Below are 111,445 nucleotides of genomic sequence, written 5' to 3'. Positions count from 1 at the left end.
TCCGATGGAATGCTGAAGCCCGGCGCCTATGCACAGGTGACGTTCTCGCTGCCGAATACCGGCTCGTCCGTTCTCGTTCCAGCAAGCGCTCTGATGTTCCGCCCGCAAGGCATGACCGTTGCCGTCGTAGACAGCAACGGGCGGGTGAAGCTCAGGGTGATCAAGATCGCGCGGGATTTCGGTGCGAAGGTCGAGATCGCCTCCGGCTTGTCCCCGAACGACAACATCGTCGATAGCCCGCCCGACGCCTTGGCCGATGGCGACCAGGTTCACATTCTCGACTCCGGCCAGACTTCCCATGCAAACAGCTAGAATTCTGTCCGTCGCTCTCGCTCTGGCGGTGGCAGGCTGTGACATGGCGCCAGACTACACGCCGCCCAAAATTGCGGTGCCCGTTTCCTATAAGGAAGTGGGGCCGTGGTCTCCGGCGACGCCGGCGGACGATGTGCAGCGTGGCGCATGGTGGAGCATATTCCCGGATCCCATACTCGACGGGCTCGAGCAGCGCATCGAAAAGAACAGTCCACGTCTCGCCGCTGCCGTCGCGCGCTACGATCAGGCGCGCGGTCTTGCGGGGCAGGCCCGCTCGTCGCTCTTTCCCTCGCTCGATCTCGAAACGAGCGCGGAGCGCGATCGCCTTTCGGCAAATCGACCGCTTCAAACCAAGCCGGCGGTCTATAACGACTATGTCGGCGGTCTTGCCGCGAGCTACGAACTCGATCTCTGGGGTCGGGTGCGCAATCTCGTGGCGCAAGGCGATGCCGACGAGCAGGCGAGTGCCGCCGATCTTGCATCGGTGCATCTGAGCCTTCAGGCGGAACTCGCGGACGACTACCTGCGTCTGCGCGGCCTCGACGCTGAAATGGCGCTCCTGTCCGACACGGTGGATGCCTTCGACAAGGCATTGAAGCTGACGGTCACACTTCATTCCGGCGGCGCATCCTCGGCCATCGACGTTGGTCGTGCAGAGACGCAACTGGCGTCGGCGAAGGCGCAACTCTCCGATGTCGGCGCGGATCGCGCGCTTCTCGAACATGCGATCGCATCGCTGGTCGGCGAACCCGCCTCCACCTTCTCGATCGCGCCGGCGGTGCAGACAATCGTGATCCCGTTGGTCCCGGTGACGGCGCCGTCGCTCCTTCTGCAACGGCGTCCCGACATCGCAGCCGCGGAGCGGCGCGTGGCGGCGGCGAATGCCGGCATCGGCGTTCAGAGAGCGGCATTCTACCCCGACATCACGCTCGGCCTGTCCGGCGGATTTGAGAGCGTCCGTGGTAACCTCCTGAGCGCGCCGAGCGCCTTCTGGGCATTGGGTCCGGCTGTGGCCGTGCTGTCGATTTTCGACGGCGGCGAGCGCACGGCCGCACTCAAGGTCGCGCATGGGCAGTTTGATGAAGCGGCCGCCAATTATCGCCAGACGGTGCTGGACAGCTTCCGCGAGGTCGAGGACGAGATGGCGCTGGCGAACCGGCTGGCGGAGGAAGCCAAGCATCAGGACGATTCGGTTGCAGCCGCCTCGCGCACCAACAAGCTTGCCTTTGTTCAATACAAGGAAGGCGCGGCCGACTATCTGGGCGTCGTGACCGCGCAGACGGCCGAGCTTCAGGCCGAAATGGCGGCGCTCAATGTGCAGACGCGCAGGCAACAGGCGGCCATTGCCCTGGTCAGGGCCCTCGGCGGCGGCTGGGAGCAGAACGGACCGAAGCTGGCCGATCGCTAGATCGCTTTGGGCACATAGGTATAGGCAGCCTTGATGTTCGCCACGGTCCAGTCGCCGGCTTTCACCGGCGGGTGGCGCGGCGGGTTCGCTTTGTCCTGGCAGGTCGGCAGGCACTCAATCGTCGCGTGATAATTGGCGCCGTAGAAGAAGGCGAGGCTGTAGCGCTTTTTCCCCGACAGGTTGATGACGCGGTGGACCGTCGAGCGGAAACGGTCGTTGGTCCAGCGCTGCATGCAGTCGCCGATATTGACGACGAAGGCACCGGGAATGGGCGGGGCGGCAATCCATTCGCCCTTGCGGTTCTGCACCTGAAGGCCGTGCTCGCTCTGTGCGAGAATGGTGAAGCACTCGTAATCGGTATGCGCGCCGATGCCGATCTGGTTCGGATCCACGGTGCCGGCCTGTGGCGGGTAATAAAGCACGCGGAGCTGACCCATCGGCTTTTCGATCTTCGGCTCGAACCAGCTCTCTTCAAGGCCGAGCGCCAGCGCGAAGCCGCCGAAGAGGCGACGGCCGAGCGAGATCATCTCACTGTAATAGCCGTTTGCGATTTCCTTGAAGTCGGCCGGATGCTCCGGCCAGACGTTCGGCCCGTACATCGGATTGCCGGCGAGATAGTCGGGATCCGTTTCCGGCAATTCGAGCGACAGCTCGAAGCCTTCCTGCAGATCGTGCGAACCCGTGTTATGCGCGTCGGCATGGAGACCGCCGACGGGAACATAGCCGCGATGACGGTCCGCCTTGTGGATGTCGACCTTAAGTTTTTCTTCCGTCGGCATTGCGAAGAAGCGGTCGGCGACACCGTAGATCGCGTCGAGCAACGCCTGCGGCACACCGTGATTGGTGACATAGAAGAAGCCGACATGTTCGCAAGCCTCGCCGATCTTGCGCGCCACGGTTTCGCGCCTGGCGCGGTCCGGATGGGTCAGGTCCGCGATGTCGATCAGCGGGATGGAATCGAAGTCGAGTTTCTTTGCCGAGAGATCGAGGCGGTCGAGCGAAGCCGTTCGTTCCTGAAGCACGGTCATATTGCGCGTTCCGGATAGCGCCCGTCCAGGCGCGCGGCGAGGTATCGCTGGATCAGCCAGACAGGCTCTTCGAGATGGCTCAACCGGCCACGCACCACATGGGCGGATTTCAATCCTTTCTGCACGGCCTGGTTTACCTGCATGTCCTGCGCGTGGAAATCTGAAAGCATCTTCGTTTCCGCCTCTATCACCTCGTCGAATGAAGGATCGGCGCGTGCCTCTTTCGAGATCAGCGTCATGGTGGAAAGCCTGCAGCGGCTGGCGGAAACGGGTTCGAGCCGATACCAGAGCACACGATCGCGCATGGTGAGGAACATGAAGCCGGGATAGCCGAGATAAAGGCCCCATTCCGTCTGGCGGTCGATGGGCAAGCCGTCGACAGGCTTGAAACCGCTCCATGGTTTTGTACCCGCAGCGATCTCGCGCAGCTCTTCGGCAAGCTCCGGCCGGAAGGGCAGGTGACAGCGGATGAAATGCGGATGCTCGGGATCGGTCCAGGTGGTGCGCGCGGGCATGGTCACCTGCAGCGTGTCGTGATGGATGCCCATGTGGTGGTAGGACTCCATCCAGTTCTCGATCATCACCTTCCAGTTGAAGTCGCATTCCCATTGAAGCTCGATGACGACCTCCATCTCTTCCGTGTTCCATGGAGCGATGGCTTCGCCGAAATCGGCATATTGCCCGGCGAGAGGTGAAGCCTTTCCGTCCAGATTGACGAAGAGGAAGCCATGCCAGATTTCCGAGCGGATGGTGGGGAGCGACCAGTCGCCCTTGACGAAGCCCTCGGCGCGTTCCCTCTCCGGCGCACTTACGAGTTTACCCGAAAGGTCGAAGGCCCATACGTGGTAAGGGCAGGTGAGGCGCCGCGTCGTGCCCTCGCGAGGCTTGCCGAAGCATTCATGCAGAATGTCGGTGCCGCGATGCGGACAGATGCGCGACAGCACGCGGACGGCACCCGTCTCGTCGCGGACCGCGACCAGCGGCTCGTCGAGAAGGTCGACGGCGATGTAGCTGCCGGGTGCCTTCAGTTGCGAGACATGGGCGATGCAGAGCCAGCCGGAGGAAAGCACGGCGTCGGCTTCATGACGGAAATAATCCTCGCTCGTATAGGCAGCCTTCGGCAGTGTGACTGCTCGCGCGAGCGGTTGGGGCGCCGCTTCCGCGATTTCGCGCCGGATCCCGTCGATGTCCTGTGGCTGGCGCATCGCGCCGGCTTTCATGGGGCTGGAGAGGGCGGCACTCATCTACTGATCTCCGAAGCGGGAGGGCTCTTCTCAGCGAAGCATGCCGCAGGCATATATCGAGATAAATAATGAATTTCTGTGAATTACATCCGAAATCATAGATGTAAATAGGTCCGTTTCAGACCGCGGTGCTGCCCGTCTTGCGCATGGCCGCCGCCTGTTGCCTCAACAGCCGAACGAAACTCGTGATCAGAGGACGCTTCTCGTCGCTCCGGCGATAGGCGGCGAAATGGGTGGAAAGGAACTGGTAGGTCGAGGGCTTCAGTTCCCGCATCTGCTTCTGCTTCACCCAGTCGTCGGCGATATGGCGCGGCAGGAAGCCGATGAAACGGCCCGACAGGATCATCATCACCTGAGCCTCCATCTGCACCACCTGACCGCTCGCGCGGGGGTGATTGGCACGGTAGAGGTCGTCGAACTGGCGATAGCCGCGCACAGAAAAGAGCGCATCCTCGATATGGGCCGGAGTGATCTTGCCCGCCGGCATGTCGAAAAGGGCGTGGCCGCGACCGCAAAAGAGCCCATGCGGCTCCTGATGGAGCGAGACATAGGTGACGCCCGGTGCCTTTTGGGAAAAAGGGCCGATGGCGATGTCGCGCCGCCCGTCGGCGACGGCCTGCTCGAGGAGGTGCGGCGTGCCGAGTTCGAGATCGATGAAGACACTGTCCGAATTTTCGAGATAGCGGCCGATAATGGCGGGCAGGCTGAAGACGGGGTTGGTCACCACGCCGTCGACGATGCCGATCCGGAGCCGGCCGGCGAGCTGGCCCGTGTGCTGGCCGACCCGTTCCTCGAAGGTGTGAATGTCCGAGAAGAGCTTCTGGGCGGCGGTATAGGTCGCTTCGCCGAAGGGCGTCATTTGAAAGCCGCGGCGACCACGCACACAAAGAGAGCCGCCAAGCTTGCGTTCAAGGGCCGCCAGATGTGTGCTGAGCGTAGGCTGGGAAAGGTTGAGGGCGATCTGGGCGTCCGCAAAGCTGCCCGCGTCGACCAGTGTCACGAAGACCCGGAGCAGGCGGAGATCGATATTGTCGAGCCTGCGCATGGGCGGTTCTCCCGTGTGTGTTCGGTCCGGTCTTTTACATCGGCGTTTTCAAATCTATTATTTGAATAATCGATATTTCTATCAATGTAAATTTCAGGGACCCTCATGGGGCAGACTGGCGTCAACTGGCCAAAGAAGGGGCAAATCCATGTCTTTCAAGCGTATCCTCGCAGCGGGTTTCGGGCTGGCGGTGGCCATGTCCGCGAGCGCTGCCCATGCCGACGATAAAATCAGGATTCTCTGTCCGACCTGGAGCGGCTATGCGCCGGTCTTCGTCGCCAACGACCTCGGCTATTTCAAGGCGCTGGGTATCGATGTCGACATCAAGTTCGAGGACGAACGGCCGAACGTGATGGCGGCCATGGCGCGTGGCGATATCGAGATGGATATGCGCACGGTGGGCGAATATCAGGGCAAGCCGCGCGACGCGGATACGCCTGGCATCATCATCGGCACGATCGACGAGTCACTGGGCGGTGACGGCGTTGTCGCCGACGGATCGATCAAGTCAGTGGAGGACCTCAAAGGCAAGACGGTCGCTTCCGAACCCAATATTCCAGCGCGCCTTCTCCTGCAGCTTGCGCTGAAGAAGAAGGGAATGACGCTCAACGACCTCAACGTGAAGCAGATTGCGACGGCCGATACGGTCGCCGTCTTCGCAGACAGTTCGATCGCCGCGGTCGCGACCTATCAGCCCTTCCTGTCGCAGGCGCTGGACAAGATCAAGATGCGCAGCCCGAAGGTGCTGGTCTCGTCGAGCGATTATCGGGGCATCATCATCGACGTCATCATCGTGCGGCAGGACGATCTGAAGGCCAATCCCGAGAAATACCGGAAATTTCTGATCGGCATCTTCAAGGCGATCGAATACTTCAAGACCAACAAGGCGGACTTTATCAAACTCGCGGCGCCGCATTTCAACCTGAAGCCGCAGGAATTTTCGGACTCGATCGAAGGCAGCCTCGTCTATACGTCCTACAAGGACACGGCGGAATATTTCGGCACGCCTGCAAAGCCCGGTTCGCTCTACGGCATTTTCGGTACCGTGATGCAGCTCAATCTCGAGAACGGCGCCGCCGATCACAAGCTCGTGGCGGCGAAGCAGATCGACAGCTCCATCATGGCGAAGATCAGTGCGAGCGATCTGAAATGAGCGAACGCCCCTCCCAGGGACTTTCCTTTCGCGGCACGTTGCCGCGCGGACGGCGGTTGATGATCGCCGTCCTCGCAAGCGTTGCCGTGCTGGCGCTCTGGGAGGTGGCGACGCGGTTCGGCTGGATGAATGCACTTTTCTTTCCGCCGCCGAGCACGGCCTTCGCGACGCTCATCGACATGATCGAGGAGAAGAACCTCCTCTATCATGCGATGGTTTCAACGGGACGCGTCTGGCTGGCCTTCGGACTTTCCGTCGTCATGGCCATCCCCCTCGGCATGGTCATGAGCAGTTTTCCGGCGGTGGGGGCGGCGCTCGAGCCGATCGTCGACTTCATCCGCTACCTGCCGGTGCCGGCCCTCGTACCGCTCAGCATCATCTGGTTCGGCGTTGGCGAGGAGACCAAGATCTTCCTGCTCTGGCTCGGTACCTTCTTCCAGCTTCTGTTGCTCGTCGCAGATGACATGCGCCGCGTGCCGCAGGAATACATCGAGATCGCCTACACGGTCGGCGCGCGGCCGACGCAGATGCTCTCCGACGTCGCCTTCCGCGCCATGCTGCCGAACCTCTTCGACAATCTGCGCGTCACGCTCGGCTGGTGCTGGACCTATCTCATCATCGCGGAGATCGTCGCCGCGGATAGCGGCCTCGGCTTCGTCATATGGGCCGCGCGGCGCTACATGAACACGTCGGAGGTGATGGCGGGTGTCGTCGCCATCGGTCTCATCGGTCTTTTCACCGATCAGGCGCTTCGCGTTCTCCACAAATTCATGTTCCGATATCTCTAAGTCATCAGTCATAAGCAGCGCCCCGTGCCCGCACCTTATCTCGTCTTCAACTCTGTCTCGAAAAACTTCGGCGCGCTCGAAGTCGTGGCGCCGAGCTTCGACCTCGAGGTGAAACGCCGCGAATTCGTGGTCTTCCTCGGACCGTCCGGCTCGGGCAAGACGACGCTGATGCGCATGGTCGGCGGCCTGGAAACGCCGTCGAAAGGACAAATCACGATCGACGGGCAGCCGGTGGAGGGACCGGATCGCAGTCGCGGCATGGTCTTCCAGTCCTATTCGTCATTTCCCTGGCTTACCGTCGCGCAGAACGTCGCTTTCGGCATGAAGTACCGGCTGGACATTTCGCCGAAGAAAAAGAAGGAACGGCTGGCGCATTATCTCGCTCTTGTCGGTCTTGCCGATTTCGCGAACGTCTATCCGAACAAGGTGTCGGGCGGCATGCGCCAGCGCATCGCCATTGCCCGCACGCTGGCCGCGGGCTCGGAGATTCTGCTGATGGACGAGCCCTTTGGTGCGCTCGATGCGCAGCGCCGCGAGGATCTGCAGCTTCAGCTTCGGCTCATTCAGCAGCAAGATGCGAAAACGGTGATCTTCGTCACGCATGACGTCGACGAAGCGGTATTTCTCGCCGACCGCATCATCGTCTTCTCGAAGCGGCCAGCGCGGATGCTCGAGGAGATCGACGTCACCGCGCTTCTGGGGACCGAGCGGACGCTCGCCTTGCGCGACAGCGAAGCCTTCTTTCATCTGCGAACCAAGATACTGCGTCTCGTTCGGGCGAGCGCGGGAGCGGAAGAATGAACGATCTGCTTGGCCTCATGGGCAAAAAGGTACTCGTCACCGGCGCGAGCCGCGGCATCGGCTACGGCATTGCGGCGGGCTTCGTCGAGGCCGGCGCGGAGCTTTCGATCCTTGCCGACGATGCGGGCGTGCATGACGCCGCGAAGCGGCTCGGCGGTGCAGCAGTCAGATCCTTTCAGTGCGACGTGCGCGACCGCGCGGCCGTTGCGGCGATCTTCTCCGATTTCGGTCCGCTGGACGTCTTGATCAACAATGCCGGTCTCGAACTCATCACGCCGCTCGACGACTTCTCGCTGGCTGTCGACGAAATCTTCGAGCGCATTCTCGCGATCAACGTGACGGGAACATGGAACGTGACGCGCGCGGCCCTCCCGCTGATGGGGCAGGGCGGGCGCATCGTCAACACGGCGTCCGTCTGGGGCAAGTCGGCGGTCGGCGGGTTCGCTGCCTATATCGCATCGAAACATGCCGTCATCGGTCTCACCCGCACCTTCGCCCGCGAGCTGGGACCGCGCGGCATCAACGTCAATGCGGTCTGCCCCGGCTGGGTCAGAACCGAAGCGTCGCTGCGGTCGCTGAAAGCGATGTCGCTGCGCGCCAAGCGGACCGAGGATGCGTTGCTGGGCGATATTCACGCCGGCCAGGCGCTGCCGGGATTGATGAACCCCGATGACGTAGCGGGCCTTTATGTGTTTCTGGCGAGCAAGCTTGCCGCCAACATTACCGGACAGGCGATTGGGGTCGATCGCGGAGAGTTTCTCGGGTGAGTGAATTGGCTGGAAAGACGGCACTGGTGACGGGTGCCGCGAGCGGTATCGGCAGGGCAGCAGCGTTCGCGCTGGCGGAGGCCGGCGCGCGCCTCATGCTTTTTGATCGTGCGCCTGAGGCGCAGGCGCTGAAGGGCTTTGCTTCGTCCCATCTCGCTTTCAGCGTCGATGTCGGCAACGAGGCCGCGGTCATCGCGGCCGTCTCTGCGGCCGACGCGCAAAGCGGCGGCATCGACATTCTCGTGAGTGCGGCCGGCATTTTCCGGGAGGCATCGCTCGTCGAGACGACGCTTGCCATGTTCAACGAAGTGATCGGCGTCAATCTCGCCGGAAGTTTCCTCGTCGGCCGTGAAGTCGCACGCGTCATGCGGGCGCGCGGGCGTGGAGGGCGCATCATCACGGTAAGCTCCGAGCTCGCCTCGCTTGGCCGCGCGGGCCATACAGCCTATTGCGCGAGCAAGGGTGCGATCGAGGCGATGACGCGTACATGGGCGCGCGAACTCGGGCCCGACATTCTCGTCAATGCAGTGGCCCCCGGGCCGACCGATACGCCGCTGCTCGATTTCGAAAACCTGCCCGTTCACTGGCGGCAGGCCGAATTGTCCAATCCGCTCGGCCGCATTGGCCGGCCGGAAGAAATCGCGGCCGCGATCCGCTTTCTCGCAGGCCCCGGCGCTTCCTTCATGACCGGCCAGGTGGTCGGCGTGAATGGCGGCGCATCTATGTAACGAAAAGGAGTGATGCGAATGAGCGACCGCCTGCTGATGAACGAGATGAGCTGGACGACCTACAAGGAGCGGATCGACAAGGGAGCGTTGATCATCCTGCCGGTCGGTGCCACGGAGCAGCACGGGCCGCATCTGCCGATGGGCACCGATGCGATGCTGTCGACCGCCGTCGCGCTCGACGTTGCGAAGAAGATCGATGCTATCGTCGCGCCTGTCGTTGCCTTTGGTTACAAGTCGCAGCCGAAAATGGGCGGCGGCAATCATTTCTGCGGCACGACCAGTCTCGATGCCGACACGCTCGCGCATGTTCTGCGCGACGTCATCAAGGAATTCGCGCGCCACGGCGTGCGAAAGATGGCGCTCATCAACGGCCATTACGAGAACATGATGTTCACCATCGAGGGCATCGATCTCGCGCTGCGCGAACTGCGTTATGACGGCATCAAGGATTTCGAGGTGTTGCGCCTCGAATATTGGGATTTCACGACGCAGGAAACGCTCGACAAGGTCTTCCCCGACGGGTTTCCCGGCTATGCGCTCGAACATGCCGCTGTGATGGAGACATCGCTGATGCTTCATCATTTCCCGCATCTCGTCGACGAGAGCGCCATTCCGACCGATGATATGGCGCATTTCCCCGCCTACGACATGTATCCGACACGCACGGGATGGGTGCCCTGCTCCGGTGTGCTTTCGCCGGCAAAGGGTGCCGATGCGGCGAAGGGCGTGTTGCTGGCCGAGGATTATGCCAAAGGCGTTACCGAGGCGATCCTGAAGGAATTCCCGAACGTAAAGGTGAAGGGATGAACGCCGTCGCAGAGGAGACGCGGCATCGTGTGCCGCCGCGTACTGGCAAGGCGGTCCGCCTGAAGGCGGGGCAGTCGATCCGCATCATCAATACGCATGGCCATCAAGTCGTTGATACCTGGGCTTTCAACGCGCATGATCTCACCGAATTCCTGTCGATGGAGCACATGCGTGCAGCCATCGACCGGGTCATCCCGAGGCCCGGCGACAAGCTTGTCACCAATCACCGGCGTCCGATCCTGACGCTTGTCGAGGATACCTCGCCCGGCATCCACGATACGTTGATCGCTGCCTGCGACATCTATCGGTATCAGGGTCTCGGCGTCGAAACCTATCACGACAATTGTCAGGACAATCTGAAAGCCGGTCTTGCCGAGCTTGGATTGACACCGCCCGAAACGCCGTCGCCATTCAATCTCTGGATGAACATCCCCTTTGTCAACGGCGAGATCGGCTGGGAGAAGCCTGTTTCAAAGCCCGGCGATTATGTCGTCCTCCGGGCCGAGATGGATTGTATCGTCGCGATGTCGGCCTGCCCGCAGGACATCATCTGCATCAACGACGGAGCGCCGACGGAGGCGCATTACGAGGTTTTCTGATGAGTTCTCCTTCGATCCCCTGGGGCATCGATTCCGAAACGGGCGTGCTGCGTCATGTCCTTCTCGGCGCCCCGGATTTCTTCGAATGGCGGCCTGTGAGTGCTGTGGCGCGGCAGACGCTGGCGCTCGATCTTAAATTTGATGCGCAGACCGCGATCTCCCAGCATCGCGAAATGGTCGATGCCTATGAGAGCGCCGGCGTCACCTGTCATTGGCTCGAGGCGAAGCCGGAACTCAAATATAGCGTCTTCGCGCGCGACTCGAGTTTCATGACGCCGTTCGGCGCCGTCGTGACGATGATGCAGACGAAGTATCGTCGGGGCGATTATTCGCTGGTGCTGAAATTCTATCAGGACCACGGCATTCCGATCTGGAACATGGTGACCGCCGGCCATTTCGAAGGCGGCGATTTCATGGTCGTCGAACCCGGTTTCGTGCTGTGCGGCTATGGCGGCGAGCGCTCGGAAAAAGAAGGCGCCGAACAAGTTGTCTCGTGGTTCCGTGCCGAGGGCTGGGAAGCGCATGCCGTGCCGTTTCCCCCCTATTTCGTTCATCTCGACGTTTCGGTCGGCTTTATCGCGCCGAAGCTCGTCGCGGTCTGCGAGGATGCCCACCAGCCCTGGTTCATCGAGTTGCTGCGCGGGCGGGGGTACGAGATTCTTCCTGTCTCCTACAAGGACGCCATGAAGCTTGGCTGTAACCTTGTCAGCCTCGGCAACGATCGCGCTCTCTCGACGGCGGAGAATGTCGATCTCAACGCTCGCATGAGGGCGCACGGCATCGAGGTCTTCGCGCCCGACCTTTCGATGTACACTCTGGGCGGCGGCGGCCCACACTGCCTCTGTCAGTCCTTGAAGCGGGATCCGTTATGAGCGAGACCAATCCTTCCGTCACCAATCTGTCGGTCAATGGCGACCGATTGTGGCAGAGCCTGATGGAAATCGGAGAGATCGGCGCGACGCCGAAGGGCGGCGTCTGCCGCCTCGCTCTGTCGGATGAGGACCGGCAGGGTCGCGATCTTTTCATTCGCTGGTGCGAGGAAGTGGGTTGCACGATCCGCATCGACCGGATGGGCAATATCTTCGCGCGCCGTGCCGGCCTCGACAATTCTTTGCCGCCGATCATGAACGGCAGCCATCTCGACACCGTGCCGACGGGCGGAAAGTTCGATGGTATTCTGGGCGTCATGGCCGGGCTCGAAGTCCTGCGGACGCTGCACGATCTCGACTACGTGACGCCCGGTAGAGGTGGCCGTGTGGACCAACGAGGAGGGCTCGCGTTTCTCGCCTGCCATGGTTTCATCCGGCGTCTTCGCGGGCGCGATCCCGATGGAGACGGCCAAGGCGCGGATCGACAAGGATGGAAAGACGCTGGGCGAGGAGCTGAAGCGCATCGGTTACGAAGGCGAGGATGAAGTGGGTGGGCGCCCGGTCTCCGCCTTCTTCGAACTGCACATCGAGCAGGGCCCCGTTCTCGAAGCGGAAAAGAAGGCGATCGGCGTGGTAACCGGCGTGCAGGCGTTCCGCTGGTACGAGCTGAAGCTTGTCGGCCAGGATGCGCATGCCGGCACGACGCCGATGGAAGCGCGGCGCGATGCGTTGCTTGGCGCCGCAGACATTATCCGCGAGGTTGATCGTGTCGCGCGCGACGTCGGGCCGCTCGGTCGGGGTACCGTCGGGTTCCTGACCGCAGCGCCCAATGGCCGCAACGTCATCACCGGCGAGGTCTTCATGTGCGTCGACCTTCGCCATCCGGACGATACCGTTCTCGCCGAGATGGGAAAGACCTTCGCGGGCGCAGCGGCGAAGATCGCCGCCGGCCATCGTCTGGCGCTCGACTTCAAGGAGATCGCTCACACCCCGGCGGTCTTGAGTTCGATGCGGCGAGCGTCGGCATGGTGCGCGACGCGGCGGAGAAGCGCGGGCTCCCGCATCGCGACATCATTTCTGGGGCAGGGCATGACGCCGTCTACATGGCGCGGGTCGCACCCACTTCGATGATCTTCGTTCCTTGCAAGGACGGGCTCAGCCACAACGAGGCGGAGTGGGCGACGTCGGAAGATTGCGCTGCCGGTTGTGCGCGGTTCTCCTCGACGCGCTGCTCTCCTTCGACGCGACACTTGCGGCCGCGCCGAAGGCATAGCTCACATCACAGCAGCATGTCCGCAAGGATGCGGCGATGATGCGCCGCATCGCCGAACTGGGCTTCGCACCAGATGCCGCGACGGCGATAGAGTTGCGCGTCGCAATCATAGGTGAAGCCGAAACCGCCGTGAAACTGGATCGCGCGGTCGGAGGCGAAGGCGAGCGCGTCGCTCGACTGGGCCTTGGCCATGCGGACCGCGATCTCGCCATCCTCGCCTTCGCCGATCACCGTCGCGGCGAAATAGAGGTGGGAGCGGACCGCTTCCATGGCGAGCAGGGCGTCGACCGTCGGATGTTTCAGCGCCTGATAGGAACCGATGTATTTCTCGAACTGCTTGCGCGACTTCAGATATTCGACCGTGACGTCGATGACGCCGCTTGCGCCGCCGCAGGCTTCGGCGGAGAGGAGGAGGCAAGCCGCCTGCTCCAGATGTGCGAGCGTGGCACCGGCTTTCGACGGATCGAGAAGAGCGCTGGCGGGGACGGTGATGCCGTCGAGCTTCAGCCGATAAGAGCGCCGGGTCTCGTCGATGACGATCTCACGTTCGATCTTCGCGGCGCCGAGTGCCGCCTTGTCGAGAAGAACGAGAGCGGGTTTGCCGTCCAGCGAGACCGAGACGATGGTGAGATCGGCGGAAGCCGCATCCGTCACAAAGGTCTTGATACCGGAAAGGGCAAGCTTGTCGGCCTGCCGTGCCGCCTTGCAGGTCAGGTTGGCGAGGTCCCAGTCGCCATGCGGCTCCGTCAGCGCGAGAGCGCCAATGGCGCCTTCGCAGATCTTTGGTAGCCACTCGTTCTTTTGCGCCTGGGTGCCGCCCTTGAGAAGGGCCTGTGCAACCAGCGTCGTCGAGACGAGCGGCGTGCCGGCGAGGGCGCGGCCCATAGGCTCGACGAGCGTCACGACCTCGGCAAGGCCGAGGCCACTGCCGCCGAATTCCTCCGGCACGGCAACGCCGAGCCAGCCTAGCGCGGCCATTTCGCCCCATACGCCTTTATCGAAATCCTCCGCCGCTGCGATACGCGCACGGACGCGGTCGGCGGGGAATTTGTCGAGGCAGAAGCTGGTCGCGACTTCGAGCAGTTGCTCCTGTTCGTCGCTGAACTGGATGGTCGGTCGTTTGTTTGTGTCCAACATTGTTTCACGCCTCACTTAGCTTTTCGGCAGGCCGAGAACGCGCTCGCCAATGATGTTGTGCTGAATTTCCGATGTGCCGCCGCCGATGGTCGCGGAGAAGGCGTTGAAGTAGGAGCGCTGCCAGAGGCCGCGGTCATAGGCGAGATCGTCGCCGACGTAATAGGCGGCGTTCGCTCCCTGCAGCGAGAGCGCGAACTGGTTCAGGCGGCGCTGGTATTCGCTGCCGACGAGCTTCGCCGACATCGGGATCGAGAAGGGCCGCTCCGAGGTCAGCGCCTTTACCTTCGCGCGGGCCGAGTTCAGCGACTGTGCACGTTCTTCCATGATGAACTGGACGAGCCTGTCGCGGATCTGCGGATCTTCGATGGCCGGTCGCCCGTTGCGCTGCGCGGTGCGGGCAAGCGCTACGACCTCCGAGACTTCCTTGCTCATCATCGAATGACCGCCGGCCTGTCCGCCGACCGCGCCGCGCTCGAAGGCGAGCGTCGCCATTGCGACCTGCCAGCCGCCGCCTTCCTTGCCGATGAGGCAGGTGTCGGAAATGCGGGCGTCGGTGAAGAAGGTCTGGTTGAAGCCGTATTCACCGGTGAGCTTCCTGATCGGTACGACCTCGATGCCCGGAATGCGCATCGGGATCAGGAAGAAGCTCAGGCCTTCATATTTGTTGTTGGTATTGGCGTTCGAGCGCGCGAGCAGGATCATGTATTTCGCGTGCTTGCCGAGGCTTGTCCAGATCTTGCTGCCGTTGAGCACGAACTCATTGCCGTCGCGCGTCGCCTTCAGCTGCGCATTGCCAAGGTCGGAGCCGTGGTCGGGCTCGGAGAAACCCTGGCACCAGATGTCGTCGGCGCTGAGGATGCCCGGAATATAGGCCTTCTTCTGCTCTTCGGTGCCCATGTTGAGGATCAGCGGGCCGGCCCAGTTGAGGCCGATCGTGTTCGTCATGAAGAGCACTTTCTGGCGCACCATCTCGCGTGTCACGATGTCCTGCAGCGCCTGCGGCTTGCCGCCGCCGCCATATTCCTTCGGCCAGGCCATGCCGAGATAGCCTGCCTCATAGACTTTTCGCTGCCAGTCGCGCAGGAAATAGAACTGATCGTCGGTGCCGACCTCCATGAAGGATTGCGGCAGAAGAAATCCCGGATCGGCGGGTTTGTTCTCGTCGAACCAGGCCCGAACTTCCGTGCGGAATTCGTCGAGTTCCTGTTTGCTCAGGCTCATTCGTCGTCCCTCTCTTTCAAATTCCGAGCTGGCGGGCGGCGAGATCGCGCATGATCTCTTCCGAACCGCCGCCGATTGCATTGACACGCACCTCGCGATAGATGCGCTCCACCCGGCAGCCCCGCATATAGCTCGCGCCGCCCATGATCTGCATCGCCTCGCGGGCGCATAGTTCCATCGTCAGCGTCGACTGCACCTTCAGCAGCGAAAGATCTGCGACCGGCGTCTCGCCTGCCTTCACGCGTACCACGCATTGCTCGAGATAGGCCTGCGTGGCGGCAATGTGGCGCGCCATTTCTGCGAATTTGTGCCGGATCACCTGATGGTCGCCGAGCCGCTTTCCGAATGTTTCGCGGCTGCGGGCCCAGGCGAGAGCATCCTCGAAGCAGACGCGGGCATGTGCGACGGCGCTTGCCGCAAGGCCGATACGCTCATTGTTGAAATTGAGCATGATGCCGATGAAGCCGTTGTTTTCCTCGCCGATGCGATTTTCGACCGGCACACGCACATCGTCGAAATGGAGTGCTGCCGTATCGGAAGACCACCAGCCCTGCTTCTTCAGGGGCGTGCGCGTGAAGCCCGGCATGTCGCGCTCGAGGAGAAGCAGCGAGATGCCTTTGGCGCCCGGCCCGCCGGTTCGCACCGCGACCGTATAGTAGTCGGCGCGCATGCCGCCTGTGATGAAAATCTTCGATCCGTTGACGATGTAGTGGTCGCCGTCGCGCACCGCGCGCGTCTTGAGATTGGCCACGTCCGATCCACCGGACGGTTCCGTGATCCCGAGCGCGTGGATCTTCTCGCCGGCAAGAACCTGCGGCGCGACCCGGCGCTTCATCGCGTCCGATCCGATGGCGAGGACCGGCGGCAAGCCGATGCCATGGACCATCAGGCTCGCATTGATGCCGCCCGCGCCAAGACGGGCAAGCTCTTCGGCGGTGACGATCGAATACAGCGGATCGTTGACCGGCGTACCGCCATATTCCTCCGGAAAACCGAGACCGATCAGGCCGACTTCAGCCGCCTTTTTGTAGAGTTCGCGCGGAAATTCGCCGGCCTCCTCCCATTCGTCGACATGCGGCATCATCTCCGTCTCGACAAACTTCCGGAGCGTTGCGCGCCAGGCGCGATGATCGTCGGTATAAAGCGGACCCATATAGCGATGGTCGAAGTCCACGGGGCTCTGGCCGTCGGAGAATTTCACTGACATCCCGTTTCCCTTCGTCAGAGTGCGATGGCGCGCTGGAAGGCGGGCCGCGTGCTCAGTCGCTGGTAATAGGCTTCCGTATTCGGTTTGAAGCCGGGGCGAAGGCCAAGCGTCTCGGCGAGATAGAGCGCATAACCGATACAGATATCGGCAATCGTGAAACGTCCGGCGCAGAGGAATTCGCGCTCGCCCGTCGCTCGTTCGACGCTCTTCAACCGCGAGAAGAACCACTGCGTGTAGTCGTCGACGGCCTGCTTCAGTCTGCGCTCTTCGGGTTCGAGCTGCGTGTAGCGCAGCACGATCGTCTGCGGGAAGGTCAGCGTCGCGTCGCTGCGGTGCAGCCAGTTGAGATAGACACCGTAGTCCTTGTCCTGCGGCGTCAGGCCGAGATCGGAAGGGCCATGGCAATCGACGAGATACTGGCAGATCGCCGCCGATTCCGTCATCGTCAGATCGCCCTCGGTCATCGTGGGCACAGTGCCGAGCGGGTTGATGTCGAGATAGCCCTCGTGGAGAACGCGCGGCGGGAACTTCATCGACACGAGCTCATAGGGAATGCCCATTTCCTCGAGCGTCCAGAGCGGCCTGACCGAGCGCGCCGTCTTGCAATGATAAAGTTTGATCGTCATCTCAGGCCCCACTCGCCGCTTTTTCGATTTCAATGATGAGCGTGTTCGCCGGCACCTGATCGCCTTCGGCGACATTCACCGCAGTCACCTTGCCGTTCACCGTCGCGTTGATCTCGTGTTCCATCTTCATGGCTTCGAGAACGACGAGCGGTTGCCCCTCGCTCACAGCGTGGCCGACCGCGACGTGAAGACGAAGGATCTTGCCATGCATGGGCGCGAGAACGCTGCCGCTCGAGGCGGCCTCGTCGGCACCAGTACCCTTCAGCAGAAGATTGTCGAAGAGGAAACTCCGGCCATCGACTGCCAGATGAAGCCTGCCATTGTCGGCGGCGACGAGGCGAACCGTCTTCTGCACATTGTCGATCAGCACCCGCGCCACGCCTTGTTGGTCGTTCAAAACCTCGATCGTGTGGGCGCCGGCTCCCTCTTCGACGCGATAGGTCTCGCGACCCAATGCGCTGACGCGGAATTCGGCTGGCGCCTCTTCATCCAGCATGTAGGAGAAGCGGCTGACGAGCTGGCCGGCGCTCGCCCAGTCGCGAAGGTGTGGTGTCAAGGCGACGGCCTTGGCGGCGAGGCGATCCCGGGTGGAGCGAAACTGGAGCACGGCGGCGATCGCGGCTTGCGCGCGGGAGGGATGAACCTTCTGCAGCGCAGCCTCGCCAAAATTCTCGGGCAGGAAAGCCGTCGTCGCTTCGCCGGCGGCAAAGCGAGGATGCGCGAGGATGGCGACGAGGAAATCCTTGTTGGTGACGGGGCCGAAAACGGCGGTCTCTTCCAGCGCGCGGATGAGGCGACGGCGCGCCTCGTCGCGGTCATGACCCCAGGCAATCACCTTGCCGATCATCGGATCGTAGAAAGGTGAAATCTCCTGCCCTTCGCGAAGCCCGTGGTCGATGCGGATACCGTCGCCGGTCGCGGGCTGCCAGACATCGACGCGTCCGCTCGCCGGCAGAAAATTGTTCGAAGGGTCTTCCGCGTAGAGGCGCACTTCGATGGCGTGGCCGGTCAGCGTCAGGTCTTTCTGGGCGAGGGGCAGGGGCTCGCCACGGGCAACGCGGAGCTGAAGCGCGACGAGATCGAGCCCGGTGATGAGTTCGGTCACCGGATGCTCGACCTGAAGCCGGGTGTTCATTTCGAGAAAGTAGAAAGCGCCCCTGCCGTCGAGCAGGAATTCGACCGTGCCGGCGCCTTCGTAGCCGATGCTGCGGGCCGCCTCGACGGCGGCGGCGCCCATGCGTTCGCGCAGTTCCGGCGTCATCACCGGGCAGGGCGCCTCCTCGACCACTTTCTGATGCCGGCGCTGCACGGAGCAGTCGCGCTCGCCCAGATGGATGACGTTGCCATGTGCGTCGCCGAAGACCTGTATCTCGACATGACGCGGTTGCCGCACCGCCTTTTCGAGAATGAGCTCGTCGGAGCCGAAAGCGTTGAGCGCTTCGGAGCGCGCGGAGGCGAGAGCCGCGGCGAGTTGATCCTTCTTCTCGACGAGGCGCATTCCGCGGCCACCGCCGCCGGCAGCAGCCTTCACCATGACGGGAAAGCCGATCTTGTCCGCCGCCGCGATGAAAGCGGCATCTGCCTGATCCTTGCCCTCGTAGCCGGGCACGCAGGGAACGCCCGCTTCGATCATGCGGCGCTTGGCCTCGGCCTTGTTGCCCATCAGGTGGATGGCGTCCGCCGACGGGCCGATAAAGACAAGGCCGGCCTCGGCACAAGCGCGCGCGAAATTTGCGTTCTCGGAAAGAAAGCCGTAGCCCGGATGCACCGCGTCCGCGCCGGTCGCGGCGGCCGCCTTCAGCAGCCGTTCCGGATCGAGATAGGAGGAGGCGACAGGAGCAGGGCCGATCAGCACAGCCTCGTCGGCAAGCGAAACATGCGGCGCGCCGGCGTCCGCCTCGGAATAGACGGCGACGGTGCGGTAGCCCAGCGCGCGAGCGGAGCGAATGACGCGCACCGCGATCTCGCCGCGATTGGCAACCAGGAGCTTGCTGAAGTTTTTCATCGAGGTTCCCATCACTCGGCCGTCACGGCCCAGCGGGCCTTGCGCTTTTCGACGAAGGCCGAGACGCCCTCGCGGCCTTCGTCGCTCAGCATGCAACTTGCGAAACCTTCGGCCGCGAAGTCCAGCGCGTCGGCGCGCGGGCGGCGCGTCGCCTCAAAAACGATGGCCTTGGTGATGGCATTGGCGCCCGGCGCGCAATTCGCGATCTGACCGAGCACATCCTTGCAGATGCGCTCCATGTCCTCCGCGCCGTCGGCGAGGAAATGCCCGATGCCGAGACGCACCGCCTCTTCGCCCTTGAAACGCACACCGGTCAGCATCAGGCGCCGTGCCTGCGTTAACCCTACGCGCTCGACGACGAAGGGCGCGATCTGTGCCGGCGGAATGCCGAGGCTCGTTTCGCTCAGCTGGAAGCGCGTTTCCTTTTCCACGATGGTCACGTCGCCGACACAAGACAGGCCGAGACCGCCGCCGACGGCGCCACCTTCGACCAGCATCACCACGACCTGAGGCTGCTCGTTGATCTTGATCATCAGATCGCCGAAAGACCGATTGCCCCGCGCGATTTCTCTCGCGTCGCCGGAGCCCTGCATGCCAGATTTGAAGCCCTTGATGTCGCCACCGGCGCAGAAGACGCCGCCCTTGCCGCGCAACACCAGCGTGCGGATCGTGCGATCGTCGCGCACGGCGTCGAGCACCGCGGCGAGCTCGCCCGTCACTTCGGCGGTCAACGCGTTGCGTGCTTCGGGCCGGTTCAGCCAGATGCGGAGTACGCTCTCTTCGCGTTCGAGGGTCAGGGCCGTCGTCGTCGGAAGCGTCGTCATTTTTCTTCTCCCGAAATCACATGCGCGCGATGCCGAAGCTGTTCGGCCGCACCTCGCGGTGGCGCGCCTCCCAGCAGGTTTCGAGCAGGAAGCCCAGCACGCGGCGCGTGTCACGCGGATCGATGAGCCCGTCGTCGAGCAGATGGCCCGAAGTGTAGAAGGCGTCCGACTGGCCGTCGAAATGCTGCGTCAGCATGTCTTCCTGCGCCTTGATCTGTGCCTCGTCGAGCGCTGCGCCGCGCCGTGCGGCGCCCGCCAGCATTACCTGCGACATGGTGCGCGCCGCCTGTGCGCCGCCCATCACGCCGGTCTTGGTGTTCGGCCAGGAGAAGACGAAATCCGGATCGTAGCCGCGTCCGCACATGCCGTAGTTGCCGGCGCCGAAGCTCGCGCCGATCATGAAGGTGAGGCGCGGCACGCTGACATTCGTCACCGCCTGGATCATCTTCGAGCCGTGCTTGATCATGCCGGCGCGCTCATATTGCGTGCCGACGAGATAGCCCGTCGTGTTCTGGAAGAAGACGAGGGGGATCTGCGCCTGATCGCAGAGCTGTATGAACTGCGCGGACTTGGTCGCACCGTCGGGATCGATCGGCCCGTTGTTGCCGATGAGACCGAACGCATGGCCATAGACTTCCGCCTGCAGGCAGACGGTCGAAACGCCATAGGCCGGTTTGAAGTCGAGAAGCTCGGAGCCATCGACGACGCGGGCGACCACCTCGCGCACGTCATAGGGCTTCCTGTAGTCGAGGGGCACGACACCGGCGAGCTCATCCGGATCGTAATAGGGCTCCGCAAAGCTGGCGGCCAGATGCATGGGGCAGCGCGCATTCCATTGCAGCCGCTCGACCACTTCGCGTGCGATCAGCAGCCCATGGCCGTCATTCTCGGCGAGATATTCGGCGAGGCCCGAAACGCTCGCATGCATTTCCGCGCCGCCGAGATCTTCCTCGGTCGCAACTTCGCCGGTTGCTGCCTTGAGAAGGGCAGGGCCCGCGAGGAAGGCCTTGCCGCGTCCCTTGATCGCGACGACGTAGTCGCTGAGACCCGGCATATAGGCGCCGCCCGCCGTCGAGGCGCCGTGCAGAACCGTGATGACGGGAACGCCGGCCGCGCTCAGCCGCGCGAGATTGGCGAAGAGGCCGCCGCCGCTGATGAAACCCTCGACCGTGTATTTCATCAGGTCGGCGCCGGCGCTTTCGACCAGATGGATGAAGGGGAGTTTCTTTGCGAGCGCAATTTCCTGACAGCGCCGCAGGCGATAGGTGCCGGCCTGTGTCATTGCGCCTGCGTTGATGCCGCTATCGTCGACGAGGATCGCCGCGCGCACACCGGCAACAAAGCCGATGCCCGCGATAACGCTTCCGCCGGGAACCGACTTCGCCGGGTCCTTGGTGTCGAGCATGTAGCCGGCCATGTTGCCGATTTCGAGGAAGGGCATGCCCGGATCGAGCAGGCGCGACAGTCTTTCGCGCGGCGTCAACTGGCCGCGTTCGTCGAAGCGGGGCTTGCGCTTTTCCGATTCGAAGACGGCCCGGCCGTTGAGCTCTTCGAGCTTGGAGGTCAGCTCGATCATTTCCGTACGGTTGGCCTTAAAGGCATCCGACATCGTGCTTATTTTCGAGACGAAGCGTGGCATGCGAACTTCTCCGGATCAGACGGCAGCTTCGAGATTGTCGCGTCTTGCGAGCGACGCCGGCACTTCGATTGGAACTTCCAGAAGCAATTGCGCATAGCCCTTGCCTTGCGGATCGTTGCGCAGACTTGCGACGCCGCCGCCGCCCAGCACATTGTGCAGCAGGAAGTTGAGCGCATGTGGCCCCGGCATTACAAAACGCTCCACATCGCCTTTGAGGAAATGCGCGAAGCGTTCCGCCACGACCTTCGCCGTCAGCGACCGGCAGATATAGGGAAAGTAGTCCGCCCGGCGAGCGATCACGCCGATATTCGACTTGTCGCCCTTATCGCCACTGCGCGCCCAGGCAAGCGCGACGAGCGGAACGCAAATGAGCCCCGATGTCTCTTCGGCCATTGGCGTTTCCGGACGCAGGAGAGGGGCGGGATCGAAGCGCTGGCCTTTCGTGTCGGCGAAGCCGCTCTTCTTTCCATCGATCTCGACCGAGATCGAAACCTTGTTCTTCGGAATGGCGAAGGAAAAAAGCCGGGCAACCGGGGTCGGCTTCGGACGTCCGCCGGCAAAGCCGGAAAGACCGGGCGGTGTCGCAAGGCCAAGACCCGTCGCTTCCTTCAGCAGAATGCCGATGCCTGTCGCGTCGGGATGCTTTGCTGCGATCTTCACGACGACTTCGCGCGCGACGTTGACGCGGGAGAAGTCGCCATATTGCGATTCCGCGCCGATGACCTCGGTGCTGATTTCCGTAAAGTCGGGGAGGTTGAGGCTGCGCAGCGCGCGGCGCGCGCGCTTATAGACGACTTCGGCGAAGCGTGCGGCCTTGCGGCTCGCATCGATGCCGTAAAAGCTCATGGTCAGACCGCCGCGAAAGCCGTCGACATAGGTCGCGCAGACCTTGTAGGTGTCAGGGGCCGGATGTCCCTTCGCGCCGCTGACCAGAACGCGGTCCGGGTCCTGCTGCTCGATCTTCACATTCGAGAAGTCGCAGACGACGTCGGGCAGCATATAGGCCTGCGGATCGCCGATCTCGTAAAGCATCTGCTCCGAGACGGTGCCGACATTGACGATGCCGCCGGTGCCTTCGGGTTTCGTGCAGATGAAGCTGCCGTCGGCCGAGATTTCGGCGATCGGATAGCCGATGTCCTCAAGCCGGTCGATGACGCTTTCCCAATCGGTGAAATTGCCGCCGGTCGCTTGCGGCCCGCATTCGAGAATGTGACCGGCGAGGCTGCCGCCCGCGAGTCTGTCGAGGTCGGCAGGCGTCCAGCCGAATTCGTGGATACAGGCGCCGAGCGTCACGGCGCTGTCGACGCAGCGTCCGGTGATGACGATGTCGGCGCCTTCATCCAGCGCCTTTGCAATCGGGAAGGCGCCGAGATAGGCGTTGATCGAGAGAATTCTTGACGGATCTGGAAAGGCGTCGGCTGAGAACATTTCAGCGAAGCCTTGTTGCGCAAGTTGATCCTTTTGCGCGACCAGATCGTCGCCGGTGACGGCAGCGACCTTCAGATCGAGGCCGCGGTCAGTGACCAGCTTGCGGACCGCAGCGGCGCAAGCTTCCGGGTTCACGCCGCCGGCATTGGAAATGATCTTGACCCTCTGGCGCGCAATCTCCGGGAGGTTGAGCTTCAGTGACAGCGAGACGAAATCGGTGGCATAGCCCGCCTCTGGCTTCTCGGCGCGGGCGCGGGCCATGATCGACATGGTGATTTCGGCGAGATAGTCATAGACGATATAGTCGAGGCCGCCGCCCGCAAGAAGCTGCGGCGTCGACATGGCGGCATCGCCCCAGAAGCCGCTCGCCCCGCCGATGCGGATCGCTTTTTTCGCCATATCCTTCGCCTCCTCCTAGCCCGGACAGGAACGATCATGTTCCATCCGGTTCGGTTGCCTCGTCTTGTTTTTCGACGTTTGCAAACCGTGCGCACTGTTTTTATTATGGCGCCGGACCGCAAACAAGCGAATTTAGGTTCTGTTGACAAAGGGATTCACGGCCGCGCGGTGATGTGATTCAAGACTGCCTTTCGAGAGGAGGCGGTTTTGATTCGTGACTTGATGATCGATGCGGAATGGGAGTTTTTCGAGCCGTTCGTTGTTGCTGGCGGTCCATTGAGTGGTCGCCCGCCGTCCGATCACCGGCGCACACTGGACGGCATCTTCTGGATCACGAGGACAGGCGCACCATGGCGCGATCTGCCCGGGGAACTTGGCAAATGGAACTCTGTCTATCGGCAGTTTCTGCGATGGAGCCGGTCGGGGCTCTGGGACCTGCTGCTCGAAGCGCTTGCCGACAGTGGCGTCGCGCCGAAGACCATTCAGATGATCGACTCGACCGTTATCCGCGCCCACCATCAGGCTGCGGGCGCAAAAGGGGGACCCAAAATCAGGGTCTTGGCCGCTCGCGCGGCGGCTTTACGAGTAAAATCCATGCCCGCACGAATGGCGAAGGTCTCCCGCTCGGCTTTGTCATCACGCCCGGCGAAGCGCACGACGCCACGGCCTATGATGCGTTGATGAAGCAAGAGGCTGATCGGCCAAAGACTTTGCTCGCCGACAAGGCCTACGACACCGACGCGATCCGGGCCGATCTGAAACGGCGCGGTATCAAGGCCGTCATTCCGCCAAAGGCAAACCGTAAAGTCGCAATCCGTTACAACAAGCGTCTCTACCGCGAGCGCAACTGCATCGAGCGCGTCTTCGGACATCTCAAGATCAACCGCGCCATCGCCACAAGATACGACCAGCTCGCCGAGACCTTCCTCGACCTGTTGTTCTTGGCATCTGCTCGCTACTGGCTCAAAGTTGTCCACGCCGCCTAGTGCCAAATGTTCTGACGACGGACAGAGAGGGTTTTGTTGAAAAGGGTAGGGACACCCTCAATTGGCGTCGCGACCGCATCAGGCGGGCTGCTATGGGGCTTCAATGAACATGTTGGGATGCTGATGTCTCCGGCGTCGCAAGGTCCGGTGCTATAGCTGACGACGTTCCGGAGTTCCTCAGGGACATGCAGCACAACCTGAGGAGCCTGCGGCCCCCTTCGCGCCACTCACCGCTGCGCATCAGGAATGCGACGGTGATGTCGGATTTCAGCATCTCGTTGAGTTCCGCCATTTCGGGATAGGCGAGCATGTGCCGGAAGATCGGCCAGGGCCCGTTGTCGTCGTCGTCGGCTGGTACCGTGTACATCAGGCGGTTTCCTTCGCGATGATTTCCGCCGGCACCTCGGGGCAGATCGAGGGATTGGGCTGGCACCGGATGCCGGCATCGCGGAAATCCTTGCGGCCCATTCCGGGAACCTTCATGCCGCAGCAGCAGATCGATCGCACGACTTGCCGGCCCGTGGTGCCGCAGTTCGAGCACCGGAATTCGCGGACTTCGGGAATGATCCGTTTCTTGACGCGAGGATCCCTGTCGACGCGCATCATGACGCGGCCGAGGCAGATCCGGCAGAGATGGTCGGTAAACTCGAACCTGCCGGGTACGCTCAAAACAGGCTCCCCTGACGGAAGCTGGGGCGCCCGGCAAATGTTCTGACGACGGACAACCGCAGCCTGAGCCCTGTCCGCCCCGTCGAGCGCACTCCTGGCCGCTGGTATAAGTTGATAGACGTGCGCAAGATCTTAAGACTGTCCTGTGCGCGCGGAATGCTCCAAAGGTGGCTCCGGCTGCGGCGCAATCGCGCCGCGACTATCCCAGCGCCGTGCGACCGCTTCGAGGGCGTCAAGCGCATCGCCCAGTTCCCTCCCGTTCTCGGTCAACCCATAAGTGACTTCGGGCGGGATCGTCGGGTTGTGTTCGCGATAAATAAGCCCTTCGCTTTCGAGCAAACGCAAACGCTCAGTCAGCACCTTGGACGAAACACCAGCCAGCTGCCTCTTCAAAACACCGAATCTGAGTGGCCCATCCCGCCTCAAGGTCCACAGGATATACATTGTCCAAGGCCCCATAAGGACGCGGAACATCGCTTCGACGGGACAAGACGACTCATGGGCGAAACGGGTCATGGGTAGTTACTGCCGGGTACCTACTTTTCAACGGAGAGTCGCTTCCATTAGGATGTTAAGCGAGAGACGGGGTCTTGGCAATCGACTGGCGGCTCCGCAATCCCAAGGCAAGTGTTCAGGAGGCGTAGAGATGATTTTGGTGATCGGCGCGACCGGCAATATCGGGTCCGAAGTGACGCGGCAACTCGTGGCGAAAGGCGTGGGGGTCCGGGCGCTGGTCCGTGACAGGGCCAAGGCCGAGGCCGTGCTGGGAACGAAGGTGCAGTTGGTGGCGGGCGATCTTTCCCGCCCTGAAACGGTGGCCGCCGCCATGGACGGCGCGGACAAGCTGTTCCTGGTCACACCGCTTCATCTCGATCAGATCGCCATGAAATCGGCGGCGATTCAGGCGGCGAAGCCGGCCGGCGTGAAGCATATCGTCATGTCGACGGGCATTGGCGCGGGGCCCGACGCCGGTGTCGAAATCGGACGCTGGCATGGAAAGAACCAGGAAGAGGTGAAGGCGACGGGCATCGCTTACACTTTTCTCCAGCCGACCTTCTTCATGCAGAACATGCTCATGTTCGCGGGCACGATTCGTGAGCAGGGCGCTTTCTATATGCCGCTAGGCGATAGCAAGGTTAGCTGGGTCGATGCCCGCGACATTGCCCAGGTCGGCGTCGTGGCCCTGACCGAGGCCGGACACGAGAACAAGGAGTATCCGATTACCGGTGGCGAGGCGGTCAGCTGCGCGGAGATGGCCGCGATTCTGTCCGACGTCCTCGACAGAAGCGTCAACTATGTCGACGTCCCGCTCGCCGCGGCAAAGGAAGGGATGATGTCGGCCGGGATGCCGGAGAAGCTGGCGGACCTGATGAACGAGCTTTACGCTCTGGGTCCGGCCGGTCATCTGGCTTATGTCGCCGATACGGTCGAAGCGGTGACAGGGCGCCGCCCGCGCACCTTCCGTCAGTTCGCCGAAGATCACGCGGCGGCCTTCAAGGGATGAAGTCTGCGGTTCGAATGTTCAGGAGAACCCGGCTGCAGCAGGTCGGGGCTTGGATCGTAGGTGCGCCTTGAGCAGGCTACCCACGATCTTCGCGCCCCATGGCGGCGGCCCCTGTTTTTTCATGGAGTGGAATCCGCCCGGCACGTGGGATCGGATGGCGGCCTACTTGCGCCAAATTCCCGAGGACATCGGCGCGCGCCCGAAGGCCATCGTCTTGATATCAGGTCATTGGGAGGAAGAGGTCGTTACAATCCAGAACAATACGTCGCCGCCGCTCCTTTATGACTACTACGGCTTCCCGCCGCACACATATGAGATCAAGTTTCCGGCCGCTGGCGCCCCGGAGCTTTCCGCTCGGATCGCTGCGTTGCTGGGCGAGGCGGGCATTGACTGGAAATACGATCACGGCCGGGGCTTTGATCACGGCGTGTTCATCCCCTTGAAGGTTGCGTTCCCCAATGCTGATGTCCCGATCGTGCAGGTCTCTCTGCTGGCGAGCCTTGATGCCGAGGATCATATCCGGCTGGGGCAGGCGCTGGCCCCCTTGCGCGACGAAGGCGTGCTGATCATCGGCAGTGGCATGACCTACCACAACATGCAGACCATGATGGCCAGCATGCGCGGTGGCGGCGTTGACGTCGGTTCTCCAGACCCTGGGTCGCAGCGCTTCGATGCGTGGCTGGAGGAGGTTCTCACCAAGGCCACGCCCGAGAACCGCATCGATGCGCTTGCTGCCTGGCACAAGGCGCCCGCCGCCCGTGACGCCCATCCACGTGAGGAACACCTTCTGCCGCTTCACGTCGCGGTCGGCGCGGCCGGTACTGATCCGGGACGCAAGACGCTGACGGATGTCGTCATGGGGGCAGTGGAATCGGCGTTCCGGTTCGGGTGATGTTTCGGGCCATCGCGGCCCATTCGGCCCCAACCAAGTCAAACGGCTATCACACTGACGCCGTCATGAGATGCTGACGATCTCAAATCTCGACGGTCAGCAAGTGTCGGTCTCGGTCGAAACCTGCCGACGGGCAGTGTTGCAGCGCAGCGCTGGCCTACGCCACCGGCTTCCGGCCTGATCGGCGCAGGCATCGTGGGCCTCGTCGCCGGGGCCGCAACCTATGGCCTACGGGTGTTCCTCATCGGGTCGCTACGCTCGCCGGTCCTGCGCCTGATCGTGGCGCTGGTGTTCGCCGCACCTGCCGTCGTGGTGGGCCACACCGGATAGCGATGATCACTACGTTTACGCTATTGCCCTATAATCCAACTGGTAGCGAGGTCGCCGAATCCCCAGACTGTTGAGGTCCTTGACGCTGACCAATCGACCATGGCGGTTGGCGGCGAAGGCGGTGGCTGGACCGAGACGGGCAAGCTCGACGCGCTGGGTCACTCCCTTGATGCGCTTCTCGTTCGCCAGATCGATCCTGAGATCGATGCGCTCGTCGATCGGGTCACGTCGCTCCTGAGCTCTGGCTGGACCCGCGTGCGGGTCGTAACAGACCATGGCTGGCTTCTGCTTCCCGGCGGTCTGCCGAAGGTCGAGCTTTCGCCGCATCTCGTGGCGACCAAGTGGGCGCGCTGTGCCGCCGTGAAGGGACACTCGACGCCGGCGATACCGACCTATCCCTGGTACTGGAATCCGGTTCTTCGGATCGCTTCGCCTCCGGGCGTGGGCGCGTTCATGGCGAACACCGAGTACGCCCACGGCGGCGTCAGCCTTCAGGAATGCGTCATCCCCGACATGATCGTCGAGCGCGGCGAGGAAGCATCTTTGGCGGCCATCACCGAGGTCACCTGGCGCGGGATGCGGTGTCGCGTGGCCGTTCGAACCAACACGCCAAGAGTCATGGTCGATCTACGGCTCAACTGGAAACAGGCCGCATCCAGCATTGCGGCATTCGCAAAAGAACTCGCAACAAACGGCGAAACGAGCTTGGCTGTTTCAGATGACAAACACGAAGGAGCGGCTGCGTCGGTTGTCGTCTTCGACGCATCTGGACGGGTACTCGATTACAAGCCGACAACTGTCGGAGAAGATCAATGAGCATGGCACTCGACGACCTGGATAGATTGGCGGCACCGGTTTTTGACGGATACATTGTCCGAAAGGATTTGGTCCGGAAGTATTCGCGCCAATATCCCGTCCCGACTTACGTCGTGGAGTTCCTGCTCGGACGCTATTGCGCCAGCGTCAACGAAAGTGAAATCGCCGAAGGGCTGCAAATCGTTGAGAAGCAACTCAAGGATCGCACCGTTCGCACAGGCGAGGAAGAGCTGTTTAAGGCGCGTGCCAGAGAGACCGGTTCGATCAAGATCATCGACATCGTCCGCGCCCGGCTGGACGCCAAGAACGATTGTTACGTTGCCGAATTGCCAAGTCTGACGCTGCGGGATGTTCGAATCGAAGATCAGCTGGTTCGCGACAACGAGCGCTTGCTGACTGACGGTTTCTACGCCGAAGTGACTCTCACCTACGACGGAATCATCGCTCAGGAGAAGGGCGGCCGTCCCTTCAAGATCGACGCGCTTCGCCCGATCCAGATGTCGAAGTCAGACGTGCTCGATGTTTATGCCAAGGCCCGGGGAAGTTTCAGTACGGCACAGTGGATCGACTTCCTGCTGCGTTCAATCGGGCTCGAACCCGGCGCATTCTCTGAGCGAGCAAAGCTCGTCGCGCTGCTGAGGATGATCCCGTTTGTCGAGCGCAACTACAATCTGGTCGAGCTTGGGCCACGGGGCACCGGCAAGTCGATGCACGCCCAGGTGAGGCGCGTGTTGCGGCAGGCTTGGGAAATGGACGACGCCGCCAAGGCCGAGACGCTGCTTCGAAACCTCGCCCGGCGTCTCGAAAAGGATTGGGAGGGCGTTTCCGCCTCGATCCTCGAAGGGCTCGACGAGATGCTCACCGTCACGCGGCTCGGGTTGCCGGCCGACCTGCGGCGGTCGCTGGCCTGCACCAACATCGTCGAGAACGTCATGGGGACGGTGCGGCGCGTCTGCCGCAACGTGAAATACTGGCGCTCGCCTTCGATGGCTCTGCGCTGGGTGGGCGCCGCCATGCAGGAGGCCGCCAAAGGCTTCAGGCGGCTGAAGGCCCATAAGCAGCTTCCGCTTCTGAAGGCGGCGCTCGCCGCACGCAAAGCGAATGCCGCCCCCTCGAACGAGCATCTTGCTCAAACCGCCAAGGCCGCATAGCATTCATGCCAGCGACGCCGATCGCCGCTTTTCAACATCAAGCGGGACATCCCCACGTTTGGACTCGGGACTGGACAGCCGGAGAAATCCGCGGCCGGAGATGGACTAAAAAGTCCAAATGAGCCTTGATTTTATTGAACCGCTGCTAACTCTTAATCAGCGGGTCCGTGGTTCGAGTCCACGTGCGCCCACCAATCTTCCGGCAGTTCTGAAGCCGGCCTCCCAATGCTAGCCCTCTGCGACATATCGACCGGCGACCGCGGATCCGCGCAGGTTTTTGCGCGGCCAGGCGTATGACTGACCATCAGAAACAATCGGGATACCGGCGGGCGAGGTTTCGTCCTGTAAGAGGAGTGCAGCAGAGATGAGCAACACGGCGACAAGGCGCGATCGTATTTTCGGTATCGTCCCACGCAATCTGGCGACGCCGTTGACCGCATCGGTCTTCGTCGTGATTGGTGCATCGGGCCTCATGCTCTTTTTCGGGCTGTTCGAGGGTTCCGTAAAGGAGATGCACGAGTGGATTGGCGTCGCCTTCGTTGCTGTGGCGCTTCTTCATGTCGTGAAGAACTGGAACCCGCTTCAGATCATGTTGAAGCAGCGGGTCACCAGGCTCTCCGCCCTTGCCGTCGCGCTGGTTGCAGCTGTGTTCATCGGCGGTGCGCTCATCGGGGGCGAGGAGGAAAATCCCATTCGTGTGATAGCGCGCGCGGTCGAAAACGCGCCCCTTGAAGCGTCTGCCGCGGTGCTCGGCATTTCGCAGGATGAAATCTTTGCGCGACTGCGCGTGGCGGGCATCGAACCCGCCGCCGATGCGCGTTCGCTCGCCGACATCATCCAGAAAAGCGGCGCCGACCCGCGCCGGGTCATGGGGGCGGTGGTTGCCGCGCAAGACTGAACGGCTGCCTGCCTTCCTCAAAAAATGCACCAAAGCCGGTTTTCAATTTGGGACGGTTCCGCTTTGACTTTGCCGCTCCGGCCATTCTCAAATGGAGTGGTTGAATTGACCTCCGAATTCTTGTCGGGCGGTCGTCAAAGTGGACAAGGCAATGCAGACGCCGGACATCATCTTCGTCAGTTTCGACGAGCCGAATGCCGACGAGCATTTCGAGAGGCTGAAGAGCTTTGCTCCGTCGGCCAAGCGGCTGCATGGCGTACGCGGAATTTATGCGGCTTATCAGGCGGTGGCGGACCTCGCCGCCACGCCTTACTTCTACATGGTCGATGCCGACAGCTGGATTCTGGACGGCTTCTCTTTCGCAATTCCGGAAGGGGCGAGCATCGCGGATATCCAGATGTGGAGTGCGCGAAATGCGGTCAACGGTCTGCGCTGGTTCAATGGTGGACTGAAGCTTCTGAGCAGGAGTGCGGTCAGGTCGATGAAGCCGGATGTCGTCGATTTCTTCTCCTCGATGGAGGGATCGCGAGTGCTGACCACCGACATCGCCACCGAGACGCGGTTCAATGCGACGCCGTTCCTCGCCTGGCGCGCCGCCTTTCGCGAATGCACGAAGCTGACGGGACGGGTGGTCCGGTTTTCCGATGCGGCCGAGCATCTGAAGGTCTGGCAGACGCAAGGCGCGGACAAGCTCAATGGCGCCTGGTGCATGCTTGGCGCGCGCATGGGGGCAAATTACGGATTGAAGAACCCGACGAGACAGGGCCTTGTCAGGGTCAATGACATGGAATGGCTGAAGTCGGTTTTCGATGAGGCGTTGAGGATCAACGCGATAGCGGTGATCGAAGCGGAGATCGCCCGTAACTGAACGGGCCGGTACGGCACCGGATCAGGCGAAGGGGACGCTGAGGGACAAAGAGCCTGGCCGCTTCGTCAGGTCCCTGAGATCGTGAAGCCTGCGTCCGATGCTGTAGCGCCATGTGCGTTTCGGCTTGCGCGCGCGATGGGCTTCAATGCTGCTGTCGGTCTGGCGCTCGCCGGCATAGGGCGGCTGAACGCACAATGCGGGGGTCATTTGATATATGCGGAGCTGCGAGAACTCCGGCACACGATGATCGAACATCAACACGTCGATCGGATAGCGGTAGCTCTCCGAAAGCCTCAGCAGCTTTTCAGCACCGGTGCGGCTGACGATATAGCCGCCGGCGCCGAGATGCCGGGACCGGAGGCGATGAAGTCTCCGGTCGTCGATTTCGCCTATCGGGCGTTTGTCGAGCAGGATGTCTTTCTGTGTAGTCTCGATCTTGATGAGGTCGTAGCGGGCAGGCAACCAGTCATGCCGCCCGACAATGCGATCGAAATCGGCGCTGAGCATGGCATCGTCTTCAAGTACGCATGCGCAGGAAGCTCCGCTTTCGATCAGTTCCGACCAGGCGGCGCGATGGCTCTTCGTGCAGCCCATTTCTGGTGGTGTAAGGTCGTAGCCGTTTGGAAAATGGAGTCCGCGGGCGAGTTCTTCCGGAGGGAGTTTCCAGCCATCTACAGCCGCTATGCGCCGAAGGTCGGGAACACGGGTCCGCATTCTGGCCAAACGATCTGTCTGGCTTTCGAGATTGATGACATAGACGTCCAAGGATCGACTCCGACGGGCGTTGTTAGCGGGTAAATTGAAAAGATTCGTACAAACTATATCTGCGCGCCCGATACGCTGCCACTTTGCAGGCAATTTGTCGAAAATATATTCAAGCCAACGTGACCGAGTATGAGCAAAGCATTCACAAAAGAAAGCGAAAACGAAGCCGAGGACGATCTCGAAGCGACCGATGCGTTGCCGCCTGGCACAAAGAATTACATCACGCGTAAGGGCTTTGAGCGGTTGCAGGCGGAACTGCGCCATCTCAAGCGCGTCGAGCGGCCAAAAGTTGTTGAGACGGTTGCATGGGCTGCGGGCAATGGCGATCGCTCGGAGAATGGCGATTACATTTATGGAAAGAAGCGCCTGCGTGAAATCGACCGCCGTATGCGGTTTTTAGGCAAGCGGCTTGAGATCGCGGAGGTTGTCGATCCGGCGCGCCAGACGAAACGCGATCAGGTCTTTTTCGGCGCGATCGTGACTTATGAAAATAAGGCGGGGGAGGAGCGGACCGTGCGAATCGTCGGCGTGGACGAGGCGCGGAGCGAACTCGGCGAGATCAGTTGGGTATCTCCGGTCGCGCGGGCCTTGTTGAAGGCGGAGGTGGGCGATCAGGTCGAAGTGCGCACACCGAACGGTCCCGAAATGCTCGAAATCGTTGATATCCAATATGACGAAAAATGAAAAAGGCCGGGAAGTTGAATTTCCCGGCCTTTCAATTCATTGAAGTCGGTCGCTGAAATCAGCCGCCATTGGCCGAGCGCTTGCGGGCGCGGCTGCCGGGGCGGTTGCGGCTCTGGTTCCTGCCGCCGTCACTCTTGCGCTGCTCGCCCTGGGCCGCTGCGGCGTGGCCGCCGGCGCCGGGGCGCTTGCCATGGGCCTGCGGCTTGCCTTGCGGCTTGCCGCCGCGCGGCTGGCCCTGCTTCGGGCGCTGCTGCTGGCGGCGTTCGCCCTGGGGCTCTGCCGCGAAGGCTGCCGAAGGCGTATCGCCGATCAGCGGGCGCGTATCGACGACCTGGAGCGTACGGCGCGTCAGGCGTTCGATCTGCTTGAGGTATGAACGCTCCGAAGCATCGCAGAAGGAGAGCGCGATGCCGCTGGTGCCGGCGCGGGCCGTGCGGCCGATGCGATGGACATAGCTTTCCGGTTCGTTCGGCAGTTCGAAATTGATGACATGCGTGATGCCATCGACGTCGATGCCGCGCGCGGCAATATCGGTTGCGACAAGCACGCGGGCGTCGCCGCTGCGGAACAGTTCCAGCGCGCGCTGGCGGGCACCCTGCGACTTGTTGCCATGGATCGCCGCAGAAGGAACGCCGCCCTTGTCGAGCTGCTCGCTGACGCGGTTGGCGCAGTGCTTGGTGCGCGTGAAGATGATGACGCGGGAGAGGTCGGGATTTTCGAGAAGCTTGGCGAGAAGCTCGCGCTTGCGCTTCTGATCGACGAAAAGGACATGCTGCTCGATGCGATCGACCGTCACGACTTCAGGCGTGACCTCGACGCGAACCGGCGAACGCAGAATTTCGGCTGCCAGAGATTCGATCGACTTCGGCATGGTCGCGGAGAAGAGCAGCGAGTGCCGCTCGCGCGGCATGGTGGCGATGATCTTCTTCACATCGTTGACGAAACCCATGTCGAGCATGCGGTCGGCTTCGTCGAGGACGAGGATCTTCGTATCGGCGAGCTTGACGTGGCGCTGGTTCATCAGGTCGAGCAGGCGGCCGGGCGTGGCGACAAGAATGTCGACGCCGTTCGCCATCGCCTTCACCTGGCGCAGCTGGCTTACGCCGCCGAAGATGACCGTGTGGCTGAGATGAAGGTTGCGGCCATAAACGGCAATGCTCTCGTCGATCTGGATGGCGAGTTCGCGCGTCGGCGCGAGGATCAGCGCGCGCGCGCCGCGGGGGGTGCGCTTCGTCTGATCATGGGCGAGCTTCTGCAGGATGGGCAGCGCAAAGGCCGCCGTCTTGCCGGTGCCCGTCTGGGCAAGGCCGAGCAGGTCGCGGCCCTGAAGCAGCGAGGGAATCGCCTGTGTCTGGATGGGGGTAGGGGTTTCGTAGCCCTCGGCGGCAAGCGCACGGCAAATGGGCTCGACAATGCCGAGTTCGGCGAAAGTTTGGGTCGTCATTCTGTCACTAATCTTTCAGACAAGCGGATCGGTGCCGACCGGTATGGTCGGACCTCTGGCGCGGGTTGCCGCGTCCAACGCGCTTGGATCGGGGGGATCTGACTGTGCCGAGATTAGGCGCGTCCGGGGCGCAAGGCCCGCTGAAATGGACGGCGCAAAGCGCGCTCGCGAGTACAGTCACGGCGTAAATGCGCTCTCCGCCGCCATAAGTCAAGGTGCCGCGAGGTCGGCCTTTCTCGCGACAATCCGGAAACGGCGCATTTCCTTCACATTCCGGGTGGATAAACATCGTCGAGAAGACGCGCATCCGACGCCAATCCCCATTGAGGCGGCGGCGCATTCTGGGCATGATCGCGCCATTCGCGAGGCAAATGGCGTAGAGGGAAAGCGATGATAACTGCCTATGTGAGATCGAACGGCACGCTCAGCCCCTTGCCAGTCGAACCTCATGGGCAAATCCCTGACGCCGTGGTCTGGCTCGATCTGCTTGAGCCGACGCCCGAGGAGGAGCGCTTCGTCGACGAGGTTCTGGGCCTCGACGTTCCTTCCGAAGAAGAGATGCAGGAGATCGAGGTTTCGAGCCGCCTCTATCAGGAGAGGGGGGCTCTCTACATGACGGCGACCGTCATGGTCGGCGCCGATACCGCGAAGCCCGGCCGCTCTCCTGTCACATTCGTTCTCGTCGGCCACCGGCTTCTCACGCTGCGCTATGCCGAGCCGCTTCCTTTCCGCGTGTTCGCGGCAAAGGCGCGGCGGCACACCATGCCCACAAACACGGGCGAGGAGGTGCTGGCCGGGTTGCTCGACGCCATCGTCGATCGCGTCGCCGATATTCTCGAGCGCGTGCAGGGCGAAATCGACACCCTGTCGAGTGACATTTTCGTGCGGGATGAAAGCGCGCCGAAGCTCGATTTCGACGAGGTGCTGCGGCGCGTCGGTCAGGTGCAGGCGCTGACCACCCAGGCACGTGAAAGCCTTGTCAGCATTGCGAGACTCCTGAGCTTCATCGGCAGGCCGGGGGAGACGAAGCTGCCCAAGGCATTCGAGCGTGGCTTCAAGACCATCGCCCGGGACGTCATGGCCTTGAGCGACCATGCGAGCTTTCTGACCAGCAACATCAACTTCATGCTCGATGCCACCCTCGGCATGATCAACAACGAGCAGAACGGCATCATCAAGATTTTCTCGGTGGCTGCCGTCGTCTTCCTGCCGCCGACGCTCGTCGCCAGCATCTACGGCATGAATTTCGACATTATTCCCGAGCTGAAATGGCAATTCGGGTATCTATGGGCCATCGGGCTGATGATCCTGTCCGCCGTCGTGCCCTATTGGTATTTCAAGCGGCGCGGCTGGCTCTAGCCAATTGAGCCTGCGAATATGAAAGCTATGCAATGGATGGCCGTCATGTGCCAAATTCCCTTGCGGTAGCATGTGATAAAATGTTCACTACGCGCCGTTCGGGGTGGCAGCAACCCCCCGGAAAACCGGAGAAATCTGCGCTTTTTGAGGGCGGTTCCAAGCCGACTCGGAAGGCGGCAAATGGCGCTTGTAGCGCTTGAGAGGGACGAATGGGCCTCAAGGTTCTGATTCTGGGTGTTAACGGCTTCATCGGCAGCCATCTCAGCGAAGCGATACTGCGAACGAAGAGCGACTGGGAGGTCTATGGAATGGACCTCCAGCAGGACAAGCTGGAAGGCTGCATGGGCCATCCGCGCTTCCACTTCGTCGAAGGCGACATCACGATCAACAAGGAGTGGATCGAGTATCACGTCCGCAAGTGCGATGTGGTCCTGCCGCTTGTCGCCATCGCGACGCCCGCCGTCTACGTCTCCGATCCGCTGCGTGTGTTCGAGCTCGATTTCGAGGCCAATCTCGCCATCGTCCGCTACTGCGTCCGCTACAAGAAGCGCGTCGTCTTCCCCTCGACCTCGGAAGTCTACGGCATGTCGCCGGACCAGGAGTTTGACGAGGAGACGAGCAATCTGGTGCTCGGGCCCATCGGCAAGCAGCGCTGGATCTATTCCTGCTCGAAGCAGCTTCTCGATCGCGTGATCCACGCCTATGGCCTCAAGGACCAGCTGCGCTACACGCTGTTCCGTCCCTTCAACTTCATCGGTCCGCGTCTCGACAACATCATGGCGGCCAATGAAGGCTCGTCGCGCGTGCTGACGCAGTTCCTTGGCAACATCCTGCGCGGCAAGGACATCCAGCTCGTCGATGGCGGCGCGCAGAAGCGCTGCTTCATCTATATCGACGATGCCATCGAGGCCCTGATGCGCATTCTCGAAAACGAGAACGGCGTCGCCGACCAGCGCATTTTCAACATCGGCAATCCGACCGCGGAACTGTCGATTGCGGAACTCGCTGAAACGATGCTGTCCGTCGTTTCGGAATTTCCCGGCTACGAGAATGTGCGCGACCGCGTAAAGCTCGTCAGCACGAGCTCCGGCGAATATTACGGCAAGGGCTATCAGGACATGCTGGTGCGCGTGCCCTCGATCAAGGCGATCCAGTCGCTCGGCTGGAACCCCTCGACCGACGTTCGCTCCGCCATTCGCAAGACGGTTGAGTATTATATCGATCAGTTCGGCCCGGCTGCCGACCAGAACGCCGTCGAAACCGAGTTGCTGTGACGGGCGGCGAATTGCCGTTCGTCTTCGGCCGCCCGCGATTAGTGGACTGAAATGAGCGCATCGAGGCTCGCCATCAAGATCGACGTCGACACCGACCGCGGAACGCGGGAGGGGGTGCCGGCCTTGAGAGACCTCCTTGCGCGCAAGGGCATTCCTGCGACGTTTCTCTTCTCGCTCGGGCCGGACAATACGGGCCGCGCCATTCGCCGTATCTTCCGGCCGGGCTTCTTCAGCAAGGTCAGTCGCACCAGTGTCGTCTCGACTTATGGTTTGCGGACGCTGATGAATGGCGTCGTCCTTCCGGGGCCGATGATCGCGAAGAAGAACGCCGCAATCCTGCGCTCCGTTGCCGATGCCGGTTTCGAAACTGGCATTCACTGCTGGGACCATGTGTTCTGGCAGGACAGGCTCTTCTCGCTGAGCGAAGCAAGGGTGGCCGAGGAGTTCGGAAAGGCGCGGCGCGCCTATGAAGAGGTTTTTGGGCATCCCGCAAGGACGGCGGGCTCGGCGGGCTGGCAGGCCAATGCGGCAAGCCTCGCCGCTTATGATGCTGCCAATCTCGACTACGCGACCGATGTGCGTGGCGGCGCTCCGTTCATTCCCGTCGCCGATGGCCGCCGCTTCCGCACGCTGCAGATACCGACGACCCTGCCGACGCTCGACGAACTGATGGGCCGCCCGGAATATCCGACGGAACGCCTCGCCGACGCATTGCTCGACCGCCTCGCGGGTGGGCTCGATGTTTTCACCATTCACGCCGAAATCGAAGGAATGAGCATGGCCCAATGGTTCTCGGCGTTTCTCGACCGGGCAAGAGATCGCGGCGTTTCCTTCGTGTCGCTTGCCGACGAGGCGGCGAAGCTCAATGCGGATCGGGCTTCGATCGCCGTGGCGACGCTCGAACAGGGCGAGATCGACGGCCGTTCCGGCACGCTCGCCGTGCAGGGCGCGCGCGTTGAAGGACTTGCGGCATGACACGCTATCTTCCGCTCATCTTCACCGGCGTTCTTCTCAATGCCGCAGCACAGCTCGCGCTGAAGCAGGGCATGCGCCAGATCGGCCATTTCGACTTCAGCCCCGCGACGCTTTTCGCCATGAGCTGGCGCATCGGCACCAATGGCTATGTCGTTTTCGGACTCGCCTGCTATGTCGTCAGCGTCGCCGTCTGGCTGCTCGCCCTGTCGCGTGTCGAGGTGAGTTTTGCCTATCCCCTGCTTTCCGTAGGCTACATCGTGACCGCCGTTGCCGCCTGGTATTTCTTCGGCGAAGCCGTGACGCCCGTCCGCATCGCCGGGATCGCCGTCATCATCGTCGGCGTTATCATGATCTCACGCAGTTGATCGAGAGCGTAAAACCATGAGCGAAGACATGACCATCGGGACGCACGCGCCGACGCTTTCGAAAGCGCCGGAGATCAGCATCGTCATCCCCGTCTACAACGAGGAAAAGAACCTGCCGCTGCTCTTCGAGCGGCTGACGGCGGTGGTCGACAAGCTCGGCCGTCCGACAGAGGTGGTCCTCACCGATGACGGCAGCAAGGACAATTCGCTCGCGCTGATGAAGAGCTTCGTCGAAAAGCGCCCCGACATCATGCGCGTTGTCGAGTTCGATCGGAATTACGGTCAGCACATGGCGGTCATGGCGGGTTTCGAGACCGCGCGCGGCGAGATCATCGTGACGCTGGACGCGGACCTGCAGAATCCGCCGGAGGAAATTCCCAAACTCCTCGCGGAGGTCGATGCGGGCCACGACGTCGTCGGCTCCTATCGCCGCAATCGGCAGGACAGTGTTTTTCGGACCTTGCCCTCGCGCATCATCAACCTCATTCGCGAGCGCATCACCGGCATCAAGATGCGCGATCAGGGCTGCATGCTGCGCGCCTATCGCCGCAACATCGTGCGCATGATCGTCGAAAGCGGCGAGACATCGACATTCATTCCCGCGCTCGCGCAGTTCTATGCCGAGCGGCCGAGCGAGGTGGAGGTGGAGCATGCCGCGCGTCATGCCGGCGCCTCCAATTACAATCTCTACAAGCTCATCCGTCTCAATTTCGACCTGATGACGGGCTTCAGCCTCGTGCCGCTACAGGTCTTCACCATGGTCGGCATGGCAGTCTCGGCGGCGAGCCTGCTTCTCGTTGTCTACATGCTACTGCGCCGCCTCTTCCTCGGGCCGGAGGCGGAAGGCATCTTCACGCTCTTCGCCATTCTCTTCTTCCTGCTCGGTGTGGTCATCACCGGCCTCGGCATCGTCGGCGAATATGTGGGCCGCATCTATCAGCAGATCCGCTCGCGCGCGCGTTTCCGCATTCGCGCCATCCACGAGAAAAACTGAGGATGACAACGCGCGATACCGCGAGACAGGGGATCGTCGTCTTCGCCTATAGCGAGGTTGGTCACGCATGCCTCAAGGCGCTGATCGATCGCGGCGAAAACATACTGGCGCTGTTCACGCATGAGGATTCGCCGGGCGAGAGGCAGTGGTTTCGTTCCTGCGCGGCGCTGGCGAAGGCGCATGGCATTCCCGTCTATACGGCCGAGCCGCGTGACGGCGATACGGTAGAGCGCGTCATCCGCGATCTTGCGCCCGCTCTGATCTTCTCGTTCTACTATCGAAAGATGATCCCCGAGCGCATTCTGAAGCTTGCGCGCCTCGGCGCCTACAACATGCATGGCTCGCTGCTGCCGCGCTATCGCGGACGCGCGCCGCTGAACTGGGCGATCATTCACGGCGAGTCAGAAACAGGCGTAACGCTGCATGTCATGGTGAAAGAAGCCGATGCGGGCGACGTCATCGACATGGAAGCCGTTTCCATCGGCCCCGAGGAAACGGCGGGCGAGGTGGCCGAGCGCATTCCCGCCGCCGCGGAACGCCTCATCCTGCGCCAGATCGACGGACTCAAGGCGGGCACCGCGCCGCGCCACGTTCAGGATGTGAGCAAGGCAACCTATTTCGGAATCCGCACGCCTGAGGATGGCCATATCGATTGGCGGCAAACCGCGCGGCAGATCTTCAATCTCGTCCGTGCCGTGGCGCCGCCTTTTCCGGGCGCCTTCACCGATGCTGCGGGCCGCCGCTTCATGATCTGGTGCGCGCGTGTGAGCGAGGGAAGCGGGAAGCCCGGCGAGGTGCTTTCGCTGCGCCCGCTCGTCGTCGCGGCGGGCGAGGGAGCGGTCGAGATCGTGCATTTCGGCTTCGAAGGAGAAGATGAGGCGGGCGCCAGCGAGGCGGTGCTGGCGACGCTCAATGTCGGTGACAGATTGGGAGAAAGCGCGTGAAGCTCGAAGATATTCTGAAGGGGCATCGCGCCGTCCCGCTGTTCTTCGCGGCGCTGCTGGCGCTCTTCTTCCTGTTCGATATCGGTGGGCGCAGCGTCTCTTCGCCGGACGAGGGGCGCTACATCGAAATTCCGCGCGAGATGGTGGAGACCGGCGACTATGTGTTGCCGCGCCTCGATGGCGTTCTCTATTTCGAGAAGCCGCCGCTCTTCTATTGGCTGGAAGCCGGCGCAATCAAGGCGCTGGGGATCACCGAAGGCACGATGCGGCTCTGGCCGGCCATCCTCGGTTTCCTGGGCTGCCTGATGACCTATGGCATCGGCCGTCGCTTCTATGGACGAACGGCGGGCCTCGTCTCGGCGGCAATTCTCGCGACGACACTTCTCTACTACGCGCTGGCGCGGTTCATCATTCTGGACATGCTCGAAAGCGTGACGATGGCGGCGTCGCTTTTCTCCTTCCTGCTTTCGGCGGAGGAGAAGGACGAGAAACGCGCGATATGGTGGGCGCGGGCAGGGCATGTCGCCGCCGCGCTGGCGGTTCTCTCGAAGGGGCTTATCGGCGTGGTGCTGCCGGGCGCCGTCGGTCTTGTCTGGATCGCGCTGTCGGGCCGCTGGTCCTTCGTGCGCCGCGCGCTTTGTCCTTCGGGCATTCTGCTGTTCCTGCTCGTCGCGGCGCCGTGGCATGTGCTGGCCGCGATGCGGAACCACGATTTCCTGTGGTTCTATTTCGTCCATGAACATCTGATGCGTTTCACCACCGATGTGCATCGCCGCGATGGACCGATCTATTATTTCGTCGCGATCCTCGCGGTCGGATTCCTGCCATGGACGGGCTATCTCTGGAACGCGGTGAAAGAAGCGCTGCCGTCGAGCTGGAAGGCGCGGAACGAAAAGCCGGTCGAGCTGTTCCTGCTCGTCTGGGCAGTCGTCATCTTCGTCTTCTTCTCCGTGTCGAGTTCGAAGCTGCCTCCCTACATCCTGCCGATCTTTCCGCCGCTCGCGCTGCTCGTCGGCAGGGTGGTCGCACCGCGCATCGAGGCAGGCTTGCCGGACACGCTGCCGGTGGGGCGCTATGTCTTCGCCGGCGTCTTCGGCCTTCTCGGTCTTGCCGTGCCGATCGCCTATACGATCCCGGCCTTGCGGGCGAATGCCGATGTCGGTCCCTATCTCGATCTGGTCAAGCCATTCGTATTCACGATGTCGGTGCTTTTCATAGGCGCGTCGCTCGCCACGCTCTTCCTGTCGCGGCGTTTCGGCATGCGTGCGACATTCCTGAGCGTCATCGTCGGCGGCGCGCTTGGCTGGATCGGTGTGAGCCTCGTCGCCTCGAAGGCCGATCCAAACTCGATCAAGCCCGTGGCCGAAACCATCAACCTCTATCGCCAGCATGGCGAGCGAGTGGCGAGCTTCGGCACGCTCTTCTACGACCTGCCCGTCTACATCAAGGACAAGGTCATCGTCGTGAACAACAAGGCCGAGTTCGACTTCGGCATGACGCAGGAAGACGTCAGCCAGTATGTGATGCAGATGGACCAGTTCTCGAAGCTTTGGAACGGCCACGACCTCATGTTCATGGTGATGCGGGCCAATCTTTTCGAGACATGGAAGGCGAACGGCATGCCGCTTCATATGTGCGTCATCAAACGCACGGAACGCGCTATCGGCCTTTCGAATTATCCGCTCTTCAATGACAAGGGGCAGATGATCTGCGACCCCTGGTACGACCTCGAGGACAAGCACGGCGTCCAGCCGAAGGATGGCGACTCGCAGACGCGGCACACGGCGGATTGACGGGGGCGCATCGCATGAGCCTGCCGAGCCGCACCGACTGGATATGGATCAGGCACGCCGCGGTGCAGGGGCAGGAGTCGCGCTACTATGGCCGCCTCGATGTCGCCTGCGAGCCGGTCGACGCGGTCGTGGCCGCCGTGCTCGCGCGGCAGCTGCCGCCGGTGGGCGTGTGGATGGCGTCGCCGTTGAGCCGAACGCGCGCCACCGCGCTCGCCCTGAAGCCCGGCGTCGATCCGGTCGAGATTCCCGATCTCACGGAGCAGGATTACGGCCTCTGGCAGGGGCGCGGCCACAATGATGTCTATGCGGCGAACCGCGGCCTCGACTGGTCGAACCCGGCTCATATCCGGCCGCCGGAAGGCGAGAGCTTCGCCGATCTCACGGCCCGTGTCGCTGGTGCCATCGATCGGCTCACGACGCATTACGCGGGGCATTCGATTGTCGCCGTGGCCCACGCCACGACCATTCGCGCGGCCATCGGCCATGCGCTCGGCCTCGATCCCGCCACATCGCTCCGTGTCGAGATTGCGCCGCTGTCGCTGACGCGGCTCAACTGCCGCATCGTCAATGGCGAGGCGCAATGGGGCGTCGGCTGCATCAATTTCGAAGTGCCGGCGTCGCGCTAGTCGGCGGCCTGCGCGGCTTTGCTGCCCTCATGCGCCAGCATGGCGTTGAGGCGCTGCTCCAGATAGCGGAGCGTTCCGACGAGCTTCGTCGTGCGCTGGCTCGTGATGTCGAGAAATGAAGCCGACATGAAGATGCCCCGCGCATGGGTCTCGATCTCGTCGCAGAGGTCGCCATCTGCGCCCTGACGCCGCAACTGATCGGCCATGTCCTGCAACCGCTCGACGGCGGCGAGAATGTCGAGCGTCGCCCGTTCTGCCGAAGCGGCGATCGTCTCGGCGTCCTGTCCCGGCTCGGCGGAGCGGGGCATGAAACCTTCGCGCGGCTTGGTCGCTGCGATGCCCTGCTGCGCCTCGACGATGGAACGGCACATGTCCTGGAGGTCGCGCCGGAATGTTTCGAGATAGGCGGCGGGTTTCCCGTCCTGGAGCGCGTGGGTGTGCCGTTCGATTGCGGCGAGCAGGCGGTCGGTGTCCGCCGCACGGGCGCGGCGCGCGAATTCGGCCAGAAACCAGCGGCCGCGCGGGCTTTCCATCACGGCGCTTTCGATGGTGTCGAAATCGTTCTGGGCGACGTCCTGTTCGCTCGTCATGGGTCCGCCGGGCTGAGGTGGTTCGCTTCATCATCCACAGGATTGCTTAGTTTTTGCTTACCGCCTGTCCGCGCTTGCCCGGACTGGCGGGACATGGCACCCATTGACCCTGTTTTCCCCGCCCGACGCCGATCATGAGGCCATGATGACCGCTCGCCGACTTCCCATCGATATCGAAGCCGTGAAGGGTTTCATGGACGTGGAGGAGGGCTGGGCGCTTCACGACGCGGCGCTGGAGGCTTCGAAGCTCGGCCCCTGCCTCGAAATCGGCTCCTATTGCGGCAAGTCGACGGTCTATCTGGGCACGGCCTGCCAGCAGAACGGCGCGGTGCTCTACGCGCTCGACCATCACTATGGCTCGGAAGAAAACCAGAAGGGCTGGGAGCATCACGACACCGCGCTCTACGATCCCGAGACCGACAAGCTCAACACTTTCCCGCTCTTCCGCCGCACGCTCCGCATGGCCGCGCTCGAAGACACGGTGGTTCCCATCGTCGCGCCCTCGGCCGTCGCCTCGAAAGGCTGGGCAACGCCGCTCGGCATGGTCTTCATCGATGGTGGCCACGGACTGGAACCGGCGCTTGCCGACTACCGCCACTGGGCGCCCCGCGTCGTCCCCGGCGGCATTCTCGCGATCCACGACGTCTTCCCCGACCCGAAAGACGGCGGCCGCCCGCCCCATGAGATTTTCATGATGGCGCTGGCGTCGAACCTCTTTGCGGAGGAGCGAGCGGTGAAGAGTTTGAGGGTGTTGAGAAGGTTAGGGTAATCCGCCCGCTCAACAATAATCGTCATGCGCGGACTTGATCCGCGCATCCACGTCTTCCGCCGGATGAGGGCGCTTATTGGCCCTATGTCCGCGTGATCCCAGCGCAAAGCCTCTATATGCTGAGGTTGGCTTTCTTTGGGGGGGGGATGGTGACAAGCAATTTTGACCGTACACGGTCGATAGCTGCGCAGTTGTCATTGATTGCATTGATCGCATTGGCGGGCTGCGGCGATGCGCCGAACGAGAATTCTATTTGCTATTCCAGATTTTCATCTCTGGAGAAGCGAGAGTTTAAGGCAGCATTCACGCCGTCATTGCGAAGGCTGATGGAAAAAGCAGCAAGCGATTACGCCAACGGTGGTGATGTCGATATCCCGCTTGCATCTGACGGTAATCTTTATCTCGAAAGTACTTGCAGCTACGTGCTCTTGCTTCGAAGAGGTTTGGACGAGCGGATTGCCTTCACGACAATATCCAAAAGCGAATATGATCGCGTGGCAGCTTTAGCGAGCGAGAGCGGTCGCGTTATTCGGATGGAGCCGCCGTGAAGCAGGAGTATCTACTCCGCCGCTTCCGCCAGCGTCCGCTCGGCGAAAAGTCGCGATGCGGGCGTCGTGCCGGTCACGGCATCTGTCGCGAGGATGACGGCCGCTGCCGTCCAGGCGGGCTTCTCCGCCGGCCAGGCGACATTCTCGACGAACTGATAGCCCATCCAGTAGGCGCCGCAATCGGCGCGCCATTGGTGCTGCCATGAAAGCAGCGCTTCCGCCTTCTGGCGCTCGCCCGCGACAAGCAGCGCCATGACGAGTTCGGCGCTTTCGGCGACCGTGACCCAGGGCTGGTCGAGCACGCAGCGGCAGCCCTTGCCTTCGGCGACGAAGATGTCCCACTTGGAAGCGAGGCGGCGGCGCGCGGCCTCGCCGGTAATGACGCCTGCGAGGACGGGGTAGTACCAGTCCATCGAATAGCGCGCCTTCGACTCCCATGTGCGGTCGAAGCGGTGCGGCTTGTCGCGCAGCGCCTCGCCGAGGCGGGTGCGGGCGGCCGCCCAGTCATGCGAGGACTTGCCGAGTTCCTGCGCGATATGGATCGCGCATTCGAGGCTCTTGTAGATCGAGGACGAGCCGGTGATGAGCGAGTCGTCTTCCGGCGTGTGCGGATCGTTTGCGGCCCAGCGAATGTCGCCATGCGGGCTCTGATGCGCGACGACGAACTGCATCGCGGCTTCGACATGCGGCCAGACCGTGCCGAGCCACTGCCTGTCGCGCGTGATGAGATAATGGTGCCAGGCGCCGGTCGCGATATAGGCGGTGAAATTCGTGTCCCGGATGGGTTTGCCCGCGCCTTCATCGCCGCCGGTGTAGTGGTCTTCCTCGTCGAAGGGCACGGCGCTGCCGAGTTGGCCCCACCAGGAGCCGTCCTTCAACTGCGTTTCCATCAAATAGCGGAAGGCGAGGCGCGCGCGCTCCACCTCGCCGATGACGGTGAGGCCCATGGCCGCTTCCGTATGGTTCCACGGATCGATGACGCCGCCGTCGTACCAGGGGATCGCACCGTTGTCGCGCTGCAGGTCGAGAATGCGCGCGCGAGCACCGTCGAAGAAGTCTTCCGGGATCGGATCGCCATAGGTCAGATGCGTCATGCCGTTCCCTTGGTGAAGTAGAGAACGACGCTCTTGCCCATGAGAGGCGCTGCGACCTTTTCGAGCGCGCGCGTCAGCCACGGCCGCTCCAGAATGTCCCATTCGAGAAAGCGCTTGTAGGCGTTGACCGCAGGCACATCCTCGCGCTTCACGCCGAAGGCGCATTTGAGCCACCAATAGGGCGAGTGAAGCCCATGCGCCCAATGCCGGTAGAAATGCTTGAGGCCCCTGGCTTCGACGGCGCCCTTGAGTTCGCCTTCCTTGAAGATGCGAACATGGCCGCCGGGCTCATTGTGATAATCGTCGGAAAGCGCCCAGCAGACCCATTCGGTCCAGAAGCGGGGTACGCTGATCGCCAGCGTTCCGCCCGGCTTCAGCACGCGCTCGATCTCACTCACCGCCTGCTTGTAGTCGGGAATGTGCTCCAGCACTTCCGAACAGATGATCTTGTCGAACGTGCCGTCCGCGAAGGGCAGCGACAGCGCGTTGCCTACGGTGAGCGAATAGTGATGCTTGTTGATTTCGTCCGCATCCGTCCAGGCCGGGAAGAGGCCGGGCTTGCCCGGCGTCTCGTCCGACGCACCGAAGCAGGCGGCGAAACCGTCACGCGTATGCTTCACATCCTCGAAGCCGAGGTCGAGGCCGACCACGTGGCAGCGGGCGTGAAAATACATGGCATGGACGTGGCGTCCCCTGCCGCAACCGAGGTCGAGCGCGCGGTCGCCCTCTTTAAGCCCTAGCACGTTCAGATCGACGGTCTGCATCAGCTATTGTCTGCCTGTAAATTTCGGTGACCTCGCGTGCGGCGCGTTCCCATTTGAAATTCTTGAGAATGCGTTCGCGGCCGGCCGCGCCGAGACGGGCGCGCAGTTCCGGATCGTCGAGCAGGGTGGCGATCGCCTGAGCGAGCGCCGGCGGATTGGAGTGGGGCACGACGAGGCCCGCATCGCCCACGACTTCCGGCAGCGAGCCGCCCGTGGTGGCGATGACCGGTGTGCCGCAGGACATGGCTTCGCCGCAGGGAAAGCCGAAGCCTTCATAGACCGACGGCGAAATGGCGATGGTCGCTTCCGCGTAGATCTCGGTGATCTGCTCGTCGGTAATGCCGCCGACGAACTCCACCTTGTCCATGATGCCGAAGGCGCGCAGCTCGTCGGACGTATTGCCCTCGCGCAGGCGGCCGATGACCTTGAGCTTCAGGTTGGGCCGCGTCTTCAGCAGTTCCGCATAGGCGCGGATGAGATAGATGAGCCCCTTCAGCGGCACGTCGGCGCTGGCGCAGGCAACGATCAGATCGTCACGGCGCTTGATATGCGGCATGGGACGGAACTGGATGTGGTCGATGCCGTGAAGCACCAGACGCGTGCGCTCCGGCTTCACGCCGAATTCGCTCACGATGTCGCGCCGCGTGCTCTCCGACACGACGATCAGCGGATCGAGTTCGCGCGCGACCTTGATCTGCATGTCGAGGAAGGAATACCAGCGGCGCTTCAGGATCTTCAGCGTCAGCGTCTTGGCGTGCTCGATGTCGATGCGGCGGTCCATCGTGATCGGGTGATGGATCGTGCCGACGATGGGGAGCCCCATGTCGCGCAGCTTCAGCAGGCCCCAGCCGAGCGTCTGGTTATCGTGGCAGATGTCGTAGTCCTGAACCGTGCCGCGCACATAGCGCGCCATGCGCTCGCAGAAGGTGTAGGGCTCGGAGAAACCGCCGGTCGCGTGGGCGAACCACTCATAAAGATCGATCGGCCAGGCGAACATCCAGGGACGGAGCGACAGGATCGGATGCGGATTGGCGTAAAGGTCGAGCGAGGGAAGCTTGATGAGCTTCACGCGCGGGTCGAGCTCGGGATAGGGCGGGCCCGAGATCACGTCGATCTGGTGGCCCATATCGGCCAGCGCCTTGGAGATGTGGCGCATATAGACGCCCTGTCCACCCGTGGTCGGATTGGAGCGATAGCTCGGCAGCAGAATGCGGAGCGGCCGGTCGCCGGCGATGGCCGCGAGCTTCGAATGCTTGTCCGTTTTTTCGGGGGCGGGCACGGGCTCGATCAGAGCTTCGGCCGCGTCTTCCCGTTCCAGCGCCTGCTGCGACATGCGTCGTCTTCCTTGTCTTATTTCGTCGCCGCAGGCGGCGCGGTCAAATTGGGGCTAGCCCCTCATGTACCCCATGCTGCGTCGCATTCAAAATGGCGGCGGATCATAACGGCTTGGGGGCATTGCAACAACCCACTAACAATTATGTAAGCCGTCCCCAAAACACGCGAAAACGCCCCCGGATTTCTTTCCGGGGCGTTTTGCGGAAGGTCTGGATCAGGCGAAGCGGCGCTTCAGCCAGTCGACCATGAGCCTGTTGAGGGCCTCCGGTTGCTCGGCCTGCGTCCAGTGGCCGCAATCGGGGATTACATGCTTTTCGAGGTCTGGAACAAATTGCTCCATGCCGTCCGCCATCGAAGGCCGGAGCACGATGTCGTCCGCCGCCGAGATCATAAGGCTCGGCACGTTCACCTTCTCGACGAGGCCTTCGGAGTCCTTCCAGTTGCGGGAGAAGTTCCGATACCAGTTGATGCCGCCGGTGAAGCCCGATTTCCTGAAGGCGGCGGTGTAGTAGGCGAGCTCTTCCTCGTTGAGCAGCACCTTGCCCGGCCAGAGGCTTTCATCCGCAGCGAAGCCCTTGAGGAAGGCGAGGTTCTTTTCAGAGGCGGGCCGCGCGTCGAATTCCGCCAGCTTCATGCCGGTCTTGCGGTACCAGAAGCGCATGGAGCGGGCGACGTCCTTGTCGAGCAGCGCGTCGGCCTCGCCATATTTCTGGAAGTAGACGATATACATGTCCTCGCCGAAGACGGCGCGCATGCCTTCGATGGGATCGATAGGGGAGCGCGGCATGAAGGGCGTGTTGACGCCGATGACGCCGGCGACGCGGTCCGGATGACGTAGCGCCATCTGCCAGACGACGAAGCCGCCCCAGTCATGGCCGGCGAAGATCGCCTTTTCGAGGCCGAGCGCGTCGAGCATTCCGGCAAGGTCGTCCGTCAGATGCTTCAGGTCATAGAGCGGCACGGACTCCTGTCCCTTGGGGCCGCCCGTGTTGCCATAGCCGCGCTGGTCCGGCGCGATGGCGCGGAAGCCTGCCTTGGCAAGCGCGGGCAACTGATGCCGCCATGAATAGGCGAGTTCCGGGAAGCCGTGGCACAGCACCACCGGCACGCCGTCCTTCGGGCCTTCTTCATAGACGGCCATGTCGATGCCGTTGGTCTTGACGTAGTAAGGCTCTGGAAATGCCATGTGGTGTCCTCCCTGTTTCTTTTAGGCCGCCGTCTTCAGCCGCTCGAAATCCGCCGTCGGCGAAAGGCCGAGCTTTGTCAGCATCTCGCGGCGGCCCGGTCCGAGCTTTGGCGGATAGAAGGCAGCGTTGCGCTTCTTGCCCCTGGCCCAGACCAGAAGAACCTTCGCAAAGTTGCGCGGATTCTTCAGCCAGAGTGACGGGTGTTCGATCATGTGGAAGCCGCGCATGAAGGCGCGCAGCAGGCGCACATCCGAGCGCACCGCGGTCATCATGCCGTCTTCGATGAAGCTCGCCAGAAGGCGCGCCTTGAAACCCGGCTTGTGGTCGGGATCGAGCGCATTCCTTGCCGCGCGGGTTGCGGCGAGGTCCTGCTGAACCATCGTGTCGTAATAGGGGCGCAGCTCCGCATCGACCTTGGCGTGATATTTCACGGCGCGCTGGGTGGGGTCGCTCGTCTCCTCAAGTACGTCGCACAGGATATGTGCCGAAACCGCGGCAAAGGAACAGCCGCGGCCGTAAAGCGGGTTGGTGCGGATGAGGCCGTCGCCGATCGGGAAATAGTTGAGCGCGGCGGGCCGGCCCTCCTTCACCATCGTCCGCCAGCGGCTGACGAGTTCGCCCATGCCGAAGACACGGCTCTTCGCGTCGGAGATTTCGGGCGCAGTCCATTTCGCAATGCCGGGAATCTCGGCGCAGATGGCGTCGAAGATCTCGGGCTTCACGATGCTGCGGCGGATCTCCATTTCGGTTTCCGGCACGGCGAGCGTGATCGAGAAGCAGCGATTGTCGGCGGGAAAGAGGCCGTATTTGATGTAGCGCATATCGGCGGCGCCCGGCGCGTCGCCGCGCTCCGGCGGCTCCACGCCGTCGCGCAGGCGATAATGCCGCGTGAAATAGACAATGCCGGCGGGCGCGGCCACTTCGTCGATCGTGGCGCCTTTCTCGCGCAGCCAATCGATGCCGAGGCTGTTCTTGCCCGCCGCATCGACGATGACGTCGGCGAAGATTTCGCGCCGTCCGGTTGCATCGTCCTCCGCGATCACGCCGCGCACGCGCAGGCTGTCGGCGCTGCGCTCGGTAATGAGGCCGCGCACGCGCGTCTCCGTATGGAAGCGGACATGCGGCTGGCGGGCGACGTAGCGGCGCATCACCAGTTCGAGCGTGGTTCGCCGGCTGGTCAGAATGGTGAGGTCGTCATCTTCCGGCGCGGGCTCGTAGAGCGGGCGGAGCCTCGGCGGAATGTTTTCGGCAAAGCCGATCTCGACGCAGCCTGCGGCGAGCAGGTCTTTCATCAGGTCCGGGTAATTGTCGCGGATGAGCTTGTGCAGCCGGGCGAGGAAGGCATGGCTGTGACGCAGATGGCCGACGCCCTTGCGTTCCCATTGCTCGAATGCTTCGTCGGCAGAGGTTTCGGGCGGGGGCGGGTCGCGGTCGAGGATCGTGATTTCACGGCCCGTCCGCCCCAGCGCCAGCGCCGTTGAAAGTCCGGCGATTCCCGCGCCGATGATCAGAACCTGCTCACCCATAGCTTCTCCCCATTTCGCCCGGTTTTCGGGTCTCTCCACAAAAATAGACCGTGGTATAGTGATGAAGATAGGGAGCGATAATGTGCCTGTCCAGCGGGGCAGGGGATGAGTCTGCGATTTCGTCGCTTTTTCCTCAGGCGGAGGGAAGTTTGAGCCCCGCCGCGAAAAGGCAGAGCCAGCCGATCAGGAATGCGACGCCGCCAAGGGGCGTCACCAGCACCAGCGCCTTGCTACCCGTCAGTCCAAGGAAATAGAGCGACCCGGAGAAAAGCACGATGCCCGCGACGAAGGTCCAGCCCGCCGTCGAGACGAGGGCACCGGGTTCGCGCGATGCGAGCCAGGCGACCGCGAACAGCGCGAGCGCGTGATACATATGGTAACGGACGCCGATTTCGAAGGTGGTAATCTGCTCCGGCGGCACGCGATGGGCGAGACCATGAGAGCCGAAAGCGCCCAGTGCGACGGCGAGAAAGCCCGACAGGGCGCCGATGGTGAGCCAGAGTTTCATGGATCTGTTTCCTTGAGCGGGCATGGTGCGGGGGCGCAGTCTAGGCGAAGAAATGCAATCGCCCAAGCCGACGGAAATGCCGATGCCTGCCGTATGATGCGAAGGTCACGCAAGGAGTTGTCGATGCGGTTGCATGCGTTCCGAATCCTTTCTCTTCTGGCGGTGTTGCTTGTTTCGGCCCCTGCATCTGCGGGGCTCTTCTCCAAACGCCCCGATATTCCGGCAGGCACGAAGGTCGAGCGCGATATCGCCTATGGCGCGGCCAAGGATCAGCGCCTCGATGTCTTCATGCCGGCGGGTGCGAAGGGCGCGCCGATCATCTTCATGGTGCATGGCGGCGCATGGGCCGTGGGCGACAAGGAGATGAGCCGCGTTGTCGAGAACAAGGTCGCGCATTGGGTGCCCAAGGGCGCGATCTTCGTGTCGGTCAATTACCGCATGGTGCCGGACGCCGATCCGGTGATGCAGGCCGACGATGTCGCCCGGGCGCTCGCCTTCGTGCAGGCTCATGCGGCTTCATGGGGTGGCGATCCGGCGCGGGTGGTGCTGATGGGGCATTCGGCGGGCGCGCATCTGGTGATGCTGCTGACGGCGGATACGAGCATTGCGTCGGCGCAGGGCGCGAAGCCCTGGCTCGGCACCGTGTCGCTCGATAGCGGCGCGATGAACGTGCCCGAAATCATGAAGGCCAAGCACTACCGTTTCTATGACCGCGCCTTTGGCGACGATCCCGCCTATTGGGAAAAGGCCTCGCCCTATCAACGCCTGACGGGGCACCCCAAGCCTGTACTCATCGTTTGCTCGACCAAGCGCGAGGATTCCTGTCCGCAAGGTCGGGCCTTTGCGGAGAGGGCGAGATCGCTTGGCGGCCGCGCCGGCGTCTATCCGGTCGCGCTCACGCATCGCGAGGTGAATGAAGAGCTCGGTCTTGTGAGCAGCTACACCGCCACTGTGGACGACTTTCTGCGGTCGCTCGGCCTGCCATGAGGTTCAACCCGCTCGTACCCGAACTCCAGGTGAGCGACTTCGACCGCAGCCTCGCCTTCTACCGCGACGTGCTCGGCTTCGAGATTCTCTACATGCGCGGGGAAGAACGCTTCGCCTTTCTCGACCGCGAGGGCGCGCAGCTGATGATCGAGCAGCCGGTCGATCCGGAGCGCATATGGAATACGGCTGAACTCGCGCCGCCTTTCGGGCGTGGCATCAACTTCCAGATACGTGTCGGCGATGTCGATGCGCTTCATGCCTCGCTTGAGGCGCATGGCGTTCCGTTCTTCCGGCCGATGGAGGAGAAGTGGTATCGCCGCGATGACGAGCTTCTCGGCAACCGCCAGTTCCTCGTGCAGGACCCGGACGGCTATCTGCTGCGCTTCTATCAGGATATCGGCGCAAAGCCGGTCACCCGCGCCTGACCAGCGCTATTTCCGCGCGCCGAGGCTCCGGCGCAGCGTGGTAAGCGCCGCTTCACGGACGCTCGGAAGGTCCGTCGTCGGATCGATCAGACATTGCGTGCTGATGCCGAGGAGGAGGCTGCCCACCATCAGCGCCGATGTCTCGGCCACGAGGTCGAGCGCCACGGTGCCATCCTTCTGGCCTTTTTCGATGAGCGCCTGGAAGCGTTCCTTCGCCCGCTGGTGAGAGGCGGCGAAATCCGTGCGCGAGCGGGAGAGGGTGGCGACGGAGCCCGCCATGGCCACGAAATAGGAACGCACCGCCTGCTCCGCCTCGAAGTTGCGCAGATAGACGTCGACCGATGCGAGAATCGCGTCGAGGCCGGGCAGGTCTTCGAGGTGGAGCCCCGCTGCCAGCTCGTCGGAACGCTCGTGCAGGTGGTCGATCAGCGCCTCGATCAGGCCCTCCTTCGAGCCAAATCGCTGGCTTGCGAGCCCGCGGCTATAGCCCGCCCGCGTGCCGACCTTTTCGAAGGTCGCCGCCTGAAAGCCTTCTTCTGCAATGAGTTCAGCCGCCGCGAGCAGGAGGCTCCGGTCCGATTGGGCGCGCCGTTCCGCCTGAGTGCGGCGAGCGGGCGCATGCTTTTCGGTCTCAAGCGACATATTAGCTGTTTACATAGTTGTTGGACGTATAGCAACATTCATCCCAAGAACAATGCCGCCGGAGAGGTCCGGCGTCCCGCTGCCGAGGCGCGAGCCGGAAGGGGCGGTCGAACAGGGAGAGATGACCTATGACGATTCCGCAGCAGATCGCCGATACCATCGTCGATCCGAAGGCCTATGCCGAGGGTAAGCCCGTCGACGACGCCTTCTCGTTCCTGCGCAAGGAAATGCCCTTGGCCCAGGCGACGCCCGAAGGCTACGACCCGTTCTGGGTGGTGACGAAGCATGCCGACATTCTGGAAGTCGAGCGTCAGAACGACCTCTTCCACAATGGCGACCGCGCCGCGACGCTGGTGCCCAAAGATGTCGATCAGAAGGTCCGCGAAATGATGGGCGGCTCGCCGCATCTCGTGCGCTCGCTCGTCCAGATGGACAACCCGGACCACATGGCCTATCGCCGCATTACCCAGGGCGCCTTCCTGCCGCAGAACCTGCGCAAGCTCGAAGACCGCATCCGTGAGATCGCGCGCGGTTTCATCGATCGCATGGCCGCGAAGGGCGATACCTGCGACTTCGCGCGCGACGTCGCCTTCCTCTATCCGCTGCATGTCATCATGGAAGTGCTCGGCGTGCCGGAAGTCGATGAGCCGCGCATGCTCAAGCTGACCCAGGAACTCTTCGGCAGCGCCGACCCGGAACTGAACCGCCTCGGCGCCGAAGTGAAGGACCCGGCGGCCGGTCTCGCCGCTGTCGCGGAGACGGTGGGTGAGTTCATCACCTACTTCAACGAAATGACCGAAGATCGCCGCCGCAAGCCGCGCGAGGATCTTGCCAGCCTCATCGCCAATGCGACGATCGACGGCCAGCCGCTCGATCACTTCGCCGCCATGTCCTACTACATCATCGCGGCGACGGCGGGTCACGACACGACCTCGAACACCACGGCGGGCGGCCTCTGGGCCATCGCCGAGCGTCCGGACCAGTTCAAGCGCCTCAAGGCCGATCCCTCGCTCATCCCGTCCTTCCTCGAAGAGACGATCCGCTGGGTGACGCCGGTGAAGCATTTCATGCGCACGGCGACCGCCGACGCCGAAGTGCATGGCCAGAAGATCGCCAAGGGCGACTGGATGATGCTCTGCTATCCGTCCGGCAATCGCGACGAGGACGTGTTCGCCGATCCCTTCGATTTCAAGATCGACCGTTCGCCCAACAAGCATGTCGCCTTCGGCTATGGCGCGCATGTCTGCCTCGGCCAGCATCTCGGCCGCATGGAAATGCGCGTGCTGTGGGAAGAGCTTCTGCCGCGTTTGGAGAGTGTCGAACTGAACGGTACGCCCAAGCTGATGCAGGCGAACTTCGTCTGCGGGCCGAAGTCGGTTCCGATCCGCTTCAAGATGCATTGAGCGCATCTCTAGGAAGGAGAGCGTTTCATGAAAACCTGGCAATGCCGGACCTGCGGCTTCATCTACTTTGAAGCGGAAGGTCTGCCGGAGGAGGGAATCCCCGCCGGCACAAAATGGGAAGAAATCCCGGACGACTGGATCTGTCCGATGTGCGGGACGCCCAAGGCCGATTTCGACATGATCGAACTCGACTGAACGACCATGGAACCGGCGCCTTTCGAGGCGCCGGTTTTCCTTCGTTGACGTAGCGGCATGCGGCGCGAGTGTTGACCGCGCCGGTGCCGCACTTCATTGTTAACAAAACATCAAAATAACGGCCGGCAAGACCGGCCAGGGGAGGTTTTGCCATGCTTACCAAGGCGGATGATTTTCCGATTCATCAAACCGCGGAGCCGATCGCCTATGCCGGCACGGACCGCAATTTCTACGACCGCTATTTCTTCAACGGCTACACCAAGTCGGGCGATGTCTTCTTCGCTGCGGCGCTGGGTGTCTATCCGCATATCAACATCATGGACGCGTCGTTCTGCGTCGTCGTCGATGGCGTTCAGCACAACATTCACGGCTCGCGCTTCCTCAACATGGAGCGCATGGACACGCATGTCGGTCCGATCTCCGTCGATGTCGTCGAGCCGCTTCAGTCGCTCCGCATCCGCGTCGCCGACAATGAGCACGGCATTCGCGCCGATGTGACCTTCCACGCGCGCACCCGCGCGCTGAAGGAGCCGCGCTTCACGCGCCGCAACGGTCCGCGCACGCTGATGGACCTCACGCGCCTCACGCAGAACGGCACTTATGAAGGCTGGATCGAGGTCAAGGGCCGGCGCATTGAAGTGAAGCGCGACACCTTCTGGGGTACGCGCGACCGTTCATGGGGTGTACGGACGATCGGCGCCGCCGATCCGCAGCCCATGGTTCCGCCCATGCCGTTCCAGTTCTACTGGCTCTGGGCGCCGCTCAACTTCGAGGACCGCATCACGCTCTATCACGTCAATGACGACGAGCAGGGCGAGGCCTGGAACCAGAACGCGGTCATGTGCGGGCAGGGCGGGGAGCCGGAAGAAATTCCGAACTGCCGTTCGGAACTTCAGTTCGTTCCCGGATCGCGCCACGCGAAATCCGCGACTATCTTCCTCGACCACCACAAGGGCGGCCAGTCGCGCATCGACCTGACGCCGAAGTGGAACTTCTACATGCTCGGCCTCGGCTATGGTCATCCCGAATGGGGCCATGGCGCCTACAAGGGCGAGCTGGAAATCGGCTATGAGGAGTTCAAGCTCTCCGAAGTGCCGAGCTATGTGCCGCCGCATCTGCACATCCAGGCCTTTGTCGACGCGAAGCTGACGCTGCCTGATGGTTCGACGCGGGCGGGCTCGGGCGTTCTCGAGCAGCTCATCATCGGCCCGCATGCGCCGTCCGGCTTCAAAGACATTCTTGATCCGTTCAAGGGCTGAGGTGTCGAACATGGAAGACATCGCAAAGCGCTTTGCTGCTTATCTCGCGCACAGGATGCCCCAGGCCACGAATATCGAGGTCTCGGACGTTTCGCGCATTCATGGCGGCGCAAGCCGCGAAACCTTCCGGCTCAATGCGGCCTGGGACGAGGGCGGGCACCGCGTGGTGCGGCCTCTCATCCTTCGTCGCGATCCGGTGGCGAGCCTCATCGAGACCGAGCGCGATCTGGAATACAACGCCTATCGCGCCTTCCATCCCACGGGCCTTCCCGTGCCGGAACCGCTCTACCTCGAAACCGATCTGAAATGGCTCGACCGGCCCTTCTTCGTGATGGAGCAGATCGTCGGCTGCGCGGCGGGCTCGCCTTTCACGCCCGATCCCTACGGTCCCATGGCGCAGAAGCTCGGCAAGCAGTTCTGGACCCATCTCGGCCATATCGCTGCCGCCGATCCGGACAAGCTCGGTCTCAAGATGGACCCGGTCGCGCCGGACGAGTGCTGGAGCCGCGAACTGGACAAATGGGAAAAGGTCATCGACGAGGATGAGCTTTGCCCGCAGCCCGTCGCCCGTGCGGCGATCCGCTGGCTGCGCCGCAATCCGCCGCCGCCCGCGCAGAAGATCAGCGTCGTGCATGGCGACTATCGCTCCGGCAATTTCCTCTTCAACCCGGAAGGGGAGATCAAGGCGATCCTCGATTGGGAAATGTGCCATCTCGGCGACCCGCTCGAGGATCTGTGCTGGGCGGCCGACCCGCTTTGGGGCTTCGACAACAAGGAGCTTCCGGGCGGCATGCTGCCCCGCGCCGAGTCTCTGCGTCTCTGGCAGGAAGCCAGCGGTCTCAAGATCGATCCCAAGGCGTTGCGCTGGTGGGAGATCTTCAATTCGCTGAAGGGCCTCGCCATCTGGATTTCGGCGGGCAAGGAATATCAGTCGGGCTCGAACCGCGATCCGATCCTCGCCCTGTCGAGCATCTATCCGACCGACGTTCACAACCGGGTGCTTGCGAAGGAACTCGCCGCCCTGTCGAAGGAGGCCCGCGCATGAAACCCGATGCAGATGTCATGCTCGCCGGCTTCGCCGGCACCATGCTGATGGACATCGCCCCGCAGCTCGGCGGCGAATATACGCTCGGAAGCGTCGGCATCATCTCGATGTCGATGCTGATGGTCGCGCAGGAAGTCGATCGCGCCGCCGACGTTCGTTATCAGGAGAACGCGCAGATGCGCGCGCTCTTCGCGGAAGCGGCGAAGCTCATCGATGACAAGAACCTTGCCGGGAGGCTCGAAGCCGCCTCCAGGACGAAGGACGAGTCGCTCCGCGTTCGCGCGCTCGACTCCTCGAACGACGCCCTGAAGAAGCTGCTGATCGAGCTTCAGGCCGTTGCCGAAGTCTCGAAGGCCCCCTGGGCCGCCGGCCTTGAAGGGAAGATCTGGGACTTCCTGCTCGGCAGCGTCGAAGCCCGCCGCTTCGTCTTCCCGTCCCTCGGCTAGGCTGAAATCGGACGCCTCCCCCGGCGGGGGAGGCGTCTCCCTCTTGCGCGGCCCATGGCATCGGCTATGACTGGGCGGCCCGGACAAATGGGTCACCTGGGGTCATTCGGGCCACATCATGCCGCTCGCGCTACGCCTGTCCGTCTTCTACGCCTCGCTCTGCCTGTTTTCGGGCGTGCAGGTGCCATTCTTTCCCGTCTGGCTGAAGGCGAAGGGGCTCGGTCCCCAGGAAATTTCCATCATCATGGCCGCGACCATGTTCCTGCGCATCGCCGCGGGGCCATTGTTCGCCTTCCTTGCCGACCGGCTCGACAATCGCCGCCGCGTCGTCATTGCTCTTGCCTGGGGCTCGCTGATTGCGGTCTGCCTCTACACGGTGAGCGACGGCTTCTGGCAGATATTCCTCGTCACGCTGCTTCTCATGTCGTTATGGCCGTCGATCACGCCGCTGATCGAGGCGCTGGCCATGAAGGCGGCGCATGACCACGGCATCGATTACGGGCGTGTGCGGCTCTGGTGCTCGATCACCTTCATCGGCGCGAGCCTCGGCGTCGGCTGGCTGCTCGGCTGGCAAGGCCCGCTCATCATTTCGACCTGCCTCATCGTCGCGATCATGGTCAATCTTGCCGGCGCCTATCTGCTCGCGCCGGAGGTGCCAACGGCGATGCGCAGTACACGGAAGGGCGGCCAGCTCCACGCCGCGCTCGCCATCGCGCGCGAGCCCTTGTTCCTCATAGGGCTCGTGACCGCGAGCCTCATCCAGTCGACCCACGCCGTATATTACGCTTTCGGGACGTTGAATTGGCAGAAGCTCGGCTACAGCAATGAGGTGATCGGCATTCTGTGGGGTGTCGGCGTCGTGGCGGAGATCATCCTCTTTGCCTTTTCGGGCCGCGTCGTGGCGCGGGTGGGGGCCGTTCGCATGATGTCGCTTGGCGCGGCGGCAACCGTTCTGCGCTGGGGTGTCACGGCCATGAACCCACCGCTCTGGATCCTCTTTCCGCTTCAGACGCTCCATGCCTTCACCTATTGCGCGGCGCATCTCGGCACGATCCATTTTCTCGCGCGGGCGACACCGCGTTCACTCGCGGCCACAGCCCAGAGCCTCTACGCATCTCTCTCTGCGGGCGTTATAATGGGCATCATGACGCTCGCCGCTGGCTCGCTTTATCAGTCATTCGGCTCAAGGGCCTATCTGTTGAGCGCCGCTGTCGGCGCCGTTTCATTTTTCGGCACGCTCATCATCAGTGCGCGCTGGAGCGGCGGACCGCTGCTGGTGTTGGAAGAAGAGGAAGGTAACGATGACGATCGAGATCCTGCCCACGGGCGCGGCGCTGGGTGCTGAGGTTCGCGGGCTCGATATTTCGAAGCCACTGAGCGAAGCCGATGTGGCCGCTCTGAAAGAGGCATGGGCCGATCACATCGTTCTGCTCTTCCGCGGCCAGAAGCTGACCGACGACGACCTCATCCGTTTCTCTCGTCATTTCGGCGAGCTCGACATCGCACCCGCAAGCGCCACCGACTATGCGGGCGCGCAGGAGAAATCGCGGCCGGAAATCTGGATCATCTCGAACGTGGTCGAGAACGGAAGGCCCATCGGCGCGCTGGGCGACAAGGAAGCCGAGTGGCATACCGACATGTCCTATGTCGATGAGCCGCCCATGGCGAGCGTTCTCCACTCGCTGGAGATTCCGGATCACGGCGGCGATACGAGCTTTGCGAACATGTACAAGGCCTATGAAGCTCTGCCCGCCGATCTCAAACAGGCGATCGAAGGCCGTTTTGCCAATCATGATTCCAGCACCACGAGCGTTGGCGAATTGCGCGCCGGCGCCGGTGCGGTGCTCGACGTGCGCACGGCGCCGGGCGCCAAGCATCCGATGGTGCGCACGCATCCGGTGACGGGCGGCAAGGCGCTCTATCTCGGCCGCCGCCTCAACGCCTATGTCGAAGGCATGAAGCTCGAGGAGAGTGAACGCCTTCTCGACGCGCTCTGGGCGCATTGCGCGAAGCCTGAATTCTCATGGACGCATCAATGGCGGGTCGGCGATCTTCTGATCTGGGACAATCGCTGCGCCATTCATCGTCGCGATGCGTTCGACGGAAAACAGCGCCGTGTCATGCATCGCACGCAGATCAAGGGCGACAGCCCGCGGTAAGTCGCGCTTCCCTTGCGGCATGCCGCAAGGGCAATGTGTCGCGCGAGCTCCCTCAAATTTTCGTGCGTTGACAACACTCTCTTCGCGTTCAGTTATTGAGCACACAGAAACTCTGAGGGAGACATGACATGCGCGCTATCGTTCTGAAAGACGGCTTCGGCATCGACCACCTGCATCTCGAAAATCGCGAGGTGCCGAAGGCGGGGCCGGGTGAAATCGTCGTTCGGCTCAAGGCTGCCTCGCTCAACTATCGCGATCTTGCCACCGTGACCGGCTTTGGCCGCACGGAGCCCGGCGCCCCTCTGGTGCCGCTGTCGGATGGCGCAGGCGAAGTGGTCGAAGTCGGCGCAGGCGTGACGCGGGTGAAGGTCGGCGATCATGTCTGCCCGCAATTCTTCCAGAGCTGGTTCTCCGGCGGTCCTTCGCTTGCCGCCATTTCCCAGCCTCTCGGCGGTCCGCTCGACGGTTGCGCGCAGGATTACATCAAGCTCTCCGCCGAAGGCGTCGCCAAGGCGCCCGCGGGCTACACGGCCGAGGAAGCTGCCACGCTGCCTTGCGCAGCCCTCACCGCATGGCGCGCGCTCGTCGTCGAAGGAGACATCAAGGCGGGCGATACCGTTCTGCTTCAGGGCACGGGCGGCGTTTCGATCTTCGCGCTGCAATTCGCCAAGGCCGCCGGCGCGCGCGTCATCATCACCTCGTCATCCGACGAAAAGCTCGAACGCGCGAAGGCGCTCGGCGCCGATCTCACCATCAACTACAAGAAGACGCCTGACTGGTCGAGCGAGGCCCGCAAGCTCACGCGCGGTCGCGGCGTCGATCATGTCGTCGAGGTTGGCGGCGCGGATACGCTATCGCAGTCGATCATGGCGGCGCGCATCGGCGGGCATGTCGCCGTCATTGGCATCCTCTCGGGCGTCGTCAAGGATGTGAACGTCGCCGCGATCTTCTCGCAGAACCTCCGCATCACCGGCATCTCGGTCGGCAGCCGCGCCCATTTCGAAGACATGGTCCGCGCGATCGAGGTCAACGACATCCATCCGGTGATCGACAAGCGCTACCCGCTCGAAGAAGCGTGTGCCGCCTTCACGACGATGGCAGGCGCCTCCCACTTCGGAAAGATCGTCCTGAATATCGCCTGAAGCGTCAGCCCCACAGCGCCCGTTCCGGCGGCAGCATCACGCTGCCGTCGTAACGGATGCCATGTTCGCGGTCCTTCGCGAGCAGAAGCGGCCCGTCGAGATCGACAAAGGCAGCGCCCTGCGCGACCAGCGCGGCAGGCGCCATGGCGAGCGAGGTTGCGACCATGCAGCCGACCATCACTTCAAGCTTGCGCCGCTTCGCGCAGCGGATGACCGAAAGCGCTTCGGTGAGCCCGCCCGTCTTGTCGAGCTTCACATTCACATACTGATAGAGCCCGACGAGTCGCATCATGCCTTCGAGCCCATGCGCGGATTCGTCGGCGCAAAGCGGAATGGGGCAGGCGAGGCCACGGAGCGCTTCGTCCTCTTTCGCAGGCAGCGGCTGTTCGATCAGCGCGACATTGAGCTTTGCGAGTTCCGTGGCGAGCGGCAGCACGTCGTCCGCCTTCCAGCCTTCATTCGCATCAACGATGAGCGTCGCATCGGGCGCGCCTTCGCGCACCGCCGCGACGCGGGCAATGTCCTGTCCATCGCCGCCCAGCTTCAGCTTGAGAAGCGGCCGCGCCGCCGCCGCGCGCGCCGCCTCGCGCATGACGTCGGGCTCGGCGAGGCTCAGCGTATAGGCGGTGGTCAGCGGCTTCGGCTCTTCGAGACCTGCGAGCTTCCAGACCGGGTTCCCGGAGAGCTTCGCTTCGAGATCCCAGAGCGCGCAATCGATGGCGTTGCGCGCCGCGCCTCGGGTCATGGCGCGCTGCAATTCCTCGCGCGTCATGCCGTCGGCGAGCGCCTGGCTCGCGCCCTTGATCGATGCCATGACGTCCTTCACCGTCTCGCCATAGCGGCCATAGGGAACGCACTCACCGCGCCCCGTCGCATCGCCGTCGCGAATGGTGACGGTGACGACATGGGCTTCCGTTTTCGAGCCGCGGGAAATGGTGAAGGCGCCCGCGATGGGCCAGGTTTCGGTTTCGACGGAAATCTCGCGCGTCATCTGGTTTCTTTCTTTCTACTCGTCATGTCCGCTTCATGCGGGGCGTGACGCGCAGAGAGAGTGGAGGGCAATCATCTGGCCGGATGATGCCTTTCTCGCGCAAAGTCGCCAAGTCCAAAGAGACACGATTTCTCGGACGTCAGATCCGGCCCGCATACCAGGAGCCGTTCCAGTGCTCGCCCGGCGGATTGGCCTCGTACTGCGCGATCCGCGCCTCGTAGAAATCGTAGAGCGTCGAGATCGCGCCGTTGAGCTTGCGGCATTCGGTGATCGCCGCTCGTGCGTCGGCCCAACGCTGGTTGCGATAGGCCGAGAAGATCAGCGCATGCGCTTCCTGCAACGCGCGGAACTTCGGATTGGCGCGCATGATCGGGTCGCCGAGCAGGGCGAAGACGCGGCGGCCTTCCGGGTGGCGCGGCGTCGAGATGAGGTCGATTTCGAGCAGCGCATAGCGGTCGCCCACCGCGCGCTGCGTGCCTTCGCCCACAATGATGGCCGGGCCATAGTTCCGCGCATTGCGCTGGAGATGGGCGCCGAAGCTCACAGGTTCGCCAAGCACGCCGTAATCGAATTGCAAGATCGCGCCCATATTGCCCGTGGTGGCGAGCCCCGTATCGATGCCGATCGAAAGGCTGAGCGGCACGTGGCTCAAATGCTGGCGCCGCGCGTCTTCTTCAAGGAATTCGTTCAACGCTTCGAGGTTCTCGACCATGCGAAGCGCCGCGTCGCAGCCCTTTGATGCGTGCTCGTTGACGTCGAACGGCGCATTCCAGACGGCATAGAGCGTGTCGCCCACGGTGCGGTCCACCATGCCGTTGCGGTCCTGAACGATCTTCACCATGGGCGAGAAGAACCGGTTGAGGATGTCGGCATAGGCCTTGGGATCTTCGAGGTAACGGTCGGCGATGATGTTGAAGCCGCGAAGCCCGACGACCACCGAGGTCACCGGCTTGAGCTGTCCTTCCGCCTGAACGAGATTCGGATGTGCATGCACCTTGGCAAGACCCGACGGCGAGAGACGCCGGGCGAATTGCGCATCGATGAAGTTCGTCTGTTCTTCGGAGTGTAGCTTCGTCATCAGCGCGCAGGTCAGGCTCGCCGCGATCAGCGTCAGACCGCCAAGCGAGGGATCGATGAGCCAGCGATGTGTCTCGAACGCCCACCATGAGGCATAGAGACCGCCGCCGCCGAGAAGCAGCGTGAGCGTGAAGCCCCAGCGGAAACGGAAAAGGCTGAGCAGGATGATGACGAGAACGCCGCCGATGAAGATATAGAGCTGTTCGGCGGCCGTGGCCCAGCCTGGGCGCGTCAGGAACGCGCCGTCGATAATCTGGTCGATCGCATTGGCCGCGATGGCGCCGGAGGGCATCTGAATGCCCATGGGCGTATCGTAGAGCCGCTGCGTGCCATTGGCCGAAACGCCGATCACGGCAATGCGGTTCCTGAGCGTCGGAATGTCGGCATCGCCGTCGAGGAGCTTCGCGGCCGAGACGGCCAGGCGCGTGTCCGGCGCGCCGAAATAGAGCCTCAAGGCGCCCTTGATGCTGGTCAGCGCGGCGAGACCCGTATCGTCGATGGAGACCTGCTCGACGCCGGGCTCCATGCCGAAGGTGAAGCCCATTTCGGACTCGGCCACTCTCGCGCGAAAGGTGGTGCCGCCGCGCAGGACGCGCAGCGCTTCGAGGACATTGGAGGGGTAGAGCGTTCCACCCAGATTGACGAGCATGGGCAGCGAACGTACCGCAGTGCCGGGCGTCTGATCGGGCAGGGCCGCGCCGCCGCCCTTGGCCGCCGCCTCAAACTGGGCGAGGCTCGGGCGCCAGAGCGCATAGGTCGCCGCGTAGTGGCGCGCATCGCTACCGGTCGAGGCGACGTCGGCATGAGCGACGGGCAGCCGGCTTTCGCCGAGCGGCGCCTTGCCCGGTTCGAAGGAAATCACGGAAGGCGTGGTGGCGAGCAGCGCCGCAAAAGCCTGTTCATGGTCGGGCAGGCTCGCCAATCCTTCGCGCAATTCATAGGAGGTTGAATCGGGCAGCGGCGCCCAGAGCTTCAGCAGCGAGGCGGTCGACGTCGGATCCTCCTCGTAGAGCGGCATGTCGAGAAGAATGGCGCTCGCGCCTGCGGCCTGCACGGCATTCACCAGGTCTGCGAGGCGCTTGCGCGGCCATGGCCAGGCGCCATAGCGCTGGGCGCTCTCGGTGCCGATGTCGATATAGACGGCGTGTGGCCCTTCCGGTCCGGCCTTGCGGGGCTCGATACGCTGATAGACGTCGAACACCTGGTCGCGCAGCGCGGTCGCCAGGCCGCCGATGTCATAGATCGAGAGAGCGAGGCTCAGCACGAGCACGAGGCCCGGCAGGATCGCCGAAAGTCTGCGGAATGCAGGTGTCGCTTCCATCGTCTCTCTCTCACAGCGCTGGCCTGTTCAGGCGTCGGCGTGCCCCGGTTCTGGACAAGTCTATCTGCCGTTGTCCTGTTGCGGGACAATGACAGACCCGCCATGGTCGGCGGTGCAGCTTTCGTTCCAGAGGGGGGAGAGGCGGGGGGATCGCTTTTCCCGGCCCCGCGCGAGGTGCGGCAGGGGCCGGGAAAGGAGCTTGTCGGGCGCGGCTGCGCTTACTTCGTGTGGCCGGCGGCCTTTTCGAGGTAGGCGATCAGGTCCTTGCGGTCCTCGGGCTTCTTCAGGCCGATGAAGGTCATGTTGGTGCCGGGAACGAAGGCCGAGGGCTTTTCAAGATAGGTGAAGAGGTTTTCCTCGGACCATTTCAGGCCCTCGGTGCCCTTCTTCGTCATGGCGGCGGAATACTTGTAGCCGGCATGCGAAGCGGCCGGCCGGTCGATAATGCCGTGCAGGTTCGGGCCCACGCGGTTCGGACCGCCTTCCTCGACGGTGTGGCAGGCAGCACACTTCTTGAAAACCTTCTCGCCTTTTTCGGCGTCTCCACCCTTCCGGTCGTCATCGGCCGACGCCACGCCCGCGAGCGACATGGCGAGCGCAAAAGTGGCCAATCCGTTCAGAACCGCCTTCATGATGTTATCTCCTTGGTGTTCTATTTCTTGCGTAGGCGGCCACAGCAAAGCGGACCGCTCTGTCTGGCTATCGCGTCGGCGCATAGGCTAAACTAACTTTCGGCTCAGGGAAGGTCGTGCGTCAAACTGGCGCGTGAATTTTTGGAAATCTGGAGGCGGTTTGGCGGAAGCATCGGGCGCTCAAGAGCCTTCCGGTCGGGGGCCTTCCGGTCGGGGGCCTTCCGGTCGGGGGGCTGCCGCCTCCTATACCGTCGAGATCAGGGCCGGCGGCTTCACCTTCCGCCCGGCGGGCGACTGGTCCGTGGCCCCGATCCTCGCCATTGATGATGAGCTGCGTGCTTTCACCGGGGCGAGGCCTTCGGGCGAGGACGCCATTTTCGACATGTCGGCGCTCATCCGTCTCGACACGGCGGGCGCCTGGCTCATCGACCGCACCGTCGCCTCGCTCGAGGCGCAGGGCGTTAAGGTGAGTTACCAGGGGCTCAACGAGGGCCACAAGGTTCTGCTCGACAAGGTGGGCGAGGGCGGATTGCCAAAGCCCACCGTTCCGGAGCGGTCATCGCTCTATGTCGAAATCGTGGGGCGGATCGGCGCCGCGCTCGTCGCCATGTGGTCGGAAGCGCTCATCTTCGTCGAATTTCTGGGCCATGTCCTCGCCACGGTCTGGCGCAGCATCCGCCATCCGAGCCGCTTCCGCCTGACGCCGCTCGTTCACCACATGGAAAAGGCAGGCTTCGACGCGCTGCCGCTTGTCTGCCTGCTCACCTTCCTCATCGGCGCCGTCATCGCGCAGCAGGGCGCGACGCAGCTTCGCCGCTTCGGCGCGGATGTCTTCACCGTCAATCTCATCGCGATCATCTTCCTGCGCGAAGTCGGCATATTGCTCACCGCCATCATCGTCGCGGGCCGTTCGGGCAGCGCCTTCACGGCGGAAATCGGCTCGATGAAGATGCGCGAGGAAATCGACGCCATGCGAACCCTTGGCCTCGATCCGATGGACATGCTGGTGGTCCCGCGCGTTCTCGCGCTGCTCTTCACCATGCCGCTGCTGACCTTCGTGGGCGACCTCATGGGTCTTCTCGGCGGCGGCGTGGTCGCGGTCATGCAGCTCAACATGTCGCCCGCCGTCTATATCGAGAGGCTTCGCGCCGCCGCAGATTTCTGGACCTTCGGTGTCGGTATCCTGAAGGCGCCCTTCATGGCGATCGTCATTGCGCTGGTCGGGTGCCGGTCCGGCCTCGACGTCACCGGCAGCGCGGAATCCGTCGGCACACAGACGACGCGCTCGGTCGTGCGTTCGATCTTTCTCGTCATCATTCTCGATGCGGTCTTCGCCATGTTCTTCACAGCGGTGGGGCTATGATGGACAGGCAGGGCGAAATCGCCGAAGAGCCGATCATCGAGGTCAGGGGACTTCTCACGAAGTTCGACGAGCACGTGATCCATGAACATCTCGACCTGTCGGTCAGACGCGGCGAGGTGCTCGGCATCGTCGGCGGCTCGGGCACCGGCAAGTCGGTGCTTCTGCGCACCATTCTCGGCCTGAAGTCGCCGGACGGCGGCTCCATTCGCGTCTTCGGCAAGGATCTCGAAGCGCTCCCGGAAGACGAACGCCGGGAGCAGGAGAGGCGCTGGGGCGTTCTCTTTCAGGAGGGCGCGCTGTTTTCGGCCCTCACCGTCGCCGAGAACGTGCAGGTCGCCTATCGCGAGCATCTCCACATGGGCAAGCAGCTCATGGACGAGCTTGCGGCGGTGAAGATCGCCATGGTCGGTCTTCGCTCCGGCGCGGCGGACCTTTTCCCCTCCGAGCTTTCGGGCGGCATGAAAAAGAGGGCGGGGCTGGCCCGCGCGCTGGCGCTCGACCCAGAAATCCTGTTTCTGGATGAGCCGACCGCCGGCCTCGATCCCATCGGCGCGGCGGCCTTTGACGAACTTATTACAGACCTCGCGCACACGCTCGGCCTCACCGTCGTCATGGTGACCCATGATCTCGATACGCTTCACGCCACCTGCGACAGGATAGCTGTGCTGGCCGAACGGCGTGTTATCCTGATCGGAACGATCGACGACATGTTGCGGAGCGAGCACCCCTGGATCAGGGAATATTTCCACGGCCCGCGTGCGCGCGCGGCCTTTGCTGGCAAGTAGGCGAACCCGGGCGACATCATGGAAATCAAATCGAACAATGTCCTGATCGGGACTTTCGCGCTGGTGGTTCTGGCCTGCATCTTCGGCTTCGCGCTCTGGATCAGCCAGGTGCAGCTCGACCGTCAATATTCCTACTACCAGATCATTTTTCGCGGCTCGGTCTCCGGCCTGAGCAAGTCCGGTTCCGTTCAGTTCAACGGCCTGCCGGTCGGCCGCGTGATGGATCTTCATCTCGACGAACGCGATCCGAGCGAGGTCGTGGCGCTGATCCAGGTCGACGCCCGCACCCCCGTCAAGGAGGACTCGATCGCACAGCTCGAAGCCTCGGGCATCACCGGCGTCGCCGTCATTCAGATCACGGGCGGCAGCCCCAACTCGCAGCTTCTGAAGCCGAAGAATGGCGAAGCCTACGCCATCATTCGTGGCGCGCCCTCGACCCTGCAGGAACTGGCGAAGTCCGCGCCCGAAACCCTGCAGAGCGCCAACCAGCTTCTTCAGCAGCTGAACGAGATGCTGCTCAACAACCAGAAATCGATCGGGCATGTCGTCGACAATATCGACAGGCTCTCGACCGAGCTTGCCGACAGCTCCGGCGACATGAAGCGGGCGATCAAGAATCTCGCCGACGCATCGGAGCATTTCAGCTCGCTCAGCCGCAGCGCCGACAGTCTGGTCAAGAATGACGCCAAGGGCCTCATCACCGATCTGCGCAGCACGTCGGATTCCTACCGCAAGGTCGCGGACAATCTCGACCAACTCCTGCGCGTCAACGGTCCGGCGATCAATCGCATGAGCCGGGACGGGCTGACGCAAATTCCCCAGCTTGTCGCCGAGACACGCGAACTCGTCACCGCGCTCGATCGCATCGTTTCCCGCGCCCAAGACGATCCGGCGCGTTTCCTCATCGGCAAAAACGTACCGGAAGTGAAAGCACAATGAACCCGCTTCTTCGTTTCGCGCGGCGCAGTGCGGCGCTTGTCCTTCTTCTTCCGCTTTGCGCCTGCGCGCTGGCAAACATCGCCAGTGAGCCGGCCCCGCAGCTCTTCACGCTGAGCGCCGGGCATCCCGCGCCGTCCACGGCGAATGCGGCGGGGCGGGCGCGAGTGGTGGTCGATGAATTTGCCGCTCCCGCCGTCGTCGACAGCGCGCGCATCGTCCAGCGGTCCGGCGCGAACGAACTCAAATATTACGCGGATGCGCGCTGGGCCGACCGTGCGCCGCGCCTGATCCAGAATCTCATGGTCGAGACGATGGAAAATTCGGGCCGCTTCGCCGCCGTCGCGACGCGGAGCGCCGATCTGCGCGGGGATTATGAACTCGCAGGCGACATCCGGCAGTTCGCTGTCGATGCGACGGACGCGTCCAGCCCGGCGGTCAGGATCGAGCTTTATGCGCGGCTGGTGCTTGAGAACGAGCGCAGCATCGTCGCCGCGAAGTCCTTCAGCGCATCGGTCCCCGTCAAGGGCGGGGGCATCTCCGCCATTGTCGCGGCCTATGACGCGGGCCTCCGTCAGGTTCTGGAGGGCATTGCCATCTGGGCCGATGAAAGCGCCCGCACGGCCGCAGCAAAGACAGCCCAGCGCTGAGCTCGTGGCGTCATCCTTCGAGACGGCTGCGTTGCAGCCTCCTCCGGATGAGGAACATTTTCTGACTCAACCCTCACCCTGAGGAGCGGACCGAAGGTCCGCGTCTCGAAGGGGGATCGTGCCTTTCAAGCGAGCTTGCCGCTCGCCTGCGCAAGGATCAGATAGGCCTTGCCCGTGTCCGAGGTGAGATAGGTTTCCACGAGGATATTGTCCCGGTCGCGCGTCGAGGCGGAAGCGAGCAGGCGCTCGAACAGCGACACGAACCTGTCGACATGCTCGCGGAACTCCTCGTCTCCACGATATTTGACGGCGATGCGGTCATAGAGCTGGCGGCCGGCGATGTTGTAGAGGCGCCGCGCGAAGACATTGCGCTCGCCTGCCTGATAGCGCTGCCAAAGTTCGGCGGGCGGGCTCTGTTCAAGCGCCCGGTCGAGATCGACGGCAAGCGCCTGCAAGGTTTCGATCACCTGAAGGGACGAGCGATGGAACTCGGCGTCGGTCAACTCCTCGGCCACCTCGCCGGGCTTCGACGGCGCGTCCCGGTCGGGCAGGCGTTCGGCCGCGGCCAGCAGATCGGAAATGCCCCATCGGCGCGATGCATCGGCAGGCCGCGCATTCTCCATCGGCCGCGAGGCCTCGGGCCAGGCGGTTTCCGGACGGGGCGGGGGAGGCGGCGCTTCCCCACCATGCATCGGTGACGTCCGGTCGAGCGTCCGCGCATGGCGGGCCACGATGTCGGCGATCGAGGCGAGCGCTGAAAGCTGGTCCTGCAACACATGGCTGAGCGATGCGGCGCTTGCCGCCGCTTCAGCGGGCATGCGCGCAAGCCGCGCGTCGAGTTCGCTGGAAGCTTCCTGCATCGCGCGGCCGGCTTCCTTCGCGGCGCCGCCGAGGCGGATCATCGCGGCGTTGAAGCGCTCGCCGGCATGGTCGCTGTCTGAAACGGCCTTGGTCACGATCACGCGCAGCGCATCCGTGCGTTCCCCGATATCGGTGGAAAGCGCCGACGTGGCCTTGGTCACATCGGCCATCATGGTGGCGGTCGCCGCGCGGACCTGGTTCACCATGGCGGCAATGGCTTCTGCCGCGGCGCGCGTCACATCGTCGCCAAGCGCGCCGGTCGCGCCCCGCAATTCCTCGACGGTTGCGCCGATGGCCCGCGTCGCCGCGCCCGCCGAACGGCTGATCGTTCCCGAGGCGTCGCTCATCTCGGCGACAGCCCGTTCGATATTGGCGGCGATCGTCTCGTCGAGCCCCTTCGCCCGCTCCGCCGCGTTGTCGAACGTGGCGTTGAGGCGTGCGGCAAGCTCTGCCGCCGCGCGGCCGATCTCCTGCGTCCGCTCATTCATCGCCTGATCGGCGGCAAGCATGTTGTCGCGATGTGCCTCGAAGACGGCTTCGAGCTTCTCGCGCTCGACGGCGAGTTTCTCCGCCACCTCGCCGATGAGCTGACGCTTCGTTTCGTAGCGCTGCGCCAGCGTGTCCGCCTGTGAGAGCGCCGTATTGGCGACGACTTCCAGCCGCGAGGCCTGCCTGTCGAGCATCGAGGTCGTGGCGTCGGCGCCGGCCCGCGCCGCCTCGCTGACGCGGGCGAGCGTTTCCGTCTGCGCGACGATGCGCGTGCCCGCTTCTTCGAGCGTCGTTTCCGCCTTGCCGACGAGCCCCCGCACCGCGTCCACCTGTTCGCGGATCGACCGTGCGACCGTGTCGCTCTCGGTGCCGATGGCGCGGACAAGCTCGCCCAGGCCCTCACGGTGCTCGCTGAGCAGCTCACCCATCACCCGCGTGCGCTCCTCCGCGCGGCCCGAGCCTTTCTCGATGGCCTCGAGTTCCGTCGCGATGAGCGCGTTGAGTCTCTCCGTTTCGGACAGCGCCTCGGCGAGCCCTGCCTTCATCGCGTCGAGTTCGCGGCGCACGGCCTGCGAGATGCTGGCAATCTCGTCGCTCGCCGGATCTGCAGGGTCCGTCATGCGGATGGCGGTGCGCGCCAGCGCCTCGGCCATGAGCTTCATTTCCTGTCCGCGCCAGATGGCATAGGCCCCCAGCCAGATCAGAATGACGGGCAGGGCGGCCGCCCCCCCGATCAGCGCGATCTCGCTTCGCGCTAGCGTGGCGACGCCTTCCGATCCGTAAAGACCCCAGACATAGGCCGCCGTCGCGCCAAGGCAGAAAAGGCTCGCCACCGCCGCGGCAGCCGGAATGCGCTTCGAGGGGCGCCGCGCGATCAGCCGATAAAGGGCCCCCGCCGCAGGCGAGTCCTCATTGGCCGCCTTCACCGGCGGCTCGTTGCCGGCCGGAGATTCCGCGGTTTCGGGCGCCCTTGGCGCCAAATCCAGTATTTTCATGGTCTTTTGCCCCTTGGCGAAGCCTGACTTCAACCTGTCGGAAGGCGGCCTGCCCGTCAACCGGCGAGGGCCTGCGCCCGCGTCCCGGTGGGCGGCGTCCTCGCGATTAACGCTTCGCTACCAAATGCCCGGCTAGGCTTTGCGACGCCGCGACCCGGCTTTCGGAGACAACCCATGACCGTGAAGTCCACGCCAGCCCTCGATCTCGACCACCTCGCGCAATACACGCTGGGCAATCGCGACCTCGAGGCCGAGCTTCTCGGCCTTTTCCGCTCGCAGGCGCAGCTCTATCTCGACCGGCTGGGCGACGCGGCAGACGACAAGGAGTGGCGCGACGCCGCGCATAGCCTGAAGGGGTCCGCGCGCGGCCTCGGCGCCTTCGCGCTGGGCGACATCGCGGAAGAGGCGGAACGCATGGTGGATCGGGCTCGCAGGGCGGCAATGATCGAACGCCTCCGTGCGGCCATTGCGGCGGTCAATCTCTATATCGATGAATTGATCGGGTGAAGACCGGCGGCTGCCGCGATGGCGCCGACGGCAAAGTGCACCATCTTCCGCGCCTGCGCCACTGAAAGCCTCTGATCCTTCCGCAGCCTTCGCCAACTGTCGAAGCTCATCAGCAGGTCGATCGTCTCGAAATACATGCGGTCGTTCCGAAGGTCGGCAGGCAGGGCCTCGCGCAGCGCCGAGCGCTGCATCCGCATCAAGGCCGCATCGTCCTCGCGCAAGAAGGCGGAGCGATGCTTGTGGATATCTGCCGCGATCTTGAACGGCATGATCTTCTCGAAAACATGGATGCGGCGGTCGATCATGGCTTCGAGCCGAAGCGGCCAGTCGCCCTCCGGCAAGGGGTCGGAGGCGGTGGGTTCGATCTCCGCGAACATCAGTTCTGAAATCTCGCGGTAGAGACTGTCCATATCTTTGAAGTGGCGGAAGACCGTACGCAATCCCACATCGGCCTTCGCCGAAACATCCTCTGCGCTGGGCGAGATGTTGCCCTCGCGCACGAGTTCGAGCATGGCTTCGACAATGCGCCGGCGGCTTTCCTGTCCGCGCAGTCGACGGCCGTCTTCCCTGTCGATCGGCTCTTCAGCCTGCGCCATTTGCTCGTCCGTGTGCCAACTCCCAGGCGGCTATTAGGCCGACCGCGACGAAAGAAAGGACCGCGCCATATTGCCCCGGCACCGCATGGGGCAGGGGGCGACACAGGAAGAAGAGAAAGAGGCCAAGTCCCAGCTCGCCGAGATTGACGGCGCCCAGAAGCGAGAGAACTGCAATGGCGGTGCGAGACGGCTGGCGCATGATCGTCCTCCCGTGTCTCACTTCATTTGTGTTCGAAGGGAAGCGTCGAGCGGATCAGAAGCTGCCCGGCGAGGCCGGCGTCGCGGTGGATCGAGATGGCGAGCACTTCGGGCGATGTGACGAGGGTAGCAAAGCTCGCGGCCGACGAATATTCGACGAGACCCACCTCGTCCCAGAGATCGTCGACCTTGCCGATCACGACATCCTTCAAATTGCCGAAGAACAGGAAGCGACCGCCATTGGCGACAACGATCTTCTCCATCTCGTTGGCGTAGCGCATATAGGCCTCGCGCCCGCTGATCTTCTCCGAGCGTCCGTCCTTGTATTCGGCCACGTCGCGGAACTTCAGCAGATTGAGCATGACGATGGGCGCGGTGTCCTGCGAGCCTGCGAGCTCCATCAGCTTTTCACGCTTCGGATAGACGGCGATTTCGTAATTCATGGCTAATCCTCTCTCAAGCGGTCTCGATGACGAATGCGCCGGTGATCCAACGTGCTTGTGCCCTGCGGCCGGCTGGTGCGGCATAGGTCAATATATTGACATGAAGAATGCCACTATATATTTTGAAGTCAAGGGATGGAGAGAGCCTGTGATCAAGACTGCCCTGAGCCGCGCCGGAAGCACGTTTCTCACAAGCCGTGCCTTGCGCGATGCGCGCCGCACCGTTCATGCGGCTCGCCGCCGGCTGAGAGGGGCGAGGCCCACCGTCCTTTATTTTCATCAGGCGGACGATCCCTACAGCCATGTCGCCGCGCAATCGCTTCGCGCCATCGCGGATCGCTACGCCCTGGATCTGGTACCGATGCTCGTCTCTCCGCCAGAGGATTCCGCTGCGCCCGAGCGCGCCATGCTGCGAGCCTATGCGCTCAGGGACGCAGTGCGCCTCGCTGCTGAATATGGCTACGAATTTCCCGCAGACGCCTCCGCGCCGGATGCGGAGCTTGTCGCGCTCTGCAACAGCGTGCTGCTTGCCTTGATCGCGAAGGGCATGTTCGTCGAGCTTGCGCCGATTGCCGGCCATGCGCTCCTCGCAGGCGATGCCGCCGCGCTGCACGACCTCGCGGCGAGGCATGGCGCGTCGACGCCGGACGCCGTCTCACAGCGCCTTGCCGAAGGCGACGCGCTACGAAAGCGTCTCGGCCATTATCTCGGCGGCATGTTCCATTTCGAAGGCGAATGGTACTGGGGCATCGATCGCCTCTGCCATCTGGAAGAACGGCTTGCCGAGGCGGGCCTCGACAGAATGCCGAAGGGCGCGCGCCAGATCGCGCCCCGCCGCGATCTGCGTCTTGCGAACTATTCCAAAGGCGGCCCGCGCCTCGTCATCGACTACTGGTTTTCCTTCCGCAGTCCTTATTCGTGGATTTCATTTCCGCGCATGAAGCAGCTTGCGGACCACTACGGCGCCGAGCTGCGCCTGCGCTTCATCCTGCCCATGGTCATGCGCGGTCTGCCCGTGCCGCGCGTCAAGCGCATGTACATCATGCTCGACACGAAGCGCGAGGCGGAGAAGGCGGGCATTCCCTTCGGTACGGTTGTCGATCCCGTCGGTGCGGGCGCGGAGCGCGCGCTTGCCGTCCTCCATCGCGCGATCGGCCTCGGACGCGGCGAAGCCTTCGCAGAGCTTGGCCAGCGCGCCGCCTTTGCCGACGGTATCGACCTCGCCTCTGACGAGGGCCTCTACGACGTCGCCCGCCGCGCCGGCCTCGATGAAGCGGCCGTCAGGGCCGCACTCGCCGACGAAAGCTGGCGTCCCATCGCGGAAGAAAACCGCAAGGCTCTCTTCGCCGCCGGCCTCTGGGGGGCGCCCACCTTCCGCGTCAACGACATGCCCGCCCATTGGGGCCAGGACCGCTTCTGGGCGCTGGAGGAGGATATTCTGGGGATCGTCGGCAGCGACGCGTGATCGCGGCGCGTGCGCCCGAAGCACCCATCAAACATTCTTCGTCGGCGCGAGCGGGAAGACCTCTGTCGCGGTGCCGCCGCGCTGGCGTTCGAGTTCCACGGCGTAGCGGCGCAGCGCATAGGCTTCGGTAAGATAGCCGACGACGCGGCGGTCGTCGCTGCTGTCGAGCACGGGCAGCGTTTCGAGTTCCGAAGTTTCGAAGCGCTTCATCGCCACGCGCAGGTTTTCGTTCCGCAGCAGATAGAAGCCGCGGCCCTCGACGAGATCGCCGGCGACGAGGCCTGCCGCCGCGTCGATGAGATCGGGGTCGTGAGCCGTCGCCAATTCCACCATGCCGCGATAGCGCCCCTGATCGTCCACCGCGAAGACGCGCGTCGCCGTGCCGAGTGGTACTGTCTTGCGCAAGGTCATCAGCGGCATGTTCACAGGCACGGTGCGCGGGTCGGCGCGCATCAGCCTTCCAACGGTCAGGTCCGCGATCCAACCCACATCCTCCGCGCTCTTGATCGGCATGCCGCGCAGATGGAAGCGCCAGGTCGAGAAGGAATAGCCGAAGGTGAGACGCACGATGGTCGACGCGGTGACGACCGCGACGAGTACGCCCATGGTGATCGGGAAGTCGCCCGTGCCTTCGAGGACGAGCAGCACCATCGTCACAGGGGCGCCGATGATCGCCGCACCCACGGCGCCCATGCCGACCAGCATGAAGGCGATGTCCTGATCCGCGAGCCCGGGCGCGACGAGGCTCATCGCCGAGACGCAGGCGCCGCCGAACAGCACGCCGAGAAAGAGCGAGGATGAAAACATGCCGCCGCGAAAGCCCGCGCCGAGCGACAGCGCCGAAGCGGCGAGCTTGCCGAGAAGCAGCGCGGCGATCGCGATGAAGCTGCGGTCATGTTCGAGCTGATACTGGATCGCGCCATGGCCCGAACCCAGCACCTGCGGCGAGAAAAGCGCCAGCGCCGTCAGCATCGCGCCGCCAAGCGCGGGCCGCGCCCAGATCGGCGCCCATCTGAGCAGATAGTCCGCCCATGTCACCGCGCGCATGGTGAGGATGGCGAAGCCCGCCGCGCCCACGCCGATGATGGCGAAGAGCACGTAGTAGATCGGCACGAACTGGAAGTTCGTCGCCACCGCGAAAAGCGGCTCCTCGCCGCCGAGAATGCGGACGACGAGCGTGCCCGCCAGCGAGGCGATGGCAACGGGGGCGAGCGCGCGGGGCGCATAGTTTCCGAGCACGAGTTCGAAGCCGTAAAAGGCGCCCGCCAGCGGCGCGTTGAAGGCAGACGCGATGGCTGCGCCTGCGCCCGCCGTCACGAAGATGCGCGCATCGTCGCGGCGCAGGCGGAAATAATGCCCGATCCATGAAAAGAGCGCCGCGCCCATCTGCGTGTATCCGGCTTCCATGCCGACCGACGCGCCCGCCGCGTTGGAAAGCATCGTCGCCACGGTGAGGCGGATCGAATCCGGCATCGACATGCGCCCGCCGAACAGCGCGTTCGCCTCCACCGGGTCGGTGATGTCGGCGGAGCGCCGCCGCCTGATCCAGTAGGCGAGCAGGCCGAAGGCGAGGCCGACCCCGGCAGGCACGGCCACAAGCCGCATCATGTCGATATGCGTCTGCGCGGAGAGATAGCTTCCCGTCGCAAAGCCGAAGTTGAACGCGTGCAGCGCATAGACCATTTCGCGCACCGCGAAGACGCCGACGCCGACCGCCGCGCCGAGCGGCGCGCAAAGCAGGATCAGCCAGCCCTCATGGCTGCGGAGATCGCGCCGGAATGCGGCATAGCGGTAAAGCGCTGCGCGGGCGAGGCGGCGTCCGATCTGCGCGGCGCGTGCGGCGAAGGCGCTCATGCGGCCTCCGAGAGACGCGCGGCCACTTCATCCGCGATGGCGAGAGAGGCGGTGAGGCCCGGGCTTTCGATGCCGAAGAGGTTGACGAGCCCGGCGAGCCCATGCGCCTCCGGCCCCGAGATCACGAAGTCGCTCGCCGCCGCCGGCCCGCCGAGCTTCGGCCGCACGCCCGCATAGGCCGGTTGAAGCGCGCCATCGGGCAGGGCAGGCCAATAAGAGCGGATCGCCGCATAGAATCCATCGCCCCGCCGCGCATCGACGGCATAGTCTATTTCGTCCGTAGACAGCGGATCGATCCATTCGACATCGGGGCCGAACCGCGCCTGCCCGCCAAGGTCGAGCGTCAGATGCACGCCGAGCCCCGCCGCCTCGGGTATCGGATAGATGAGCCGCGAAAAGGGCGCGGCGCCCGTCAGCGAGAAATAATTGCCCTTGGCATAATGCGCCTGCGGCACATGCTCAGGCGCGAGCCCCTCGGTCCGCGCCGCCACGGCAGGGGCCGAAAGCCCGGCGCTGTTGACGAGCACCCGCGCGTTGAGCCGCATCGGCGCCGCGCCGCCCACATGCAGCGCGAAGCCCCGGCCGCTCGCCTCCGCCCGGATGAGCGGACTTCCCAGCGCAATCGCGCCGCCCGCATCCTCGATCTCGCCCTGAAGGCTCAGCATGAACCCATGCGCGTCGAGAATGCCGGTTTCGGGTGAGGAGAGGGCGGAGGTGCAGCGGAGCGCCGGTTCCAGTGCGCGGGCTTCCGCGCTGGTAAGGAAGGTCAGGCCCTCGACGCCGTTCGCGCGGCCCCGCTCGGCCAGCCGCGTCAGCTCCGCCTCCTGGGCCGCATCATTCGCCACGATGAGTTTGCCGCAACGGCGATGGGGCAGGCCGTGCCGGTCGAGATAGGTGTAAAGCATCCGCCGCCCCTCGACGCAGAGCCGCGCCTTCAGGCTTCCCCCCGGATAGTAGATGCCGCCGTGAATGACTTCGCTGTTCCGCGCCGAAATCCCGGTGCCGATGGCCCCGGCGCGCTCCAGCACCACGACCTCGCGGCCAGCCCGCGCCAGCGCCCGCGCGACCGCGAGCCCCACGGCGCCCGCGCCCACCACCACGCATTCGACTTCGGCGCTCTCCGTCACCTTTCAGTCCATCCCGGCCGATTTCCCGTTGAAATCCTTATGCCACGAATGCGCGCGCATGCGTCGGCTTTTCATGGGGGACGCGGGAAATTCCGGCTGTCCCGATCGGGATCAGCGCCCCTTGACGATCTTCACCGTCTGCTCGACGGGCTTTCCATCCGTACCCTGAACGGTCGTCTTCCAGGTGTCGCCCACCTTGTCGCCCTTGAGCAGGGTGCAGCTCTCCGCGCCCTTCTGGCCCTCCGGGCCTTCCGGCGTCACGCAGAGGTTCTTGCCATCCAGCCGCCACGTGCCCTTGGTCACGAAGACGCCTTCACGGCCCGGCACCTTGATCTCGCCCGAAAAGCTGTGGTCCTTGTTGTAATAGAGCTTCAGCACCGTGCCGTCGGGCCGCGTGCCGAGCATGGTGTTCCCGAACCGCGCCTTGATATTGGCCGCCGCCGCCGGCAGCGCCACCGCACAGGCCAGAGCCGCCACCGCCACACCGCGCCCGATCGTCTTCATCGCCATTTCAAACTCCTGGAAGGCTGTTCGGCGGGAGACTACCACGGCGGCGGGATTTGTCTCAGCCCCCGCGAATAGGGTCGAGCGCCGCTCGCTTTATTACATTTCTGTCATGGCCCGGCTCGTCCGGGCCATCCACGTCTTCCTTGCGCCAGACCGGTCAAGCCGCAGCCACCTCGGTAGCCTCCTCCAACTGCGCTATAGGCGGCACGGCAGCCTCCGCATCCGCGAATGCGCCGTCGAGGAAGGGCGCCGCGATCCGGCAGGCGCGGTCATGGAGCTGCGCATAGGTCATCGGAACGATGCGGATTGCATGATGCGCTTCCTTACCCCAGCGCAGATGCGCGTCGTTGACGTCGTCGCTGAGTGCCCCGCCGATGACCAGACAGTCGATCCGCTTTTCACGCAGATTCTTGCCGACATTGAGCATCAGGCTTAGGGCATAGGCATGCACCTGCTCAATATGGTCCCAGCAGATCGTGACGTTGGGGCGCTTTAGTTCGATGATGAGATAAACATCTTCGGGTTGGTCGAAGCTGGCTGTAGAGATGGCTGGTCCGCAGAAATCTGGCTGGCAGGAAGCGCCCACGCGAAGGCGCCAGGCCTTATCGGAGTCCACCCAGTCCGCGCTGTCGCGTTCGAAGTGGCTCTTGAATGCGGTCGAAATCCATGTCTCGCCGTCGATGTGAAACCTATGGTCTACGACATAGTCGGGATAGAGAACCCAGAGGTTCCGTGCCAACAAGGTCTGGCAGTCCCCTTCTTCCATTTGCGGACTGAGCCAGACTGCTTTCATCGCATCGAGCCTGCCGCGCAAGCCTTGCTCCTTGGCAAGATAAGGCCGAAGCTCGCTTTCCTTTGCGCTTAACGTGTCTTGCGTCGCCCGAACCTCGCTCTCAAGCGACTTCACGCTTCCCTCGAGCGCCTGAATCTGATCTTCCAGCGCTACCCGTGTCGCCGTCGCGGTCTTGTCCGCTTCGGCAAGCCGGGCTGCTGCCGCCTGAAGTTCCGCCGCTGCGATCTCGGACGCCTTGTCGGCGGCATCTTTCAGTTGCCCGATTTGATCAAGCTTGTCTCGGGTGGCCCGCGTCAGTGCGTCGTTGAGCGCGGAGCGATGCAGCAGGATCAGCCCCCCGATCCCGCCAAGCGCCGACAAAACAAAGACAATCCCCCAAACCAATTCTTCGCTCATGCGCCCCCGCACAGTCTGTCGAAGTCCAATCCGTCCCCGGATGATGCACGGTCGGCGGGGAGTGCGCTAGTGCGAGAAAACACCATCTTACCAAACCGTCATGACCCGGCTTGTCCGGGTCATCCACGTCTTCACCTTTGCAACGTCTCGTAAAGATCATCCCAGTCAGCATTGACGCCATGAATGAGACGCACCTTCCAGGCGCGCGGCCATTTTTTTAGCCGGCTCTCCCGCTGTATAGCGCTCTCTATGTCGTCGTGCCGTTCCATATAAACGAGACGCTTCAATCCATATTGCTTCGTGAACCCCTCGAAGATGCCCTCGCGGTGCTCCCACGCGCGTCGTGCGATATCGGACGTCACGCCAACATAAAGCGTTCCATCCGGTCTCTTCGTCATGATGTAAACCCAACCGCCCTTCATATGCTCATCATGTAAGACGTGGATGGCCCGGACAAGCCGGGCCATGACGCATAAGGTGAAGAAAGAACGTCATGGCCCGCTTTATGCGGGCCATCCACGTCTTAAAGAGATGAGGAGCCTCTCACCACCTATCCGCCGCCCTCGCCACCGGCCCGTCATCCGTTATCGAAATATGCGTCAGCGTCTGCTCGTCATGGTTCATGCGCCATGAGAGCATTTTCTGGGCGTATTGCAGCACCACGGGGAGATAGGCGGGGTCGTTCGCGCGGTTCACGAATTCCTGCGGGTCCTTTTCGAGGTCGAAGAGGAGCGGCGGCAGGGACGTGAAGTGGACATATTTGAATTTCTCGTCGCGGATGATGTTCATCGTACACTGATGAAGCGTGAGGTCGAGCGCCTGTTCCGCCGCGTCGTCGGCGGGGTCGCGGAAGTCGAATTCCCAATGGGCAGCGTCGCGCCACTTCCCGGGCGCGGAGGCGCCCATCTCATATCCCTCGCGGCCTTCGAGGAAGGGCGTCAGCGGTTTGCCGTCGCATTGCACCGGCGTTTCGAGGCCGAGCGCGTCGAGCATGGTGGGCATGATGTCCACATTCTCGCTGAAGCGTGTGACGACATGGCCGCGCGAGGCGTCAGCCGTTTTGCGCGGGTCGCGGATGATGAGCGGAATGCGGTAGGACGCATCGAAATAGCCGCATTTGCCGAGGAGCCAGTGGTCGCCCATCTGCTCGCCATGATCCGAAGTGAAGACGATCAGCGTGCGCTCCCACAGGCCGCTTTCCTTCAGGAAGGCGACGAGGCGGCCGATCTCCGCATCGACGCGGGACATGAGGCCGTAATAGACGGCCTTCATGCGGCGGAGCTTCTTCTCGTTCGATGAGGCGCGGAAGAGGCGGCGCGAAAGCTGATGCGCGAGCCAGGGGTGCTGCGCGCCTTCTTCGTCGGGCGTCGCGGTGCGAGTGAAGCCCGGCACGTCCGCCGGATCGTACATCTCGTTCCAGGGCTCCGGCGCGACGAAGGGCGGGTGCGGCCGCAGGAGCGAGAGATGCGCGACGAAGGGTTTCGTGGCGCTTCCCATATAGTCCATCAGCCGGTTGACGAGGAAGGCCGTGTCGTCTTCCTCCGCCGGATAGACGAGGGGCTTCGGCGTCGCCGCGCCGTCCTCATAGTCCGCGCCGGGCTCGCGCTTGCCATAGGCGAGGCGGATGTCTTCCGGCACCGCGAAGCCCTTGGCCGCGAGATCGTCCGTCCACGGCGTTGGCCATGTGCCCATCATGCAGACGGGGCGGATGCCGGGAAGGGGGCCTTCATAGGTGCGCAGCCACGGGCTTTCCGGGTCTTCCTCGCGCGGGTCCTGGCTCGTGTCCGTGTAGCCGAAAAGGACCGGATCGTAGCCGGCGCGGGCCACTTCCTTCGCCCAGTTGGTATGACGGGCGTCGAGCGGCGTGCCGTTGGTGCCGGAGCGGTGATTCTGGAGGTACATGCCCGTGTGCAGCGAGGCGCGCGACGGGCCGCAGGGGACTGCGTTCGCATAGTGCCGGTTGAAGAGAACGCCATCGGCTGCCAGCGCGTCGAGGTTCGGCGTCTTCACCATCGGGTGGCCGAGCGTCGACAGGCATTCGCCGCGCCACTGGTCGGCCGTGATGAAGAGGATGTTCAGCGGGGCGGCGGGCGAGGGCATGGGCGGGCTCCGGGGATTGTTTTTCGGCTGATTCCGGTCAGCCTATGCTAGCCCCGTGACGCTGCGGCGAAGAAGTGAATCGCGATTTCGGCCGGGGGCGCGTTTTGCTCGCCTTTTTGCCTCTCCAAAACCGCACTTTACCTCGTCATAACCGCATGCTACCTCACCACGTCACGCTCGCCTGCGGGGCGCGCGGCGTCACGTCCAAGTCCTTATAACTGTTAAAGAATCCGGCATCAGACATGACCAAGATCATCTTCAAGGAACATGACGGCAAGGAGCATCCCGTCGAGGTCGAGAACGGCATGACCGTCATGGAAGCCGCGATCAAGAACATGATCCCCGGCATCGATGCCGATTGCGGCGGCGCCTGCGCCTGCGCGACCTGCCATGTCTATGTCGATGCGGCGTGGATGGATAAGGTCGGCAAGCCCGAGAGCATGGAAGAAGACATGCTCGACTTCGCCTTCGACGTCCGCGAGAACTCGCGCCTGTCCTGCCAGATCAAGGTCACGGACGCGCTCGACGGCCTCGTCGTCACGACGCCTGAAAAGCAGTTCTGACGGGCTTTTTTCGCTTAATCGTTATTCGCCGGCTTTGCGCGTCTTCGCGTCGAAGCCAGCATTTCTTGGCGTCTTCGCATCGAAGACCGCGAACTCGTGCTCGATCGACTTCTCGATGAGGAGCCGCCACACCGGCTCGGCAATTGCGGCGGAGAGGCCGTATTGTGTCGCCGCCGCGAGTGCCTTCTGCACGACGTCCTCGATGCGGGCCTCGTCGCGGACGGCGCTGCGTTCGCCCTTTATCTGCCCGGCCTGCTCGATATAGCCCTGCCGCTCGGCGAGCAACTTCGCCAGATCCCGGTCGATCCGGTCGATCTCGCGCCGAACTTCCGCCATTGTGTGACACTTGACCATGTTGCTCTCCCGGGCGGCGACGCGCTTTATCCTCACACTTGCGATGCGGTGCAACATAGTGCGAGACAGCGCCATGTCACTCGTGAAATTTTTCGAATTTCATGAAAAACCATAGGGCGCAGGCGCTTAGGTCGGCATTGCAGTTTTCGCTTGGCGTTGCCGCGGCGGCGACCTATATAGGCCGCGCGTGGTGTGAAATATAAAAAATAACACAATATAATTGTTGTTATTTCCCTGATGGATCAGTGGTGACAGAGATGGCTGAAGAGACGATCACGACAGACGTAGTCATTATCGGTGCGGGCCCCGTGGGCCTCTTTGCAGTTTTCGAGCTTGGCCTTCTCGATCTCAAGGTCCATCTCGTCGACATTCTGGATCGTCCGGGCGGGCAGTGCGCCGAGCTCTATCCTGAAAAGCCGATCTACGACATTCCGGGCCTTCCGCTCGTCACCGGTCAGGAACTCACCGACCGGCTGATGGAGCAGGCGGCGCCCTTCAACCCGCAATTCCATTTCAGTGAGCAGGTCGAGCAGGTCGAGCGCCAGGAAGACGGCAGCTGGATCGTGAAGACCGATGGCGGACTGACCTTCCACACAAAGGTCATCGTGATTGCGGCCGGCGGCGGCAGCTTCCAGCCGAAGCGTCCGCCCATTCCCGGTATCGAAGAATATGAGGGCAAGTCCGTCTTCTATGCAGTGAAGAAGATGGAGAACTTCCGTGGCAAGAATGTTCTGATTTCGGGCGGCGGCGATAGCGCGCTCGACTGGACGATCAATCTCCAGCCCATCGCCGCTTCCATGCAGCTCATCCATCGCCGTGACGGCTTCCGCGCAGCGCCCGCTTCCGTGAACGAGATGCATCGCCTCGTGCAGGAAGAGAAGATGAAGTTCCATCTCGGCCAGGTGACGAAGCTGCACGGCGCCAACGGCCAGCTCGAAGGCGTGACGATCAAAGGCAATGACAATGTCGAGTTCGACGTTGCCTGCGATACGCTGCTGCCCTTCTTCGGCCTCACGATGAAGCTCGGCCCGATCGCGAACTGGGGCCTCAACCTGCATGAGAACCTCATCCCGGTCGATACCGAGAAATTCGCGACCAATGCGCCTGGCATCTTCGCTGTCGGCGACATCAACACCTATCCGGGCAAGTTGAAGCTGATCCTGTCGGGGTTCCACGAGGTGGCGCTGATGGCGCAGGCGGCGGCCCGCATCGTCAATCCCGATGCGAAGATCACGTTCCAGTACACGACCTCGTCGACGAGCCTGCAGAAGAAGCTCGGCGTCGCCTGAGATTTTGACGGATCGCAAATGATGCGGAGCGCGGCGGGGCATGCCATAATTTACGCATGACCTACCAGACCGCGCTCCGCATCAGCTATCTCGCCCTCGCAATCAGCCTTGCTTCGCTTGCTGTCGTGATGGCGTCTTTCCTCTTCAAGTTCCAGATCCCCTCGCATTTCTTCCGTCCGCTCATGGGCATCAGCTATCTCTGGCCGGGCGCCGCTTTTGCGATCGCCTGGTTCAAGAAGAAGGTCGAGCAGGAGCAGGGCTGAATTCGTATGAAGCGGTTCGTCTTCATTTTTCTTCTGCTCGTTCTGGCGATGCCGGCTCTGGCGGGTTCGGCCGCGATCGAGACCAAGCTCTATTTCGGCCTGGGAATGCCCGGTGGCGGCCGCGTCAGCGAGCGGCAATGGACCCGCTTTCTCGCCGAGACGGTGACCCCTCGTTTTCCCGACGGGCTCACGGTCCTGAGCGGCACAGGGCAATGGCGCGATCCGAAGGGCCAATCGGCCAGGATCATCTCGGAGCCGGCGCGCATCGTCATCATCGTTCATCCGGAAACGGCCGCGACCGCGAAGGCGATTGCGGATATCCGGGAGGCTTATGTGAAGCGCTTCCGCCAGCAGTCCGTCCTGCAGACGGACCAGCCGGTGAATGTCGTGGAGTGACGCCTTGGCTTCTGGACAGCGGGAGGTGTCCTTGCGAAAACAAGCCATGCTCAAGACCGAGACATATCTGGAAAAGAGTTTCGAGCTCTGGCCGGGCCTGATGCGCCTTGCCGCTATCGGCGAGGGTGCGCATGCGGCGCTCGATGCGGGGTTCGATGCCGCCCGCGAGACTGCCGCAACGCTCATGGCGGATGCCGAACTCATCGCGAATGCCCGAAGCTCACTCGATCTCCTGCCGCGTGGTCATGCCGGACGGCTGGCATCTGATGCGATGCGTGCCATGGCACAGGCTGTTCCCACGGCGCAGCCGTCGGATCTGCCGCCTCTGCTCGTCGCGTTGCCTGGTGCGGTTTGCGACGTGGTCGCGGAGGCGATGAGGAATGCAGGAGCTTGCGACATCGTTGTCGTCTCGCTCGGCGATGCGCTTTCCTTTCACGTCGGGGGTGGGGCGGTTCTGCCTGCCGATCTCTCGCTGCCGCTCGTGACCGGCGAGTTCCTGCGCATGTTGGGCGATGGGCAATCGGGCGGCGTAGCGCTGTTCGGCGCATATGCGCATTTTCCGTCATCCGGAGTTGCCGACCGCGTGGCGCTTCATGCGAAAAGCGCCGCTCTCGCTTCGCTTGCCGCGGCCTATGTGGCCGACGGGACGAGAGAGGCTGGCGCGCCGCACAGGAGAGGGCGGATCGCCGATCCGCTCGTGGCCCGCGCTGTCGAAGGCAGGGCGCTAGCCGGACATGTCGGATTGCTTGCGCCGGAGACGATCTGGGATGTGCTTTCCAGCGGGATGAAGCGTGCAAGTCAGCTCCGCGAAAAGCGCCTGCTTCGCGCCGCCGCGCTGGCGCTCAAGGGGCGCGGCCGCACGCTTGGTCCGGTCGACGGCAATCGCCTTGTGCGCTTCGGCGTTTCCGAGTGGCGTTGAGCGACGCCGACGCCCATAATCCCTGAAAATGAGAACGGGGAGAGCGTCATGGGGTTTTACGAGAAGCACATCGTTCCGCACATCATCAACTGCGCCTGCGGTTCGAAGCCGATCCGCTATCAACGCAAGAAGGTGGTGCCCATGGCGGAGGGAACGGTGCTGGAAATTGGCATCGGTACCGGGCTCAATCTTCCTTATTACGATCCCGCCAAGGTGAAGAAGGTGATCGGTCTCGATCCTTCCGAGGCGTCCTGGAAGCTTGCGGGCGAGCGTGCGAAGGATCTTCCGTTTCCTGTCGAGTTCGTCGGATTGCCAGGGGAACTGATCCCGCTCGATGACAGGAGCGTCGATACGGTGCTCATGACCTTCAGCCTTTGCACGATCCCGGACCCGGTGAAGGCCCTTGAAGGCATGCGCCGTGTGCTGAAGCCGGGCGGCAAGCTCGTTTTCTGTGAGCATGGCGCAGCGCCCGATACGGATGTGCTGAAGTGGCAGAACCGCGTCAATCCTGTCTGGCGCTTACTTTTCGGCGGTTGCAATCTCAACCGGCGTATTCCTGAGCTCGTCGAGCGTGGCGGTTTCAGGATTGCCGATCTCCAGACCATGTATCTTCCCTCGACGCCCCGCATCGCGGGCTTCAACTATTGGGGCGTCGCGGAGGGATAGGTCTTCATTTCGGGGTGATTGCCATGAAGGATCTACCCTTATCCAAGGTCTATCAACTGCTCGAACCGGGACCCGTGGTCATGCTCACGACGGCGCGCAAGGGCCGCGCCAATGTGATGGCCATGTCCTGGCACATGATGGTCGAGTTCGAGCCGCCGCTCGTCGCCTGCGTCGTCGGCAGCGCCTACAGCTTCGAGATGCTCCGTGCGACGAAGGAATGCGTGATCGCCATTCCGGCGCGCAAGCTCGCGTCGAAGGTGGTGGAAGTCGGCAATTCGTCGGGCCGCGACATCGACAAGTTCGAGAGTTTCGGTCTGACGCCGCTGCCGGCCAAGAATGTCGGCGCGCCGCTCATCAAGGAATGCTTCGCCAATCTCGAATGCCGCGTCAGCGATACGCGCGAGGTGAACCGCTACAGCATGTTCATTCTCGAGGTGGTGAAGGCCTGGATCGATCCCGATCAGAAGCGGCCGAAGACCATCCATCATCACGGCTATGGCAATTTCGTCGTCGATGGCGAGGCGATCCGGCTGAAGTCCGGCATGCGCTAGGCGCGGGGATGGTTGACTTCATGACAGGTGTTGATTAGAACGGAACAGGAACAAATCCGAGGATCTTCGCCATGTCCAGACGATCCGCCGGGCTCATTGCCGAATTGCGTGCTCGTATCGCCTCCTTTGAGGGGGGCGGAAACATTGTGGGTGAAAGCGCTTCTGGCGTCATGCCGCTGGGCGCACCATTCGATCAGGCCCTGCCGGGCGGCGGGTTGCGTCGCAATGCCCTGCATGAAGTTGCGACGGTGAATTATCGCGATATGGGAGCCGGGGTCGGCTTTGTTGCCGCGCTCGCTGCACAGTTTGCTAGCGCCCAGCCTTCGGCTCCTCTGCTCTGGTGTGAAGGCGGGCGGGGTTCTCTCGATATGGGCGGGCTTTACGGACCCGGGCTTGCCGCTTTCGGGCTCGACCCGGCCCGGCTCGTTCTGATCTCGCCCGCGCGCGAGGTCGATCTTCTCTGGGTGCTGGAAGAAGCACTGAAGCTCGGTGCCTTCGCGGCAATCGTCGGTGAAATCGATGGGCGGGCGAAAGCGCTCGATCTCGTTGCGACGCGGCGTTTGCAGCTTGCGGCGGAAGAAGGCGGGACGCCGCTTCTCCTCTTCACCGGGCATGAGAGCGCCGATGCGAGCGTTGCCGTTACGCGCTGGCGCGTCGCTGCCGCGCCCAGTTCGTCGCCCCCTCGTTTCGCCGGCCAGTCCCTGGGGCTGGTTGGTCGGCCACGCTGGAATGCGAAGCTGGAGCGTTGCCGCGGCGCAGAGGGTGGTGCGACCTGGCTCGTCGAATGGGATGTCGGGCGGCAAAAATTCTCTGCGCCGGATCGCGAGCTTGGCGACAGCGGGATACGAAGAGAAGAGATGCTGGAACTGGTCGGATGATCGCCGAACTGCGCCGTCACCAATAAGGCGGGCCGTAGTGCGGCCCCCACCAGGGCGGCGGCATGGTATTGGCGCGATCGATGGCGCGGGTATTTTCTTCCTGCGCCCGGATCTCCTTGAGCTTCAGCAGGCAATTGGCGAAGGCGGTCGAGCCGGACTTGAAGCCGAGGCTCTGACATTCGCGTTCGTCGGCCGCGCGCCGGGCGGCGTCTCTCGCCGCCTGTTCCTCGGGGCTGATGCATGCGGCGACTATCAGGAGCGCTGCTACCGCAAACCATTTGCGCATTCAGATCTCCTCAGAATTTAAAGGCCATGAACGACGCCTACGCCGACGCCAAAATTTAGATTGGGCGATTGCGAACTTTCGTTCTTGGCGCGGATTTCCTTCAGCTTGAGCCGGCAATTGCCATAGGGCTCCGTGCCGGGCTTGAAGCCGAGATCGATGCAATTCTGATTGTCGACGGCATCGAGACGCGCCTTTTCGGCAGCGGGGTCCGCACAGGCAGCCGCAAGCAGCGTGAAGCAAGCCAGAAAGCCAATTCGTAATGCGCGTCTGGATTCCATCTCGGACAGCCTCTCCTTGGATGAAGCTTCATCTTAGCGTGAACGAAGCGAAAGAGCGTTGAGGGTGGTCAAAATTTTTGACTCGCCTTTCTGTCCGGAGGGAGTCAGATTTATGTTCCTGTTTCGTTCTTATTTCGGATGGCGTGTCGATGATGGGGCGGCGACGGATCGTTGCGGTCTTCCTGCCGCATTGGCCGATGGATCGGCTCTTCAGGGCGCTGAAGACAAAGGGTGAGAAACCTGATCGCAGACGCCCGCTCGCCCTTGCCATGCCCGGGCAAGGAGGGCTCCGCATCACCGCGCGCAATCGCGCCGCGGCACAGGAGGGCATAGAGGAGGGGCAACTCGTCACCGATGCCATGGCGCTTTGTCGGGGTCTCGAAGTGCGCGACGCCGATCTCGCCGCCGATGCTGCCGCGCTGAAGAAACTCGCCGACTGGTGTGGGCGCTATACGCCCTGGACGGCGCCGGATGCGCATGGGGCTGGCTCGGAACCAGACGGCATTCTCATGGACATAACCGGCTGCGATCATCTCTTCGGCGGCGAGGCGGCGCTTCTCGACGATCTGGTGGCGCGCCTCATGGGCTTCGGCATCGCCGCGCGCGCAGTTTCGGCGAGGACGCCCGGCGCGGCCTGGGCGCTTGCCCGCTTCGGAGAGCGGCAGGTCTTTGTTCTGCCGGATGGCGAGGAAGAGTATGCGCTTAAAACGCTACCCATCCGCGCCTTGCGGCTTTCGCCCAATATTTGCGACGGGCTCCACAGGCTTGGGCTGAAACGGGTCGGCGATCTTTACGGGCGTCCGCGCGCGCCTGTCACTGCGCGCTTCGGTCCCGATGTCGCGCGCCGTCTCGACGAAGCGCTGGGCCGAGCGGCGGAACCCATTTCTCCCGAAATGCCTTTGGTGCCTTTTCGCGCGCGGCTTCTTTTCGCCGAAGGGCTGACACGCGTCGAGGATATTGAAACGGCGGTGGAGCGTCTTGCCGTCGAACTCTGCGATCTTCTGACGCGCGATCTGAAGGGGGCGCGGCGGCTCGAACTTCTTCTCTTTCGTGTCGATGGAGACGTAACGAGATTGCTCGCCGGCACCAGCGCGCCCTCGCGCGACGTGAAACATCTCGCACGGCTCTTCCGCGAAAAGCTGAAACAGGCCGGCGACGATTTCGATGCGGGCTTCGGCATCGAGGCGATGAGCCTTGCAGCGCTCGCCGTCGATGCCATGTCACCGTCGCAATCCGCTCTGTCAGGCGAAGGCGGTAACGAACGGGACATTGACGCGTTGATCGACAGGATCAGCAATCGCCTCGGCCCTTCGCGCGTGCGCCGCCTGAAACCTTGCGCGAGCCATATTCCCGAACGCGCGGTTGCAACTACACCTGCAATGGGAGAGGCGATGCCGCCCGCGTCTTTCATATCGCCCAATGACTGGCGCATTCCGGAATTGCAGCAACTCGACGGCGTGGTAGGGCGGCCCTTGCGCATGCTCGCCTGCGCCGAACAGATCGAGGTGACGGCCGAAGTGCCGGAAGGTCCGCCGCGCAGCTTCCGCTGGCGCCGCATTCTGCATCACGTTGTGAGATCGGAAGGGCCGGAGCGTATCGCACCCGAATGGTGGAGACGCGATGGCGGGCGGACACGCGATTATTACCGCGTCGAAGACAGGGAGGGCCGCCGCTTCTGGCTCTATCGCGACGGCCTCTATCAGCGCGATGAGGAAATGCCGCGCTGGTATCTGCATGGGATTTTCGGATGAAGGCGATGAGGAGAGCAAGATGATCCGCTTTTCCCGCAAGGGCGGTTTCGCCGAACTTGCCGTGATGACGAATTTCAGTTTCCTGCATGGCGGTTCCCATGCGGACGAGCTGGTGCTGGCTGCGAAGGCGCTGGAACTCACCGCTATCGGTGTCGCGGATCGCAACACTCTGGCGGGCGTGGTGCGCATGCATGCATCGGCGAAAGCGAATGGAGTTCGCCTTCTCGTCGGCGCGCGGCTCGTGACGGAGGATGGATTCGAGGTCATCGCCTATCCGGAAGATCGCGCCGCCTATGGCAGGCTGGCGAAGCTTCTCACTCTCGGCAACAGGCGCGCGAGGAAGGGAGAATGCCATCTGACGCTCGGCGATATTCTTGCCTATGGCGAAGGGCATTGCTTCATCGCTATGCCGCCAGACGATCCATCGCCGAATTTCGGTGATGCGCTGCGGATATTGGCAAAGGCGTTTTCGGGCTCGGTCTGGCTTGGGCTGGCGCCCCGATATGACGGAAACGATGCGCGGCGTTTCATGGGGCTTGAACGTCTCGCTCGCGATGCGGACGCCAGGTTGGTGGTCACGAACGACGTGCTCTACCACGCACCCGAACGCCGGCCTCTGCAGGATGTTCTGACCTGTATCCGCGAGCATTGCACATTGGAGACGGCAGGCTTCCGCCTCGAAGCCAATGCGGAACGCCATCTGAAATCCGATGCGGAAATGACGCGGCTTTTCCCGCATCTGCCGGAAGCGCTCGACGAGAGCCTGAAGATCATGGAGCGCTGCCGCTTCTCGCTCGACGAACTCAAATATGAATATCCCGCCGACACGTTCTCGGAGAATGAAACGCCACAAGAACTGCTCGTTCGCTTGACGAGTGAAGGGGCAGCCTGGCGTTTTCCTGACGGTGTGCCGGAGAAGATTTCTGCAACGATCGAGCATGAACTCGCACTGATCGAGGAGATGCGCTACGCGCCATATTTTCTGACCGTGCATGACATTGTCTGCCATGCCCGAAGCCTTGGCATTCTCTGTCAGGGGCGCGGATCGGCGGCGAATTCCACCGTCTGCTATTGCCTCGGCATCACCTCTGTCAATCCGACCGAAATCGATCTTCTCTTTGAACGCTTCGTTTCGAAGGACCGCAATGAGCCACCGGACATTGATGTCGATTTCGAGCATGAGCGACGCGAGGAAGTGATTCAGTACATCTACGGGAAATACGGGCGCGACCGCGCAGGCATTGCCTCGACCGTCATTTCCTATCGCTCGCGCAGCGCCATCCGCGATGTCGGCAAGGTCTTCGGCCTTTCGGAAGACGTCATCAATGCGTTGGCGCGTTCGACGTGGGGCTGGTCCAATCGTGGTGTGTCGGGCGAGGATGCGCGGGAGACAGGGCTCGATCCCGCCGATCCACGCCTTGAAATGGCGCTTGCGCTCGCAGCCGAACTCATCGGCTTTCCGTGTCATCTTTCGCAGCATGTGGGTGGCTTCGTCATCACGAAGGGGCCGCTCGAAGAAGTGGTGCCTATCGGCAATGCGGCAATGGCGGAGCGGACTTTCGTCGAGTGGGACAAGGACGATCTCGACACGCTCGGCATTCTGAAAATCGATGTGCTAGCGCTCGGTATGCTCTCCTGCATCCGCCGCGCCTTCGAACTTATTGATGAGCATTACGGCCTCAAGCTTGACCTTGCGACGGTGCCGCAGGGTGATGCCGCAGTCTATGACATGCTTTGCAAGGCCGACAGCATCGGCGTCTTTCAGGTGGAAAGCAGGGCGCAGATGTCGATGCTGCCGCGCCTCAAGCCCCGAAATTTCTACGATCTCGTCGTTGAAGTCGCGATCGTGCGGCCGGGGCCCATTCAGGGCGGCATGGTTCATCCCTATTTGAAGCGGCGCGAAAATCCCGATGAGGTGGATTATCCGTCGCCTGCTCTGGAAGAGGTGTTGAGGAAGACGCTGGGCGTGCCGCTCTTTCAGGAGCAGGCGATGAAAATGGCCATCGTCGCGGCGGGCTTCACGCCCGGCGAGGCAGATCAGTTGCGTCGCGCCATGGCCGCTTTCCGTCGCGTCGGAACTATCGGCAAGTACCGGGAGAAATTCATCTCCGGCATGATCGCCAATGATTACGATCCTGATTTCGCCGAACGTTGCTTCAAGCAGATCGAGGGCTTTGCCGATTACGGATTTCCGGAAAGCCATGCGGCGAGCTTCGCACTGCTTGCTTATGTTTCCGCCTGGATCAAATGCCATTATCCGGATGTCTTCTGCGCGGCGATCCTCAATTCGCAGCCCATGGGCTTCTATGCCCCGGCTCAGCTCGTCCGCGATGCCCGCGAACATGGTGTGGAGATGCGCGCCGTCGATGTGAACTTCAGCGATTGGGATTGCACGCTCGAAGCGGTGCCGGGAAAAGCGCTCCGCGCCGTGCGGCTTGGCATAAGGCAGGTGAAGGGCGTGCAAGGCGAGACAGGGGAGAAGGTCATGGAGGTGAGGGGAAAGGGTTTCGATTCCGTGCGCCATCTTTGGCTCAGGACAGGGCTTGCGCCTCGCACCATCGAAAAGCTCGCCGATGCAGACGCTTTCAGATCGCTGGGGCTCGACCGGCGCGCGGCGCTTTGGGCCGTGCGTGGGCTTGGCGGATATGGCGACGGGCAGAGTGGAGTGAAACCCGTTGCGTTGCCTCTTTTCGCTGCGCTCGAGGAGGGCGGATTTCAGCGAGAGGAGGAAATGCAGCTCCCGACCATGCCACTCGGCGAGCATGTCGTACTCGACTACGCGACGATACGCCTCTCCCTGAAGGCGCATCCGCTCGCTTTCCTTCGCAACCGGCTGAGTGCGCGTGGCGTCGTTACGCATGCGTGGCTCGCGGAAATCGATGCTGATGCCCGAGTAAAACTCGCAGGCCTCGTTCTCGTGCGGCAGCGGCCGGGCACGGCGAGCGGCGTCATATTCGCGACGCTGGAGGACGAGACGGGCATTGCCAATATCGTCATCTGGCCACGAACCTATGAACGTTACCGGCGCATCGTTCTGACATCGAGGCTCCTTGCCGTGAAAGGCCGTGTGCAGAGGGAGGGCATGGTCGTGCATGTGATCGCCGACGAACTCGAAGACCTGACGCATGAACTGTCCGGCCTGTCGTCGCTGGGAGAGATCGGCGATGCCAATCTCTCCCATAACGATCATGTAAGGAATGCATCTCCCGACGCGCGCCAGAGGAAGCTCGCAATGGCCGAGGAGCAGCAATTGAGGGCAGCACGGTTCCTGCCGAAAAGCAGGGACTTTCATTGATGATTTCGAACCGTTTAGATTCTAAGGAGCTATACTGCCTAGGTAAATCGCCGGACTGGCCGGGACCCTCAAGCCCGGCTAATTTGAATGGATGAATTGCCGGACTAGCGGGAGAACGGGGCGTCGTCTTGCTGAACAGGTGGATATGGATTGGCGTTGCTGTCGCCGTGTGCCTCGCTGTCGGCGCATTCTTTCTGCTGCGCCCGCCTGCCGTCGCGGTAACGAAGCCCGAGCGAGGCCTTGCCGTCGAGGCGGTCTATGCGACAGGCACCGTCGAGCCACGCAGCTATGCCGAGACCGGATCGAAGATTTCGGGTCGAGTCATCGAGTTGAAGGCGAAAGAGGGTGATCGCATCGCGGCGGGAGATGTCCTTGCCGTCATAGATCTCGGGGAAGACGCCGCCAATGTCGACCAACTTCAGGCGAAGCTGAAGCTGGCGGAGGCCGACGCCGTGCGAGCGCGTAAGCTCCGGCGCTCCGGTAATGTCAGCATCGCCGCGCTCGATCAGGCGGAAAGCGCGCTTGGCGCCGCCGATGCCGCGCTCAAGTCGGCGAAGGCGAAGCTTGAGGATCATTATATTCGCGCACCGATTGCGGGCGTCGTTCTTCGCTCGGAGCAGCAGCTCAAGGTCGGCGACATGGTGCAGCCGCAGCAGACGCTTTTCATTGTCGGCGATCCTTCCGCGCTCCAGATCGACGCGGAGGTCGATGAGGAAGACATCACCAAGGTGAAGCCGGGTCAGGAGGCACTGATCCGCGCGGACGCATTCAATGGTGAGGTGCTCAGGGGCACCGTTGCTGACATCACACCCTATGGCGATCCCGTGGCGCGAACCTATCGCGTCCACATTGCGCTGCCTTCCGACACGCCGCTTCTTTCGGGCATGACGACGGAAATCAATATCGTGGTCCGCAAGCAGGAGAACGCGCTTCTCGTTCCGGTTTCAGCCCTGTCGGGCGGCGCAGTCTGGACCATTGTCGATGGCCGCGCGGTGCAAGTGAAGGTTGAGCTCGGCGCGGTAGCCAAGGACAAGGCCGAGATCAGGACAGGTCTCGGCGACCGCGCCATTGTCATCCTCAATCCGCCATCGACGCTCAAGCCCGGCGCACGGCTGCGCGTCGCAACCCCATAGGCGGAGGGCCGCATGCTCTGGCGCGTCGCCCTGTCCATCGCGATTGCCCAGCTCGCCAACAGGCGGCGGCAGACGCTCGTCTCAATGCTGGGTGTGGCTCTGGGGGTCGGCTTCTTCATCGCGACCTCGTCGATCATGTCGGGGTCCGAGCAGGATTTCACGCAGCGGCTCGTCAACAATGCGCCGCATATCACGATCAAGGACGAGTTTCGCAATCCGACGACGCAGCCGGTCTTTCTTGCCTATCCAACGGGGGCGATCTCGCTCGTTCGCACCAAGCCGCGCGAATATCTGCGCGGCATCAAGAATTATGGCGCGAAGGTCGAGGAGCTGTCCCAGCGCAGCGGCGTCATAGCGGAAGCCGCGCTCACCGGCCAGATTATCGTGCGCTACGCCAACAAGGATGTGAGCGCCTCGGTCGCCGGTATCGATCCGGCCAAGGAGAAGTTTCTCACCCAGGTCGAAAGCGACATGCGTGAGGGGAGCCTCGACCGGCTTAAGACGACGGCAGACGGCATCGTCATCGGCTCCGGCATGTCGCAAAAGCTCGGCCTCAAGATGGACGATCTCGCGACCGTCATTGCTCCATCGGGCCTCGTCAAGCGCATGAAGGTAGTCGGCATCTTTCATGTCGGGAACCTTCTGCTCGATGAGGGGCAGGTCTACGTCCTCCTGAAGAACGCGCAGGTCCTGCTCGACAAGGCCTTCATCGCGAACCAGATACGCATCAAGATTCCAAATCCCGACGATGCCGAGACGTTCGCCGCAGGTCTCGAGGCGAGGTGGGGCTACCGTTCCGAGTCGTGGCAGGAAGTGAACCGCGACATTCTCGGACTCTTCGTCATTCGAAACGCCATCACCTATTCGATCGTCAGCGCGATCATGGTCGTTGCCGCATTTGGAATATTCAACATCATCTCAACTGTCGTAATGGAAAAACGGCGCGACATCGCGATCATGATGTCCATGGGATTTCACGCCTTCGACATACAGCTCATTTTCCTCATTCAGGGAATTCTGGTCGGGCTGCTGGGCATGTCGCTCGGGTGGGGCATCGGGCGCGGCCTTCTCGAGGCTGTCTCGACGCTCAAGTTCACAGTGCCGGGAATGACGGAGAGACAAGGCTTCGTGCTCGACTGGAGCTTCCGTCCCTATGCGATCGGCGGCGTCTTCGCGCTGGTTTCGGCGATCGTGGCGGCCTGGTACCCGGCGCACAAGGCATCCGAAGTTCGGCCCGTTGACATCATCCGGGGGGCCGCGTGAGCGAAGCGTCAGTCGTCGTCGAAACGCGGGGCGTTACGCGGATCCTTCAGGAGGCGGTGCCTGTCACGCTGGTGCGCGACATCAATCTGTCGGTAGACAAGGGTGAATTCGTCAGCATTACCGGCCCGTCGGGATCCGGGAAGTCTTCGCTGCTCTATCTTCTGGGACTTCTCGACGTGCCCACGAATGGCGAAGTGTTGATCGACGGCCAATCGACGACGGGGCTGGACGCGAACGCACTCGCGGCGATCAGGCTCCGCAAGATCGGCTTCGTCTTTCAGTTCCACTTTCTGCTGCCGGAATTCGACGTCTTGCAGAACATCATGCTGCCAATGCGCAGGCTGGGCGCGCTTTCCGAGGGCGATATGAAAGAAAGGGGCATGAGTCTTCTGGCTGGACTCGAAATGGCAGATCAGGCGACGAAACGACCTGACCAACTCTCCGGCGGTCAACGCCAGCGCGTCGCCATCGCGCGTGCGCTTGCGAACGATCCGCTGATCCTTCTCGCCGACGAGCCGACCGGCAATCTGGACACAAAGAACAGCAAGATCGTTCAGGAAATCTTCGCGCGGCTGGTGCGTGAGCAGGGCAGGACCGTCATCGCGGTCACGCATGAAATGGACTTTGCGGCCGCGACACAGCGCAACGTGCATCTGGTCGACGGCCGCATCGTGTCGGACGAGCGGCGTTAGCGGCTCAGTTCCCGCATGGCCTTGTCCAGGCCTTCCAGCGTCAGCGGATACATGCGCTCGCCCATGATCTGCTTGATGATCTGAAGCGAAGGCGTGTACTCCCAATGCTTTTCGGCAATGGGATTGAGCCAGACGCAGCTTTCGTAAATCTGCGTCACGCGCTCCATCCAGAGGCCACCCGGCTCCTCGTTCCAGTGCTCGACGGAACCGCCTGCATAGGTGATTTCATAGGGTGACATGCTGGCGTCGCCGACAAAGACCACCTTGTAGTCGGCCGGGAACTTGTGGAGCACATCCCAGGTCGCCATCTTCTCATTGTGGCGACGCTTGTTGTCCTTCCACACGCCTTCATAGAGGCAGTTGTGGAAGTAGAAATATTCCATGTTCTTGAACTCGGTGCGGGCCGCCGAAAAAAGCTCCTCGCAGAGCTTGATGTGGCTGTCCATCGAACCGCCGATGTCGAAGAACACGAGCAGGTTGATCTTGTTGCGCCGCTCCGGAACCATCTTGATGTCGAGATAGCCGTGATGTGCGGTCGAACGGATCGTGTCGTCGAGATCGAGTTCCGTCGGCGCGCCTTCGCGGGCAAATTTGCGCAAGCGGCGCAGGGCAACCTTGATGTTGCGCGTGCCGAGCTCGACCGAGTCGTCGAGGTTCTTGTATTCGCGCTTGTCCCAGACCTTCACAGCCTTGCCGTGGCGGCCTTCCTTCTGGCCGATGCGGACGCCTTCAGGATTGTAGCCATAGGCGCCAAAGGGGGAGGTGCCGCCGGTGCCGATCCATTTGTTGCCGCCTTCGTGGCGCTCTTTCTGCTCTTCGAGGCGCTTCTGCAGCGTCTCCATGATCTTTTCCCAGCCGCCAAGCGCCTCGATCTGCGCCTTTTCTTCTTCGGTCAGGAATTTCTCGGTGAGCTTGCGCAGCCATTCCTCGGGTATCTCGGCCGTCTGGCCTTCGTTCATCAGGTCGAGGCCCTTGAAGACATGGCCGAAGACCTGATCGAACTTGTCGAGGTTGCGCTCGTCCTTCACCAGAGCGGAGCGGGAGAGATAATAGAAGTCCTCGACCTTGCGATCGATGACGTCCGAATCCATCGCCTCGAGCAGCATGAGATATTCACGCAGCGAGACGGGAATGTTCGCTTTTTTGAGCTCGTGAAAGAAGTGGACGAACATGAGCGTTCTCCAGATGCGTTCGGAGCAATCCAAATCTGTTTGCGTCGTCATTGCCGGGCTCGACCCGGCAATCCAGTACCGCTTGCTCCGTGCCTGCGGTCCTGGATCCCCGGGTCAAGCCCGGGGATGACAGGAGTAGGCGACGGCCGTCAGTTCCGCTCGCGACGGGCGAGGAACGCCAGACGCTCGAAGAGATGCACGTCCTGCTCGTTCTTCAGCAGTGCGCCATGGAGCGGCGGAATGAGCTTGGACGGGTCCTTCTCGCGCAGCGCTTCCAGCGAGATGTCTTCCGAGAGCAGAAGCTTCAGCCAGTCGATGAGTTCCGAGGTCGACGGCTTCTTCTTCAGGCCCGGCACTTCGCGGATTTCGTAGAAGATGTTGAGCGCGTCCTGAACGAGCTTGCCCTTCAGGCCCGGGAAGTGGACGTCGATGATGGCGCGCATCGTGTCTTCGTCCGGGAACTTGATGTAGTGGAAGAAGCAGCGGCGCAGGAAGGCGTCCGGCAATTCCTTCTCATTGTTCGACGTGATGATGACGATCGGACGCTGGCGCGCCTTGATCGTTTCGTTCGTCTCGTAGACATAGAACTCCATCCGGTCGAGCTCCTGCAGGAGGTCGTTCGGGAATTCGATGTCGGCCTTGTCGATTTCGTCGATGAGAAGAACAGGGCGGGTATCGCGCTCGAAGGATTCCCAGAGCTTGCCCTTGGAGATGTAGTTCCTGATGTCCTTCACGCGCTCGTCGCCAAGCTGGCTGTCGCGCAGGCGGGTCACCGCGTCATATTCATAAAGGCCCTGGTGCGCCTTGGTCGTCGACTTGATGTTCCAGGTGATAAGCTCGGCATTGAGCGCCTTGGAGACTTCCTCGGCCAGCACCGTCTTGCCCGTGCCGGGCTCGCCCTTGATCAGGAGGGGGCGCTGCAGCGTGATCGACGCATTGACCGCGACGCGCAGATCTTCGGTCGCGACGTAATTCTCTGTACCTTCGAACTTCATGGGAACCGGCTTCCTCTCCCCGGGGCGCGTTGCCGCGCTCCATATATATTGCAATGGCAGAACGGGCACGAAACTAGGGCCTCGCTTCGGGCCATTCAAGAAAAAGGCCGCGCCGCGCCTCATCAGGCGTGAGCATCTGCCCGGCAGGAATTGCCGGGAGAGGCCAAAACTACCCGTCGAACGCCCGTTTTAATATATATAAGTCATTGATTTCATTGAATATATAGTCTGGCCCGCTCCTTGCTCCCTGATGCGCCGAACGATCCATTGGCGATTTCGGCAGGAGACAGGCGATGAGTTTCTTCGGAGCGATGAGCACCGCGGTCACGGGTATCAAGGCTCAGTCCAGCGCGCTCGGCTATATCTCGGACAACATTGCCAACAGCCAGACGACTGGCTTCAAGAAGACCGAGGCGAGCTTTCTCGACATCGTGACGGTCGCGACGTCGACGAACCAGCAGCCGGGCGCCGTCATGGCCCAGCCGAAATACACCAACAGCGTGCAGGGGACGATTTCCTCGAGCTCCGTCGCGACCAACATGGCCATCAATGGCAATGGCTTCTTCGTGGTCTCCAAGGCAGTGGGCAATGCCGATAACAGCCCTGTGTTCCAGGACGTGGACTACTACACCCGCGCCGGCGACTTCTCGATGGACAAGAACGGCTACCTGAGGAACAGCAGCGGCTATTACCTGCAGGGCACGCCGATCGATCCGACATCGGGGAACCTTGTCGGTGACTCCACGGGCGTCGTCCGGATCAATCAGGGCTTCCTCGCGGCACATACGACGGCGCTGATCAACTACCAGGCCAATCTGCCCAGCACGCCGAAGACTTCCAATTACGACACCACGGTCGCCGGCAGCGAGCTTCTGCAGACCTCTGCGGAAAAGACCTCCGGCACGGTCTTCCATAACGATCCGACCAATACGTCCGGCACGCCCGCGACCGACGGCGTCGTTCAGGCTCAGGATGAGGCGGCCTTCCTCAACCGCTCGGTGACGGGTGGTTCGGTGACGGCCTATGACGCGCAGGGCACCGCGGTCTCCGTTCAGCTTCGCTGGGTGAAGGTCGACAACGCGAATGGTGACGGCAGCGGCGCCGCGCCCGGCACGGAGACCTGGCAGCTCTTCTATAAATCCGACGACAGCGCCACGGGCACCGGCGCCAAGTGGACCAATGTAGGCCAGAACTACACTTTCGACTCGCAAGGCAATCTGAGCCCGGCCGTCGCCTCGACGACCATCAACAATCTGACGGTGAACGGCGACGCCATCGGCAATGTCACCCTCTATCATGGCAATGGCGGCGTCACGCAATACGCCGACACGAGCGGCGCCGTGACGGTCAACAAGATCGATCAGGATGGCTATGCCGCGGGCAATCTCGTTAGCATCGCCGTGACGGATAACGGCCGGATCGCCGGCACCTATTCCAACGGCAAGACGGTCGACCTCTATCAGATCGGCGTCGCGCACTTCAACAATCCTGACGGACTGCAGAAGGTCGATGGTGCCGCCTTTTCTGCAACGGGGGAATCCGGTCAGGCGATCGCCGGCGGAAGCGGATCGGTCGTCGGTTCGGCGCTCGAGGACTCTAACGTCGATCTCTCCGACGAATTCTCGAAGCTCATCATCGCGCAGCAGGCCTATTCGGCGAATACCCGCGTCATCACTGCGGCGGATTCGCTGATCCAGGAAACGCTGAATATGAAGCGGTAACCCGCATTTTGACATTCGGGTCGGTAGGCAGGAATTACCTTCATGAGCCTTAGTTCGGCGATCAGTACGGCACTATCGGGGCTCAATGCGAGTCAGGCGGGGCTCGATCTCGTTTCGCGCAACATCGCGAATGCGAATACGGCCGGCTATACGCGGAAGGTCCAGCAGACGACGACCCAGATGGCGGGTAGCCAGGGCATCGGCGTCTCTCAGCTCGCAGATACACGGCTGGTGAACAGGCATCTCCTGCAGCAGATGCGCACCGAGTCCGCGTCGACGTCCTTTCTGAGCGTCTACAATAATTTCCTGTCGCAGATCGACTCGTCCTTCGGCACGCCCGATAGCGACAGTTCGATTTCGGGCGCAGTGTCGACCTTCGCGACCAAAATGCAGGCGGTTGCGACCACGCCGGACGACGACGCCGCGCGTCAGGCGTTGATCAATAGCGCCTCTACGCTCGCCTCGAAGCTCAACAGCGCCTCGACACAGGTCCAGAACCTGCGCAAGCAGGCTGAGCAGAGCATTGCCGACGGCGTTACGCAGGCCAACAGCCTGATGCAGTCGATTGCGAAGCTCAACACGCAGATCGCCCAGACCAAGGCGAGCGGACAGTCGACCGGCGATCTCGAAGATCAGCGCGACGCGGCGATCAACTCGCTGTCCAATCTCATGGGCGTGAAGACGGTGGAGCGCGACGACGGTACCGTCGCAGTCTTCACGACCGGTGGACAGCTTCTCGTCGACAATGCGGCGGCGCAGCTTTCCTTCGACCAGCACGCGAATCTCGATGCGGGCTCCGCCTACAGCACGGATCCGACGAAGCGTTCGGTCGGTACGATCACGCTCAGCCAGGGCACCACATCGGTGGACCTGATTGCCTCGGGCGCCATCCAGTCCGGTTCCATCGCGGCCTATATCAAGCTGCGCGATACGGACCTGCCGCAGGCACAAAATCAGCTCGATGAGTTGGCCAGCCAGCTTGCCCTGTCGCTGTCCTCGGACACGGTGTCCGGCACAGCGGTTTCCAGCGGTGGCGGCGCGGGCTTCGAACTCGACCTCAGCGCCTTCGTGTCGGGCAACACGACCGGCGCCACGGGCACGCAGGTCAATTTCAGCTATACGGACGGCACGGGCACGCACAATGTGTCTGTCGTGCCGGTCTCCGACCCGTCGCTTCTGCCTCTTCCGAACAGTGCGACGACCAATGCGAATGATACGGTGGTCGGCGTCTATATCGACCCGAATGCGAGCGCCAGCGCGCAGATGGCCAGCATCGTCTCGGCACTGCAGGCGGTGTTGCCGCCTTCGCTCGTCGTTTCGAACCCGAGCGGCAATGTGCTCAGCATCGTGGACGACGGCACCTCGTCGGCGACGGTGAATTCCGCTTCGACGAATGTCGTCGAAAATGCCGATACGCTGAAGGATGGGCTCGGAAGCGGTCTCTCGCTCTTTGTCGATGGCAACGGGCAGAAGACCTATACCGGCGCTCTCGGCACGCCATCGCAGATCACGGGCTTTGCCGGACGCATTCAGGTCAACGCCGCCATCGCAAACGATACGACTTCGCTCGTCCTCTATCAGACGGGCGCTGATATTGGCGACGATACGCGGCCGAATGAGCTGCTGGGCCGTTTGACCGATACGAGCCGTGTCTATTCATCGTCCACGGGTATTGGCAGCGCGGCGACGCCGTATAGCGGATCGATCGATGCCTTCGCCCGGCGGGTCGTCTCCTATCAGTCGTCGCAGGCGACATCGGCCAATACCGACTATACCGCGCAGAAGGCCACCTCCGACACGCTGCAGTCGAAATTCGACAGCGAGACCGGTGTCAGCGTTGACCAGGAAATGTCGAACCTGATCGTCCTTCAGAACGCCTATGCCGCCAATGCGCGGGTTATCTCGACCATACAGGAGCTCTTCCAGACGCTCCTGAGCATCGGACGCTAGTCATGCAGATTTCTTCCCTGTCCCAGTCCACGGCGATGAAGAACAGCATCGCGAACATTCAGTCGCAGCTGGCGGACCTTCAGCGGCAATTGACGACGGGACACAAGGCCGACACTTATGCGAAGCTCGGTTCAGCGACGAGCCTGGTGCTGTCGCTGAACAATCAGGTCACGCAGTCGAACAGCTATATCGATACGATCAATACTGTTCAGCTTCGTATCCAGACCTCCGCCGATGCGCTGACCAGCATCAACAGCATGGCGTCGAGCATCAAGACCGGGAGCCTCACTTCGTCGTTCAATCTGAGCGCGGGGACGGGGACACAGACGAGCTTTCAGACGACCGCCGGCGCCTATCTCGACCAGATGGTGAGCCTGCTCAACCAGAGCGTCGCCGATCGCTATCTTTTCGGCGGCAAGGACACGCAGACGACGCCCGTGGTTTCGACGGATCTGATGCTGAATGGCGATACGACCCATGCCGGCCTGAAGACGGTGATCGACGAGCGGGCCAAGGCCGACCTCGGTGCAAACGGCATGGGCCGTCTCTCGACCAGCTCGCCGACCGCGGACTCTGTTTCGCTGACGGAAGACACGGGCGTGTTCGGCTTCAAGCTTTCGTCGGTCAGTTCAAACCTTTCGGGCGCCACGGTGACCGGCCCCACCGGTTCGCCGGCATCGCTCAATGTTCAGTTCGGCTCCACGCTGCCGACGGAAGGCCAGTCGATTTCGGTCGATATGAAGCTGCCGGATGGCACGACAACGACAGTCAAACTGACCGCCACGACGAATAGTCCGGCCGGGGCAGGGCGGTTCACCATCGGCGCCGATGCCACCACCACGGCCGCGAATTTCCAGTCGGCGCTCACCACTTCGATCAAGACGGAAGCTGCCTCGACGCTCAAGGCGGCCTCGGCCGTCCAGGCCGGCAACGATTTCTTCGGCAATCCGCCACAGCGCGTCAGCGGCAGCGATCCCTATACGGCGACGTCGCTGCAGAACGGGACCGCGGCCGATACCGTCTTCTGGTATCAGGGGGATACGAGCGGCACCGCGGGCGACAATTTTGTTGCCACCGTGGGTGATGGGCAGCAGATCGCTTATGGCGCCCGCGCGGACCAGAGCGCCATCGTGACGGCGCTGAAGGCGGCTGCCGTTATCTCGGTCGCCCAGTATTCCGCGACGGATACGAATGCCGCCGCTTCCTATTCGGCGCTGACGCAGAGAACGGCGACGGCGCTCAATTACAAGGGCACACAATCGATCGAGGGCATCGTCACCAAGCTCGGCCTGCAATCGTCCAATCTCGACTCCACCAAGACCAGTCTGCAGACGCAGATTTCGACGAGCCAGAGCCTGCTCGGCGACAATCTGAATGCCAATGACTATGAGGTTTCGACCAAGCTCACGACACTGATGACGCAGCTTCAGGCGAGCTACCAGATCACCTCGTCGCTCTCGAAGCTCTCGCTGGTCAGCTACATGTGACCTGAGCGGCAAGCTCCGAAAGAAAAAAGGGCCCGGAAATCCGGGCCCTTCTTATTTGTTCTGTGGCTTCTTCAGCTCGCCTCCGCCATGGGCTGCAGCGGCTTTTGCAGCAGACCAGCGGCGATCTGGCGGTTGATGTTGATGAGCACGTCGAGAAGGCGTGCCTCGGGCTTTGCGTGGATTTCAAGCGTCCGATTGAAGATGAAGATGGCGAGATTGGCGATGTTCTGCTTGATCTCGCGCGGGAGAGGATGATCCATCTCGGCGGCTGAGGTCGCATAGACCGTCCAGATCTTGCGATTGTAAAGCAGGGCGTCGGCCAGTTCGCGGCGATCGTGGTCTTCCCAGTTGTCGCGCAGTCGCTGGAAGCGGCTGGCGGCCTTGAGCAGGATCGAAGCGTCGAATTCCCGAGGGTCGCCCGTGACCATCGTTGCCGTCTGATTATAGGCCTGGTGATGTCTTTGCATTGTTGAGGAGTGTCCCCTCGTATTCGATGAGCTTTTTGGCTTCCTTCAGGCCTTTATACATTTCACCCGTTAAGATTTTACTGTTTATCGAGTCGATATAGGGCGCCGTGCTCGGCGCCGCGCGCAGGACATCGTCGATCAGCTGGAAATAAAGAGGATGGTGCTGCTTCGCGTCGGCCGCCAGGTACATCATCTGGAGCACGATATAGATCTTCTTGCAGGGCGTATCCGCATCCTCATACCGGAGGATGTCCTTTTCCCGCAGGATAGGTGCGTCGCCCTCGATGAAGAGCCGGGTGCGCTGATCGTCATTGGTGATGACGCTATCGCCGAGAATGAAACGTTCTCCGGGCTTGAGTTCGACTTTGAGGGCCATGGCTTGTCCTTGGGCGGCGGGCGGAAACCAGAATCGATTTTGCCCAGTTTAACCGGGGCCTGTGCGTTTCAAAAGGAAACGGCGGGGGCTTGCGCCCCCGCCGTCCCTGTCTGACAGGAATGGACCGTATCAGAAGAGCCTGGTGATGCTCTGGTTCGCCTGGTTCGAGATCGACAGAGCCGTGGTCGCAAGCGACTGGCGGGTCTGAAGGGCGAGCAGGTTGGCGGCTTCTTCGTTCGAGTCCGCGAGGGTCAGGTTCGAAGCACCGGTCTGGAGCGTCGAGATCATGCTCTTCGTGAACGACTGGCGGTTCTGCACGACCGACAGGTTGTTACCGAAGGCGGTCGACTGGGCGCGGAGCGTCGAGGTCGCCGCGTCGAGCTTGCTGATCGTGGCGTTGACACCGGACTTGTCGACCTTGCCAGCCGAGCTCCAGTTGCTCTGCGCCACGGTCGTCAGGTTGAGGCCGCCCGAAGACACGTCCTTGCCGGCAATGTCGAGCTTGCTCGAGCCGCTTTCGTTGAAGCTCACGGAGAGGCTGGTGCCGCTCTGGAGCAGGTTGACGCCGTTGAAGCCGGCATCGTTGGCCTGCTGGTCGATCTGCGTGAGCAGGTCGTTGTACTGCTTCACGTAGGTCGCCGTGTTGTTGACACCGTTGCTCGAGGTCGCGGCCGAGAATGTGTGCTTCGTGTCCGTGATATCGAGCTTGTCGCCCGAAGCGGCGCTGATGACCAGCTTGCCGCTGGAGTCGACCGAGGCGGAGATACCGGCGGCCGCGGCAGCGGTCGAGTTCGTGATCTTGGTCGCGATTGCGGTCACGGTGGAGCCCGACGTGATCGACACCGACGCAGCGCTGGTGCCGCCGAGCGAGATCTTGAGCGTCGAAGCGCTGGTGCCGGTGACGGAAGTCGTCAGCGTCGTGGCGGTGTTCGAGGCCTGGAGCGCCTGGTTGGCCGTCGATTTGGCCTGGGCGACAAGCTTCGTGATCGCGTCGATACCCGTGCTCGCCGCATTGATCGTCTGGACCGCGAGGCCCATGCTGTCCTGGAGCGTGGAAAGGTCCGAAGCGCGGTTGTTGAGGCCCGACGCCGTGAAGTAGGAGTTCGGATTGTCGACGGCGCTGTTGACCTTGTTGCCCGTGGCAAGACGGTTGTTGGTCGTCGACATCATGTCGGCGGTGTTCTGAAGGGTCAGAAGGTTCTGACGAACGCCGGCCGAAAGCGTGATTCCGCTCATTGTATTTTTCCTTTCCTAGGAACGAATGTCGTGGGCTCTTCCTGAGCTCGCGAGGACTATGCGCCCGAGGTCTTAAGACCCGGTAAAATGCTCCAAAAAATTTCTCGGATTTTTCAAAAAAAGAAGCGGGGCCCCGGAAGGGCCCCGCTGGGTCGTCTTTATATCTGCTTCAACCGGCTTAGAAGAGCTTCAGAACGCTCTGCTGGGCCTGGCTGGCGATCGAGAGGGCCTGCACGCCGAGCTGCTGGCGGGTCTGCAGGGCCAGCATGTTGGCGCCTTCTTCATTCGTATCGGCGGTGATCAGGTTCGACGCGCCGGTCTGAAGCGTGTTCACCAGATTCTTCGTGAAGTCCTGGCGGGCCTGCACGATGGACAGGCTCGAGGCGAAGGAGGTCGCGAGGCTGCGAAGCTTGTTCGTGGCCGCGTCGTTGCTGTTCTGGACGGCCTTGATGGTGTCGTCATTGTTGAAGGCGTCGTAGGCGAGGGTATCGAGGCCGATACCGGCGGAACTCGAGTTCACACCTGCGATCGACAGCTTCGAACTCTGATCCTCGTTGAAGTTGACGACGAGGTTCGTTCCCGACTTCAGGAGGTTCGTGCCGTTGAAGCTCGCGTCATTCGCCAGCTGGTCGATCTGCGTCAGCAGATTGTTGTAGTCGTCGATCAGCTTGTTGCGGCTGGTGCCATTGGACGACTTATTGGTGTTGGTCGTGTCCGAAAGGGCGCCACCGGTGGCCGTGGCATCGCCGCTCAGGGTGAGCTTGTCACCCGTAGAGACCGTGAACTTCAGGAGACCGGCCGAGGTCTTGGTGACGCTGAGGCCGGAAATGCCCGCGGCCGAGATTGCGGCCTTCAGATCGCCCGCGCTCTGGATATTGGTGGTGAGCGGGACCGTGACGGCGGATTTGTTGCCGATCTTGATCGTCACGGAGCCATTCGTGGTCGAATAGTCGTGGGCGGTGACCGTTTCCGTCAGCGTCGTCGGCTGAATGGTCGTCTGCAGCGCCTGGGTCGCGGTCGCCTTGGCCTGTTGCACAAGCTTCTGGATCGCGTCGATGCCCTGGCTCGCAGCATTGATGGTCTGGACCGCCAGCCCTTCATTGTCGAGCAGGGTATTCAGATCGGAGGCGCGGCCGTTCAGTCCCTTTGCCGTGAAGTAGGACTGTGGATTGTCGACGGCGCTATTGACCTTGAGACCGGTTGCCACGCGCTGCTGCGTCTGGTCGAGCAGCTTCGCCGTGTTCTGCATGCTCAGCAGATTGGAGCGCATCGCGCTAGAGAGAACAACGTCAGCCATTTCTATCACCCTCTTGGGTTCTGCCGGCGAGTCTCGGTCCGGCTCGAGTGTCATACTGAAAATTAATGCTTAATTCCGCGTAAACGCGTGGCGGTCCAGCCCAAATTTTTGCTGGATGAGGAAAATCGGCCCTCACCGCCATCTTTCGTTCGCCTACGGAGCATTCAGTTTCTTGTACTCGTGTACTTGCTGAACCGTTAAGTAGCAAGGAGCGGGCCAGTTTGAAAACGTAATAAAAACAATAGGTTATATTCTTGTCGCCATCGTCGCCCCCGGCATGGGCTGCCGGGGCGGCCATTTTTGCCGGGCGGCATTTGCCGCGCCGGGCGTCGCGCGGGCTCAGGTCCGGGCGGACCCGAGAAGAGCGCGGGCGTCGGAAAGAATGCGCCCGATAAGCTCCGGCCGGTCGAAGCCGGGCATGACCGGATAGATATGAAGCGTCGGATGCCAGGGCAGGGTGCCCGTGCCGATCTGCATGGGGTGATGCGCCGGCATATAGAAGAGACCCGGCACGCCGAGGGCACCGGTCATTTCGGCGGCCGCGTTCCACAATCCGGTCACGAAGTCGAGTTCGGCGGTCAGCGCCGCCGTTCCGTCGAGATCGTTATGTGTGTCGAGGCCGGGCATTTCATGGATCGTGAGTCCGTGCTTCTCGGCGGCCTCGCGAATTTCGTCCTGTGGATCGCCGAATTGAAGATTGATCAGCTTGAGGCCTTCGATCTCCTGGAGGCGAGCCCAGTCCTGAAGATCGGTGGCGAAGATGTTGCGGACAGGGTTGCGCAGTCCGGAACGCCAGGTAAGGCCGACTTTCGGTCCCTGGCCGAGGCTTTCGAGCCATGCGCGCGCGGCTGCGCGCTTTTCGGGGCAGGCGACCAGCGGCCTTGCGCGCGCCGGAAACGCATCGAGCGTGCGGCGACGCAGCGACGCCGCAATGCCGGCAGGCGCGGTGAAGTCGAAGTCGATCTCGTCTTCGGGATAATTTCCAAGACCGGTGGCCCGGTCCTGTTCGACGCGAACGGTCGCTTCGGGCCAGCTGCGCCGGTAGAGATCGACGAGGCGCGGCTCCGTTTCGACGATGACATGGCCCGCTTCGGCGATCAGCTCTGGAATGACGGTCGAGAAACGCAGGTCGTCGCCCACGCCCTGTTCGCGCCAGATCATGATTGTCTTGTCCGAGAGATCTTGCCCTTCCCAGAGCAGGCCGGGGAAAGGACGCATGGGCTTGCGCTGCCCGCTGCTGAAGCCGAAGCCATAGATGTCCCAACCCTCGAGGCGTCCGACCGAGAGCAGGCAGAGTGCGAGATTCCACAAAATGCCGTCATGCCCGGGATTGAGTTCCGCAGCCTTCTGGTAAGCAGGCAGAGCTTCCTCCGGGCGGCAGGCGGTCTGGAGCGCGGAGCCGAGATTCACATATGAATGATAAAGGTCAGGCGCGAGCTCGATCGCGCGGAGATGCGCGCCGATCGCTTCGTTCAGCATCGCCTCGTCGGCAAGGATATTGCCGATATTGGTATAGGCGATGGCTGCGTCCGGCGTGAGTTCGATGGCGCGGGAAAGGGCGTCCACCGCCTTCTGCTTTTCCTTTATGGCCGCAAGCGCGTTGCCATAGGCGATCCAGGTCTCGGCGTCGGTCGGGTTCAGCTCGGCGGCGCGTCCGAAGGCGTCAGCAGCTTCCTGCGTGTGGCCGAAACGGGCGAGGATCGTTCCCTGATGATAGGCGACGATGCCATCGCCCGGTGCGAGGCGGGCGGCTTCGGCCAGGGCGGCAATCGCCTCATCGGGGCGGTCCATCTCCGCGAGCATTTTGCCCCTGCCGCGGTGTAGCCGGGCATCGTTCGGCGCCGACCGGAGGCCCTGATCATAGGCCGACAGCGCCGCTTCGTAGTTTCCGAGAACGTCGCTTTGCAGTCTGGCCGCTTCGATCAGGGCGTTGATGTCGGCCGGATCAAGCCGTGCGGCTTCCGAATAGTGGTGAAGAGCGTCGAGGTTTTTGCCCTCGAGAGCGAAGACATGCGCCAGATTGCGATGCGCGGTGCTGTAATCCGGATCGACGTCGAGCGCCCGCTGCAACATTTCGATGGCGCGGTCGTTTCGACCGGCTTCATGCGCAAGAACGCCCATGAGGCGGAGTACGCCAGCATTGGCGGGGTCCTGTGCGAGCGCCATGCGATAGTGGCGTTCCGCGTCGGCAAACTGGCCTTTGCGATGAAAAACCTGTGCCTGTTCTATCGTCCGGTTCAGGCCGATCTGCTTCGCAGCGCCCTGACTGCTCGATTTCGACATTGAAGCCGCCCCTATGTCCGGTCCATGGCCGGCGCGGCGCGCGCGGAATGGACAATGCCCGAATGTGCCTCAACACTCGCGCGGACAGGGTTAGCGTCAGGTTAATTTTAAGGCGGCGTTAGCGTTAAACGCGCGCGTCGTGAGCGATGGCGGCGGGCGAACTGCCGGCGGGGCGGGCAATGGCGGCGTTGCGGCCATATCCGAGCACCGGCGCCTTCTTCTCGGAAACCGCGTTCGCGACGGCCTTAAGCAGCCGTTCGGAGACCGACTTCGCCGCGCCGAGCGCCACTTCATTTGCGCGCAACAGGCTGTCGAGTTTCGTCATGGCCGCCTTGAGCGTCGCGACCTTCTCGGCAGGTGCGCGGTCGATCAGGTCCTTGCGCAGCGTCACCGCGCGGACATCCAGCGCATATTCATTGGCAAGGCGGATCTTCTGCTCCTGAAGCTCGCCGATCTTCAGCGGCTCGCAAGCCTGGAGGTAGCCGGTTTCGCGGATGATGACGTCGCCGAGCTGGTCGGCGACGGCAAGCATGCGGTCCACCAGGGCGGCAGGGGTGAGGTCGCTTGCGGCGATGCGGTGCGGTTCGCTCAATGTCCTTGCTCCTGAAGCTTCAGAATTTCGTTATAGATGCTGGAAGCGATGCCGATGCCGCCAGCCTTGGTCATTTCCTTGCCGTACTGGTCGACGAGGAGCGACCGGAACATGCCTTCGCCTTCGCCGCCATCGAAGGGGCCATCGGACTTGATGCCTTCGAACATCGACTGCGCCATGACCGAGATGAACTGGCTTTCGAATTCCTGCGCTACGGCCCAGGCCTTCGCATTGCGCGTCGCGCCGGCGGTCGACGCCTGCATTGGCGTGTGGACATAGGCAGGGGTGGCGGCGAGGCTCGCGATCATCACATCACCTCGATTTCGGCCTGGAGCGCGCCTGCGGCCTTGATCGCCTGAAGAATGGTGATCATGTCGCGCGGGCTGACGCCGAGGGCGTTAAGCCCGTCCACCAGCTCCTTGAGACTGATGCTGCCATCGACCATGGCGAGCTTGCGGCCTTTGGACTCTTCGACATTGACGCTGGTGCGGGGCACGACCACCGTCTGGCCGGTGTTGGAGAAGGGTGCGGGCTGGCTGACCTGCGGCGTCTCCGTGACGCTGATGGTGAGGTTGCCCTGCGCGATGGCGACCTTGCTCACGCGCACATCCTGGCCCATCACGATCACGCCCGAGCTTTCGTCGATGACGACGCGGGCGGCAAGGTCCGGTTCCACGCGAAGCTGTTCGATGTCCGTGAGGAGGTTGACGACATTGCCCGAATAGGACGGCGGCACCGTCAGCTGAACGGTCGTCGGATTGTTGGCGACAGCGGCGCCATTGCCCAGAAACGTGTTGATGGCGCTTGCGACGCGCTGCGAGGTGGTCAGATCGGGGTTGCGCAGCGCCAGACGCAGCGTCTTGAGCTCTGCGAGCTTGAATTCGATCTCGCGTTCGACAACGGCGCCATTGGCGATGCGGCCATTGGTCGGTACGCCGCGCACGACGGACGAGGCGTCGCCCTTGGCGGAAAAGCCGCCGGTCGCAACCGAGCCCTGAGAGACGGCATAGACCTGTCCATCCGCGCCCATGAGCGGCGTGACGAGCAGGACGCCGCCCTGAAGATTGGTCGCGTCGCCGAGCGCGCTGACGGTCACGTCGATGCGCGTGCCCTGCGGCGCGAAGGGCGGCAGGTTCGCAGACACCATGACGGCCGCTACGTTCGCCGTCTTGATCTGGCTGCCGCGCGTATTGACGCCCAGCCGTTCGAGCATCGCGGTGAGGCTTTGCTGCGTGAACGGTGCATTGCGCAGCGTGTCGCCTGTTCCGTTCAGACCGACAACGAGGCCGTACCCCACGAGCAGGTTGTCGCGAACGCCCTCGACGTCAACGATGTCCTTGATGCGCGATGAGGCTTCGGTCGTCTGCGGCAGGACGAGCGCGAAGACGCCAGCAATAACGAGGAGCAGCGCAGTGAAGCGGAGGAAGGCGGCGATGTGCCTGAGCATGTTCTGACCGTCTGACGCGTAAAGAGTTCGGTCCTTCCAAGCGAAACCCATGCCAGCGGTTCGTCTCGCGACGACAGGCGCTAAATGCCTGATTTTATTGGTGCGGCGCGTTCGCCTGGGCGGTTGCGTCGCGGCACGCCCGGCAAGTTTCGACGAGGCGTCAAGCTGCGCCCGGCAATATCTGCCGGTGAAAACCTCATGCTTAACGCCGCTTTAACGGATGAGGTCCATGATCAGCGTCGAACAGGTCCATAACGTCCGGCATTGTCGGCCAGGGGACTCGGGGACAGAACGATGAAGATTGGCGGTACACGGCAGATCGGCCAGGCGGCGGGCAAGCGCTCGGCGTCGGCGCGCGGCCTGGGCTCCGGCTTCATGACGGAAGAAGCGGACGAGGGCAGGGGCGTTGCGGGCCTTGGTGCATCGGCCTCGCTGGGAGCCGTCGATGCGCTTCTCGCCTTGCAGGGCGCGGGTGCGGCTGGCGATGCGCTGACCTCACCGCGCCGCGCCATTGCGCGGGGCGAACAACTGCTCGACATGCTCGACGACATAAAGGTGGCTCTGCTCGCAGGGCAGCTGCCACAGTCGAAGCTCTCTCGCCTGCTCAATGCGGTCGAGGGGCAGAGGGGACGCGTGCTCGACCCCGAGCTTGGCGACATCCTCGATCACATCGAGCTGCGAGCGCGGGTCGAACTGGCAAAGTTCGGCGCCTTCCCGAAGGACTGACAGGGCCGCGGACGCGTCCGTGGAGCCGCAGGCAGACTCGGGTTTATTATTCATAATCCTTGGCGCTTTATGCGGGGTCCATAACGCCGTAACAGAAAGTTCATGTGCCTCTGGGGTGAGTGAACGTCCAAGGCGCAATATTTCTCCATATATTTCAATTGCTTATCGTTTGACGAGCTAAGTTGCCTTCGGTTATTGAGAATCGAGAATCCTCTCCCTATACTCCGGCGCGTTTTCTGCGTGTGTGTCAGGAGAGATCACCGCGAATGGTTGTCCGCTTACCTAAAGGCTATGTACCGTCCGAGGACGAGCCGTTCATGAACAAGCGGCAGCGCGAGTATTTCCGGCGCAAGCTGGAAAAGTG

General features: G+C 62.6%; 111 protein-coding genes and 4 pseudogenes (1 of these 115 cut by a window edge). 65 read left to right on the top strand and 50 right to left on the bottom strand.

Annotation, left to right across the window (positions count from 1 at the left end):
• Both ABFC66_RS12845 and ABFC66_RS12840 read left to right on the top strand, forming a co-directional pair.
• A protein-coding gene (locus ABFC66_RS12845; RefSeq protein WP_346741361.1) for an efflux RND transporter periplasmic adaptor subunit crosses the window boundary here: on the top strand, positions 1-312 show its end. Its footprint begins 864 nt before the window's first position; only the last 312 of its 1,176 coding nucleotides appear in the window; the start codon falls outside the window, past its left edge; the stop codon is at positions 310-312.
• Positions 299-1,720, top strand: a complete 1,422-nt coding sequence (locus ABFC66_RS12840; RefSeq protein ID WP_346741360.1) for an efflux transporter outer membrane subunit — start codon at positions 299-301, stop codon at positions 1,718-1,720. Before ABFC66_RS12845 ends, ABFC66_RS12840 begins: the two co-directional genes overlap by 14 nt.
• Here ABFC66_RS12840 and ABFC66_RS12835 read toward each other — a convergent pair.
• The 3 genes from ABFC66_RS12835 to ABFC66_RS12825 form a co-directional block, all read right to left on the bottom strand.
• Positions 1,717-2,748, bottom strand: a complete 1,032-nt coding sequence (locus ABFC66_RS12835; protein WP_346741359.1) for a 2-oxoglutarate and iron-dependent oxygenase domain-containing protein — start codon at positions 2,746-2,748, stop codon at positions 1,717-1,719. The genes ABFC66_RS12840 and ABFC66_RS12835 overlap by 4 nt on opposite strands.
• Positions 2,745-3,992 carry an aromatic ring-hydroxylating dioxygenase subunit alpha gene (locus ABFC66_RS12830; RefSeq protein WP_346741358.1) on the bottom strand — a complete coding sequence of 416 codons (1,248 nt, stop codon included), beginning with the start codon at positions 3,990-3,992 and terminating at the stop codon, positions 2,745-2,747. The genes ABFC66_RS12835 and ABFC66_RS12830 overlap by 4 nt, the downstream gene beginning before the upstream one ends.
• Positions 3,993-4,110: 118 nt before the next feature.
• The gene (locus tag ABFC66_RS12825) at positions 4,111-5,037 is read right to left on the bottom strand and encodes a LysR family transcriptional regulator (RefSeq protein ID WP_346741357.1); all 927 of its coding nucleotides are present in this window, start codon (positions 5,035-5,037) and stop codon (positions 4,111-4,113) included.
• 148 nt (positions 5,038-5,185) lie between these two features.
• Here ABFC66_RS12825 and ABFC66_RS12820 point away from each other — a divergent pair, with 148 nt between their 5' ends.
• The 9 genes and pseudogenes from ABFC66_RS12820 (at position 5,186) to ABFC66_RS12780 (ending at position 12,862) form a co-directional block, all read left to right on the top strand.
• A complete protein-coding gene (locus ABFC66_RS12820; RefSeq protein ID WP_346741356.1) occupies positions 5,186-6,190 on the top strand; it encodes an ABC transporter substrate-binding protein in 1,005 nt (334 codons plus the stop codon).
• Complete coding sequence (locus ABFC66_RS12815) at positions 6,187-6,978, top strand: ABC transporter permease (RefSeq protein ID WP_346741355.1); 792 nt, start codon at positions 6,187-6,189, stop codon at positions 6,976-6,978. Before ABFC66_RS12820 ends, ABFC66_RS12815 begins: the two co-directional genes overlap by 4 nt.
• Positions 6,979-7,002: 24 nt before the next feature.
• On the top strand, positions 7,003-7,779 hold the full coding sequence (locus ABFC66_RS12810) for an ABC transporter ATP-binding protein (RefSeq protein WP_346741354.1): 777 nt from the start codon (positions 7,003-7,005) through the stop codon (positions 7,777-7,779).
• Entirely contained in the window at positions 7,776-8,546 is a 771-nt protein-coding gene (locus ABFC66_RS12805; protein ID WP_346741353.1) for an SDR family oxidoreductase, read from the top strand. Before ABFC66_RS12810 ends, ABFC66_RS12805 begins: the two co-directional genes overlap by 4 nt.
• Positions 8,543-9,274 (top strand): SDR family NAD(P)-dependent oxidoreductase, encoded by a 732-nt coding sequence (locus tag ABFC66_RS12800; protein WP_346741352.1) that lies wholly within the window; start codon positions 8,543-8,545, stop codon positions 9,272-9,274. The genes ABFC66_RS12805 and ABFC66_RS12800 overlap by 4 nt, the downstream gene beginning before the upstream one ends.
• An 18-nt stretch (positions 9,275-9,292) precedes the next feature.
• On the top strand, positions 9,293-10,081 hold the full coding sequence (locus ABFC66_RS12795) for a creatininase (RefSeq protein ID WP_346741351.1): 789 nt from the start codon (positions 9,293-9,295) through the stop codon (positions 10,079-10,081).
• On the top strand, positions 10,078-10,680 hold the full coding sequence (locus ABFC66_RS12790; protein ID WP_346741350.1) for an urea carboxylase-associated family protein: 603 nt from the start codon (positions 10,078-10,080) through the stop codon (positions 10,678-10,680). Before ABFC66_RS12795 ends, ABFC66_RS12790 begins: the two co-directional genes overlap by 4 nt.
• Positions 10,680-11,552, top strand: coding sequence for an arginine deiminase family protein (locus ABFC66_RS12785; RefSeq protein WP_346741349.1), 873 nt, complete (start codon positions 10,680-10,682; stop codon positions 11,550-11,552). The genes ABFC66_RS12790 and ABFC66_RS12785 overlap by 1 nt, the downstream gene beginning before the upstream one ends.
• A pseudogene (locus ABFC66_RS12780) lies at positions 11,549-12,862 on the top strand (M20 family metallo-hydrolase). The gene ABFC66_RS12785 and the pseudogene ABFC66_RS12780 overlap by 4 nt, the downstream one beginning before the upstream one ends.
• Here the strand turns inward: ABFC66_RS12780 and ABFC66_RS12775 are convergent.
• From ABFC66_RS12775 to ABFC66_RS12740, 8 genes are all read right to left on the bottom strand, one after another.
• On the bottom strand, positions 12,829-13,959 hold the full coding sequence (locus ABFC66_RS12775; RefSeq protein ID WP_346741348.1) for an acyl-CoA dehydrogenase family protein: 1,131 nt from the start codon (positions 13,957-13,959) through the stop codon (positions 12,829-12,831). The pseudogene ABFC66_RS12780 and the gene ABFC66_RS12775 sit on opposite strands and share 34 nt — an antisense overlap.
• 15 nt (positions 13,960-13,974) lie before the next feature.
• Positions 13,975-15,180, bottom strand: coding sequence for an acyl-CoA dehydrogenase family protein (locus ABFC66_RS12770; protein WP_346741347.1), 1,206 nt, complete (start codon positions 15,178-15,180; stop codon positions 13,975-13,977).
• 16 nt (positions 15,181-15,196) lie between these two features.
• Positions 15,197-16,333, bottom strand: coding sequence for an acyl-CoA dehydrogenase family protein (locus ABFC66_RS12765; protein ID WP_346741369.1), 1,137 nt, complete (start codon positions 16,331-16,333; stop codon positions 15,197-15,199).
• Between the two features lie 68 nt (positions 16,334-16,401).
• On the bottom strand, positions 16,402-17,013 hold the full coding sequence (locus ABFC66_RS12760) for a glutathione S-transferase family protein (protein WP_346741346.1): 612 nt from the start codon (positions 17,011-17,013) through the stop codon (positions 16,402-16,404).
• Between the two features lies 1 nt (position 17,014).
• Positions 17,015-19,018 (bottom strand): acetyl-CoA carboxylase biotin carboxylase subunit, encoded by a 2,004-nt coding sequence (locus ABFC66_RS12755; protein ID WP_346741345.1) that lies wholly within the window; start codon positions 19,016-19,018, stop codon positions 17,015-17,017.
• Positions 19,019-19,029: 11 nt separating this feature from the next.
• Complete coding sequence (locus tag ABFC66_RS12750) at positions 19,030-19,842, bottom strand: enoyl-CoA hydratase/isomerase family protein (protein WP_346741344.1); 813 nt, start codon at positions 19,840-19,842, stop codon at positions 19,030-19,032.
• A gap of 16 nt (positions 19,843-19,858) precedes the next feature.
• Positions 19,859-21,451: a carboxyl transferase domain-containing protein gene (locus ABFC66_RS12745; RefSeq protein WP_346741343.1), complete on the bottom strand. Its 1,593-nt coding sequence runs from the start codon at positions 21,449-21,451 to the stop codon at positions 19,859-19,861.
• Positions 21,452-21,496: 45 nt separating this feature from the next.
• The gene (locus tag ABFC66_RS12740; RefSeq protein ID WP_346741342.1) at positions 21,497-23,308 is read right to left on the bottom strand and encodes an acyclic terpene utilization AtuA family protein; all 1,812 of its coding nucleotides are present in this window, start codon (positions 23,306-23,308) and stop codon (positions 21,497-21,499) included.
• 36 nt (positions 23,309-23,344) lie between these two features.
• Between ABFC66_RS12740 and ABFC66_RS12735 the strand changes: the two genes are divergently transcribed.
• Both ABFC66_RS12735 and ABFC66_RS12730 read left to right on the top strand, forming a co-directional pair.
• On the top strand, positions 23,345-23,485 hold the full coding sequence (locus ABFC66_RS12735; RefSeq protein WP_346741341.1) for a hypothetical protein: 141 nt from the start codon (positions 23,345-23,347) through the stop codon (positions 23,483-23,485).
• Positions 23,486-23,530: 45 nt separating this feature from the next.
• Positions 23,531-24,294, top strand: a protein-coding gene (locus tag ABFC66_RS12730; protein WP_346741368.1) for an IS5 family transposase whose coding sequence is annotated in 2 segments (ribosomal slippage) — positions 23,531-23,840 and positions 23,840-24,294 — 765 coding nt in all. Because the reading frame shifts where the segments join, the coding sequence is not laid out codon by codon here.
• Positions 24,295-24,394: 100 nt separating this feature from the next.
• Here the strand turns inward: ABFC66_RS12730 and ABFC66_RS12725 are convergent.
• The 3 genes from ABFC66_RS12725 to ABFC66_RS12715 all read right to left on the bottom strand — a co-directional run bounded on the left by ABFC66_RS12725 (position 24,395) and on the right by ABFC66_RS12715 (position 25,479).
• Positions 24,395-24,661 carry a hypothetical protein gene (locus ABFC66_RS12725; protein ID WP_346741340.1) on the bottom strand — a complete coding sequence of 89 codons (267 nt, stop codon included), beginning with the start codon at positions 24,659-24,661 and terminating at the stop codon, positions 24,395-24,397.
• Positions 24,661-24,963 (bottom strand): hypothetical protein, encoded by a 303-nt coding sequence (locus tag ABFC66_RS12720; protein ID WP_346741339.1) that lies wholly within the window; start codon positions 24,961-24,963, stop codon positions 24,661-24,663. The genes ABFC66_RS12725 and ABFC66_RS12720 overlap by 1 nt, the downstream gene beginning before the upstream one ends.
• A 132-nt stretch (positions 24,964-25,095) precedes the next feature.
• Entirely contained in the window at positions 25,096-25,479 is a 384-nt protein-coding gene (locus tag ABFC66_RS12715) for a helix-turn-helix domain-containing protein (RefSeq protein ID WP_346741338.1), read from the bottom strand.
• A 130-nt stretch (positions 25,480-25,609) separates the two neighbouring features.
• On the opposite strand from ABFC66_RS12715, the gene ABFC66_RS12710 reads away from it, so the two are divergent.
• From ABFC66_RS12710 to ABFC66_RS12680, 7 genes and pseudogenes are all read left to right on the top strand, one after another.
• Positions 25,610-26,467, top strand: coding sequence for an SDR family oxidoreductase (locus ABFC66_RS12710; RefSeq protein ID WP_346741337.1), 858 nt, complete (start codon positions 25,610-25,612; stop codon positions 26,465-26,467).
• Between the two features lie 67 nt (positions 26,468-26,534).
• On the top strand, positions 26,535-27,359 hold the full coding sequence (locus ABFC66_RS12705; protein WP_346741336.1) for a class III extradiol ring-cleavage dioxygenase: 825 nt from the start codon (positions 26,535-26,537) through the stop codon (positions 27,357-27,359).
• Between the two features lie 429 nt (positions 27,360-27,788).
• Positions 27,789-28,505: a hypothetical protein gene (locus ABFC66_RS12700; RefSeq protein ID WP_346741335.1), complete on the top strand. Its 717-nt coding sequence runs from the start codon at positions 27,789-27,791 to the stop codon at positions 28,503-28,505.
• Positions 28,502-29,203, top strand: a pseudogene (locus tag ABFC66_RS12695) (anti-phage BREX system Lon protease BrxL); the annotation flags it as partial. The gene ABFC66_RS12700 and the pseudogene ABFC66_RS12695, both read left to right, overlap by 4 nt.
• A gap of 9 nt (positions 29,204-29,212) precedes the next feature.
• A pseudogene (locus ABFC66_RS12690) lies at positions 29,213-29,656 on the top strand (transposase); the annotation flags it as partial.
• Between the two features lie 364 nt (positions 29,657-30,020).
• Positions 30,021-30,554 (top strand): DUF4405 domain-containing protein, encoded by a 534-nt coding sequence (locus tag ABFC66_RS12685; protein ID WP_346741334.1) that lies wholly within the window; start codon positions 30,021-30,023, stop codon positions 30,552-30,554.
• A 151-nt stretch (positions 30,555-30,705) separates the two neighbouring features.
• Complete coding sequence (locus ABFC66_RS12680) at positions 30,706-31,422, top strand: hypothetical protein (RefSeq protein WP_346741333.1); 717 nt, start codon at positions 30,706-30,708, stop codon at positions 31,420-31,422.
• 21 nt (positions 31,423-31,443) lie between these two features.
• Here the strand turns inward: ABFC66_RS12680 and ABFC66_RS12675 are convergent, their stop codons facing one another.
• Positions 31,444-32,187, bottom strand: a complete 744-nt coding sequence (locus ABFC66_RS12675) for a glycosyltransferase family 25 protein (RefSeq protein ID WP_346741332.1) — start codon at positions 32,185-32,187, stop codon at positions 31,444-31,446.
• Between the two features lie 129 nt (positions 32,188-32,316).
• On the opposite strand from ABFC66_RS12675, the gene greB reads away from it, so the two are divergent.
• Positions 32,317-32,871, top strand: a complete 555-nt coding sequence (gene greB, locus ABFC66_RS12670) for a transcription elongation factor GreB (RefSeq protein ID WP_346741331.1) — start codon at positions 32,317-32,319, stop codon at positions 32,869-32,871.
• A 58-nt stretch (positions 32,872-32,929) separates the two neighbouring features.
• Here the strand turns inward: greB and ABFC66_RS12665 are convergent, their stop codons facing one another.
• Positions 32,930-34,315, bottom strand: coding sequence for a DEAD/DEAH box helicase (locus tag ABFC66_RS12665; RefSeq protein ID WP_346741330.1), 1,386 nt, complete (start codon positions 34,313-34,315; stop codon positions 32,930-32,932).
• A gap of 390 nt (positions 34,316-34,705) precedes the next feature.
• Between ABFC66_RS12665 and ABFC66_RS12660 the strand changes: the two genes are divergently transcribed.
• The 8 genes from ABFC66_RS12660 (at position 34,706) to ABFC66_RS12625 (ending at position 42,645) form a co-directional block, all read left to right on the top strand.
• Positions 34,706-35,674: a magnesium transporter CorA family protein gene (locus ABFC66_RS12660; RefSeq protein WP_346741329.1), complete on the top strand. Its 969-nt coding sequence runs from the start codon at positions 34,706-34,708 to the stop codon at positions 35,672-35,674.
• A 209-nt stretch (positions 35,675-35,883) separates the two neighbouring features.
• Positions 35,884-36,948 (top strand): bifunctional UDP-4-keto-pentose/UDP-xylose synthase, encoded by a 1,065-nt coding sequence (locus tag ABFC66_RS12655; RefSeq protein WP_346741328.1) that lies wholly within the window; start codon positions 35,884-35,886, stop codon positions 36,946-36,948.
• Between the two features lie 51 nt (positions 36,949-36,999).
• Positions 37,000-37,923, top strand: a complete 924-nt coding sequence (locus ABFC66_RS12650) for a polysaccharide deacetylase family protein (RefSeq protein ID WP_346741327.1) — start codon at positions 37,000-37,002, stop codon at positions 37,921-37,923.
• Positions 37,920-38,288 (top strand): SMR family transporter, encoded by a 369-nt coding sequence (locus ABFC66_RS12645; RefSeq protein ID WP_152217085.1) that lies wholly within the window; start codon positions 37,920-37,922, stop codon positions 38,286-38,288. The genes ABFC66_RS12650 and ABFC66_RS12645 overlap by 4 nt, the downstream gene beginning before the upstream one ends.
• 16 nt (positions 38,289-38,304) lie before the next feature.
• Positions 38,305-39,282, top strand: a complete 978-nt coding sequence (locus ABFC66_RS12640) for a glycosyltransferase (RefSeq protein ID WP_346741326.1) — start codon at positions 38,305-38,307, stop codon at positions 39,280-39,282.
• Positions 39,283-39,284: 2 nt separating this feature from the next.
• Positions 39,285-40,226, top strand: a complete 942-nt coding sequence (locus tag ABFC66_RS12635) for a formyltransferase (RefSeq protein ID WP_346741325.1) — start codon at positions 39,285-39,287, stop codon at positions 40,224-40,226.
• Positions 40,223-42,019 (top strand): glycosyltransferase family 39 protein, encoded by a 1,797-nt coding sequence (locus ABFC66_RS12630; protein ID WP_346741324.1) that lies wholly within the window; start codon positions 40,223-40,225, stop codon positions 42,017-42,019. The genes ABFC66_RS12635 and ABFC66_RS12630 overlap by 4 nt, the downstream gene beginning before the upstream one ends.
• 14 nt (positions 42,020-42,033) lie before the next feature.
• Positions 42,034-42,645: a histidine phosphatase family protein gene (locus ABFC66_RS12625; protein WP_346741323.1), complete on the top strand. Its 612-nt coding sequence runs from the start codon at positions 42,034-42,036 to the stop codon at positions 42,643-42,645.
• Here ABFC66_RS12625 and ABFC66_RS12620 read toward each other — a convergent pair.
• A complete protein-coding gene (locus ABFC66_RS12620) occupies positions 42,642-43,235 on the bottom strand; it encodes a hypothetical protein (protein ID WP_346741322.1) in 594 nt (197 codons plus the stop codon). The two genes, ABFC66_RS12625 and ABFC66_RS12620, sit on opposite strands and share 4 nt — an antisense overlap.
• Positions 43,236-43,380: 145 nt before the next feature.
• Here ABFC66_RS12620 and ABFC66_RS12615 point away from each other — a divergent pair, with 145 nt between their 5' ends.
• Both ABFC66_RS12615 and ABFC66_RS12610 read left to right on the top strand, forming a co-directional pair.
• Positions 43,381-44,004 (top strand): class I SAM-dependent methyltransferase, encoded by a 624-nt coding sequence (locus ABFC66_RS12615; RefSeq protein WP_346741321.1) that lies wholly within the window; start codon positions 43,381-43,383, stop codon positions 44,002-44,004.
• 146 nt (positions 44,005-44,150) lie between these two features.
• A complete protein-coding gene (locus tag ABFC66_RS12610) occupies positions 44,151-44,552 on the top strand; it encodes a hypothetical protein (protein ID WP_346741320.1) in 402 nt (133 codons plus the stop codon).
• 11 nt (positions 44,553-44,563) lie between these two features.
• Here the strand turns inward: ABFC66_RS12610 and ABFC66_RS12605 are convergent, their stop codons facing one another.
• The 6 genes from ABFC66_RS12605 to ABFC66_RS12580 form a co-directional block, all read right to left on the bottom strand.
• Positions 44,564-45,646 carry a prenyltransferase gene (locus ABFC66_RS12605; protein ID WP_346741319.1) on the bottom strand — a complete coding sequence of 361 codons (1,083 nt, stop codon included), beginning with the start codon at positions 45,644-45,646 and terminating at the stop codon, positions 44,564-44,566.
• Positions 45,643-46,410, bottom strand: coding sequence for a class I SAM-dependent methyltransferase (locus ABFC66_RS12600; protein WP_346741318.1), 768 nt, complete (start codon positions 46,408-46,410; stop codon positions 45,643-45,645). The genes ABFC66_RS12605 and ABFC66_RS12600 overlap by 4 nt, the downstream gene beginning before the upstream one ends.
• The gene (locus ABFC66_RS12595) at positions 46,376-47,743 is read right to left on the bottom strand and encodes a glycosyltransferase family 4 protein (protein WP_346741317.1); all 1,368 of its coding nucleotides are present in this window, start codon (positions 47,741-47,743) and stop codon (positions 46,376-46,378) included. The genes ABFC66_RS12600 and ABFC66_RS12595 overlap by 35 nt, the downstream gene beginning before the upstream one ends.
• A 216-nt stretch (positions 47,744-47,959) precedes the next feature.
• Complete coding sequence (locus tag ABFC66_RS12590) at positions 47,960-48,931, bottom strand: alpha/beta hydrolase (RefSeq protein WP_346741316.1); 972 nt, start codon at positions 48,929-48,931, stop codon at positions 47,960-47,962.
• Between the two features lie 21 nt (positions 48,932-48,952).
• On the bottom strand, positions 48,953-50,458 hold the full coding sequence (locus ABFC66_RS12585; RefSeq protein WP_346741315.1) for an FAD-dependent oxidoreductase: 1,506 nt from the start codon (positions 50,456-50,458) through the stop codon (positions 48,953-48,955).
• A 133-nt stretch (positions 50,459-50,591) separates the two neighbouring features.
• Complete coding sequence (locus ABFC66_RS12580; RefSeq protein ID WP_346741314.1) at positions 50,592-50,966, bottom strand: DUF423 domain-containing protein; 375 nt, start codon at positions 50,964-50,966, stop codon at positions 50,592-50,594.
• A 123-nt stretch (positions 50,967-51,089) separates the two neighbouring features.
• On the opposite strand from ABFC66_RS12580, the gene ABFC66_RS12575 reads away from it, so the two are divergent.
• Both ABFC66_RS12575 and ABFC66_RS12570 read left to right on the top strand, forming a co-directional pair.
• On the top strand, positions 51,090-51,953 hold the full coding sequence (locus ABFC66_RS12575) for an alpha/beta hydrolase (RefSeq protein WP_346741313.1): 864 nt from the start codon (positions 51,090-51,092) through the stop codon (positions 51,951-51,953).
• The gene (locus ABFC66_RS12570; protein WP_346741312.1) at positions 51,950-52,378 is read left to right on the top strand and encodes a VOC family protein; all 429 of its coding nucleotides are present in this window, start codon (positions 51,950-51,952) and stop codon (positions 52,376-52,378) included. The genes ABFC66_RS12575 and ABFC66_RS12570 overlap by 4 nt, the downstream gene beginning before the upstream one ends.
• A 6-nt stretch (positions 52,379-52,384) precedes the next feature.
• Here the strand turns inward: ABFC66_RS12570 and ABFC66_RS12565 are convergent, their stop codons facing one another.
• Positions 52,385-53,020: a TetR/AcrR family transcriptional regulator gene (locus tag ABFC66_RS12565; RefSeq protein WP_346741311.1), complete on the bottom strand. Its 636-nt coding sequence runs from the start codon at positions 53,018-53,020 to the stop codon at positions 52,385-52,387.
• Positions 53,021-53,148: 128 nt separating this feature from the next.
• Between ABFC66_RS12565 and ABFC66_RS12560 the strand changes: the two genes are divergently transcribed.
• From ABFC66_RS12560 to ABFC66_RS12525, 8 genes are all read left to right on the top strand, one after another.
• A complete protein-coding gene (locus tag ABFC66_RS12560; RefSeq protein WP_346741310.1) occupies positions 53,149-54,423 on the top strand; it encodes a cytochrome P450 in 1,275 nt (424 codons plus the stop codon).
• Positions 54,424-54,450: 27 nt separating this feature from the next.
• Positions 54,451-54,618 carry a rubredoxin gene (locus ABFC66_RS12555; protein WP_346741309.1) on the top strand — a complete coding sequence of 56 codons (168 nt, stop codon included), beginning with the start codon at positions 54,451-54,453 and terminating at the stop codon, positions 54,616-54,618.
• A 152-nt stretch (positions 54,619-54,770) separates the two neighbouring features.
• Entirely contained in the window at positions 54,771-55,877 is a 1,107-nt protein-coding gene (locus tag ABFC66_RS12550; protein ID WP_346741308.1) for a hypothetical protein, read from the top strand.
• A 10-nt stretch (positions 55,878-55,887) separates the two neighbouring features.
• Positions 55,888-56,922, top strand: a complete 1,035-nt coding sequence (locus tag ABFC66_RS12545) for a phosphotransferase family protein (protein ID WP_346741307.1) — start codon at positions 55,888-55,890, stop codon at positions 56,920-56,922.
• A complete protein-coding gene (locus tag ABFC66_RS12540; protein ID WP_346741306.1) occupies positions 56,919-57,368 on the top strand; it encodes a hypothetical protein in 450 nt (149 codons plus the stop codon). The genes ABFC66_RS12545 and ABFC66_RS12540 overlap by 4 nt, the downstream gene beginning before the upstream one ends.
• Positions 57,369-57,486: 118 nt before the next feature.
• The gene (locus ABFC66_RS12535) at positions 57,487-58,713 is read left to right on the top strand and encodes a major facilitator superfamily domain-containing protein 6 (RefSeq protein ID WP_346741305.1); all 1,227 of its coding nucleotides are present in this window, start codon (positions 57,487-57,489) and stop codon (positions 58,711-58,713) included.
• The gene (locus ABFC66_RS12530; RefSeq protein ID WP_346741304.1) at positions 58,670-59,527 is read left to right on the top strand and encodes a TauD/TfdA family dioxygenase; all 858 of its coding nucleotides are present in this window, start codon (positions 58,670-58,672) and stop codon (positions 59,525-59,527) included. Before ABFC66_RS12535 ends, ABFC66_RS12530 begins: the two co-directional genes overlap by 44 nt.
• A 128-nt stretch (positions 59,528-59,655) precedes the next feature.
• Positions 59,656-60,669 carry an NAD(P)-dependent alcohol dehydrogenase gene (locus tag ABFC66_RS12525; protein WP_346741303.1) on the top strand — a complete coding sequence of 338 codons (1,014 nt, stop codon included), beginning with the start codon at positions 59,656-59,658 and terminating at the stop codon, positions 60,667-60,669.
• Positions 60,670-60,673: 4 nt separating this feature from the next.
• On the opposite strand, the gene dgcA is transcribed toward ABFC66_RS12525, so the two are convergent.
• From dgcA to ABFC66_RS12510, 3 genes are all read right to left on the bottom strand, one after another.
• Complete coding sequence (dgcA, locus tag ABFC66_RS12520) at positions 60,674-61,660, bottom strand: N-acetyl-D-Glu racemase DgcA (protein ID WP_346741302.1); 987 nt, start codon at positions 61,658-61,660, stop codon at positions 60,674-60,676.
• A 139-nt stretch (positions 61,661-61,799) separates the two neighbouring features.
• Entirely contained in the window at positions 61,800-64,058 is a 2,259-nt protein-coding gene (locus tag ABFC66_RS12515; RefSeq protein ID WP_346741301.1) for an adenylate/guanylate cyclase domain-containing protein, read from the bottom strand.
• A gap of 218 nt (positions 64,059-64,276) precedes the next feature.
• A complete protein-coding gene (locus ABFC66_RS12510; protein WP_346741300.1) occupies positions 64,277-64,690 on the bottom strand; it encodes a cytochrome c family protein in 414 nt (137 codons plus the stop codon).
• Positions 64,691-64,850: 160 nt separating this feature from the next.
• On the opposite strand from ABFC66_RS12510, the gene ABFC66_RS12505 reads away from it, so the two are divergent.
• From ABFC66_RS12505 to ABFC66_RS12490, 4 genes are read left to right on the top strand one after another with little or no spacing between them, the layout of a single operon-like run.
• Positions 64,851-66,053, top strand: a complete 1,203-nt coding sequence (locus tag ABFC66_RS12505; protein WP_346741299.1) for an ABC transporter permease — start codon at positions 64,851-64,853, stop codon at positions 66,051-66,053.
• Positions 66,050-66,838 (top strand): ABC transporter ATP-binding protein, encoded by a 789-nt coding sequence (locus ABFC66_RS12500; RefSeq protein ID WP_346741298.1) that lies wholly within the window; start codon positions 66,050-66,052, stop codon positions 66,836-66,838. The genes ABFC66_RS12505 and ABFC66_RS12500 overlap by 4 nt, the downstream gene beginning before the upstream one ends.
• Positions 66,839-66,856: 18 nt before the next feature.
• A complete protein-coding gene (locus ABFC66_RS12495) occupies positions 66,857-67,777 on the top strand; it encodes an MlaD family protein (RefSeq protein WP_346741297.1) in 921 nt (306 codons plus the stop codon).
• On the top strand, positions 67,774-68,424 hold the full coding sequence (locus tag ABFC66_RS12490) for an ABC-type transport auxiliary lipoprotein family protein (protein WP_346741296.1): 651 nt from the start codon (positions 67,774-67,776) through the stop codon (positions 68,422-68,424). Before ABFC66_RS12495 ends, ABFC66_RS12490 begins: the two co-directional genes overlap by 4 nt.
• Before the next feature lie 125 nt (positions 68,425-68,549).
• Here ABFC66_RS12490 and ABFC66_RS12485 read toward each other — a convergent pair whose 3' ends face one another.
• Positions 68,550-70,769 carry a hypothetical protein gene (locus tag ABFC66_RS12485; RefSeq protein WP_346741295.1) on the bottom strand — a complete coding sequence of 740 codons (2,220 nt, stop codon included), beginning with the start codon at positions 70,767-70,769 and terminating at the stop codon, positions 68,550-68,552.
• 174 nt (positions 70,770-70,943) lie between these two features.
• Here ABFC66_RS12485 and ABFC66_RS12480 point away from each other — a divergent pair, with 174 nt between their 5' ends.
• Positions 70,944-71,276 carry an Hpt domain-containing protein gene (locus tag ABFC66_RS12480; RefSeq protein WP_346741294.1) on the top strand — a complete coding sequence of 111 codons (333 nt, stop codon included), beginning with the start codon at positions 70,944-70,946 and terminating at the stop codon, positions 71,274-71,276.
• Here the strand turns inward: ABFC66_RS12480 and ABFC66_RS12475 are convergent.
• Genes ABFC66_RS12475 through ABFC66_RS12465 form a run of 3 tightly spaced genes read right to left on the bottom strand, consistent with a single transcriptional unit; the run spans position 71,252 to position 72,513 of the window.
• The gene (locus ABFC66_RS12475) at positions 71,252-71,872 is read right to left on the bottom strand and encodes a TetR/AcrR family transcriptional regulator (RefSeq protein WP_346741293.1); all 621 of its coding nucleotides are present in this window, start codon (positions 71,870-71,872) and stop codon (positions 71,252-71,254) included. The two genes, ABFC66_RS12480 and ABFC66_RS12475, sit on opposite strands and share 25 nt — an antisense overlap.
• Entirely contained in the window at positions 71,859-72,071 is a 213-nt protein-coding gene (locus ABFC66_RS12470; RefSeq protein ID WP_346741292.1) for a hypothetical protein, read from the bottom strand. The genes ABFC66_RS12475 and ABFC66_RS12470 overlap by 14 nt, the downstream gene beginning before the upstream one ends.
• A gap of 22 nt (positions 72,072-72,093) precedes the next feature.
• The gene (locus tag ABFC66_RS12465) at positions 72,094-72,513 is read right to left on the bottom strand and encodes a DUF1330 domain-containing protein (RefSeq protein WP_346741291.1); all 420 of its coding nucleotides are present in this window, start codon (positions 72,511-72,513) and stop codon (positions 72,094-72,096) included.
• A 148-nt stretch (positions 72,514-72,661) separates the two neighbouring features.
• Between ABFC66_RS12465 and ABFC66_RS12460 the strand changes: the two genes are divergently transcribed.
• Positions 72,662-73,978, top strand: a complete 1,317-nt coding sequence (locus ABFC66_RS12460) for a DsbA family protein (protein ID WP_346741290.1) — start codon at positions 72,662-72,664, stop codon at positions 73,976-73,978.
• 27 nt (positions 73,979-74,005) lie between these two features.
• Here the strand turns inward: ABFC66_RS12460 and ABFC66_RS12455 are convergent, their stop codons facing one another.
• The 6 genes from ABFC66_RS12455 to ABFC66_RS12430 all read right to left on the bottom strand — a co-directional run bounded on the left by ABFC66_RS12455 (position 74,006) and on the right by ABFC66_RS12430 (position 80,755).
• Positions 74,006-75,832 (bottom strand): chloride channel protein, encoded by a 1,827-nt coding sequence (locus ABFC66_RS12455; protein ID WP_346741289.1) that lies wholly within the window; start codon positions 75,830-75,832, stop codon positions 74,006-74,008.
• On the bottom strand, positions 75,829-76,959 hold the full coding sequence (locus ABFC66_RS12450; RefSeq protein WP_346741288.1) for an NAD(P)/FAD-dependent oxidoreductase: 1,131 nt from the start codon (positions 76,957-76,959) through the stop codon (positions 75,829-75,831). The genes ABFC66_RS12455 and ABFC66_RS12450 overlap by 4 nt, the downstream gene beginning before the upstream one ends.
• A 111-nt stretch (positions 76,960-77,070) precedes the next feature.
• Positions 77,071-77,469: a hypothetical protein gene (locus ABFC66_RS12445; RefSeq protein ID WP_346741287.1), complete on the bottom strand. Its 399-nt coding sequence runs from the start codon at positions 77,467-77,469 to the stop codon at positions 77,071-77,073.
• Positions 77,470-77,623: 154 nt separating this feature from the next.
• Entirely contained in the window at positions 77,624-78,655 is a 1,032-nt protein-coding gene (locus ABFC66_RS12440; protein WP_346741286.1) for a hypothetical protein, read from the bottom strand.
• Between the two features lie 131 nt (positions 78,656-78,786).
• Positions 78,787-79,122 (bottom strand): GIY-YIG nuclease family protein, encoded by a 336-nt coding sequence (locus ABFC66_RS12435; RefSeq protein ID WP_346741285.1) that lies wholly within the window; start codon positions 79,120-79,122, stop codon positions 78,787-78,789.
• Positions 79,123-79,198: 76 nt separating this feature from the next.
• Positions 79,199-80,755 carry an alkaline phosphatase family protein gene (locus ABFC66_RS12430; protein WP_346741284.1) on the bottom strand — a complete coding sequence of 519 codons (1,557 nt, stop codon included), beginning with the start codon at positions 80,753-80,755 and terminating at the stop codon, positions 79,199-79,201.
• Positions 80,756-80,997: 242 nt separating this feature from the next.
• On the opposite strand from ABFC66_RS12430, the gene ABFC66_RS12425 reads away from it, so the two are divergent.
• Positions 80,998-81,318, top strand: coding sequence for a 2Fe-2S iron-sulfur cluster-binding protein (locus ABFC66_RS12425; protein WP_346741283.1), 321 nt, complete (start codon positions 80,998-81,000; stop codon positions 81,316-81,318).
• A 21-nt stretch (positions 81,319-81,339) separates the two neighbouring features.
• Here ABFC66_RS12425 and ABFC66_RS12420 read toward each other — a convergent pair whose 3' ends face one another.
• Positions 81,340-81,672 (bottom strand): chorismate mutase, encoded by a 333-nt coding sequence (locus ABFC66_RS12420; protein WP_346741282.1) that lies wholly within the window; start codon positions 81,670-81,672, stop codon positions 81,340-81,342.
• 257 nt (positions 81,673-81,929) lie between these two features.
• Here ABFC66_RS12420 and ABFC66_RS12415 point away from each other — a divergent pair, with 257 nt between their 5' ends.
• The 7 genes from ABFC66_RS12415 (at position 81,930) to ABFC66_RS12385 (ending at position 86,634) form a co-directional block, all read left to right on the top strand.
• Positions 81,930-82,961, top strand: coding sequence for an NAD(P)/FAD-dependent oxidoreductase (locus tag ABFC66_RS12415; protein ID WP_346741281.1), 1,032 nt, complete (start codon positions 81,930-81,932; stop codon positions 82,959-82,961).
• Positions 82,962-83,017: 56 nt separating this feature from the next.
• Positions 83,018-83,224, top strand: a complete 207-nt coding sequence (locus ABFC66_RS12410) for a hypothetical protein (RefSeq protein ID WP_346741280.1) — start codon at positions 83,018-83,020, stop codon at positions 83,222-83,224.
• A gap of 6 nt (positions 83,225-83,230) precedes the next feature.
• The gene (locus tag ABFC66_RS12405) at positions 83,231-83,620 is read left to right on the top strand and encodes a DUF3574 domain-containing protein (protein WP_346741279.1); all 390 of its coding nucleotides are present in this window, start codon (positions 83,231-83,233) and stop codon (positions 83,618-83,620) included.
• A 31-nt stretch (positions 83,621-83,651) separates the two neighbouring features.
• Positions 83,652-84,539 (top strand): hypothetical protein, encoded by an 888-nt coding sequence (locus ABFC66_RS12400; protein ID WP_346741278.1) that lies wholly within the window; start codon positions 83,652-83,654, stop codon positions 84,537-84,539.
• Between the two features lie 48 nt (positions 84,540-84,587).
• Positions 84,588-85,205, top strand: a complete 618-nt coding sequence (locus ABFC66_RS12395; protein WP_346741277.1) for a class I SAM-dependent methyltransferase — start codon at positions 84,588-84,590, stop codon at positions 85,203-85,205.
• A gap of 23 nt (positions 85,206-85,228) precedes the next feature.
• Positions 85,229-85,756: a flavin reductase family protein gene (locus tag ABFC66_RS12390; RefSeq protein WP_346741276.1), complete on the top strand. Its 528-nt coding sequence runs from the start codon at positions 85,229-85,231 to the stop codon at positions 85,754-85,756.
• Positions 85,757-85,827: 71 nt separating this feature from the next.
• Entirely contained in the window at positions 85,828-86,634 is an 807-nt protein-coding gene (locus ABFC66_RS12385) for a damage-inducible mutagenesis protein (RefSeq protein WP_346741275.1), read from the top strand.
• A gap of 16 nt (positions 86,635-86,650) precedes the next feature.
• Here ABFC66_RS12385 and ABFC66_RS12380 read toward each other — a convergent pair whose 3' ends face one another.
• Both ABFC66_RS12380 and ABFC66_RS12375 read right to left on the bottom strand, forming a co-directional pair.
• Complete coding sequence (locus tag ABFC66_RS12380; RefSeq protein ID WP_346741274.1) at positions 86,651-86,920, bottom strand: hypothetical protein; 270 nt, start codon at positions 86,918-86,920, stop codon at positions 86,651-86,653.
• A 17-nt stretch (positions 86,921-86,937) separates the two neighbouring features.
• Positions 86,938-87,198, bottom strand: coding sequence for a hypothetical protein (locus ABFC66_RS12375; RefSeq protein ID WP_346741273.1), 261 nt, complete (start codon positions 87,196-87,198; stop codon positions 86,938-86,940).
• A gap of 149 nt (positions 87,199-87,347) precedes the next feature.
• Here ABFC66_RS12375 and ABFC66_RS12370 point away from each other — a divergent pair, with 149 nt between their 5' ends.
• The 5 genes from ABFC66_RS12370 (at position 87,348) to ABFC66_RS12350 (ending at position 95,332) form a co-directional block, all read left to right on the top strand.
• Positions 87,348-88,949, top strand: coding sequence for a DNA polymerase Y family protein (locus ABFC66_RS12370; protein WP_346741272.1), 1,602 nt, complete (start codon positions 87,348-87,350; stop codon positions 88,947-88,949).
• Positions 88,950-88,968: 19 nt separating this feature from the next.
• Positions 88,969-92,244, top strand: a complete 3,276-nt coding sequence (locus ABFC66_RS12365) for an error-prone DNA polymerase (protein WP_346741271.1) — start codon at positions 88,969-88,971, stop codon at positions 92,242-92,244.
• Positions 92,245-92,372: 128 nt separating this feature from the next.
• Positions 92,373-93,377 carry an efflux RND transporter periplasmic adaptor subunit gene (locus ABFC66_RS12360; RefSeq protein WP_346741270.1) on the top strand — a complete coding sequence of 335 codons (1,005 nt, stop codon included), beginning with the start codon at positions 92,373-92,375 and terminating at the stop codon, positions 93,375-93,377.
• A 12-nt stretch (positions 93,378-93,389) separates the two neighbouring features.
• Complete coding sequence (locus ABFC66_RS12355; protein ID WP_346741269.1) at positions 93,390-94,640, top strand: ABC transporter permease; 1,251 nt, start codon at positions 93,390-93,392, stop codon at positions 94,638-94,640.
• Positions 94,637-95,332 carry an ABC transporter ATP-binding protein gene (locus tag ABFC66_RS12350; RefSeq protein ID WP_346741268.1) on the top strand — a complete coding sequence of 232 codons (696 nt, stop codon included), beginning with the start codon at positions 94,637-94,639 and terminating at the stop codon, positions 95,330-95,332. The genes ABFC66_RS12355 and ABFC66_RS12350 overlap by 4 nt, the downstream gene beginning before the upstream one ends.
• Here ABFC66_RS12350 and ABFC66_RS12345 read toward each other — a convergent pair.
• Together ABFC66_RS12345 and ABFC66_RS12340 are read right to left on the bottom strand one after the other, a co-directional pair.
• Positions 95,329-96,504, bottom strand: coding sequence for a VWA domain-containing protein (locus tag ABFC66_RS12345; RefSeq protein ID WP_346741267.1), 1,176 nt, complete (start codon positions 96,502-96,504; stop codon positions 95,329-95,331). The genes ABFC66_RS12350 and ABFC66_RS12345 overlap by 4 nt on opposite strands.
• Positions 96,505-96,653: 149 nt before the next feature.
• Entirely contained in the window at positions 96,654-97,499 is an 846-nt protein-coding gene (locus tag ABFC66_RS12340) for a MoxR family ATPase (protein WP_346741266.1), read from the bottom strand.
• A gap of 293 nt (positions 97,500-97,792) precedes the next feature.
• On the opposite strand from ABFC66_RS12340, the gene ABFC66_RS12335 reads away from it, so the two are divergent.
• From ABFC66_RS12335 to ABFC66_RS12325, 3 genes are read left to right on the top strand one after another with little or no spacing between them, the layout of a single operon-like run.
• Positions 97,793-99,220, top strand: a complete 1,428-nt coding sequence (locus tag ABFC66_RS12335; protein WP_346741265.1) for a flagellar hook protein FlgE — start codon at positions 97,793-97,795, stop codon at positions 99,218-99,220.
• A 42-nt stretch (positions 99,221-99,262) separates the two neighbouring features.
• The gene (flgK, locus tag ABFC66_RS12330) at positions 99,263-101,170 is read left to right on the top strand and encodes a flagellar hook-associated protein FlgK (protein ID WP_346741264.1); all 1,908 of its coding nucleotides are present in this window, start codon (positions 99,263-99,265) and stop codon (positions 101,168-101,170) included.
• A 2-nt stretch (positions 101,171-101,172) separates the two neighbouring features.
• The gene (locus ABFC66_RS12325; RefSeq protein WP_346741263.1) at positions 101,173-102,657 is read left to right on the top strand and encodes a flagellar biosynthesis protein FlgL; all 1,485 of its coding nucleotides are present in this window, start codon (positions 101,173-101,175) and stop codon (positions 102,655-102,657) included.
• 71 nt (positions 102,658-102,728) lie between these two features.
• Here ABFC66_RS12325 and flaF read toward each other — a convergent pair whose 3' ends face one another.
• From flaF to ABFC66_RS12285, 8 genes are all read right to left on the bottom strand, one after another.
• Positions 102,729-103,124 (bottom strand): flagellar biosynthesis regulator FlaF, encoded by a 396-nt coding sequence (flaF, locus tag ABFC66_RS12320; protein ID WP_346741262.1) that lies wholly within the window; start codon positions 103,122-103,124, stop codon positions 102,729-102,731.
• A complete protein-coding gene (flbT, locus tag ABFC66_RS12315; RefSeq protein WP_346741261.1) occupies positions 103,099-103,500 on the bottom strand; it encodes a flagellar biosynthesis repressor FlbT in 402 nt (133 codons plus the stop codon). Before flbT ends, flaF begins: the two co-directional genes overlap by 26 nt.
• Positions 103,501-103,629: 129 nt before the next feature.
• Entirely contained in the window at positions 103,630-104,736 is a 1,107-nt protein-coding gene (locus tag ABFC66_RS12310; RefSeq protein WP_346741260.1) for a flagellin, read from the bottom strand.
• A 178-nt stretch (positions 104,737-104,914) separates the two neighbouring features.
• Positions 104,915-106,033 (bottom strand): flagellin, encoded by a 1,119-nt coding sequence (locus ABFC66_RS12305; RefSeq protein ID WP_346741259.1) that lies wholly within the window; start codon positions 106,031-106,033, stop codon positions 104,915-104,917.
• Between the two features lie 339 nt (positions 106,034-106,372).
• Complete coding sequence (locus tag ABFC66_RS12300) at positions 106,373-108,316, bottom strand: tetratricopeptide repeat protein (protein WP_346741258.1); 1,944 nt, start codon at positions 108,314-108,316, stop codon at positions 106,373-106,375.
• 124 nt (positions 108,317-108,440) lie between these two features.
• Positions 108,441-108,908, bottom strand: a complete 468-nt coding sequence (locus tag ABFC66_RS12295) for a hypothetical protein (RefSeq protein ID WP_346741257.1) — start codon at positions 108,906-108,908, stop codon at positions 108,441-108,443.
• Positions 108,905-109,216: a rod-binding protein gene (locus ABFC66_RS12290; RefSeq protein WP_346741256.1), complete on the bottom strand. Its 312-nt coding sequence runs from the start codon at positions 109,214-109,216 to the stop codon at positions 108,905-108,907. Before ABFC66_RS12290 ends, ABFC66_RS12295 begins: the two co-directional genes overlap by 4 nt.
• Positions 109,216-110,355, bottom strand: a complete 1,140-nt coding sequence (locus tag ABFC66_RS12285; protein WP_346741255.1) for a flagellar basal body P-ring protein FlgI — start codon at positions 110,353-110,355, stop codon at positions 109,216-109,218. Before ABFC66_RS12285 ends, ABFC66_RS12290 begins: the two co-directional genes overlap by 1 nt.
• A 294-nt stretch (positions 110,356-110,649) precedes the next feature.
• Here ABFC66_RS12285 and ABFC66_RS12280 point away from each other — a divergent pair, with 294 nt between their 5' ends.
• Both ABFC66_RS12280 and ABFC66_RS12275 read left to right on the top strand, forming a co-directional pair.
• On the top strand, positions 110,650-111,081 hold the full coding sequence (locus ABFC66_RS12280) for a flagellar assembly protein FliX (RefSeq protein WP_346741254.1): 432 nt from the start codon (positions 110,650-110,652) through the stop codon (positions 111,079-111,081).
• Between the two features lie 266 nt (positions 111,082-111,347).
• Positions 111,348-111,445 (top strand): annotated as a pseudogene (locus ABFC66_RS12275) (RNA polymerase-binding protein DksA); the annotation flags it as partial.

It is taken from the genome of Parvibaculum sp. (genome assembly GCF_039680535.1).
Lineage (GTDB): Bacteria > Pseudomonadota > Alphaproteobacteria > Parvibaculales > Parvibaculaceae > Parvibaculum.
This window is presented reverse-complemented; position numbering and strand designations above follow the sequence as displayed.

Bases quoted from the DNA above. Each gene is read 5' to 3' on its own strand.
- ABFC66_RS12840 (WP_346741360.1), top strand. From the start codon at position 299: ATGCAAACAGCTAGAATTCTGTCCGTCGCTCTCGCTCTGGCGGTGGCA.
- ABFC66_RS12835 (WP_346741359.1), bottom strand. From the start codon at position 2,748: ATGACCGTGCTTCAGGAACGAACGGCTTCGCTCGACCGCCTCGATCTC.
- ABFC66_RS12830 (WP_346741358.1), bottom strand. From the start codon at position 3,992: ATGAGTGCCGCCCTCTCCAGCCCCATGAAAGCCGGCGCGATGCGCCAG.
- ABFC66_RS12825 (WP_346741357.1), bottom strand. From the start codon at position 5,037: ATGCGCAGGCTCGACAATATCGATCTCCGCCTGCTCCGGGTCTTCGTG.
- ABFC66_RS12820 (WP_346741356.1), top strand. From the start codon at position 5,186: ATGTCTTTCAAGCGTATCCTCGCAGCGGGTTTCGGGCTGGCGGTGGCC.
- ABFC66_RS12815 (WP_346741355.1), top strand. From the start codon at position 6,187: ATGAGCGAACGCCCCTCCCAGGGACTTTCCTTTCGCGGCACGTTGCCG.
- ABFC66_RS12805 (WP_346741353.1), top strand. From the start codon at position 7,776: ATGAACGATCTGCTTGGCCTCATGGGCAAAAAGGTACTCGTCACCGGC.
- ABFC66_RS12795 (WP_346741351.1), top strand. From the start codon at position 9,293: ATGAGCGACCGCCTGCTGATGAACGAGATGAGCTGGACGACCTACAAG.
- ABFC66_RS12790 (WP_346741350.1), top strand. From the start codon at position 10,078: ATGAACGCCGTCGCAGAGGAGACGCGGCATCGTGTGCCGCCGCGTACT.
- ABFC66_RS12785 (WP_346741349.1), top strand. From the start codon at position 10,680: ATGAGTTCTCCTTCGATCCCCTGGGGCATCGATTCCGAAACGGGCGTG.
- ABFC66_RS12775 (WP_346741348.1), bottom strand. From the start codon at position 13,959: ATGTTGGACACAAACAAACGACCGACCATCCAGTTCAGCGACGAACAG.
- ABFC66_RS12770 (WP_346741347.1), bottom strand. From the start codon at position 15,180: ATGAGCCTGAGCAAACAGGAACTCGACGAATTCCGCACGGAAGTTCGG.
- ABFC66_RS12765 (WP_346741369.1), bottom strand. From the start codon at position 16,333: ATGGGTCCGCTTTATACCGACGATCATCGCGCCTGGCGCGCAACGCTC.
- ABFC66_RS12760 (WP_346741346.1), bottom strand. From the start codon at position 17,013: ATGACGATCAAACTTTATCATTGCAAGACGGCGCGCTCGGTCAGGCCG.
- ABFC66_RS12755 (WP_346741345.1), bottom strand. From the start codon at position 19,018: ATGAAAAACTTCAGCAAGCTCCTGGTTGCCAATCGCGGCGAGATCGCG.
- ABFC66_RS12750 (WP_346741344.1), bottom strand. From the start codon at position 19,842: ATGACGACGCTTCCGACGACGACGGCCCTGACCCTCGAACGCGAAGAG.
- ABFC66_RS12745 (WP_346741343.1), bottom strand. From the start codon at position 21,451: ATGTCGGATGCCTTTAAGGCCAACCGTACGGAAATGATCGAGCTGACC.
- ABFC66_RS12740 (WP_346741342.1), bottom strand. From the start codon at position 23,308: ATGGCGAAAAAAGCGATCCGCATCGGCGGGGCGAGCGGCTTCTGGGGC.
- ABFC66_RS12735 (WP_346741341.1), top strand. From the start codon at position 23,345: ATGTTCCATCCGGTTCGGTTGCCTCGTCTTGTTTTTCGACGTTTGCAA.
- ABFC66_RS12725 (WP_346741340.1), bottom strand. From the start codon at position 24,661: ATGTACACGGTACCAGCCGACGACGACGACAACGGGCCCTGGCCGATC.
- ABFC66_RS12715 (WP_346741338.1), bottom strand. From the start codon at position 25,479: ATGACCCGTTTCGCCCATGAGTCGTCTTGTCCCGTCGAAGCGATGTTC.
- ABFC66_RS12710 (WP_346741337.1), top strand. From the start codon at position 25,610: ATGATTTTGGTGATCGGCGCGACCGGCAATATCGGGTCCGAAGTGACG.
- ABFC66_RS12700 (WP_346741335.1), top strand. From the start codon at position 27,789: ATGGCGGTTGGCGGCGAAGGCGGTGGCTGGACCGAGACGGGCAAGCTC.
- ABFC66_RS12685 (WP_346741334.1), top strand. From the start codon at position 30,021: ATGAGCAACACGGCGACAAGGCGCGATCGTATTTTCGGTATCGTCCCA.
- ABFC66_RS12680 (WP_346741333.1), top strand. From the start codon at position 30,706: ATGCAGACGCCGGACATCATCTTCGTCAGTTTCGACGAGCCGAATGCC.
- greB (WP_346741331.1), top strand. From the start codon at position 32,317: ATGAGCAAAGCATTCACAAAAGAAAGCGAAAACGAAGCCGAGGACGAT.
- ABFC66_RS12665 (WP_346741330.1), bottom strand. From the start codon at position 34,315: ATGACGACCCAAACTTTCGCCGAACTCGGCATTGTCGAGCCCATTTGC.
- ABFC66_RS12660 (WP_346741329.1), top strand. From the start codon at position 34,706: ATGATAACTGCCTATGTGAGATCGAACGGCACGCTCAGCCCCTTGCCA.
- ABFC66_RS12655 (WP_346741328.1), top strand. From the start codon at position 35,884: ATGGGCCTCAAGGTTCTGATTCTGGGTGTTAACGGCTTCATCGGCAGC.
- ABFC66_RS12650 (WP_346741327.1), top strand. From the start codon at position 37,000: ATGAGCGCATCGAGGCTCGCCATCAAGATCGACGTCGACACCGACCGC.
- ABFC66_RS12645 (WP_152217085.1), top strand. From the start codon at position 37,920: ATGACACGCTATCTTCCGCTCATCTTCACCGGCGTTCTTCTCAATGCC.
- ABFC66_RS12640 (WP_346741326.1), top strand. From the start codon at position 38,305: ATGAGCGAAGACATGACCATCGGGACGCACGCGCCGACGCTTTCGAAA.
- ABFC66_RS12635 (WP_346741325.1), top strand. From the start codon at position 39,285: ATGACAACGCGCGATACCGCGAGACAGGGGATCGTCGTCTTCGCCTAT.
- ABFC66_RS12625 (WP_346741323.1), top strand. From the start codon at position 42,034: ATGAGCCTGCCGAGCCGCACCGACTGGATATGGATCAGGCACGCCGCG.
- ABFC66_RS12620 (WP_346741322.1), bottom strand. From the start codon at position 43,235: ATGACGAGCGAACAGGACGTCGCCCAGAACGATTTCGACACCATCGAA.
- ABFC66_RS12615 (WP_346741321.1), top strand. From the start codon at position 43,381: ATGACCGCTCGCCGACTTCCCATCGATATCGAAGCCGTGAAGGGTTTC.
- ABFC66_RS12610 (WP_346741320.1), top strand. From the start codon at position 44,151: ATGGTGACAAGCAATTTTGACCGTACACGGTCGATAGCTGCGCAGTTG.
- ABFC66_RS12605 (WP_346741319.1), bottom strand. From the start codon at position 45,646: ATGACGCATCTGACCTATGGCGATCCGATCCCGGAAGACTTCTTCGAC.
- ABFC66_RS12600 (WP_346741318.1), bottom strand. From the start codon at position 46,410: ATGCAGACCGTCGATCTGAACGTGCTAGGGCTTAAAGAGGGCGACCGC.
- ABFC66_RS12595 (WP_346741317.1), bottom strand. From the start codon at position 47,743: ATGTCGCAGCAGGCGCTGGAACGGGAAGACGCGGCCGAAGCTCTGATC.
- ABFC66_RS12590 (WP_346741316.1), bottom strand. From the start codon at position 48,931: ATGGCATTTCCAGAGCCTTACTACGTCAAGACCAACGGCATCGACATG.
- ABFC66_RS12585 (WP_346741315.1), bottom strand. From the start codon at position 50,458: ATGGGTGAGCAGGTTCTGATCATCGGCGCGGGAATCGCCGGACTTTCA.
- ABFC66_RS12580 (WP_346741314.1), bottom strand. From the start codon at position 50,966: ATGAAACTCTGGCTCACCATCGGCGCCCTGTCGGGCTTTCTCGCCGTC.
- ABFC66_RS12575 (WP_346741313.1), top strand. From the start codon at position 51,090: ATGCGGTTGCATGCGTTCCGAATCCTTTCTCTTCTGGCGGTGTTGCTT.
- ABFC66_RS12570 (WP_346741312.1), top strand. From the start codon at position 51,950: ATGAGGTTCAACCCGCTCGTACCCGAACTCCAGGTGAGCGACTTCGAC.
- ABFC66_RS12565 (WP_346741311.1), bottom strand. From the start codon at position 53,020: ATGTCGCTTGAGACCGAAAAGCATGCGCCCGCTCGCCGCACTCAGGCG.
- ABFC66_RS12560 (WP_346741310.1), top strand. From the start codon at position 53,149: ATGACGATTCCGCAGCAGATCGCCGATACCATCGTCGATCCGAAGGCC.
- ABFC66_RS12555 (WP_346741309.1), top strand. From the start codon at position 54,451: ATGAAAACCTGGCAATGCCGGACCTGCGGCTTCATCTACTTTGAAGCG.
- ABFC66_RS12550 (WP_346741308.1), top strand. From the start codon at position 54,771: ATGCTTACCAAGGCGGATGATTTTCCGATTCATCAAACCGCGGAGCCG.
- ABFC66_RS12545 (WP_346741307.1), top strand. From the start codon at position 55,888: ATGGAAGACATCGCAAAGCGCTTTGCTGCTTATCTCGCGCACAGGATG.
- ABFC66_RS12540 (WP_346741306.1), top strand. From the start codon at position 56,919: ATGAAACCCGATGCAGATGTCATGCTCGCCGGCTTCGCCGGCACCATG.
- ABFC66_RS12535 (WP_346741305.1), top strand. From the start codon at position 57,487: ATGCCGCTCGCGCTACGCCTGTCCGTCTTCTACGCCTCGCTCTGCCTG.
- ABFC66_RS12530 (WP_346741304.1), top strand. From the start codon at position 58,670: ATGACGATCGAGATCCTGCCCACGGGCGCGGCGCTGGGTGCTGAGGTT.
- ABFC66_RS12525 (WP_346741303.1), top strand. From the start codon at position 59,656: ATGCGCGCTATCGTTCTGAAAGACGGCTTCGGCATCGACCACCTGCAT.
- dgcA (WP_346741302.1), bottom strand. From the start codon at position 61,660: ATGACGCGCGAGATTTCCGTCGAAACCGAAACCTGGCCCATCGCGGGC.
- ABFC66_RS12515 (WP_346741301.1), bottom strand. From the start codon at position 64,058: ATGGAAGCGACACCTGCATTCCGCAGACTTTCGGCGATCCTGCCGGGC.
- ABFC66_RS12510 (WP_346741300.1), bottom strand. From the start codon at position 64,690: ATGAAGGCGGTTCTGAACGGATTGGCCACTTTTGCGCTCGCCATGTCG.
- ABFC66_RS12500 (WP_346741298.1), top strand. From the start codon at position 66,050: ATGATGGACAGGCAGGGCGAAATCGCCGAAGAGCCGATCATCGAGGTC.
- ABFC66_RS12495 (WP_346741297.1), top strand. From the start codon at position 66,857: ATGGAAATCAAATCGAACAATGTCCTGATCGGGACTTTCGCGCTGGTG.
- ABFC66_RS12490 (WP_346741296.1), top strand. From the start codon at position 67,774: ATGAACCCGCTTCTTCGTTTCGCGCGGCGCAGTGCGGCGCTTGTCCTT.
- ABFC66_RS12485 (WP_346741295.1), bottom strand. From the start codon at position 70,769: ATGAAAATACTGGATTTGGCGCCAAGGGCGCCCGAAACCGCGGAATCT.
- ABFC66_RS12480 (WP_346741294.1), top strand. From the start codon at position 70,944: ATGACCGTGAAGTCCACGCCAGCCCTCGATCTCGACCACCTCGCGCAA.
- ABFC66_RS12475 (WP_346741293.1), bottom strand. From the start codon at position 71,872: ATGGCGCAGGCTGAAGAGCCGATCGACAGGGAAGACGGCCGTCGACTG.
- ABFC66_RS12470 (WP_346741292.1), bottom strand. From the start codon at position 72,071: ATGCGCCAGCCGTCTCGCACCGCCATTGCAGTTCTCTCGCTTCTGGGC.
- ABFC66_RS12465 (WP_346741291.1), bottom strand. From the start codon at position 72,513: ATGAATTACGAAATCGCCGTCTATCCGAAGCGTGAAAAGCTGATGGAG.
- ABFC66_RS12455 (WP_346741289.1), bottom strand. From the start codon at position 75,832: ATGAGCGCCTTCGCCGCACGCGCCGCGCAGATCGGACGCCGCCTCGCC.
- ABFC66_RS12445 (WP_346741287.1), bottom strand. From the start codon at position 77,469: ATGGCGATGAAGACGATCGGGCGCGGTGTGGCGGTGGCGGCTCTGGCC.
- ABFC66_RS12440 (WP_346741286.1), bottom strand. From the start codon at position 78,655: ATGAGCGAAGAATTGGTTTGGGGGATTGTCTTTGTTTTGTCGGCGCTT.
- ABFC66_RS12435 (WP_346741285.1), bottom strand. From the start codon at position 79,122: ATGGCCCGGCTTGTCCGGGCCATCCACGTCTTACATGATGAGCATATG.
- ABFC66_RS12430 (WP_346741284.1), bottom strand. From the start codon at position 80,755: ATGCCCTCGCCCGCCGCCCCGCTGAACATCCTCTTCATCACGGCCGAC.
- ABFC66_RS12425 (WP_346741283.1), top strand. From the start codon at position 80,998: ATGACCAAGATCATCTTCAAGGAACATGACGGCAAGGAGCATCCCGTC.
- ABFC66_RS12420 (WP_346741282.1), bottom strand. From the start codon at position 81,672: ATGGTCAAGTGTCACACAATGGCGGAAGTTCGGCGCGAGATCGACCGG.
- ABFC66_RS12415 (WP_346741281.1), top strand. From the start codon at position 81,930: ATGGCTGAAGAGACGATCACGACAGACGTAGTCATTATCGGTGCGGGC.
- ABFC66_RS12410 (WP_346741280.1), top strand. From the start codon at position 83,018: ATGACCTACCAGACCGCGCTCCGCATCAGCTATCTCGCCCTCGCAATC.
- ABFC66_RS12405 (WP_346741279.1), top strand. From the start codon at position 83,231: ATGAAGCGGTTCGTCTTCATTTTTCTTCTGCTCGTTCTGGCGATGCCG.
- ABFC66_RS12395 (WP_346741277.1), top strand. From the start codon at position 84,588: ATGGGGTTTTACGAGAAGCACATCGTTCCGCACATCATCAACTGCGCC.
- ABFC66_RS12390 (WP_346741276.1), top strand. From the start codon at position 85,229: ATGAAGGATCTACCCTTATCCAAGGTCTATCAACTGCTCGAACCGGGA.
- ABFC66_RS12385 (WP_346741275.1), top strand. From the start codon at position 85,828: ATGTCCAGACGATCCGCCGGGCTCATTGCCGAATTGCGTGCTCGTATC.
- ABFC66_RS12380 (WP_346741274.1), bottom strand. From the start codon at position 86,920: ATGCGCAAATGGTTTGCGGTAGCAGCGCTCCTGATAGTCGCCGCATGC.
- ABFC66_RS12375 (WP_346741273.1), bottom strand. From the start codon at position 87,198: ATGGAATCCAGACGCGCATTACGAATTGGCTTTCTGGCTTGCTTCACG.
- ABFC66_RS12370 (WP_346741272.1), top strand. From the start codon at position 87,348: ATGATGGGGCGGCGACGGATCGTTGCGGTCTTCCTGCCGCATTGGCCG.
- ABFC66_RS12365 (WP_346741271.1), top strand. From the start codon at position 88,969: ATGATCCGCTTTTCCCGCAAGGGCGGTTTCGCCGAACTTGCCGTGATG.
- ABFC66_RS12355 (WP_346741269.1), top strand. From the start codon at position 93,390: ATGCTCTGGCGCGTCGCCCTGTCCATCGCGATTGCCCAGCTCGCCAAC.
- ABFC66_RS12345 (WP_346741267.1), bottom strand. From the start codon at position 96,504: ATGTTCGTCCACTTCTTTCACGAGCTCAAAAAAGCGAACATTCCCGTC.
- ABFC66_RS12340 (WP_346741266.1), bottom strand. From the start codon at position 97,499: ATGAAGTTCGAAGGTACAGAGAATTACGTCGCGACCGAAGATCTGCGC.
- ABFC66_RS12335 (WP_346741265.1), top strand. From the start codon at position 97,793: ATGAGTTTCTTCGGAGCGATGAGCACCGCGGTCACGGGTATCAAGGCT.
- flgK (WP_346741264.1), top strand. From the start codon at position 99,263: ATGAGCCTTAGTTCGGCGATCAGTACGGCACTATCGGGGCTCAATGCG.
- ABFC66_RS12325 (WP_346741263.1), top strand. From the start codon at position 101,173: ATGCAGATTTCTTCCCTGTCCCAGTCCACGGCGATGAAGAACAGCATC.
- flaF (WP_346741262.1), bottom strand. From the start codon at position 103,124: ATGCAAAGACATCACCAGGCCTATAATCAGACGGCAACGATGGTCACG.
- flbT (WP_346741261.1), bottom strand. From the start codon at position 103,500: ATGGCCCTCAAAGTCGAACTCAAGCCCGGAGAACGTTTCATTCTCGGC.
- ABFC66_RS12310 (WP_346741260.1), bottom strand. From the start codon at position 104,736: ATGAGCGGAATCACGCTTTCGGCCGGCGTTCGTCAGAACCTTCTGACC.
- ABFC66_RS12305 (WP_346741259.1), bottom strand. From the start codon at position 106,033: ATGGCTGACGTTGTTCTCTCTAGCGCGATGCGCTCCAATCTGCTGAGC.
- ABFC66_RS12300 (WP_346741258.1), bottom strand. From the start codon at position 108,316: ATGTCGAAATCGAGCAGTCAGGGCGCTGCGAAGCAGATCGGCCTGAAC.
- ABFC66_RS12290 (WP_346741256.1), bottom strand. From the start codon at position 109,216: ATGATCGCGAGCCTCGCCGCCACCCCTGCCTATGTCCACACGCCAATG.
- ABFC66_RS12285 (WP_346741255.1), bottom strand. From the start codon at position 110,355: ATGCTCAGGCACATCGCCGCCTTCCTCCGCTTCACTGCGCTGCTCCTC.
- ABFC66_RS12280 (WP_346741254.1), top strand. From the start codon at position 110,650: ATGAAGATTGGCGGTACACGGCAGATCGGCCAGGCGGCGGGCAAGCGC.